Below are 113,614 nucleotides of genomic sequence, written 5' to 3'. Positions count from 1 at the left end.
TCGAGCGCCAGCGTGCGACATCCCTCGGGCCCTGGTTCGATGTGTGCCGCCCCGGATGCTGCGAGAACGCCCGCCTGGGCTTCCGGCCCGCTCTCGCGGGGCTGGCACCGTGACGGGCGCACCGCTGCGGCTCGGAACCCGCGGCAGCGCGCTCGCAATGACCCAGTCGGGGACGGTTGCCGAGCTGCTGAGGTCAGCCTCGGGTCGTCCCGTCGAGCTCGTTTCCGTGACGACGCACGGCGACACCGCGACAGGGCCCCTGGCTTCCCTCGGCGGGACCGGGGTGTTTGCGACGGCCCTGCGCGAGTCGCTGCTGGCGGGGGAGTGCGACTTCATCGTCCACTCCCTGAAGGACCTCCCGAATGCGGCGTATCCCGGGATCACGTTGATCGCGGTGCCCGAGCGCGAGAGTGCCCGTGATGCCCTGTGCACGCAGGATGCTGCGGGCCTCGCGGCGCTTCCCGCCGGCGCGCGCGTCGGCACCGGCTCTCCGCGCCGGGCAGCTCAGGTTCTCAGCCGCCGCCCCGACCTCGTCGTCACCGACATCCGCGGCAACGTCGACACGCGACTGCGGAAGGTCGCGGACGGCGACTACGACGCCATCGTGCTTGCGGAGGCGGGGCTGCGACGCATCGGTCGCGACGGCGAGATCCGCGAGACCTTCGATCTGGGCCAGTGGCCGAGCTCTGCCGGTCAGGGAGCCCTGGCGATCGAGATGCGCACCGACCAGCTCGCCGCCGAGCTCGGCACGCTCCTGCGGGCACTCAACGACCCTCACGCGGAGCTGACCGCTCTCGTGGAACGCGCCGTGCTCGCCGAGCTGGAGGCCGGCTGCGCGGCCCCTGTCGGGATATCCGCCCGAGAGGGCGGCGACGCCGTCGCGCTCCTCGCGCAGGTGTATCGCCACGACGGTGGGCACAGCATCCGTGTCGAGGATGTTGTTCCCGCATCCCTCGTCGCCGAGCCGGCGGGACGAGCCGCGTTCGCCGCCCGCATCGTGGCGGAACTGCGCGCCCGCGGCGTCGACGAGCTGGCGGAGGGCGGGACATTCTCGTGACCACCCCAATGCCGGCGGACGATGGCGCCGCGGCGCTGGCGGGACGGTGTGTCCTCGTGCCTCGGGGTGGCGCGTGGGGGGAGCGCGTGGCGCGCCTCCTCGCAGGCCGCGGCGCGACGCCCGTCATCGCCCCGCTCATCCGCACGACCGACCCGCGCGACCTCGCTGCTCGGGACCGCGCCTTCGCGGGGGTCGCTGAGGGGGCGTACGAGTGGGTGTTTCTCACGAGTGCCGCCAGCGTCGAGCAGTTGCACGCGGCGGGCGTGGACATCTCGGCGGGGACGCACATCGCCGCGGTGGGGCGTGCGACCGCGCGGGCGGTGATCGATGCCGGATACGACGTCGATTTCGTCCCTGCCGGCCGTTCGTCGGCGGCCACCATGATCGATCAGTGGTGCGCGCTCCACGATCCGACGCGCACGGGCCGGTGCCTCGTGCTGCGGTCGGACCTGGCGATGGCCGTCGTCAGCGACGAGCTTGAGGTGCGCGGCTACGATCTCGAGGTGTGCATCGCCTACCGCACGGTGGGTGTGGACCTCGACCCCGCGGTGCGGGACCGCGTGCGATCGGGGGAGATCGACACGGTGCTGATCACCTCGACGAGCGTGGCGCGGGAACTGGCTCACCAGATCGGCACGTTCCCCCCGCACGCGGTGCTGGCGTCTCTCGGCCCCGGCACAACGAAGGATGCCGAACGCCGAGGCTTCCCCGTCACCCTGACATCCCCCGACCAGTCAATAGAGTCCCTCATCCTGGCTCTCCCCCCAACCTGACCCCTCCCGCCGCCGACCTGTCCCTCCCGCCGCCGACCTGTCCCTCTGGAGTTCCGCCCATGAGCACGTTCCCCACGCACCGCCCGCGCCGGTTGCGGCAGAGCCCGGCGATGCGCCGCCTTGTCGCCGAGCACACGCTGTCGGCATCCGCACTCATCCTCCCCGTGTTCGTCACCGAGCGCGCCGAACCGCAGCCGATCGCGACGATGCCCGGGGTACGGCAAGAGACCCTCGACACGCTGCCGGCGGTCGTGGATGCGGCAGCGGATGCCGGCATCGGCGGCATCATGCTCTTCGGCGTGCCGCTGACTCGGGATGCCACGGGGTCGGGGGCCACGGAACCTGACGGCATCCTCAACCGCGCCATCCGGGTCGCCGCGCGCGCATCGGCCGGGCGCCTCACGGTCCAGGCGGATCTGTGCCTCGACGAATTCACCGACCACGGCCACTGTGGCGTCCTCGACGCGCACGGTGGCGTCGACAACGACGCGACCCTCGCACGCTACGCCGATATGGCGCTCGCGCAGGCAGAGGCCGGCGCGGAGATCCTCGGACTGTCGGGAATGATGGACGGTCAGGTCGCGGCGGTGCGGGCGGCGCTGGATGCCGCAGGCCGCGACGACGTCGTGCTCTTGGCATACTCCGCCAAGTACGCCTCGGCGTTTTACGGTCCGTTCCGCGACGCCGTCGAGTCCACGCTCGTCGGTGACCGCAAGACCTACCAGCTCGACCCGGCCAACGCCCGCGAAGGCGTGCTTGAGGCGACCATCGACATCCAGGAGGGCGCCGACATCGTCATGGTCAAGCCCGCCGGCCCCTACCTCGACGTGCTCTCGGAGGTTGCGGCGCGCTCGTCCGTGCCGGTCTGGGCGTACCAGGTGTCGGGGGAGTACGCGATGATCGAGCTGGCCGCTGCGGCCGGGGCGATCGACCGCGACCGCGCCATCATGGAGTCCGTCCTCGGCATCCGTCGCGCGGGCGCCGACGCGATCCTCACCTACTGGGCCCTCGAGATCGCCGCCCGCCTGCGAAGCGCCCACCCCACCGCACCGGAGGCCCACGCATGACCGACGCATCCACCCTCACCGGCAACGACGCTCTCTTCGACCGCGCCCGCGCCGCGATGCCGGGCGGCGTCAACTCGCCCGTGCGCGCGTTCGGCTCGGTCGGCGGCACGCCCCGGTTCTTCGTGTCGGCCCGCGGGCCGTACGTGACGGATGCCGATGGCCGCGAGTACGTGGACCTCGTCGCCAGCTGGGGCCCGGCGATCCTCGGCCACGCCCATCCGGCCGTGATCGAGGCCGTCACCGCTGCCGCCGCCCGAGGGCTCTCGTTCGGAGCGAGCACACCGGCTGAGACGGAGCTGGCCGAGCACATCGCGGGCCGTGTCTCCGCCGTCGAGCGCGTGCGTCTGGTATCCACCGGCACCGAGGCGACCATGACCGCCGTGCGCCTTGCCCGCGGATACACCCGCCGCGACCTCGTCGTGAAGTTCTCGGGCCACTATCACGGCCACTCCGACGGCCTCCTCGCGCAGGCCGGTTCGGGCCTGGCCACGCTCGCCCTTCCGGGCTCCGCGGGCGTTCCCGAGGCGATTGCCGCGCAGACCGTCGTCATCCCCTACAACGACCCGGAGGCGCTCGCCGCAGTGTTCGCGCAGCATCCGGATCGCATCGCCGCCGTCATCACCGAGGCGGCGGCCGCCAACATGGGCGTCGTGCCGCCGCAGCCAGGCTTCAACGCGCTCCTGGCGCGCACCTGCCACGAGCACGGCGCCCTGCTCATCCTCGACGAGGTGCTCACGGGCTTCCGGGTGGGCCCCGCCGGATTCTGGGGCCTCCAGGACGCCGTGGGCGAGCAGTACACCCCCGACCTGTTCACGTTCGGAAAGGTCGTCGGCGGGGGACTGCCCGTCGCCGCCGTGTCCGGTCGCGCCGAGGTCATGGACATGCTTGCACCGCTCGGACCCGTCTATCAGGCCGGGACGCTCTCGGGAAACCCCGTCGCGGTCGCGGCCGGCCTTGAGACGATGCGCCACGCGGATGCCGACGTCTACGCCCGGCTCGACGCCGCCTCCGCGCAGTTGTCGACCGCGGTCGCCGACGCGCTGACCCGGGAAAGCGTGCCGCACGCCATCCAGCACGCGGGGAACCTGTTCAGTGTGTTCTGGGGCGAGCCGGTGGCCGATGGCGTCGAGAACTATGAGACCGCCGTGCGACAGGAATCCTTCCGCTACCGGGCCTTCTTCCACGCCATGCTCGACGCGGGAGTCTCTCTCCCGCCGTCCGCGTTCGAGGCCTGGTTCCTCACTGCAGCTCACGATGACGCGGCACTGAACCGCATCCTCGATGCCCTACCCGCCGCAGCGCGGGCCGCCGCAGCAGCCCGCGCCTGACGGTACCTAGGCCTTGGCCTTTGCCTTGGGCCGCGTGAAGAGGGTCTCGGTCTGCTCGAGCTCCATCCCCTTGGTCTCGGGGATGCGCAGCCACACAAAGAAGAACGAGAGGGCGGCGAAGGTCGCGTACATGCCGTAGGTGAGCGGCAGCGACCAGCTCGACATCACGGGGAAGCTCATCGTGATGAGGAAGTTCGCGATCCACTGCGCACCGGCTGCGACACCGAGCGCCTTGCCGCGGATGCGGCTCGGGAAGATCTCGCCCAGCAGCACCCACACGAGCGGCCCCCACGAGGCGCCGAAGCCGACCACGAACAGGTTTGCGGCCACGAGCGCGAGCGGACCCCACGCACCGGGGAGCGTGACCTCGCCGTTGACCGTCTCGGAGAACGTGAACGCGAGTGCCATCGTGCCGAGCGACACGGTCATGAGCACGGACCCCGTCAACAGGATCGGCTTTCGGCCGACCCGGTCGACGAGGAAGATCGCGATCAGGGTGACCAGCACGTTCGTGACGCTCGTGAAGACGCTGATGAGGGGCGCGTTGGTCATGCCGACCGAGTTCCACAGGCTCGTCGAGTAGTAGAAGATCACGTTGATGCCGACGAACTGTTGGAACACCGACAGGATGATGCCGATCCAGACGATCGGCTGCAGCCCCAGGGCCTTTCCGCGGATGGAGACTCCCGCGTTCTTCTTGTCGGTCTCGATCGCCGTGATGAGATCGTTCATCGTCTTGTCAAGGTCGACGGCCGGGACGAGTCTCGCGAAGATCGCCCGAGCCTCGTCGTTGCGGCCCTTGCTGATCAGGTAGCGGGGTGACTCGGGCACCGTGAACGAGAGGATGCCGTACACGGCGGCGGGGATCACAGCGACCAGGAACATCCAGCGCCAGGCCTCGAGACCGAGCCAGAGGACGTTGTCGGCGCCTCCCGCGATGCCCTCGAGCATGGCGTCGGAGAGCAGCGCCGCGAAGATACCGATCGTGATCGCCAGCTGCTGCAGCGACGCGAGGCCACCGCGGATCTGTCGAGGGGCGACCTCGGCGATGTAGGCGGGCGCGACGACGGACGCGATGCCGATGCCGATACCGCCGACGACGCGCCACAGACCCAGATCCCACACCGAGAAGGCGAGGCCGGTACCGATCGCGCTGATGAAGAACATCACGGCGCCGAGGAACATCACCCGCAGGCGCCCCCACCTGTCGGCGAGGTTGCCGGCGGTCAGGGCGCCGACCGCGCAGCCCAACAGGGCGACGGCGACGATGAACCCGGTCACGAAATCGTTGAGAGCGAAGTCGGACTGGATGGACTCGACCGCGCCATTGACGACCGAGGAATCGAAGCCGAACAGGAATCCACCGACAGCAGCGGCGATGGACAGGCCGATAGCCCGGCGACCATAGGGACTGTTGAGAGAGAACGTCCCCGTGGGGAGCGCGTCAGATGAGGATGTCACGCGACTCACCGTACTCCCGGGAGAGCCTTGGGCGGGAGAACCTGTCGCCTCGCGTCGTCGCCGGCGAACTACAGTGAACGCATGCCCGTCTCCCTCCTGGGCGCCGCGGAAGTGCGGGCGCTTGCCGCAGACCTCGACATGACCCCGACGAAGAAACTCGGACAGAACTTCGTCGTCGACGCCAACACGGTCCGCAAGATCGTCCACCTCGCCCGGGTACGGGAGGGCGAGCACGTCGTCGAGGTCGGTCCCGGTCTCGGCTCTCTGACGCTCGCGATTCTCGAGACCGGCGCCGAGGTCACCGCCGTCGAGATCGACCATCGCCTCGCCGAGCGTCTGCCCGCAACGGCGGCCGCGCACGGCGTGCCGGACGGCGCGCTGCGGGTCCTCGATCAGGATGCCCTGCGGGTCACCGAACTGCCCGGAGACCCCGCCGTGCTCGTGGCAAACCTGCCGTACAACGTGTCGGTGCCGGTGCTGCTGCACTTCCTCGAGACCTTCCGCTCCATCGCACGCGGCGTTGTGATGGTTCAGGCCGAAGTAGGGGAGAGGCTTGCCGCCGCGCCGGGGTCGAAGGTGTACGGGGCGCCGAGTGCCAAAGCGGCGTGGTGGGGGACGTGGCGGCTTGCCGGGACGGTCTCACGGCAGGTCTTCTGGCCCGTGCCCAACGTCGACAGCGTGCTCGTCGGCTTCGAACGCGCCGAGCCGCTGGGCTCAGAAGACGAACGGATGCTGACCTTCCGCATCATCGACGCCGCGTTCCAGCAGCGCCGCAAGATGCTGCGTCAGGCGCTTGCCGGCGTTCTCGGCGGCACGGCGGCTGAGGCATCCGCCGTGCTCGAACGTGCCGGAATCGCGCCGACCGCTCGCGGCGAGGAGCTGACGGCTACGCAGTTCCTGGGCATCGCGAGAGCAACCTCCCCGGCGCCGCGCTAGCCTCGAAGCATGACCGAAGAGCAGCGATTCTCGCGCAGCCGAAACGACCTTCACCGCCCCTACTCGGCATCCGAGGACCGCTACTCAACCACCGGCTATCGGCAGGTGGGTACCTCGGGTCTCTACCTCCCGCCGATCTCGCTCGGGCTGTGGTGGAACTTCGGTGACAACATCCCATTCGACAATCAGCGGGCGCTGCTGCGGCACGCGTTCGATTCGGGAATCACCCACTTCGACCTGGCGAACAACTACGGCCCGCCGTACGGGTCTGCTGAGACGAACTTCGGCCGCATGATGCGCGAGGACTTCGCGCGCTACCGCGATGAGCTGATCATCTCGTCGAAGGCCGGATACGACATGTGGCCGGGGCCCTACGGTGACTATGGATCCCGCAAATACATCCTCGCGAGCGCCGAACAGTCGCTGCAGCGCATGGGACTCGACTACGTCGACATCTTCTACTCGCACCGCATGGATCCGGTGACCCCCGTCGAGGAAACGATCGCAGCGCTCGACACGCTCGTCCGTCAAGGAAAGGCCCTCTACGTCGGAATCTCGTCGTACTCGGCCGAGCAGACCGCCATCGCCGTCGCGGTAGCTCGCAGCCTCGGGACGCCACTGGTCATCCACCAGCCGTCGTACTCGATGCTCAACCGCTGGGTCGAGGACGGCTTGACCGGCGTCCTGCGTCAAGAAGGATTGGGCGCGATCGCCTTCACGCCTCTCGCGCAGGGCCTCCTCACCGACAAGTACCTCGGCGGCGCGGCCGCCGACCGCGCGCAGAACCGCAACTCCGTCCCCGCGGATCGTGTGTCAGAGCGCGGCAGCTCGCTCTTGGGAAGCCTCAATGAGATCGCGCGGCAGCGGGGCCAGAGTCTTGCGCAGATGGCGATCCAGTGGGTGCTGCGTGACTCGGTCGTCACCTCGGCGCTCATCGGTGCGTCGCGTCCGTCTCAGCTCGACGAGAACCTCGCCGCGGTCGCGGGCCCGGCCTTCGACACCGAGGAGCTGGAGCAGATCGACGCTCTCACCGACGGCGTGGATCTCTCACCGTCTGGCCCGATCTGGGCGGATTCCGCGGCATCGTGACGGCACCGCTTCGCTCCGACGCGGTCCGGGTGCGGGCACCGGGTAAACTCAACGTCTACTTCGAAGTCGGCCCGCTGCTCGATGACGGCTACCACGCTGTCGCGTCGGCCTACCAGGCGGTGTCGCTGTTCGAAGACGTCTGGGCTGTGCCGGCGAATGACTTCCGACTCGAGGTCATCGGATCGGTGGATGTCTCCGCCGTCCCCCTTGATGATCGCAACCTCGCGCTGCGGGCCGCCCGTATTCTCGCTCAACACACCGGGTACGAGGGTGGGGTGCACCTCACCATCGACAAGCACGTTCCGGTCGCGGGCGGAATGGGCGGCGGCTCGGCGGATGCTGCTGCCGTCCTCGTCGCGTGCGATGCGCTCTGGGGTACCGAGGTGGGATCCGCGGAGTTGCAGCGCCTCGCTGCGCGGCTCGGCGCAGACGTCCCGTTCGCCCTGATGGGCGGAACCGCTGTCGGCCTCGGGCGAGGAGATCGGCTGAGCCCCGCGCTTGCCACCGGCCGCTTCGAGTGGGTCATCGTGCTCGCCGAGGGCGGGCTGTCGACCCCGGCCGTGTACCGCGAACTCGACCGACTGCGCACCCGGTCGGCGGCGATCGGGCATCCGTCGACCGGCGCCATCCGGCTCGCCCCGACCGCTGGACCCCACGACGACGATGCCGACCCGGTTGTCGCGACCGGTGTCCTGCATGCTCTCCGAGCCGGTGACGCCGAGGATCTGGCCGGTCACCTGCACAACGACCTGCAGGAGGCTGCACTGTCACTGCGACCCGAGCTCAGCGACGTTCTCGACCTCGGCGACCGGGCAGGCGCGCTCGCCGGGATCGTGTCGGGGTCGGGTCCAACGGTTGCCTTCCTGGCCGCGGATCTCGAGTCGGCCCTCGAACTGCAGGTGACGCTGTCAGCGGCGGGATACTCGGCGCTGCACGTGCACGGACCCGTGCCGGGTGCGCGTCTGATCTGAATCGGCAGCGGTCGCGGATATTACCGCGCGCATTCCGCTTCGGCTACAACCGCCCGCAGTGTCCCTGGCCTCCGGTAGCGTAATTCGAAGCCGAATCGGCCGTCCCGACGAACGGAGAACCATGAAGGCTGTTATTGACAACGTCGTCATCGCGGAAGCGCCTCGCGATGAACTCCTCTCGATCGAGGGCAACTGGTACTTTCCTCCGAGCAGCATCGCCGAGGGAGCGCTGGTCGAGAGTCCGACTCCCTACACCTGCCCGTGGAAGGGCGTCTGCCAGTACTACCATGTCGTCGCCGACGGGGTGACGCACTCCGACGGGGCCTGGGCGTACCCGACGCCGTACCCGAGCGCGTTCGACCGCGTCGGGGCGGACTTCTCGGGCTATGTCGCCTTCGGAAGGGACGTGTCGGTCATCGACTGACCCGGTGCCGCCGTGATCATCTTCGACGACGTCACGAAGCAGTTTCCCGACGGAACCCGCGCTGTCGACGGGTTCAGTCTGACCTTGCCCGCGCACAAGACCACGGTCTTCGTCGGGTCATCCGGATGCGGCAAGACGACCCTGCTGCGCATGATCAACCGCATGGTCGAGCCGTCGGCGGGTGTTGTGTCGATCGATGGCGAAGACATCGCAGGCAAGGACCCCGTCAAGCTGCGCCGCGGCATCGGCTACGTCATGCAGAACTCCGGCCTGCTGCCGCATTACACCGTCATCGACAACATCGCGACGGTCCCCGTGCTGCAGGGGGTCTCTCGAGCGCAGGCCCGCGAGCGCGGCCTCGAGCTCATGGACACGGTGGGCCTGGACCGTTCGTTCGCCAAGCGCTACCCGAGTCAGCTCTCCGGTGGCCAGCAGCAGCGGGTCGGTGTGGCCCGCGGCCTTGCGGCAGACCCGAACATCCTGCTCATGGACGAGCCCTTCGGAGCCGTCGATCCCATCGTGCGCGCGGAGCTGCAGCAGGAGCTGCTGCGCCTGCAAGATGAGGTCGACAAGACGATCGTCTTCGTCACGCACGACATCGACGAGGCGTTCCTCCTCGGAGATCAGGTCGTCATCCTCGAGAAGGGTGCCCACATCGCCCAGGTCGGGACGCCCAGTGAGATCCTTGAGAATCCGGCGTCCGAGTTCGTCGCATCCTTCATCGGGTCCGACCACGGGAAACGTGCGCTGCACCTGAAGAAGACAGCGACGGGCACCGCGGTCGTCGACGGCACCGGAAGAACGCAGGGCATGCTGGATGACGCGGGCAGCGACACGCGGGGCGATTCTCCATGACGTGGATTCTCGACAACCTCGACCTGATCCTGCAGCTGACGCTGGAACACCTCCGTCAGTGCATCATCGCGATCGTGTTGGGCTTCGTCCTGTCGATTCCGCTCGGCTACATCGCGTGGCGCTTCGGACTGCTGCGCGGCTGGGTCATCACGATCACGGGGATGCTGTACACGATCCCCTCGCTTGCCCTGCTCATCCTGCTGCCGACAGTGTTCGGCTACAGCGCGCTGAGCGATGCCAACCTGATCATCGCGTTGACCCTCTATGCGATCGCGATCATGGTTCGATCGGTGGTGGACGGTCTCGACTCCGTCGACACGGGCGTCCGGGGGGCTGCGACGGCTATGGGGTTTTCGGGTACGCGGCGTTTCTTCGGCGTTGAGTTCCCGCTCGCGGGACCTGTCATCCTGGCGGGGCTTCGCGTGGCATCGGTGAGCACGATTTCGCTGGCCACGGTCGGAATCCTCGTCGGAGTAACAAACCTCGGCTATCTGTTCACGAACGGTCTGCAGCGGCGGATCATCCCCGAGGTGCTTTCGGGTGTGGTCGCCGTCGTCATCCTCGCTCTCGTTATTGACGTCATCCTCGTGCTCGCCGGAAGACTGCTCATGCCGTGGAACCGCCGGAGTCGAATCGGGTCGCGCACGGCGGCTCCCGCAACGTCGGTGGGAGCAAGCGCATGAATCTCATCATCGATGCGTGGCTCTGGATCATCGCGCCCGAGCAATGGACGGGCAACTACGCCCTCCCGATCCTCTTCCTCCAGCAGATCGGCTTCACGTTTGCGGCGGTGGGCATCGCGACACTCGTCGCCGTCCCGGTCGGATGGGCGATCGGCCACACCGGAAAAGGCCGGGAGATCGCGGTAGCGATCTCGGGCGCGGCGCGCGCTATTCCGTCTTTCGGGCTTCTCATCCTGCTCCTGCTCGTGCTCGGCGTGACACGTCGACCCGAGGCGGCGCTCATCACCTTCGTGCTCCTGGCGATTCCATCGCTGCTCGCCGGCGCCTACACCGGTATCCAGGCCATTGATCGGGCGACGATCGACGCAGCTCGCGCTGTCGGTATGACGCGCTGGCAGGTCCTGTGGCGCGTGGAGATTCCGCTCGGCCTTCCTCTCCTCATGGGAGGTCTCCGGACTGCCACGCTGCAGGTGGTCGCTACCGTGACGATCGCCGCCTACGTCAATCTCGGTGGTCTCGGATGGCCGATCATCCAGGGCATCCCTCTCGGCCGTTTCGATCAGGTCCTCGCGGGCGCCGTGCTCGTCGCAGCTCTCGCCCTGGTGCTCGACGGCCTGCTCGCGCTCGCGCAGCGTGCTGCTGTGCCTCGTGGCCTGCGGGGTGCGCCTCGCAGCGCCCCGCCGGCAGACGCCGAACCGCGGTTCGACAAGATTCCGCCGCGAATTCCAGACACTTTCGCGTCCAGTTCGTCCAGCTGAGAGCACCACCCCACAACCACAGACCCCGCACCACCAGAAAGAGAAAGAGGCACCATGACCATCACACGCACCCTCCGCGCCGCCGCGCTCACCGGCGCCGCAGCGCTGCTGTTGGCCGGCTGCGCGTCGAGCAACCCGCTCGACGAACCAACCGACGGTAGTGGCAGCGGCGAGATGACGTCCGACACGATTGTCGTCGGCTCGCAGGCGTACTACTCCAACGAGATCATCGCCGAGATCTACGCCCAGGCGCTCGAGAACGCCGGTTTCGATGTCGAGCGTCAGTTCAACATCGGCCAGCGGGATGCCTACATCCCGGCGCTCGAGAGCGGCGAGGTGACGCTGTTCCCGGAGTACACCGGAAACCTCCTGCAGTACTTCGACCCCGAAACGACGGCGCGCACCTCCGATGAGGTCTACGCGGCGCTCCCGGATGCACTTCCGGAGGGCCTCGTCGTGCTCGATCAGTCCAGTGCGACCGATCAGGACTCCTACACCGTGACCTCGGCATTCGCCGACCAGTTCGGTCTTGTTTCCATCGCAGACCTGGCCGGTGTCACCGAGCCCCTCACGCTGGGTGGCCCGCCGGAGCTGGCCGAACGTCCCTACGGGCCGATGGGCCTCGCCGATGTGTACGGCATCGACGTCGGGTTCTCCGCAACGGGTGACACGACGTTCGAGGACCTGGAGGCAGGCACGATCAACCTCGCCAATATCTACACGGCCGACCCGCGGATCCAGACATCCGATCTCGTCGTCCTGGAAGACCCCGAGGGGCTCTTCCTCGCATCGAACGTTGTTCCGGTTGTGAACGCGGATGTCGCCGACGAGATCGCCGACGTCATCAACGCCGTGAGCGCTGCCCTCACCCCCCAGGGTCTGGTCGCCCTCAACGTTCAGAGCTTCGTCGACGAGATGTCTCCCGAAGACATCGCGTCGCAGTGGCTCCAGGAAAATGGCCTGAGCTAACGACCCCAGCGACAGTGAAGCGGCTGCTACCCGAGAGGGTGGCAGCCGCTTCAGCGTTCGGTGGGTTGGCGTGACTTAGCGACCGAACAGGCTCGCGAAGAACCCCTTCGACGGCTCGTTCTCGTGCCCCGCGCAACGCTGGGCTTTGGGGACTCCGGCGAGGGCCTGCTGCACGTGCTGGCCGCATCCGCCCCACGTGACCTTGCCGCACTTCCGGCACGTCGTCTGATAGCACATGATGTCTCCTTCGGTGGCTGCCCGGGCAGCACGAATAGCGGTCCGTCACGGCGACGGTCCGGGTGATGAATGTCAGCGGATGCGGCTCAGGCGAGCGAGAGGAAGAGCTTTTCCAGCTCCTCCTGCGTCAAGCCCTCGGCTTCGGCGGTGCCGTCCGGGTCGGCGACGCAGTCACGCATCGCTGCCGAGATGATGGCGAACCCGGCACGGTCCAGCGCGCTGGTGACGGCGGAAAGCTGCGTCACGATGTCGCGGCAGGTGTCGCCGGCCTCGACTGACGCGATGACGGCGTTGAGCTGACCCTGCGCGCGCTTGAGCCGGTTCGTGATGCGCTTGCGGGTTGCCGCCTGCTCCTCGGGGGTGCCGGTGATCATCATGCGTGGACCTCTTCTCTGACAAGGATGCTGGCGGCCTGATCGCCCCACCACTGGCGGAGGGTCTGCGTGCCCCCGGAGAGGGATGCTGCGTCGAAACCGTTGCCTACCAGGATGCGGTACGCGATGTTCGATCGGACGCCCGCCGCGCACAGAGCCGCGATCGGGCGACCCTGCGCTGCCTCGCGCACCTCGTCGAGGCGATCGCGAAGTTCCGTGTGGGGGATGTTCAGCGAACCTTCGATATGGCCGCTGTTGTACTCGCGGGGCGTGCGGACGTCGAGGATCAGCGCGGATTCGCGCATCCGATCGAGCTCGTCGGCGTACCAGAGCTTGAGTCGACCGTTCTCGACGTTCTCGGCGATCATGCCGACGAGGTTCACGGCATCCTTGGCCTGGCCGTAGGGCGGGGAGTAGGCCAGGTCGAGGTCCATGAGGTCTGCCGCGGGCAGGCCGGCGCGGATCGCGGTAGCGAGCACGTCGATACGCTTGTCTACTCCTTCGTAGCCGACTGCTTGGGCTCCGAGGATCCGACCGTCGCGCTGGGAGACGTGCACGATCATGTGGACCGTCGATGCGCCGGGGAAGTAGCCCGCATGCTGCATCGGGTGCAGGTGGATCGTTGTGTAGTCCATCCCGGCGGCATCCAGGCTCGCTCGGTTGGCACCGGTCATCGCCGCCGTGATCTCGCCCACCCGCACGATCGCGGTTCCGATCGGATGCGGGATCGGCCGCGCCTGCGCCATCCCGAAGATGTCGTCGGCGATGAGCCTGCCGGCACGGTTCGCGGGGCCTGCCAGGGGAACCGGGCGCTGGACGCCGGTGACGGCATCCGTGCTGGTAACGGCATCACCGGCGGCCCAGACCCCCTCGGCGGACGTGCGTCCGCGATCGTCGACGACGATCGCGCCGCGAGCAGTCTCAATGCCGGCCGCTTCCACAAAGGCGGTGTCGGGGCGGACGCCGACCGAGAGGACCACGAGATCGGTCGGGATGCGCGTGCCGTCCGAGAGCACCACCACATCGGACTCGTCGCCGACGTCGACGCTCTCGGCGGCGACGCCGTCGTGAACGCGGATGCCGAGGTTTCGCAGCTGCGTGGTGACGACGGAGGCCAGTTCGCGCTCGAGCGGCGGAAGAACGTGCGGGGCCAGCTCGACGACATCGACCTCCAGCCCGCGGTGGCGCAGCGCCTCCGCGGCCTCGAGTCCGATGAAGCCGGCGCCGAGCACGACGCCGCGCGTGGCGCCGTCATCCACCCACTTCTTGAGGGTCACGGCGTCGGAGACCGTGCGAAGGGTTCGAACCCGGGGGAGTCGAGGCCGGGCAGCGGTGGCCTGATCGCGACGGCGCCGGGAGCGAGCACGAGCGCGTCGTAGCTCATCTCTTCGACCCCGGATGCTGAGGCGACAGTGACGGTCTTGGCTGCGGTGTCGATGGCTGTGACGTCGTGGCCCGTGCGGACGTCGAGGTTGAGGCTCGCGCGCAGCGTTTCGGGAGTGTGGAGCAGCAGTGATCCTTCGTGGGGATCTCACCGCCGACGTGGTACGGGAGACCGCAGTTCGCGAACGATACCTCGGGACCGCGCTCAAGCACGATGATCTCGGCTGACTCGTCGTGACGGCGTGCGCGGGCTGCGGCGCTCATGCCGGCGGCGACGCCGCCTACGATGACGATGCGCATGAAACTCCTCTTGTCGGGTCTGCTATTCGAAGACGACTCTACTATACCCCTGGGGGTATAAGCGTCGCAATCGTGAGGTGCGCGCAACGCGGTTGACCGGCTGACGAAGGGGCTTGCTAAGCACCCCTGACCCGGTCGCTAGGACTCTAGGAGCTCGCCGAACGCGTACCAGCGGTGCTCGAGTTCGTCGCGCTCTGCCTCGAGGCCGCCGATCCGCGTCATCTCGGCAGTGAGTCCCGAGTAGTCGGACTGGTCGTGTTCGGCCAGCGCTGTGCGTGCCGCGTCGATCTGCTCGGTCAGGCGCGCGATGCGCCGCTCCAGCGCCGCCATCTCCTTCTGCGCTGCTCGAGCTTCGGCGCCCGTCGGGGGAGCTGCCGAGGACGGTGCCGCGGACGATGACCCGCCAGACCGAGCGGATGCCCCGCGTTCGGCATCCGCGATCTGCCCGTGACGCAGGCGTAGATACTCATCCACCCCACCCGGAAGGTGCCGCAGCAGTCCCGCGCCGCCGGGTCCCGGCAGAATCGCGTACTGCTGGTCGGTGACGCGCTCCAGGAAGTACCGGTCGTGCGAGACGACAAGGAGGGTGCCGGGCCACGAGTCCAGGAGGTCCTCCATCGCCGCGAGCATGTCGGTGTCGAGGTCGTTGGTCGGCTCATCCAGAATGAGGACGTTCGGCTGGTCCAGCAGGATCAACAGCAGTTGCAGCCGGCGCTTCTGGCCTCCCGAGAGGTCGCGCACCGGGGTAGACAGCTGCGCGGACGAGAAGCCGAGGCGCTCGAGCAGCTGGCCGGGGGTGAGCTCTTGGGCTTTCGAGCCGGAACCGATCGTGTAGCTCGTGCGGAGCCCACCTATCACGACCCGTACGGGATCGTTCAGGTGTTCCTCGAGCTCGTCGAGGCGCTGGGTGAGGGTCGCCACCCGAACCGTCTTGCCCCGCTTGACCCGTCCGCCCGTGGGAGAAACGCTGCCATCCACGAGCCCGAGCAGCGTGGACTTTCCGGCACCGTTGACGCCGAGGATTCCCGTGCGCTCGCCCGGAGCGATGCGCCACTCGATGTCGTGGAGGATCTCGCGGCCATCGAAGGCGACCGAGGCATCCAGCAGGTCGACCACATCCTTACCCAAGCGGGTGACGGCCAGTGACTGCAGTTCCGTTCTGTTGCGGATCTCGGGGACATCTTCGATGAGTGCGTTCGCGGCATCGATGCGGAACTTCGGCTTCGAGGTTCGCGCCGGAGCACCGCGGCGCAGCCAGGCGAGTTCTTTGCGTGCGAGGTTCTGCCGCCGCGCCTCGGTTGCGGCTGCCTGGCGGTCGCGTTCGACCCGCTGCAGGATGTAGGCGGCGTAGCCGCCCTCGAACGGCTCGACGATCCGGTCGTGCACCTCCCAGGTCAGCGTGCACACCTCGTCGAGGAACCACCGGTCGTGGGTGACGACCAGCAGTGCTCCCGCGTTCGCTGCCCACCGCTTCTTCAGGTGGGCGGCGAGCCAGGCGATCCCCTCGACATCCAGGTGGTTGGTGGGCTCGTCGAGGATCAGGATGTCCCAGTCGCCGATGAGCACTGCGGCGAGGGACACACGGCGCCGTTGACCGCCCGAGAGGGTGGAGAGGGGAGCATCCCAGTCGAGATCAGCGACCAGGCCCGCGAGCACGTCTCGGATGCGGGCATCACCTGCCCATTCGTGTTCGTCGAGGTCTCCGACGATCGCCCGTCCCACCGTTTGGTCATCGTCGAGCGTGTCCTGCTGGTCGACGACGCCGATGTGAGTGCCGCCGCGCACCGTGACCTTGCCGGCATCCGGCTCGAGACGACCAGCGATCATCGCGAGCAGGCTGGACTTGCCGTCACCGTTGCGACCGACGATCCCGATCCGGTCGCCTTCGGCGATGCCGAGCGTGACGGAATCGAAGACCACTTTCGTGGGGAACTCGAGATGCAGCGCTTCGGCGCCGAGAAGATGTGCCATCCCCTCCAGGCTAGGCGCCGCGGGAGGGTCGGCTGCGCGTCAGTACCAGAAGCTCAATCGCGGGGCCTCGGTCGTCTGGAACACGCGCGCGATCCGCGTCGGATCATCCGCCTCGATGCGACCGGCCCGAGCAAGGGTCACCGCCGATACTGTACCCAGCAGCAGTGACGACAGCTCCCGGATACCGAGACGCACCACGGGTGCGTTCGCGGGGGGAGCCTCGACCGCGTCGACGACCGCGCCACCGTCGGCATCCGTCGTCAGCACGAACGTGCCACCGGCGATCCCGAGCGGGTCGTCCACCTCGAGCGCGATCGTGTCAGCGGCCCCGAAGCGACGGCTGGCGAGCGCGCCGGGCACGTCGAGGATGCGGACGTACTCGTGGTCGGTGATGGTGATCGTGGCGGCTCGCTGGTCGGCGATCATCCACCACAGGGGCTCGTCGACGGCGAGCTCGGAGGCGCGGAGGCGCCCGATGAGATCCATCTCGAGAAGGAAGCGCCACAGGCCGGCATAGGCGTCGTCGGTGGCGGCCAGTAGCCACGAGAGCTCGAGCGTGGATTCGCTGAAGTCGTCGGGGTTCTCCACGACGCGATAGACGGCGATGCCATCGACCTCTCCTGCGGGCGAGCGGTACTGGATGGTGCGCAGTCGCTCGGCCTTCTCGGCATCCGGGCTCGTGCCGAAGAAGCGATTGAGGTGCCCTTCCGGAAGGGCGATCTCTCCCGCGGACGAGGCGCGCACGCGCTCGTGGAGGGCTTCGGCGAGCTCCCGCGCCTGTTCGCGCGAGATGAAGTCCACGCGGCCGGGCGCCTCGGGCCCGATCCAGCCGGCGCGGCGAACCCGGATGTCCCAGTTCGCCACCGTGGCCGCCGAACCGAACCCGAACCGGCCGTAGATCGTCGATTCGCTGACGGTGAGCACTGCGACCGGAAGCCCGAGCGCGGCGGCGGTGCGCAACTCTCCAGCCATCAGGGCGCGAAGGATGCCGCGTCGCCGATGCGTCGGCGCGACAGTGACCGCGCTGATAGCGCTGGCTGCCACGCTGCCGCCCGGCACGGTGAGTTCGCTCGGCCAGGACGCGAACGTCGCGACGGGAATCTCGGGCTGCGGGGAGGTGGCGTCGTAGACGCCGAGCTTGCGGCGGTGCGCGGTGTGCCCGACGAATGCCTCGCGGCGAACTTCTCCCGGCTCCTCTTCGAGAAATCCGCGCGCGACGGCAGACAACCACGGATCGTTTTCCGCCCTCGCGGCATTGTCGACCCGCTCGACGGCAAGTCCCTGCTGCACGAGAGCATCCGACATTGCGGCGTCGAGGGGAGCGTCATGGAAAGGCTGCGGACGGTCACTCATCATCCCTCCACGCTACGCGTACCCCTCGACATCGCCCGTCGGACGACAGGAGCTTGGCGGGCGGAGCTCAGTGGAACGCGTACTCGAGGATCGCGACGAATGCCCCCAGCAGGGCTGTGCCCGTGGCGCCGAGGATGCGCCGGGCGATGCCGGCTCCCGTCCGCGAGTACGCGACGTATCCGAGGAAAGCGAGGACCGCCATGGTTGCCCACAACGCATAGCCCGACGCCTCCTCAGCCTGCAGCCCCGAGGCGCCGGCGATGATCATCGCGAGTGTCGGAGGCAGGGCAGCCCACAGCATCCCTGACGAGTGAGTCAGCGCGTAGCGCGTGGCGCGGCCCAGCGGGTGCTTGCCATGATCGGCGAGGGTGTAGGCGAACACATGCGCGATGAAGAACACGATGAGTGTGGCCACCGACGAAACGACCACGTCGGTCACGTCGGTGTAGTGGTCGGCGGTGATCATCAGCAGCGCCGAGTACACGATGAGCCCGTACACGGCGGCGGGAGTGCGAAAGCGCACGTCGAACCAGTCGTGCCACCGGCGCGATCCGGCGCTTTCGGCAACCGAATCCTCCCGTGGATCCGGGGATCCGGCGTCCATGAATCCATCGTCGGTGTCGGTCATGCGTCGAATCCCAGGGAGAGCTTTCGCAGGAGGGCTGCGAGACGGTCGCGGTCAGGGCGGGACAGGCTGTCCAGGAGCACCGCTTCGGCATCCACGAGTCGAGTGATGGCGGCATCCACGCGGGTCTTTCCCTCGTCGGTGAGGGTCACCAGGATGCCGCGTCCGTCGCCGGGGTCGGACTCGCGACGCACCAGTCGGCGGCCCACGAGCCTGTCGATGCGGTTGGTCATCGTGCCCGAGGAGACCAGCGTCTGCTGCAGCAGTTGCTTCGGGCTGAGCTGAAACGGCTCGCCCGCCCGCCGCAGGGCAGACAGCACGTCCCACTCCCAGGGCTCGAGCTCCGAGCGGCGGAAGGCTTCGCGGCGTGCCCGGTCGAGGTGGCGCGAGAGGCGGTCGACGCGCGAGAGTACCTCGAGCGGTGAGAAATCCAGGTCCGGCCGCTGGGCGCTCCACGCGCCGACGATGCGGTCGACTTCGTCGGATTCAGCGGGCACTGACCCATTATCCCGGGGACTGCGCCATTATCCGGGCTGCGACGTCCTCTGGCAGACTGGAGCGCGGCCGCGTACGCGCCGGTCCGCCGTGGTGTAATGGCAGCACGACAGCCTTTGGAGCTGTGAAGTCTAGGTTCGAGTCCTGGCGGCGGAGCATGGCTGAGATCACCACACCCGTCGCCGTCGTGATTCTGGCGGCGGGTCAGGGAACGCGGATGAAGTCCGCGACACCCAAAGTCCTTCACCAGATCGGCGGTCTTCCGCTGATCGGACACGTGCTGCGTACCGCGTCGGCGCTGGCCCCGGAGCGTACTGTCGTCGTGGTCCGTCACGAGCGGGACCTCGTGGCGGATGCTGTGAGCGGCCTGCTCCCCGGAGTCGACATCGTCGACCAGGACGAGATTCCCGGCACCGGTCGCGCTGTCGAACTGGCTCTCGGAGCTCTGCACGGTTTCGATGGCGATGTGCTCGTCCTCAGCGGCGATGTCCCCCTCGTCGAGGTCGGCGTTGTCGAGGCACTGCTCTCGCGCCACCGCGCCGCCGCCGCACGCGCGACGCTGTTGTGCGCAACGCTGGACGACGCCACGGGGTACGGTCGCGTCATTCGAGGCGCTGATGGGGCCGTCGAGCGCATCGTCGAGCAGAAGGATGCCACGGCCCACGAGCTGTCGGTGCGTGAGATCAATACGGGCATCTACGTGTTCCGCGCCGCCGAGTTGCGCACGAGTCTCGCCGCCGTCGGCACGGCCAACGCCCAGGGCGAGAAGTACCTCACTGATGTCATCGGCATCCTGCGCAGCGCCGGCGAGGTGGTCGCGGCAGCGGAGGCGCCTGCCGCGCAGGACGCGCTCGGCGTGAACGACCGGGTCCAGCTGTCCGAGGCCGCGCGCACGCTCAACGCGCGAACCGTGCGTCGGTGGCAGCTCGAGGGCGCGACGATCCTCGACCCCGCCACGACCTGGATCGACGTGACGGCAACCCTCGCCCCCGACGTAACGGTGCTGCCGAACACGCACATCCTGCGGGCGACGACGATCGAACAGGGTGCGACAGTCGGCCCCGACACGTCGCTGGTCGACTGCGAGGTGGGGGAGAACGCCACGGTCACACGCACGGATGCCACGCTCGCCGTCATCGGTCGCGGCGCGACGGTCGGCCCCTTCGCCTATCTGCGGCCGGGCGCGACGCTGGAGGCGCAGAGCAAGGTCGGCACGTTCGTCGAAGTGAAGAACTCGACGATCGGCGAGCGCAGCAAGGTGCCGCACCTGTCCTACATCGGTGACACCACGATCGGTCGCGGCGTCAACCTCGGCGCCGGAGCGATCACGGCCAATTACGACGATCTCGCCAAGCACCGCACCGAGATCGGCGATGAGGTCCACTCCGGGTCGCACAACGTCTTCGTCGCGCCCGTTAGGATCGGAGACGGTGCGAAGACCGGCGCCGGTGCCGTCATCCGCAAGGATGTCCCCCCGGTGCGCTGGCTCTGAGCGTGGCCCCTCAGCGAAACATCGAGGGGTGGGTCGAGAACAACAGACCGGGAACAGCCGCCGCCGACGTCGCTGCGCGGGCCCGGTCCGCACAGGAAGCGGACAATGGCGCGCAAGAACAAGACGGTTGATCTCGACAAAGAGAGCGGGATCGCTCCGGGCCTGGTCGCCAAGACCAAGAAGCGCCTGGTGGTCGCATCCGGCCGCTCTCACCCGAGCCTTGCCGACGACGTCGCGACAGCGCTCGGCACGAACCTCGTTCCGACCGAGTACCGGACCTTCGCGTCCGGCGAGATCCTGACCCGGTTCGAGGTTTCGATCCGCGGCTGCGACCTCTTCCTCATCCAGTCGTTCGGCCCTCCGGTCAACGAGTGGATGATGGAGCTTCTCATCATGTTGGATGCCGCCAAGCGCGCATCCGCGAAGCGCATCACCGTCGTCGCCCCGTACTTCCCGTATTCGCGCCAGGACAAGAAGGGCCGTGGGCGTGAGCCCATCAGTGCTCGCCTCGTCGCCGACCTTCTCAAGACGGCAGGAGCAGACCGCGTCATGAGCGTGGACCTGCACGCCGCGCAGATTCAGGGCTTCTTCGACGGACCGGTCGATCACCTCTTCGCCAAGCCGGTCCTGCTGGACTACTTCGAGAAGAATCTCTCGCCCGAGGATCGCGACAAGCTGACCGTCGTTTCGCCCGACACCGGACGCGTCCGGGTTGCCGACACGTGGTCCGACAGCCTCGGCGCGCCGCTGGCGATCATCCACAAGCGCCGCGATCCGAACGTTGCCAACCAGGTCACCGTGAGCGAGATCGTCGGTCAGGTCGACGGGCGGGTGTGCCTCCTCGTCGACGACATGATCGACACGGGTGGCACGATCGTCAAGGCAGCCCAGGCGCTCAAGAAGAGCGGGGCGGAGCGCGTCATCGTCGCGGCCACGCATGCGGTCTTCAGCGATCCGGCCAGCGAACGGCTGCAGGATGCCGCGATCGACGAGGTCGTGGTGACCGACACCATTCCGATTCCCGATCGCAAGCGGTGGGAGTCGCTCACCGTGCTCCCCATCGCGCCGCTGCTGGCCCGCGCGATCCGCGAGGTCTTCGAAGACGGTTCGGTCACGAGCATGTTCGACGGCGCGGCCTGACCTCGACATCCTCCCCGCTCGCTGCCGCCTCAAAGCCTATGCATAGGCATGGAAGCGAGGATGGTGGAGACGATCCCTAGGAAGGACTGCTCATGACTCGCACCCCTCCCGCCCCGTACGTGTCGGTGTCGCCCTCGTCGGTGTCGCCGGTGCTCTCAGCCTCGCCGGATGCGGCGCCACAGCCGACACGGGCGCCGGGCAGACGGATGCCGGCGCAGGCTCCGGATCGACCTCTGCCGACGGCTACGCCGATGGCACCTACACGGCGGAAGGCTCCTACGCGACGCCCGAATCGGTCGAGACGGTCACGGTGACCCTGACGCTTGCCGATGATGTCGTCACGGAGGTCGAGGTCACGGGGAACCCCCAGGCGCGCGAGTCCGAGCAGTACCAGTCCCAGTTCATCGGTGGCATCAAGAACGAGGTGGTCGGCAAGCGCCTCGACGAGGTCTCGGTCAGCCGCGTCTCGGGATCGTCGCTGACCAGCGGCGGCTTCATGCAGGCCGTCGAGCTCATCAAGGCCGAGGCTGCAGCCTGATCTCGTTGGCGTAATGAGCGGCGAACCACGCGTCGATCGGGGCCGATCGCCGAGCTGGCGCTTCGAGGCGATCGGCACGCACTGGTCCGTTGACACTGACGTACCGCTGAGCGAGCCAGAGCGCGCCGCAGTGCTCGCTCTGATTGACGGCTTCGACCGGGAATGGTCGCGGTTCCGCGAGGACTCCACGGTCAGCGCCCTCGCCTCGGGCGGTTCCCGAGCCCTCCCCGCGGATGCTGAGGCGATGTTCGCTGTCTACGCGGACCTCGACGCGGCGACGGACGGAGCTGTGAGCCCGCTCATCGGTGCCTCGCTGGAAGCGCTGGGCTACGACCGGTCCTACTCGCTGCGCACGAGCGGTCCCGTCGGGGCCCCGCGAGACTGGCGAGGGGTTATCTCCACCGACAGGGGCACGCTCTCGGTGTCGCGGCCGGCTGTCATCGATGTCGGCGCGATCGGGAAGGGGCGTCTGGTCGATCTCGTGTCCGAGCACCTCGAACCGCGCACCCGCGGCACCCTCGTCGTAGACGCCGGCGGCGACCTGCGGTGCTCGCATGCTCCCGAGAGGGTCGGGCTCGAGCATCCCTACGACGCGACCCGGATCCTCGGCGTCGTCGAGCTCGCGGATGCGGCGCTGTGCGCCTCGGCGACGAATCGGCGAGCCTGGGGCGACGGGCTTCACCACGTTTTGGACGCGAGGACGGGCGTGCCGGTGCGGACGGTTGCGGCGACCTGGGCAGTTGCCCCCACCGCGATGATCGCTGATGCCGCCGCAACCGCGCTGTTCTTCGAGGGAGGCCCGGAGCTCGCACACCGCTGGGGCGTCGAGTGGGTGCGGATGATGACGACGGGACAGGTCGACTGGTCTCCCGGATTCGGGACCGAGCGGTGTAAGGCAGAGTTGTTCACATGATCGGATTTTTGACCGCCGGCTGGAATCGCGTGTTCGCGGTGCTCGGCAAAGTCTCGATGTACCGGATGGTGTTTCTGGCGCTGCTGACGCTCACGGTCATCGCGTTCGGCGTGTCATTTTTTGGACTGGTCGCGCCGACACCGCTGGAGATGCTCGCTACCCTCGTGGTGCTGACGCTTGCCTCGGGGCTGGTCGACGTCATCGCGCACCGGATCATCGCGCAGTCACTGCGCCTGGAATCGTCGGTGATCACGGCGTTCATCCTGCTGTTCGTGCTGCGGCCGACCCTGGACCCGCTCGCGCTGGTGGGTGTCGCCCTGGCGGGTGCCGTGGCCGCGGCATCCAAGTACGTGCTGGCCTGGCGCGGTCGCCACATCTTCAACCCCGCTGCTGTGGGCGCTGCCGTCCTCACGATCGTCAGCATCTGGATTCCGGCGCTCGGCGCGTCGGCGTGGTGGGTGGGCACGCCGGTGCTCGCGGCTCCCGTCGTCGTTCTCGGACTCGGGGTGCTGTGGCGCACCGAGAAGATCCGCATGGTGCTGGTGTTCCTGCTGGTCGCCGTGGCTGTCGGCTTCGTGCGGACGACGATGCAGTACCAGTCGGCGGGCCTCGTCGTCGAGCCGGCAACGATCTTCTGGTCGCTGCTGTGGTCCTCGCCGTTCCTCTTCCTGGGCGTCTTCATGCTCTCGGAACCGTTGACGCTCCCGCCGCGGCGCTGGCAGCAGTTCCTCGTCGCGGGCGTGGTCGGGGTCCTCGCCGGCTGGCCGATCTCGCTCGGTGAGATCACGCTCGGTCAGGAACGCGCGCTCCTGGTGGGAAACCTCGTCGCCTTTGCGTTCTCGGTGCGCGCCGCTGTGCGGTTGACGCTGGAGTCCCGCGAGATGATCACGCCCACGGTGCGGATGCTGACTTTCAGCGCCAAGCGCCGCATCCACTTCCTTCCCGGCCAGTACCTCGAGCTGGACGTTCCCCACCACCGGCCGGACGCCCGCGGCACCCGTCGCGAGTTCAGCATCGCCTCGGCTCCCGAGGATCTCCCCACGATCCGCATTGCGTTTCGCGAGTACCCGGCGGGTGCGGGCGGTCCGGCTCCGAGCTCCTACAAGCGGGCCCTCGCGGAGGTCGATGCCGGAGCCTCGCTGGCAGTCACGGGAATCTGGGGTGATTTCGTCCTGCCGAGTCGAGCAGAGACCCCGCTCCTGATGGTGGCCGCCGGAATCGGCATCACCCCGTTCGTGTCGCAACTGCGGCACCTCCATGCCAGCGGACAGCACCGCGACATCGTTCTGGTGTACGTCGCCTCCGAAGCTGCCGAACTCGCCTTCCGCGATGACATCGCGGCATCGGGCGTACCGGTTGTGTTGTTCACCCGTGACGATCCGGGTCAGCTGCCCGAGAGCTGGCAGTGGGCGCGCGGCGTGCGTCTGGATGCCGCGGGTCTGCTGCAGGTCGTGCCCGATCTGCACACCCGCCATGCCGCCATCTCGGGGCCGCCGCGACTGATCGCCGACCTCGCACCGGCGCTCGAGCGGGCGAAGTCGGTGACCACCGACGCGTTCAGCGGCTACTGAGCCGACCCCACAGCTGCCGGTTCGGCGCGACCCTGCTCTGCGGGAAGCGGCAGGCGAACCGTGAAGGTGGTGTCGCCGGGAGCGCTCTGAACCGAGATCTCACCGTGATGCGCGCGGACGATCGCGCGCGCGATTGACAGTCCGAGCCCGGTGCCGCCGGTCTGGCGAGCGCGTGACCTGTCGGCCCGCGAAAACCTCTCGAACAGTTCGTCGGCGATAGCCGGCTCGATCCCCGGGCCGTTGTCGTGCACGCTGATGACCGCGGCATCCGCGCCCTGCGCGCCGTCGACGGAGTGCTCGCGGCTGACCGTGAGCGTGACCTCGGTTCCCGCGGGAGTGTGCGTGCGTGCGTTCGCGAGCATGTTGACGAGCACTTGCTGCAGACGGGCCGCGTCACCGGGAACCGTCACCGGCTCCTCGTCGACCTCGAGCAGCCAGACGTGCTCGGGACCGGCGACCTGCGCATCGCCGAGAGCTTCCACGCCGAGCTGCGTGAGGTCCACGACGCCGTAGACGAGCTCCTGTCCCTCGTCGAGCCGCGCCAGCAGCAGGAGGTCCTCCACGAGTCGGGTCATCCGCAGCGATTGCGCCTGGATTCTGGAGAGTGCCGATTCGGTTGTCTCGCTGAGCAGCGGGTCGCGCAGCGAGAGCTCCGAGTAGCCCCGGATCGAGGCGAGCGGGGTGCGCAGTTCGTGGCTCGCATCGGCGACGAAGCGCCGCATCCGGTCTTCGTTGAGCTGGCGGGCCTCCAGGGACGCGTCGACGTGGTCCAGCAGCGTATTGAGGGCGTGGCCGACGCGGCCGATCTCGGTGTGCTCGTCGATCTCCGAGTCCGGGACGCGGTCGGCAATCGATACGGCGCCTTCGGCCATCGGGACGCTCGCAACGCGCTCAGCCGTGTCGGCGACCACGCGAAGGGGGCGCAGGCTCCGGCGCACGATCACCGTCACGGCGAGCCCCAGGAGGACGAGTCCGCCGGCGGTGAGGAGGGCGACGGTCGTCGCGATCTGCGTGAGCGTCGCGGTCACCTGACTCGCGGGAAGGCCCGAGGCGATAGCGAAGCTGCCGCCGCCGAGCGCGAGCATCCGGTAGGTCCCGACCCCGTCGATCGTGATCTCGCGGACGGGGCCGCCCTCTCCCGGCTGGATCAGCTGTTGAACGATCTGCGCCATCTGCGAGTCATCGAGCGACGATACGGTCCCGTCGGCGTCGATGTACCCGCCCGTGACCGATCCGAAGGCCGATTCGACCACGAGGAGGAAGCCCGGCTCGAACGGCATCGATGCCAGCAACGCTGCGGCATCCTCGGTTCCGGCGGCAACCTGGGGCGCATCATGGACGGTGCGCAGTGCCTTCGCCGTGGCTTCCGTGACCTCGTTGTCGAGATTGGATTGCAGGATCGATCCGAGGATCGCACCGGTTGCGATGCTCACGCTCGCGAAGATCAGCGCCACGACCGCGACGATCGTCACGACCAGGCGCCCCTCGAGTCCCCATGGTCGCCATCCGACGCGGGCGCCATCACTCACTGTGCTGGCGCCTTGATCATGTATCCGACGCCGCGCACAGTGTGGATGAGCGGTTCCTTGCCCTGGTCGATCTTCTTGCGCAGGTAGGAGATGTAGAGCTCGACGACGCTCGACCGGCCACCGAAGTCGTAGTTCCAGACCCGATCGAGGATCTGCGCCTTGGAGACGACGCGACGTTGGTTGCGCATCAGATAGCGCAGGAGCTCGAACTCGGTTGCCGTGAGCTCGATCTCGTCGCCGCCTCGCTGAACCTCGTGGCTGTCCTCGTTCAGCGAGAGGTCACCCACACGCAGGATGGGTTCTTCCTCGCTCTGCGTGGCGGTTCCCGCGCGTCGCATCAGACCGCGAAGTCGCGCCACGACCTCCTCAAGGCTGAACGGCTTCGTGACGTAGTCGTCGCCGCCCGCGGTCAGCCCCGCGACACGGTCGGAGACGGCATCCTTCGCGGTCAGGAACAGTACTGGAACGTCGTTTCCCGACTGCCGCAGTCGGTGGAGGACTGCCATGCCATCGAGGTCGGGCATCATGATGTCGAGCACCATCGCATCGGGCTCGACGTCTCGGACCGCCTGCAGCGCCTCGAATCCGGATGCCGCTGTGCGGACATCCCAGCCCTCCATGCGCAGGGCCATCGAGAGAAGGTCGGTGAGCATCTGTTCGTCATCGACGACGAGGATGCGCACAGCCGAGCCGTCGGGTCGGCGCAGGGCGGGTGCCGGAGATGTCATGCACCCATTGTGAGGTGCACGCTATGCGTTTCCTATGGAGGCAGCTATGTGCCGTCTGTGAATGCGATGACCCTGCGCGCCCGTCGTCGGGGCTGCTCAGCGGGCGTCAGTGGGTATCGACGGCCTCAACCTCGCTCCGGTCACCGGACCACAGCGTGTGGAACGTGCCGTCGCGGTCGACGCGCTTGTAGGTGTGCGCGCCGAAGAAGTCGCGCTGCCCCTGAATGAGCGCGGCCGGGAGGCGCCGTGCGCGCAGCCCGTCGTAGTACGCCAGAGATGACGAGAACACGGGTGCCGGAAGCCCGGTGGCCGCCGCGTGGGCGACGACGTCACGCCAGGCATCCTGAGCGGTGGCGAGCGCGTCGACGAAGAACGGCGCGGTCATCAGGACCGGAAGGTCGGCAGTGTCGGCGTATGCCTCGGTGATGCGATTGAGGAAGCGTGCCCGGATGATGCAGCCGCCGCGCCAGATCGCCGCGACGTTGCCGAGGTCGATGTTCCAGCCGTAGTGCGCGGCGCCCGCACGAATGATGTCGAACCCCTGGGAGTACGCCACGATCTTCGACGCGTACAGGGCGCGGCGCACCTTCTCGATAAACGCAGCCGGGTCGTCGGCGAACGAGCTTTCGGCATCGGCGTCGGGGCCGGGCAGGATGCCGGCCGTCGCGCGCTGTTCGGGGTGGGAGGACAGCGAGCGGGCGAACACGGCCTCCGCGATGCCGGATGCCGGAACGCCGAGATCGATCGCGGTCTGGGCGGTCCAGCCGCCGGTGCCCTTCGCGCCGGCCTGGTCCAGCACGACATCCACGAGCGGCAGCCCCGTGTCGCTGTCGACCTGGCGCAGCACCTCCGCGGTGATCTCGATGAGGTAGGACTCGAGCTCGCCACGGTTCCACTCGGCGAACACGTCGGCGATCTGCGCGGGGGAGTATCCGGTCGCGTGACGGATGAGGTCGTAGGCCTCAGCGATGACCTGCATGTCGGCGTACTCGATGCCGTTGTGGACCATCTTCACGAAGTGGCCTGCGCCGTCGTGGCCGATGTGGGTCACGCACGGCTCGCCCTCGGCGACAGCGGCGATGGTCTTCAGGATGGGGCCGAGCGTGATCCAGGACTCGTCAGATCCACCGGGCATGAGCGACGGGCCGAGGAGGGCACCCTCCTCACCGCCGGAGACGCCCATCCCGACAAAGTTGATCCCCGTCTCGCGGACGGCCTTCTCGCGGCGGATGGTGTCGGTGAACAGGGCGTTGCCGCCGTCGACGATGATGTCACCGGGCTCGAAGACACGCAGGAGCTCGTCGATGACGGCATCTGTCCCGGCGCCAGCCTTGACCATGATGATCGCGGTGCGGGGAGCCGTGAGAGAAGCGGCGAACTCTTCGTACGAGAAGGTGGCGACGAAGCCGGCTTCGGGATGCTCCGCGACGAGGTGCTCGGTCTTCTCGGCACTGCGGTTGAAGATTGCAACGGTGTTTCCCTCGCGGCTGGCGAGGTTGCGGGCGAGATTGGAGCCCATGACCGCGAGCCCCACGACTCCGATGTTCGCTGTCGCGCTGCTCGTCGCTGCCTGATCCGTCACGTTCACTCCCTGGGCGTCGCTCTGCGGGTGGTTGCCGCAGTCAGCCTAGGGGAACGTCGCGGGTCACTCCTTGCGGTAGGCCGAACGCCCCATCGACCAGAACGCAGCAACGACACCCACGAGGGTGCCCAGCGTCAGGATGCCGATCACGGCGACGAGAATGTTCGAGGTGACCTGGGCGTCCATGAACCGTCCTTGCTCTCGGGAAGCGGGCCCGTCACGGCCCGTCACCATCGTACCGGGGCCGCTGGTAGACTTGCGGACTGTACTTCGGCGAGGGATGCTCGTCGGCGCGCTGAGCGCCGCGGCAAGCATCCGTTATCGACGAGGGTGTGCGGCCTCAGGGTTCCTCACGCGCTCGCGGTTGAGTCGAATCCCCCGACGTCCGGGCTGAGATCAGCACCCGGTCTCTGCCCAAGGAGAATGCACATGTCTGAAGACACCACCGTCCACGCCGAACTCCGCGAGAACTTCGGCAAGGGCTTCGCCCGCCGTCTGCGCGCCGCCGGCAAGATCCCCGCCGTGCTGTACGGCCACGGCACCGACCCGGTGCACGTCGCGCTGCCCGGCCACCAGATGCTGCTGCTCGTGCGCCACGCGAACGCACTGATCGAGCTCGACATCGCCGGCAAGTCCCAGCTGGCCCTCGTCAAGGACGTCCAGAAGGACCCGGTGAACCAGATCATCGAGCACATCGACCTGGTCGTCATCAACAAGGGCGAGAAGGTCCAGGTCGACGTTCCCGTCATCGTCGTCGGCGAGTCCTTCTCCGGCACCATCGTGAACCAGGACGCCCAGAGCGTTTCGCTCGACGTTGAAGCCATTAGCATCCCTCAGCACGTCGAGGTCGACGTCGAGGGCCTGGAAGAGGGCGCCCGCATCACGGCCGGTGAACTGACCCTTCCCCAGGGCGCAGTGCTGCTCACCGACCCCGAGGTTCTCGTCATTGCGATCTCGGTTCCCGCCGCCGCATCCGCTGATGAGACCGGCGCCGAGGACGAGGCAGCCGCTGACGCGAGCGGCGCTGCCGACGACGCTGCGACCGAGTCGGAGTAATTCCGCGGGACTGATCGGGCCGGGAGGGCGCTGTCGTGAGCGACGCATGGCTCATCGTGGGCCTGGGCAATCCCGGCCCACAGTACGAGCGAACCCGTCACAACATCGGGCAGCTCGTCGTCGATGAGCTGGCGTCCCGGCGCGGTGAGAACTTCCGTGCCCACAAGGCGAACGCTCGTGTCGCCGAGGCGTGGCTGCGCCCGGGCGGACCCAAGGTCGTGCTCGCCAAGCCGAACTCGTTCATGAACGTGTCGGGGGGCCTGTCGCTGGGCTCGCCCAGTTCTACGGGATTCCCCCCGAACGTGTCGTCGTCGTGCACGACGAGCTCGACATCCCGTTCGATGCCGTCAGGCTCAAAGTCGGCGGCGGGCACGGGGGCCACAACGGCGTACGCGACGTGGCAAAGGCCCTGGGCACCCCAGAGTTCCCGCGTGTGCGCGTGGGGATCGGTCGTCCGCCGGGCCGTCAGGACCCCGCAGATTGGGTCCTCCAGCCCTTCCCCGCCTCCGCCCGCGAAGACCTCGCCCTGGCTGTCTCGGATGCAGCGGATGCCGTCGAACGACTCGTCGATGAGGGCCTGCTCGCGGCCCAACAGGTGCATCACGCCCCTCGTCCGTGAACCCGGCCCCGCACGGGGCGCCTAGAATCGTCCGGTGGCTTTTCCCGGGATCTCGCGCGCCCTCGACCGCTCCGAGCATTTCCGGGACGCGGTCGCGGCCGCGCCGGTGGATGCCGATATCTCGGTGGTCGACGGGCTTGATGCGCCGCTGCTGAGCGCGCTCGTTCGTCGACGTCGCGACTCCGGCAAGCCGCCGGTGCTGCTGGTGATCGCCCCGACCGGTCGTCGCGTCGAGTCCCTCATGCCAGCCCTGAGTGCGCTGCTTCCCGAGGCCGCGGTGCTGCCCTTCCCGGCCTGGGAGACTCTGCCTCACGAACGTCTCAGCCCGAGTCCCGAGACCGTGGGGCGACGGCTGGAGACGCTCGCGCGCATCGCGTCCTCGTCCGGACCCGCGCCGGTGATCGTCGTCGCCTCTGTACGCGCCGCGCTGCAGCCGCTGGCCGCGGGGCTCGCGGACGTCGAACCGGTGCGGCTGCGCGCGGGCGAGCGCGGCCACGATCTCGGAGTGATCGTCGAGCGGCTCGTCGAGCTCGCTTACCACCGGGTTGACATGGTCTCGCGGCGCGGGGAGTTCGCGGTGCGCGGCGGCATCCTGGACGTGTTTCCGACCGTTGCCGACCACCCGTATCGCATCGAGTTCTTCGGCGATGAGGTCGACCAGATCCGCACCTTCTCGGTCGCCGATCAGCGCTCCCTGCCCGGTGCCGTCGATCACGTGGAGCTCCTTCCCGGCCGTGAGCTGCTGCTGACCGCCGACGTCCGCAGTCGTGCTCGGCAGTTGGCTGGCGAGTTCGCGGGCTTGCAGGGGATGCTCGAGAAGATGGCCGAGGGTATCCCGGCCGAGGGCATGGAGTCCCTGACCCCGGCACTCGTGCCGCACATGGCTTCCCTCATCGACTACTTGCCCGAGCAGTCAGCGGTGGCTCTCGTCGATCCCGAGCGCTGCCGGACGCGCGCGCGCACCCTCGCCGAGACCAATCATGAGTTCCTGGAAGCCGCGTGGAGTGCGGCGACGGCTGGGGCGAGCACACCGGTCGATTTGGCTGGCGGCGACTTCTTGACGATCGCCCAGCTGCGTGATGCTGTGCACGACCGCGCCGGCATCTGGTGGACGCTCAGTCCTTTTGACTCGGGAGCCTCGGATGCGGCAGCCGAGGGGCTGCTCGCCGACGACCTCGATGACGTGCTGGGCGAGGCCCCCGTGCGTATTCCTGCGCGATCGGTGCCGTCGTTTCACGGCAACGTCGACGGGGCGACAGCCTATGTCGGCGACCTCGTCGCCGCCGGCTGGAGCGTCGTGGTCACCGCATCCGGGACGGGCCTGGTCGAACGTGCCAGCGATGTGCTCGCCGAACGCGAGATCGCGGCGGCGCTGGTCGACGACGCGGATGCTGCACCCGAGCCGGGACGCGTCTGGCTCGCGGTCGCGCAGCTCGAGCGCGGATTCGAACTCGAAGACGCGCGCCTGGCGGTGCTCACGGAGTCAGAGTTCTATGGCCGCACCATCGGCGGCGACAGCCGTGTCGTCAAGAAGCTCGCGTCGCGGCGCCGCAACGTCGTCGACCCGCTGCAATTGACGCCCGGCGACCACGTCGTGCATGCCACCCACGGGATCGGGCGATTTGTCGAGCTCGCGAAGCGCGAGGTGTCGTCGGGTGGCCGCAACCCCGTCAAGAGCGTGCGGGAATACGTCGTGCTCGAGTACGCGCCAGCCAAGCGGGGATACCCCGGCGACAAGCTCATGGTGCCCACCGATCAGCTCGACCTCCTGTCGCGTTACGTCGGCGGTGAGGCTCCCACCCTCTCGAAGATGGGCGGCAGTGACTGGGCGCAGGCGAAGGGTCGCGCCCGCAAGGCGGTGCGCGATATCGCCGTCGAGCTCGTGAAGCTCTACTCGGCGCGGATGGCGGCGAAGGGGTACGCGTTCGGGCCGGACACGCCGTGGCAGCGCGAGCTCGAAGAGGCGTTCCCGTTTGCCGAGACGATGGACCAGCTGCAGACGATCGACGAGATCAAGGCCGATATGGAGCGGCCAATCCCGATGGACCGTCTGCTGTCGGGGGATGTCGGGTTCGGCAAGACCGAGGTCGCCGTGCGGGCCGCGTTCAAGGCGATCCAAGACGGCAAGCAGGTTGCGATGCTCGTGCCGACGACGCTGCTGGTCAAGCAGCACCTCGAGACGTTCACGGAGCGCTTTGCCGGGTTCCCGGTCAAGGTCAAGGCGCTCTCGCGCTTCCAGACCGACAAGGAGGCGCGGGAGACTCTTGCCGGTCTCACCGACGGCACCGTCGACATGGTGATCGGCACCCACCGGATCCTCACCGAGAAGGTCATCTTCAAGGACCTCGGCCTCATGATCATCGATGAGGAGCAGCGCTTCGGGGTTGAGCACAAGGATGCCCTGAAGAAGCTCAAGACCAATGTCGACATCCTGGCGATGAGCGCGACCCCGATTCCTCGGACGCTCGAGATGGCTGTGACCGGCATCCGGGAGATGTCGACTCTGCAGACACCGCCCGAAGACCGGCACCCGATCCTCACGTACGTCGGCGCTCGCAACGACAAGCAGATCGCTGCGGCGATCCGCCGGGAGTTGCTGCGGGAAGGTCAGGTCTTCTACGTCCACAATCGGGTCAGTTCGATCCAGCGGATCGCGAGCGAGCTCGCCGAACTTGTGCCGGAAGCGCGGGTCGTGGTTGCTCACGGTCAGATGGGCGAACACCAGCTCGAGCAGGTCGTCGACGACTTCTGGGAGCGCAAGGCCGATGTGCTCGTCTCGACGACGATCATCGAGACGGGCCTGGACATCGCCAACGCGAACACCATCATCATCGACCGTGCCGACAAGTACGGTCTGTCGCAGCTGCACCAGCTTCGCGGCCGTGTGGGGCGTGGTCGTGAGCGCGCGTATGCCTATTTCCTCTACGACGATGCGAAGCCGCTCTCGGAGACGGCAGCCGACCGGCTCGAGACGATCGCCGTCAACAACGATCTCGGCAGCGGGATGCAGGTGGCCCTGAAGGACCTCGAGCTCCGCGGTGCCGGAAACCTGCTGGGCGCCGAGCAAGCTGGCCACATCGCCGGGGTGGGGTTCGACCTCTACCTGCGGATGATCGGCGAGGCCGTCGCGACGTTCCGCGGCGAGGATGTCGAGGGGCCAGCCGAGTTGCGGCTCGAGCTCCCGGTCCAGGCCCGGATCCCCGAGGACTACATCGACAGCGAGCGGCTCCGGCTCGAGGCCTACCAGAAGCTTTCTGCCGCGGCATCCGCGACGGCGGGGGATGACGCGATCGACGCGGTCATCGAGGAACTCACCGACCGGTACGGCGAGCCGCCCACGGACGTTGCGGGGCTCCTGTCGATGGCTCGGCTGCGGCGGCGTGCCGCGCGCGCCGGCCTCACGGATGTCGTCGCGATGGGTCCGAACCTGCGGATCGCGCCGGCCCGACTCGAGGATTCGATGCGCGTCCGTCTGCAGCGGCTGTATCCCGCAGCGAAACTTCTCGCCGGCGGCGAGGCGGTCGTCGTGCCGTTGCCGCGGGCGGGCGGTGAGCAGCTAGCCGATGCCGACCTCATCGCCTGGGTCGACACGCTCCTCGGGCAGCTGTGGCCGGAGCCGGCACCCGTCGCCCCTGACTCGGCAGTCCCGGCAGCCCAGGACTAGCGCGGCAGGTCTCGTGCGGCCCAGGTCTAGGCGGGCGGGAGGATCTGGCCGATCGGCTCGCGCTTTTCTGCCTGGAACCGGTCTTCTGTGCGACCGCGCGCCCAGTATCCCGAGAGCGAGACTTGCCCGCGCTCGAGAGAGCGCTCGTCGAAGAACACGCGCCGCAGCTCTTTCATGGCTTCGCGCTCGCCGTGGGCAAAGACCTGGACGCGGCCGTCGCGCCAGTCGAGTGCTCGGACGGCGTCGGCGAGGGCGCCCACCTGGTGGTCCGGGTTGCGGACCCAGACGAGATCGACGCCGGCAGGGTGCTCGAGGTCGAGGATGTCGCTCTCGGTGTCGACTTCGATGACCGCCGTGCCCTGGGCGTGCGCGGGGAGCGCGTCGAGCGTCGCGGCAATGGCTGGGACGGCCGAAAGATCGCCGGCGAACAGGTGCCAGTCGGCCTCCGGGTCGGGAGAGTAACCGCCGCCGGGACCCATGAGGCTGATCGTCGCGCCGGGCTTCACCGTTGCGGCCCAGGGGCCGGCGAGACCCTCGTCGCCATGGATGACGAAGTCGACGTCGATCGCTTGCGCTGCCTGGTCGACGCGGCGCACCGTGTACGTGCGTGTCACCGGGTGCGACTCGGGTTTGGGAGTCGTGAACTTCAGCTTCACGTACTTATCGGTCTCGGGCCGGTTCTGGAACTGCGCGAAGCCGGGCCCGCCGAGGCGCACGCGCACCAGGTGCGGGTTCAGCCACGTCGTTTCGAGCACGGTGAACTCGATCGTCGGTCGGGGTGCGCGGGTCGTGGTTCGGGAGGAGAGTGCCATCTCCTCCACGGTAGCCGCGCTCGCGACGTTCGAGAACCGGGCGGTCGCCGGTACGCTGACACCGATCGAGGAGGAACGATGCGGTTCGAGCACCTCGGGCAGAGCCCCGCATCCATCCCGCGGCCGTCATTGCGCCAAGCGCCGTGATTTCAGGGGATGTCACCATCGGCGCGAACTCGCAGGTGTTGCACGGCGCGGTCATTACCGCGGAGGGCGGGCCTATCACGATCGGCGAGAGCGTCATCGTGATGGAGAACGCTCTGATCCGCGCGAGCGCGACAGACGCCGTCCATGTCGGCGACCACGTGCTGGTCGGGCCGATGGCCAGCATCTCGGGTGCGTCGGTGGCCGACGAGGTGTTTCTGGCGACCGGGACGCGCGTGTTCAATGGCGCGCGCATCGGCGAGCGCAGTGAGGTCCGCATCAACGCCGTCGTTCACCTGAGTACCGTTCTTCCCGCCGAAACCGTGGTACCGATCGGATGGGTCGCCGTCGGGAACCCGCCGCAGCTGTACTCGCCCGATCGGCACGACGAGATCTGGGAAGCGCAGAAAGACCTCGATTTTCCGGGCTACGTCTTCGGACTCGACCGGGAGACGCCCGACCTGATGGTTCAGCTCACCGAGCGCTACGGTCGCAGCCTCGCACGCCACGCCGACGACATTCGCCTCGACTGAGCGGTCAGTCCCAGTTCACGCCGCACTCGCGGCACAAGAACACGACGGCATCGGGCACGTCGAGCTCATCCTGCACGTCGGACCGGCGCTCGAACTCGATGGCAAACCACGCCACGTCCTCGACGCGGACATCGTCGGTGCCGCACAGCGGACAGGTTTCGGCGGCCACGTCCGGCATCACCGACGCGACCCGCACAGATGTCGTCTTCGTCGTGATCGCCATGCCGAGACGTTAACTCGCTCCACCGACACCTCCGGCAGCGACGCGCGGTCCGTGCCCGATCAGCCGGTGTTCTGCAGACCCGCCGCGACCCCGCTCACCGAGAGCAGCAAGAGTCGCTGCTGATCCGGATCGGCGGGGGAGTCGGATGCCGCGGCATCCCGGAGCGCACGCAACGCCCGCAACTGAAGCAGCGACAGGGCATCCACGTACGGGCTGCGCAGCTTCACGGCCCGCTGCAACACGGGCTTGTTGGCCAGCACCTCGTCGCCGCCGGTGAGTCGGATGACCCACGAGCGCGTCAGCGTCATCTCGTCGAGCACGAGACCAGCGAGATCGTCACGGTCGCCGAGCTCGAGGTAGCGCCGTGCGATGCGCGGGTCGGTCTTGGCAAGGCTCATCCCGACGTTGTCGATCATGGTCCTAAACAGCGGCCACTGCTCATACGCCTCTCGCAGCAGTTCCTCGTCGGCGACGGCATCCAGTGCGGTGCCCAGGCCGAACCAGCCGGCGAGGTTGATGCGGGCTTGCGCCCAGGCGAAGACCCACGGGATCGCTCGGAGATCAGCGAGGGACTCGACCGACAGGCCGCGCCGCGCGGGTCGGGAGCCCAGTGCGAGCAGCCCGATCTCTTCCATCGGTGTGACCTGGGCGAACCACGGCGCAAAGCCCGGCGCCTTCACGAGGTCGAAGAAGCGCTGGCGGGATGCGGCATCCATGGTCGCTGCCACGTCGGCGAACTTCCGGGCCGCGCCGCTGTTGCGTCGCTCGATTGAGGGAGCGGATGCCAGTAGGACCGCGGCTGCCACCTGATCGATGTGGCGCATCGCGATCTCGGGATCGCCGTAGCGCGCGAAGATCACCTCACCCTGCTCGGTGAGCTTGAATCGGCCATCGACGGAGTGTGGCGGCTGGGCCAGGATGGCGGAGTTCGCGGGTCCGCCGCCGCGTCCGAGCGCGCCGCCGCGTCCGTGGAAGAGCGTGAGCTCGATGCCCTCGGCCTTCGCCCACGCGGCGATGTCGGCCTGCGCCTCGTAGAGCGCGAGCGTCGCGGCGACCGGTCCGACATCCTTCGACGAGTCGGAGTAGCCGAGCATGACCTCCAGCCGGCGGCCCGTGCGGGTCAGGCGATCCGAGAACTCGGGGTGCTGCACGATCTCGGCGAGGATCCCGGGTGCCGCCTGCAGGTCGGCGAACGTCTCGAACAGCGGCACGACATCGAGCACCGGCATCCGTCCGCCGTCGCCGACGGCGTAGCGGGCAAGCCGATGCACGTTCGCAAGATCCTCGGCGGACTGCGTGAACGACACGATGTAGCGGCCGGCGGCATTCGGGCCGTACCGCTCCTGCAGGAAGGCGATCGTGCGGAAGACGTCGAGCACCTCGTCGGCCTGCTCCGACAGTTCGCCCGAGGAACCGGCTCCCGCATCGAGCTCAGCGAGGACTTTCGCGTGCACTGCCGAGTGCTGGCGCACCTCGAGCTCGGCGAGGTGGAAACCGTAGGTCTCGACCTGCCAGATCAGCTGCTGCAGGTGGCCGTATGCCTGGCGGGGAGCCCCGGCAGCCACGAGCGACTCCTGAACCGTGCGCAGGTCGGCGAGGAACTCGCTCGGCTCCCGGTAGGCAAGGTCGGCGTCACGGAGCCGCGTCGCATCGATCTTGCGGGCCAGCATCAGCAGGATGCGGCGGTGCGGCTCGTTGGGGGAGCGCTTGGCGATCTCGGTTGCCGCTTCTTCGTCCGCGGCCTTCAGACGCTTCCACAGCGCCAGCAGCGCGTCGGACGGAGGCGTGGTCTCGGCATCCAGAGTGAGAGTGCGTCCGATCCGCTGGGTCGTGCGCTCCAGCCCCAGCAGGATGTGCTCCGCCGCGATCCCCGCAGCCTTGCGGGTCACGGATGCCGTCACGAAGGGGTTGCCGTCGCGGTCGCCGCCGACCCACGATCCGACGCGCACGAACGGCTTCACCAGCGGTGCGCGGCCGCCGGCGTGCTCGCCCTGGAGCACGTGATCCAGCCGGCGGTACACGGCGGGAACGACCGTGTAGAGCGTTTCGTCGAAGATCGCCATCACCGAGCGCACCTCATCGACCGGAGAGGGCTTCTCGGGGCGCAGCGGCGCTGTGCGCCAGAGGGTGTCGATCTCTTCGACCATGCGCCGCTCCAGCCGCGCCGGATCGTTGCCGTCGCGCAGGTGGTCATCGTGCTCCTGCAACAGCCCGGCAAGGCGACGGATGCTGGAGGAGATCGCCCGGCGCCGCGCCTCGGTCGGATGCGCCGTGAAGACCGGGTGGAAACGCAGCGCCTGCAGGCGGGCGAGCGCGGCATCCTCACCGACCTCGTCAGCGAGCCGGGCGTACGCGGCTTCCATCGAGTCGGCTGCGCCCTCGCTGTCCGGGCGACCGTCGCGTTCGCGCACGATCCGCACGCGCTGGTGCTCTTCCACCAGATTCACGAGGTGGAAGTAGGCGGTGAACGCGCGCGCCACCTCATGGGCCCGATCGATCGAGAATGACTCCGCCACGGCGGTGGCGTGGGCGAAGGCCTCTGCCGTCTCGTCGGTGTAGGCCTGGATCGTTGCCAGGCGCAGCCGTTCGACATCCTCGAACAGGCCCGCGGATCCGCTTTCGCGCAGCACTTCGCCCAAGAGCGAGCCGAGCAGGCGCACGTCGGCGCGCATCTGCTCGGGGATCTCCTGACCCGCTTCGTATCGGCCCACGAGGTCGATGGCTTCAGTCCGGGTCAGTTCGTGCATGGATTCCACCGTATCGGCCAGGTGTTTCATCGAGGTGACGTATGACGGCGCGAGACGACACTCGAATCGCACCGCCGCTGAAGCGCACCGCGCCTCGCCGGTAGGATAGGCGGTGGAGAGCCGGGAAGTCTGGTCGGCGTCGGCTGCCGCATCCCCGAAAGGACTCCATGTCGTTGCTTCGTTCTGCGCGCTTTCCCGCCATCATGCTGCTGGTTGCAGCCGCCGCGGGGCTCATCATCGCGAACTCCCCGATCGGCCACAGTGTGCAGGAGATTCAGCACACCTACGTCGGCATCCCCGGCGTCTTCGAGCTCTCGGTGGGGCACTGGATCGCCGATGGGCTTCTCGCACTGTTCTTCTTCGTCGTCGCTGTCGAACTGCAGTTCGAGCTGACCAACGGACAGCTCAACTCCGCTCGGAAGGCTCTGCAGCCGGCGATCGCTGCGGCCGGCGGTGTGATCGTCCCGATCGCGGTATACCTCGCGTTCGCATGGGGGACCTCTTCCGCTGACGGATGGCCGATTCCCACCGCAACAGACATCGCCTTCGCCCTCGGCGTCCTCGCGGTGTTCGGCCGAGGACTGCCCTCGGGCGTGCGGATCTTCCTTCTCGCGCTGGCGATCCTCGACGACATCGTCGGCATCATCTTCATCGCCGTGCTCTTCACCGACGGGGTCAACATCGCCCTGCTCGCCGCCGCAGCCGTCATCGTCGTGGTGTTCGGCTACCTGAGTCGAAAGCTCGACACTCGGGCACGTGCCGTGGTGATCCCGATCCTTCTCGTGCTCGCGATCGCGACGTGGGTGCTGGTCTACCTCTCTGGTGTCCACGCGACGATCGCCGGCGTGGCACTGGGGCTCGCGATGGCCCAGCAGCCAGCGCTTCACACCCGGCACGCGATGGAGCCGTGGGTCAACGTCATCGTGCTGCCGCTGTTCGCGTTCTCGTCGGCGCTCGTCGTGATCCCGGCGGTGTCCATCGAAGAGCTCACCCCCGCCTTCTACGGTATCCTCATCGCGCTGCCAGTCGGAAAGATCCTCGGAATCTCGCTGTTCGGGTGGATCTCCCAGCGGGTCGCGCACGATCCGGCGATGCCCCGGCTCCCGCTTGCCGACCTCCTCGCCGCCGGTGCACTCGGCGGCATCGGATTCACGGTGTCGCTGCTGCTGTCGGAGCTCGCCTTTAAGGGCAATGACCTCCTCACCGACGAAGCAGTCCTCGGTGTGCTGTCGGGCTCGCTCATCTCGGTCGTCATCGCCGGCATCCTGGTGTCGATGCGTGCGCGTCACTACCGGCGGCGGGCGAGCGCGCTCACCCAGCCCGGGGAGGCGGAAGCGTCGTGAGTGACCGCGACGCATCGGAGGCCGCCGACCCGTTGCGTCGTGCCGCCGACACGATGCGAGCCGTGCGCGACACGTGCGTGTGGACTCAGCAGATCGACCACCGCGACCTCGTCCCGTACCTGGTCGAAGAGAGCGCCGAGCTGATCGACGCCGTCGAGTCGGGCACGCGAGCAGACCTGCGGGAAGAACTCGGTGATGTGCTCTGGCAGGTGCTGTTCCACGCCGAGATCGCCTCTCGCGACACCGACGATCCCTTCGACATCGACGACGTCGCCCGCACTCTCACCGACAAGATGGTGCGGCGGCATCCGCACGTCTTCGCCGGTGAGACGGCCGAGACGCCCGAACAGGTGCTCGTGCTGTGGAATGCCGCGAAAGCGACGGAGAAGCAGGCGCGCACCAGCGTCTTGGACGGCGTGAGCGAGCGGATGCCGAGCCTCGCGCTCGCCCAGAAACTGGTGGGGAAGGCAGCCTCCCTGCGCTCGCCCGTGCTTCCGGCTCGCGGCGGCGCGGACTCGGCGTCTGCCCCTACCTCTGAGGCCGAGCTCGGTGACGCACTCCTAGCCCTCGTCGCGATCGCCCGCGAGCGGGGGTGGGATGCCGAGCGCGCGCTGCGCGAGCGGCTGCGCGTCCTGTCAGCAGACATCCGGACTGCCGAAGCTGCACCTGCCGACCTGGAAGAATAGCCCGGTGCCACCCGTCACCCCGCCGCGCGGCATGCGCGATTTCCTCCCCGCCGACAAGGCCCGTCGCGAGCGTGTGCTCGCTGTCATCCGCGAGCGTTACCGCGCGCACGGGTTCGACGAGATCGAGACGCCGGTCGTCGAGGACTACGAGCGGCTCCACGCCGGAATCGGCGGTGACAACGAGAAGCTCGCCTACAACGTGCTGCGCCGAGGGCTCGATGCCGACGGCATCCGCGCTGCAGCCGACGATCCGGCGGCGCTGTCAGACCTCGGCTTGCGCTACGACCTGACGGTTCCGCTCGCGCGCTTCTACGCGAGCCACCGTGCTGAGCTCCCGGGCGTCTTCCGTGCCGTGCAGATCGCACCCGTCTGGCGGGCGGAGCGTCCGCAGAAGGGGCGATACCGGCAGTTCGTCCAGTGCGACATCGACATCATCGGCGACGCCTCGGGGCGGGCCGAGGCCGAGCTCATCACCGCAACCCTCGACGCCCTCGACGCGCTCGGGTTGGAGGGCGGAATCGTGCGTGTGAACGATCGTCGCCTGTTGGACGCGATGCTCGAGCACTTCGGATTCCCCGAGAATGAACGCCCCGGCGTGCTGATCACGATCGACAAACTCGACAAGATCGGGGCCGAGGGCGTGGCTGCGGAGTTGCGGGAACGCTCGTCGACGCCGGTCGCGGTTGACGCGTTCGCCGCGTTTCTCGCGCGGGAGAAGGGAACCGTCAGCGGATTCGGTGAGGGGCAGATCCGGGCGGCGCTGCCCGATGGGCTGGCGGGGGAGGCGATCACATCGCTGGCTGCGATCGGCGCGGCCGTGGAGGCGGCCCGCGGCGGCGAAGCGCCGCTCGTCTTCGACCCGTTCCTCGTGCGCGGCATGGGCTACTACACCGGAACGATCTTCGAGATCGCGCATCCGCTCGTCTCGTACTCGCTGGGCGGTGGCGGACGCTACGACGGCATGATCGGCCGGTTCCTCGGCCAGGACGTCCCCGCCGTCGGGTTCTCGCTCGGCTTCGAGCGACTCGTCGACCTCGTCCCCGACGCGGCGGATGAGGACAGTTCCGCGGTCGTCCTCGTGCACGACCGTGACATGCCGGTGGCGGAGCTGGTCGGGCTCAAGGTGGCGTTGGTCGCGCGCGGTGACCGGGTACGGCTCGAACAGCGTCCGAAGAATCTCAAGACCCTCTTGGACCGGGCGAGCACCGACGGGTACACGCACTTCGCTGTGGTGCGCCCGGGCGCCTCGCTCGATGAGCTGGAGTTCAAGCCGCTGGGCTAGTTCACGACGCGGGCTCGTTCGTTCACCGGCGGTTCAATTCGGGCCAGTCAAATGGCGACATGAGCCGGATCTCGACCGGAGCCCTCGTGGTCGCCACGATGCTCGGCGCCATCGCCACGGCCTCCCTCGCTGCGCGTCTCGTGCTCGATCGCCAGGCGGCGCAGGCGCGGCGTGTGATCGGCAAACCGCTCGGCGAGGATGCGCTCGAGGCCGATCGGATCTGGCGCCGGAAGTTCGAGGGCGACCCGATCGACCTTCTCGTGCTGGGCGATTCGATCGCCGCCGGGTTGGGAGCCCAGCGGCGCAAAGAAACGCTGGGTGCGCGCCTCGCGATCGGGCTCGCCAAGAAGGCCAAGCGTCCCGTGCGGCTGCGCACCGCTGCCGTCGTCGGGTCAGAGTCTGCGGCGCTGCACGCTCAGGTGGCCGAATTGGCGGGCGACTATCGACCGGATGTCGCGGTGATCGTGGTGGGTGGAAACGACATCACTCATCGGGTGCCGGTCTCCACCTCCGTTCGACACCTCGTCGAGGCGGTTCACCAGTTGCGGGCGCGCGGTGCGCAGGTCGTGGTCGGCAGCTGTCCCGACCTCGGCGCGCTGCGCCCCGTTCCGCAGCCGCTGCGGACGCTCGGGTCACGGATGTCGCGACAACTCGCGGATGCCCAGGAGCAGGCAGCGGTCGACGCTGGCGCGTACGCGGTGTCGCTGCGCCACGCCGTGGGCCCGTTCTTCATCTCACAACCCGACGAGATGTTCAGTCTCGACCGGTTCCATCCCAGTCCGCTCGGCTACCGACGCACGGCCGAGGCGCTCCTTCCCGCCGTTGCAGGAGCGCTCGGGTACGGCCGCATGAGCGCGGCAACACGCCAGCCGCGGGTCGAGGTGCCGGTGTGAACGGAGAAGACACGCGCGAGAAACGACACCCGTCTTTCATAGTTGTTCTATGTGAACTAGAATAATGGGGTGCTGATTCGCATCGATCCGTCCCGCGAGACTCCCCTGTGGGAGCAGATCGCTGCATCGATGCGCTCCTCGATCGCGGCAGGGCGGCTCGGCGCCGGTGACCGCCTGCCCTCCGCTCGAGAGGTGGCGGCATCGCTCGACCTCAATCTGCACACCGTCCTTCGCGCCTACCAGCAGCTCCGCGACGAAGGCCTGGTGGATCTGCGCCGAGGGAGGGGAGCGGTGGTGACGGATGCCGCGAGCGCGCTGCGCGAACTCCACGACGATGTGCGTGCGCTGGCCGCTCGTGCGCGGCGTCGGGGGATCACCCCGGGAGCGCTGGCCTCTCTGCTTGCTGACGCCGAGACGCACGGCGGCGCCGACGACCTGTCCGACTCATCCGAGGAGACCTCATGACCGATTCATCGTCCGAACTCCGGCGCGCTCGCCGCGCTTTCGTGGTGTGGGGGATCGTTGCGCCCCTGGTCATGACGGCGGTTGCCGTCGGCATCCAGCTCATCGCGCTGCCGTCGCTGCCCGACCCCGTCGCGATGCACTGGGACGGCGCGGGAACGCCCGACGGGTTCGCCCCGGCCCGGGTTGTCCCGGTTCTCACGGCAACGCTCGGTGCAGTTCTCACCGTGTTGCTGGGGGTGTTCGCGTTCCTCGGGTCGCGACACGGGGAATGGGGGCCCACGCTCCGATTCCTCGGCGCCATGACACCCGCGACGGTCGGCGGCATCGGGACGCTGGTGACCTGGTCGCTTCTGATGCAACGCGGGCTGGAATCGGGTACCGATGCGCCGAATATCCTGCCCGCTGTGCTGGGTGCCGCGGGAGCGGGGCTGGTGATCGGCCTCATCGCCTGGTTCTCCCAGCCCGCTCTGACCGTCAGTGGCGGAACCCCTCCGCGCGGTACGGCGACGACGCTCGCACCCCTCGGCCCGAACGAGCGCATCATGTGGGTTCGGAGCGTCACCATGTCGGCGCCGGGGATGATCGTGCTGGTAGCACTCGTGCTCGTGTTGTTCGTCGCAGCCGCGGTCGGCTTCGTCGGCTCGGGGCAGGTATCCATCATCCTGCTGGTCGTGGGGGTGATTCTCGGCGGCCTGATCGCCGCGACCACGATGTTTCGGGTGCGAATCGATGACGAGGGCCTTCGCGTTACCAGCTACCTGGGCATCCCACGGTTCCGGATACCCCTGGCTGCGGTCAGTGAGGCGCGCGCCGTCTTCGTGAGTCCGATGGCCGACTTCGGCGGCTGGGGGGTTCGCATCGCGATCGATGGGCGCCGGGGAGTCGTGCTGCGGCGGGGCGAAGCGCTGGAAGTGACGCAGCACGGCGGACGCGTGTTCGTCGTCATGGTCGACGATGCCCAAACGGCATCAGACGTCCTGAACGGTCTGCGCGTGCGCGCGGGGGAGGTTGCACAGTGAACATCATCCGGGAAGACGGACACCCGTCGGCAGGCCCTACGGAACGCGTCAGATGGGCTCCCGTCGTCACCTTCGTTTTGCTTGCCTGTGGCTTGGCGTGGCTTACTGTGCTTCCGGCGTGGATCTCGGGGGAGGGACTGCGTCATCCGCTCATCGGTGTGATGTTGATCGGCATGATGTTCACGCCGACGTTGTCGATGGTGGTGACGATGCTGGTGTGGCGCGCGCCGGCGACAGAGCGGCTGCGCTTCCTGGGCATGTGGCCGCTGCGGCCCGCCCGCCGCGTCATCCTGATGCTGCTGATCGGGCTCGTCGCACCGATCATCGTGGTGACCGTGACCGTCGCCATCTCCGGCGCACTCGGCCTCGTGCAGCTCGACGTCGTCGGGCTCTCGGGATATCAGGCAGCGCTGGCCGCATCCGTGCCTGCGGGGACGGCGCTGCCGCCCGTCGGCATCCTGCTCGCCGCGCAACTGGTGTCGATCCCGATCGGGGCAATCGCCAACAGCGTGTCAGCGGCGGGGGAGGAACTCGGCTGGCGCGGCTGGCTGCTGCCCTCACTGCGGCCTCTCGGAACCTGGCCGGCGCTCCTGATCACGGGGGCCGTCTGGGGACTGTGGCACAGCCCGGTCATCTTGCTGGGCTACAACTTCAACCGGCCCGACCTCGTCGGGGTCGCGCTCATGGTCGGCGGATGCGTCGCCTGGGGCATCCTGTTCGGGTGGCTGCGGCTGCGCAGCGGATCGGTCTGGCCGGCGGTCTTGGCTCACGGCTCGCTGAACGCCGTCGGCGGGTTGGTCTTCCTGCTGATCGCCGCCGGCGCTGTTCCCGACATGGGCATCGTCGGGCCCCTCGGTATCGTCTCGTGGGTGGTGTTGGCCGTGGTCGCCGTCATCCTCGCCGTCACGGGGCAGTTCCGGCGTCAGCCTCCCCTGGCGCCCGCGAGACCCACGGTCCCCGCCCCGACGCCCTGATCGGGGCAGGGCGCACGAACGACTGCCATTGACCGGCTGGCGCGGGCACGATTTGCTGGAGGAATGGCGGACCCCACCCCCGAGGTATGGACGCGTGTCGACCACTACCTCACCGACACGCTGGTCGGCCACGACGCTGCGCTGGAGGCGGCGCTGACCGACCAGAGCGCGGCGGCTCTCCCCGCGATCGAGGTCGCACCCGTCAATGGCAAGTTCCTCCACCTGCTGGCGCGTATCGCCGGTGCGCGCCGGGTCCTTGAGATCGGCACGCTCGGCGGGTACTCGACGATCTGGCTCGCGCGGGCGCTGCCCGAGGACGGTGTCGTGGTCACGATCGAAGCCGAGCCCGCGCACGCCGAGCTCTCCCGCGCGAACCTCGCCCGGGCCGGAGTGGCCGGGCGCGTCGAGGTCCGTGTGGGCCGAGCGGCGGAGGTGCTCCCGACCCTTGCCGGTCAGGATCCTTTCGACCTCGTCTTCATCGACGCCGATAAAGAGTCGAACACCCTCTATCTCGATTGGGCGGCGCGGCTCGGCCGGCCCGGGACCGTTGTCGTGGTCGACAACGTCGGCAGATCGGGCCAGGTTGCAGACCTCGACGACAGCAGTAGCCAGGTCGTCGGAGTCCGCGCGGGGCTCGAGATGCTCCGCGATGATCCGCGATTCGACGCGACAGCTCTGCAGACGCTTGACCGCAAGGGATGGGATGGGATCGCGCTCGCCGTGGTGCGCTGAGTTTTTCTCCGCCGCCGGGGGCCTGTGGCGCAGCATCCGTCGTCACTAGACTCGATGTCGGACCGACGACGCTCCGACACACACCCTCCCAAACAAGGAGTCCTTTCGTGGCATTGATTGAGGCTGTAGGCGCGCGCGAGATTCTCGATTCGCGCGGCAACCCGACCGTCGAGGTGGAAGTCCTCCTCGACGACGGCACCGTTCAGCGGGCGGCCGTCCCGTCCGGTGCATCCACCGGCGCGTTCGAGGCGTATGAACTGCGCGATGGCGACAAGAGCCGCTACAGCGGCAAGGGCGTGCTCAAGGCCGTCGCTGCCGTCATCGACGAACTCGGTCCCGCCCTGGAGGGCGTGGATGCGAGCGAGCAGCGCATCGTCGACGAGATTCTCATCGAGACCGACGGCACCGACAACAAGTCGCGCTGCGGTGCGAACGCGATCCTCGGCGTGAGCCTCGCCGTCGCCAAGGCCGCGGCCGACAGTGCCGACCTGCCGCTGTTCCGCTACCTCGGCGGACCCAACGCGCACGTCCTGCCTGTGCCGCTGTTCAACGTCATCAACGGCGGCGAGCACGCCGATAACGGCATCGACTTCCAGGAGTTCTTCCTGGCCCCCATCGGTGCCGAAACCTACGCGGAGTCGCTGCGCTGGGGCACCGAGACCTACCACGTCCTCAAGGGCGAGCTGAAGGCTGCGGGCTTCGCGACCGGCCTCGGCGACGAGGGTGGCTTCGCCCCCGACCTGCCGAGCAACCGCGAGGGCCTGGACTTCCTCATGAAGGCGATCGAGAAGGCCGGCTTCACGCCGGGCACCGACATCGCCGTGGGTCTGGATGTCGCGGCCACCGAGTTCTTCTCGGACGGCGTGTACACGGTCGAGGGCAAGCCGTGGACCGCCGCGGAGCTCACCGACTACTTCGCCGACCTCGTCGCGAACTACCCGATCGTCACGATCGAGGACGCCCTGGCAGAAGACGACTGGGACGCCTGGAAGGCGCTCACCGACGCGATCGGCACGAAGGTGCAGCTGGTCGGTGACGACCTGTTCGTGACCAACCCGAGCCGTCTGCAGCGCGGCATCGACCTCGGCGTCGCCAATGCGCTGCTGGTGAAGGTCAACCAGATCGGCACGCTCTCCGAAACGCTGGATGCCGTTTCGCTGGCGACCTCCAACGGCTACCGGTCGATGCTCTCGCACCGCTCGGGCGAGACCGAGGACACCACGATCGCGGACCTCGCAGTCGCCGTGAACTGCGGTCAGATCAAGACCGGTGCGCCTGCTCGCAGCGAGCGCGTCGCAAAATACAATCAGCTTCTGCGCATCGAAGAAGAGCTCGGCGACGCGGCGGTCTTCGCCGGTCGCGGTGCCTTCCCGCGATTCAAAGGCTGATGCGCCCGAACTGACCTGACGAGAGGGGAGCCGCGATGACGAATCCGGCTCCCCGTTCTCGTTCCCCGCGGTCTCGGTCAGCGCGCCGCGTCGACGTACGCGGGTGGCTCGGTGGCATCCGGCTGTCGGGCTTCATGGTGATCATGCTGGGGCTCGTGGTTCTTGCCGCCTTCGTGCTGGTTCCCACCGTGGGCACGTACCTCGAACAGCGGCAGCGGATCGCCGCGCTCGAACAGGCAGTCCAGGTCACAGAAGACGAGATCGCGGCGCTCGAGACCGAGAAAGACCGCTGGCAGGATCCGGCCTACATCACGACGCAGGCTCGTGAACGGCTCTACTACGTGCGCCCCGGCGAGGTGGTCTACCTGGTCGACGACGACCTGCCCGAGTCGGCGATACCCGCCGAGCAGGCGCCGGTGAGCGACGAGGTCGTGCAAACCACGACCGACTGGATGTCGCAGCTGGTCCGGTCGATTACGGCAGCGGGTCTGGCGAAGACCGCTGCCCTCCCGGTCATCGGCGTTCCCGACCCCACGCCCGAGCCGACGGAGCCGCCGGCGACGCCGTGATCACCGTTGGGTGGAAACAACCCGCGGATCCGCCTCGCTGACAGACACGCAGCCGGACTTCAGCACCGGGTCGGTAGCCTGGAGGTGTGTCCAGGCCTCCGTACGCTCCCGTCACCGAGGCCGAACTCGCCGTTCTGCGCACGCAGCTGGGTCGTCCGGCCCGCGGTGTGCTCGGGATCGCCGCGCGGTGCACGTGCGGAAATCCGACCGTCGTCGCCACAGCCCCGCGACTTCCCGACGGCACGCCGTTCCCGACCTTTTACTACCTGACTCACCCGGGCGCCACGGCGGCGATGTCGGCGCTCGAGGCTGACCACACCATGCACGAGCTTGCCGATCAGCTCGAGGCTGACGAGGACCTCGCAGCCGCCTACCGTCACGCCCACGAGAGCTACCTCGCTGATCGCGGACAGTATGGAGATCCCGAGGAGATCGCGGGAATCTCGGCGGGAGGGATGCCGACACGGGTGAAGTGCTTGCACGCGGTGCTGGCGCATTCCCTGGCGGCAGGACCGGGGATGAACCCCATCGGCGACCGAGCGCTCGCGCTCTCGGAATGGTCGCCGGATCGATGCGTATGCGCGGACCCCGGCGCCGCGTCTCGTCCCGTCGACGCGGTCTCCGAGGAGCTCGCGTGAGCGCCGCGGTGGCAACGCATCGCCGCCGCCCCCTCGTTCGTATGGCGGCGATCGCGGTCGCGGTCACCGGGATGCTCGCCCTCCCGGGGTTCACCGTCCCGCCTTCGCCGTCGCCTTCGGTCTCCGATCCGCTGCGCGCGATGGAGTACTGGCTCGACGATTACGGCATCCGGGACGCGTGGCAAACCTCCACGGGTGCCGGCGTAAAGATCGCCATCATCGACACCGGGATCGGCAAAGGACCCGCCGAGTTCTCGGGAGTCGTCGGCGGCACGGATGTCTCCGGTCTCGGCTCGCCGGACGGGCGTACGCCCGTCGGTGCGCGCGACCCCGATCACGGGAGCTGGGTGGCATCCCTTGCCGCCTCGCGGGGGACGAGTCCCGATACCGGCATGCTCGGTGTGGCGCCGGATGCCGAGCTCCTGTCGATCTCCGTGGGGTTCGGGGTATCGGCATCCGTGCCTTTCACCGAGCAGATCGCTCAGGCGATCTATTGGGCAGTCGACAACGGTGCCGACATCATCAACCTCTCGTTCACGACGAACACCCCGGACTGGGATCGCAGCTGGGACGACGCATTCATGTACGCCTTCGACCACGATGTGGTTGTGGTCGCGGCCGCGGGAAACCGGGCGAGCGGCACGGGTGTTGTCGGCGCACCGGCGACGATTCCCGGCGTGCTCGTGGTCGGCGGAGTGGATCCGCGAGGGCGCGCAAGCCTGGATGCCTCGACCCAGGGCATCACGATCGCTGTCGCCGCGCCCAGCGAGAACCTCCTGGGGGTTTCCGCCGACGGCACCGTCGTCCAGTGGGACGGCACCAGTGGCGCGGCGCCTATCGTTGCGGGCGTTGCCGCGCTCGTGCGGTCCGCCTATCCCGACATGGATGCCGACGATGTCATCAACCACATCATCCGCACCGCGACACCTCCGGCCGGGGTTACTGACCTTCCCGACCCGCTCTATGGGTACGGCCTGGTGGATGCCGAGGCCGCGGTGACGGCATCCGTGCCCGCCGTCAACGAAAACCCCCTCGGCAATCTGGCGGAATGGATCACCATCTACCGTCGAGCCAATCTCATCCCCGATCCGCAGCCGACCGTCCCGCCGGCCGCGGTGGAACCGCTGCCGCCGGTTGAGCAGCAGGCTGCGGGTTCGCCGCTCTTGCCGAGCACGGACTCCCTGCTTTACGGGACGGTCCCGCTGACGGCGGCGACGGTCGCGGCTATACTGGTGGCGCTCGGCGTCACCGCTGCTGTCCGACGCATCCGATTGGCGTCCCGCGCGCCCCGCCGCTGACCATCTCAGGAGTTCTCCCCATCGTGAGCAACACCACGCCCAGGATCCTTATTGTCGGCGGAGGGTATGCCGGCTTCTACACGGCCTGGAAGCTCGAGAAGCATCTTCGCCGCGGCGAAGCAGAGGTGACGATCGTCGACCCGCTTCCGTACATGACCTACCAGCCGTTCCTTCCCGAGGTGGCTGCCGGTTCCATCGAAGCGCGCCATTCGGTGGTGTCGCTGCGTCGCCACCTCAAGCGCACGCGTGTGGTCACCGCGAAGATCACCGGCATCGACCACGCCAACAAGGTCGCGACGATCACGCCGTCGATCGGCGAGCCGTGGCAGGAGGAGTACGACCAGATCGTCGTCACCGCCGGCGCCGTCTCCCGGACCTTCCCGATCCCCGGGATCGCGGACAACGCGATCGGCCTGAAGACGATCGAGGAAGCCGTCGCGATCCGCGACAAGCTCTTCTCGAACTTCGACAAGGCTGCGACCCTTCCCCCCGGACCGGAGCGGGAGCGCCTGCTCACCGTCGTCGTCGTGGGCGGCGGGTTCGCAGGCATCGAAGTTTTCGCGGAGCTGCGCTCCATCGCATCCGCCCTGCTGAAGAAGTACCCCGAGCTGAGCTTCGAGGAGACCCACTTCCACCTCGTTGAGGCGATGGGCCGAATCATGCCCGAGGTGTCGCTGGAGACCAGCAAGTGGGTGATGAAGTCGCTCGGTGAGCGCGGCGCAGCCGTCCACCTCGACACCCAGGTCACGGGAGCGGTCGGCGGCAACGTCGAGATCTCCACGGGTGAGGTCATCCCGAGCGATCTCATCGTCTGGACCGCCGGCGTCATGGCCAACCCCACTGTCGTGCGCGGCAGCGACCTGCCGGTCGAGGAGCGGGGCCGCATCCGTACGCGTGCCGATCTGCGCGTGGGCACGGATGAGGAGATCGTTGAGGGCGCGTGGGCGGCGGGTGACGTCGCGGCTGTACCTGACCTCACCGGCGCCGGCGTCGGCGGATACTGCGTTCCCAACGCGCAGCACGCCGTCCGTCAGGCCAAGCTCATGGCCAAGAACATCACCGCTGTCCTGCGCGGCGAGCTTCCGGTCGAGTACGTGCACAAGAACCTTGGTGCCGTCGCGGGTCTCGGTCTCTACAACGGTGTCTTCCAGTCGGGCAAGCTCGCGCTCAAGGGCTTCATCGCCTGGCTCGCGCACCGCGGCTACCACGGCCTGGCGATGCCGTCGTGGGAGCGCAAGTGGCGCGTCATCTGGGGTTGGTGGAACAACCTGTGGCTCGGTCGCGACATCGTGAACCTCTCGACTGTGCAGCATCCGCGCTACGTGTTCGAGGAGTTTGCGGCGCGCCCCAAGCCCCCGGCAGCATCGGCGGAACCGGTCAAGACGCCCGCGGGCACCAAGTCCTGACGCAGCCCATCGCCGGCGCCCTTGCGGGGTAGCGTGGGATCGCCGATATCGGCGCCCCCGTAGCCCAATGGCAGAGGCAGGCGACTTAAAATCGCTCAAGTGTGGGTTCGAGTCCCACCGGGGGTACACGGCACCGTGCCGCGCGCAGCGCGGCGGGGTGCCGTGTTGCTTTGGTGGGCGAGAGTCACACTCGGGCCCACGCCGCCGGAGGCTCCGCGCGGTGCGGAGCGGCGCGTGGAGTGGCGGTGGGGCGGGGTTCGAGTCCCACCGGGGGTACTGCTATTCCCCGTAATTTCAAGGGCTATCGGCCCCTCTGGCTTCTGCTGGCGGGGGCCACTCGCTATTTACTCGCTGTTTATCCGGAGATTCGGGGCATCCGGAACCACTCGCCATCGTGTGCAATACTGTGCCCATGGAGCGGGCGACCTGGCGCGAGGTGCTTCGAGAAACCGAGCCTGCAGCCGGCCTTCCGGAATTGTTCGACGAACTCGAACGTTCTGGATGGACTGGGTTCAATCGGTCGTTGCAACACCGGGTTGTTGAAGCGAGCGTAGCTGCTCCTCGAACACCTCGGCCGGGGTCTTCCAGTCGAGGCTCTTGCGGGGACGGTTGTTCAACGCGAGAGCGACTGCTTCGAGGTCTTCCGCTGACCATCGTGAGAGGTCCGTGCCCTTCGGGAAGTACTGACGCAGCAACCCGTTCGTGTTCTCGTTCGTTGGCCGCTGCCAGGGCGAGTGGGGGTCGGCGAAGAACACCTTCGTGCCCGTCTCAAGCGCGAACTGGGCGTGCGCGGAGAGTTCCTTGCCACGGTCCCAGGTGAGTGTCTTGCGGAGCTGTTCGGGAAGCTTCGTCATCGACGCGATGAGCGCGGCGTTCATCGCGACAGCGCCGTAGCCGCCCAGCGCGGGACCGTTCTTGACCGGCGGTGTCTCGCCGTAGCCTTCCAGCCGCGGCAGATGCACCAGCAGGGTCGAGCGGCTCTTGCGCTCAACGAGTGTGCCGATCGCGGACCGGCCCGTGCCGATGATCAAGTCGCCCTCCCAGTGCCCAGGAACCGCGCGGTCCGCGGCCTCCGCGGGCCGTTCGGAGAACACGACATCCGCGGTGACATGCCCTTGCGGTCGGTTCTGTGCTCGAGCCCGTGGCCGCCGGAGTGCGCGGCCGGTTCGCAGGCAGGTGACGAGCTCGCGCCCCAGCGCGCCACGACCCTGGACGAACAGCGACTGGTAGATCGCTTCGTGACTGATGCGCATGGACTCATCATCCGGGAAGTCGACCTTCAGCCGGTGCGAGATCTGCTCCGGGCTCCACGCGGTCGCCCACCGTCGGTCCTGCCGGTGCGGTTTGTTCAGCCCCTTCCATACCGGCGGTTCCGGCCCAACGACGATGCTGCCGTCCGGCCTGCGGACCTTGCCGGCGAGCCGCTCCTGGACATACTCGCGCAACCTATCGTTCGTCGCGAGCCTCGCCGTCTTCGGGCGCTTCGCCGCTTGCTGCGCCTTCCATTGCGCCACCAAGGCCCGGTACTCCGGCTTCCCGCCACGGGTGGCCGCGTTCCGGCGCAGCTCGCGGGAGATGGTCCCCGGGTCACGGCCGATCCTGCGTGCGATCTCACGCACCCCGATCTGCTTGGCGCGCAGCAGCGCGATCTCCTCGCGCTCCTCGAAGGACAGGTAACGACCGGTGGGCTCGGCCAGTGAGATCGGTGGCATGCCGCCAGCGTGGCGAAACCAGCGGCTCCCCACCGGCACAGACACGCCCACTTTCAGTGCCGCCTCGGCCGTGTTGATGCCCGTCGCGATCAGACGCCAGAACTGCCGTTGCACCGCCCGAGACGGCTCAGGCCGCCCAGGCGAGCGCATCGGCGGCCGTAACGCGCGATCCGCGCGCCACTGGCGTCGAGCCCCTTCAGGAACCTCGCTCGTCTTCGCAGACCAGTACTTCGTCGCCATCGCGCAACACCTCCATGATCAAGGTGTTGCGACGACCAGTTGAATCCGCGTGGTATGCGCGCACGCGTGTCGGCTCCCACGGCATCCGATTCTGGCCAGACGAGGGCCGCGCACGCCAGTTCATTGTGGACACCCGATACCCGCTAAATGCGCATAAGCTTGATAGTTACCGTGAGCACACGGGACTTCCGTTGAAGATAGAGATCGAAGGAGGGAAACGATGATCCAGGGCATCGGTATCGAAGTCACGTTCGAGCCGCCAGTACCGTTCACCGACGAGTGGTTGGATGCCGTCTACATCTCCCTCGAGAAGAACATGGCGATCGTTAGCATCGACATGTTCGTCGACGAGGCGACCGGGAAGATTCGGTTCACGCTAGGCATCGACAACGCATTCGAGTCCGAGGAATTCTCCGAGGATGTTGCGAGGGACGCGATGGAAAAGGCTTTTGCCGACGCGGCGGGGCCGAACGTCGTCAACGAGAAGAACGAGCTGACTGCGAGCAAGGTCGCCGTCTTCGCCTGAGCAACCACGCGAAAGCCCCCTCCGCCCAGACCCCACGATTCGTGGTCGCCGGGAGGAGGGGGCTTTCGTGTGTCGCCTAACCGCTGCGCTCACCGAAGGCTTCGAGCGCCCCGGTCGCGTCGGGCCCGATCGCGAGGGGCCGCACGTAGTGCTTCCGGGTGACAGTGCTTCCCGACGTGCGGCGAGCTGTTCGCCGGCTACCTCGATCCCGTACTCGTCGCGAGGGCGTGTGGCAACAGCCTTTCGCAGCAACCTCGGCGTGATCGCGGCGTAAGCGGTGCAGGCCAGCGCTTCGCGCCAATTGCGGCGCAGGTTGTGTGGCCACCGCAGCGTTCCCACCGATGAGGGGAACACGAGCTCGCCGTACGAGTCGACTCGTCGCCGGGTGAGGATGTCGGCGGCGTACTCCGGAAGCTTCAGGGTGCGCGTCCAAGGGTCGGTTTTGGGGTGCTCCTGGATGAAGACCTTGCCGTAGGCGTCGAGCGCGACGGTACCGACAATGCTGACGGTGCCATGAGGCGGGCAGCGCATCGAGGTCGACGAGCTGCCACCGGAGCGCGAGGATCTCCGACGTCCGGGCGCCAGTGCCCGTGTAGAGGTTGCCTACGCGGTCAAGATCGTCTATCGCCCAACGGGTGTGGTCGACGTGGCAGCGGAAGCGACGCTCTGGATAACGTGGGGGCTGTTCGCCATCGATTACGTGGTGCGTCTGGTGATCGCCGAGAACCGGTGGAAATGGTTCTATCGGCATCTGATCGACCTTGCGATAGTGGTGCTTCCGATGCTCCGCCCGCTGCGACTGATGAGGTTCCTCACGATCCTTGCCCTGTTGAATCGGGGCGCCGGTACTCGGCTTCGCGGAAAGGTGGTCGTGTACACCGTCGGCGGAACAGTGCTGCTGGTCCTTCTCGCAGGACTCGTGGTGCTCGATGCCGAGCGGGGGAGTGGCGGAGATATCCAGAACGTCGGAGACGCAGTGTGGTGGGCGTTCGTCACGATCACGACCGTTGGGTATGGCGACTACTTCCCGGTGACGCTCACGGGTCGGGTCGTCGCTGTCGGGCTCATGATCGGTGGCATCGCCCTGATCGGTGTCGTCACAGCGACGCTGGCTTCGTGGATTGTTGAGCGGGTGTCCGACGACACTCAGCGAAAGACCCACGCGACGGAGGCCCAGGTCGAAGAGCTTCGCGACGAGATCCGCGAGCTGAAGGCGATGATCCAGGAGCTGCGGCCCGCGCTGTAGGCCTTGTGATGTCGTCCACACGGCATGGCTTGAAACTCACGTTCCACGCCAATCACCGACGAGGTGCAGGGGCGGTCTCAATGTCGTACCCCCTCGTAGTGTCGGGGTATGGAAGCAGTCGGCATGGGTGGGTCGGGCGGGTGGCCTGAGGCTCTGGATGCTGGCGAGTTTGTCTATGAGCATGACGTGGTCGATGCCGATGGTGAGGCCGGGTGGGTTCCGCCCCAGCCGGATGCTGTTGCCCTTGTTGTTGAGGTTGCTGATCTGGAGGCGGTGTTCGCCGCGCAACGGTTCGCCCGGGTGGATGCTTTGCGGCTTGAGGCTTTGGATGATGTCACCCGGTACGGGGGTGGGTCCCGGGAGTTGGTAATGCGCTCCCTGCGCCTGGAGCTCGCCTCTGCTCTGCGGATCACGGAGAACGCCGCGGGGATGATGCTCTCCCGAGCCGAATCACTCGTTCACCAGTACCCGACCGTGTTGGAGTCGCTGTCTCATGCGGGGGTGACGGTGCGGCATGCGGAGATCCTGGTCGATGACCTGGATGTTCTGGACCCGGTGGTTGCGCAGGGTCTGGTGGGGCGGGCTTTGGGGTTGGCGGAGTCTTTGCCGGTGGGGTCGTTTCGGCGGGCGCTACGGCGGTTGATTGACCGGGAAACCGCCCCGACGTTGACCGAACGTCACCAGGTGGCGGTGCGGGCCCGGCGGATCCTGGTGGAACCTGCCGGGGATTCCATGTCGTGGGTGCACGCGTTGGTTCCGTCGGTAGAGGCGCACGCGATCTATACCCGGGTGACACAGCAGGCTGTTGTGATCCGTGACCACGACCGCGGCACCACCCGCGGCGGAGAACCTGGTGGCGGGTCGGCACGGACTCTGGATGAGATTCGTGGGGCTTGTCAAGTCTTCTGTGTAAGCGGGTTGGTGTTGGTGGTTAGAGGTAGGGGGTGATGCGGTCGGGGTAGGCGAGTGCGAGTTGTTCGAGGGCTTGTTTCCAGTTCGTGGTCACGTTGCCCTCGATGAGTCGGCCGGAAGCTTTTCGCTGGCTGGAGGGGCGCCCGCGTTCCTTCTCGCGTTCTCGGGCGCGCTTGTCTTCGATGTCGCAGATCGCCAGCCAGAGCAGCTTGACCGCGGCGGCGTCGTTGGGAAAGTGACCCCGCGATTTCGTCACTTTCCGCAGCTGGTAGTTCAGCGACTCGATCGCGTTGGTGGTGTAGATCACGCGGCGCAGCTCGGGCGGGAACGCCAGGAACGGGGTGAACCGGTCCCAGGCGTCCTGGAACGTCTTCACCGCCGAGGGGTAGCGGCGGCCGAGCTCGGAGTCGCTGAACGCCTCGAGCGCTTCGAGCGCGGCGTCCTCGTTCACCGCGGTGTAAATCGGTTTCAGCGCGGCGGCGACGGCTTTGCGGTCTTTGTAGTTCACGAACCGCATCGCCGCGCGGATCAGGTGGACCACGCAGGTCTGCACGGTCGCTTGCGGCCACGTCGCCGCGACCGCCTCGGGAAATCCGGTGAGCCCGTCGGTGCAGACGATCAGCACGTCGCGGATGCCACGGTTGGCAAGCTCGGCGCAGACCGATGCCCAGAACTTCGCGCCTTCGGTGGCCTGCACCCAGATACCCAGGACGTGCTTGATCCCGTCCATGTCGACCCCGACGGCGATATGCGCGGCCTTGTTGCGCACGTGACCGCCGTCACGGATCTTCACGATGATCGCGTCGAGATAGATCACCGGATACAACGCTTCCAATGGGCGGGTCTGCCACGCGAGGACCTCGTCGGCGACCTGGTCGGTGATCTTCGAGATCGTCTCATGGCTGAGCTCGGTGCCGATCGTGTTCGCGAGATGATGCTGGATATCGCGGATGGTCATCCCGCCGGCATAGAGCGAGATGATCATCCCGTCCAGCCCATCCAGCCGGCGCTGCCCCTTCGGGACGAGCATCGGGGTGAACGACCCGTTCCGATCCCGCGGGACCGATAGGTCGATCTCACCGATCTCGGTCGACACCGTCTTCGGCGTCGTGCCGTTGCGGGAGTTCGGATACAGCGACGCTTCCGCATCACCACGCTCGTACCCGACGTGCTCGGTCAGCTCCGCGTCCAGGCCCCGCTCCAGCGCGGCCTTCAGCATGCCACCGAGCAGCCCCTGATCGCCCGTCAGCGGGGTGCCGGCATCGATCTTCGCGAAGATCTCATCCATCGCACCCGACGACTTCAACTGATCAGCGAGCTCCTTCTGCCGACGCCTGCGCTCCTCGCGCTCCGGACTGATAGCCATGGTCTCCATGATGTTCTCCTTCGAGGTGAACCCCACTCACACAGACCATCTGACACCCCCGATTCGTGCTGACGTGTTCTGCGACCTCCTGATTGACGGGACGGTGGCCCAGCACCCGAAAGCTGCGCGGGGGATCCGCGCAACCGTGGTTGTCACCGTCCCCGCCCTCGCGCTCCTCGGCGTCGAGGGGGTGACCGATCCGGCGGAGGTGGAAGGGGTTGGTCCGATCCCCATCGAGACCGCCCGGGAACTAGCCGGTAACGCGTCGGGGTGGATGCGGGTACTGACCCACCCCGAAACCGGTGCCGTGGTCAGCGTCGGGCGCACCCGGTACCGACCACCACCGGAACTGACCAAGCTCGTGACGTGGCGGGCTGACCGGTGTATGGGTCCGGGGTGCGGGAAACCCGCCTCCCAGTGCCAGATCGACCATACGGTCGCGTGGAGTGACGGTGGTGAAACATCCGTGACGAACACGGCACCGCTGTGCCAAGGGCACCACACGGTGAAACATCACGGCGGGTGGGTGATCACCCACCTCGGCGACGGGTCTCTGGAATGGGTGTCCCCGCACGGGCGCCGCTACATCGTCCACCCAGAGCGACGGATGCCCACCTTCTACCCCAACGCCGCCTGAACGCGGGATGCCGCCTCACCTCCGTCACCACCGTCACGACCGCCACCACCGTCGCCACCGCAACGGCTGTGAAAGAGTCGATGGCATGTTGGCTGACGATGACCGCGAACTGATGCGAGCTGTATCTGAGTACCTCCGACACGTGAACGAGGTGAGTAGTCGTGAGGCGCTCTCGGTGCGAACACCGCTCGGTGACGTGGTCAGCGAGCACCTGGGCGTTGATGCATCTCAGGTCTCGGTGCTGGTCGAACGGATCGCAGATCACCGCATGGTCGATGCGGATCTCGCATTGAACGCGATGGGCGCGGCCGGTGGGCGCCTGATCGGCGTCACCGGCGCCGATCAACGACACCACCAGGGGCTCGCTGAGTGGGTGACGAACCCGCACGCACGCTACGCGCCCGGTCCCGTGGACTACATCGAACGGGCAACCGGTCCGGACACGAGTACCCGGGTGGTGTCGCTCGGCGTACGGCTGTTGACCTTCGAGGGCACACCGATCGTCGTCGCGCAACGAGCAGCCGCACCCGAGTTCGGGCGGCAGACCGGGCAGCTGGAGGTGCTGTGCGCGGACGAGAGCGTTGTTCCCTCGTTCTTCGACGCACTGCGTCGTCTGATGGTTGAACACAGCGTGCTCCGCGGACAGGTCTTGTCGTTCCAGCCGACCGAGTTCGGCCGCGATGCCGGTGCCACGTTCGTCGCCCGCCCCACTGTCGCGGCCGACGAGGTCGTGCTCGCCGAGGGTGTCCTTGACGAGATCGCGCAGCACGTCATCGGTATCGGCCGCAGCAGCACGGCACTTCGTGACGCGGGGCAGCACCTGAAGCGCGGCGTGTTGTTGTACGGTCCGCCCGGAACGGGCAAGACGCTGACCGTCCGCCACCTGCTCACCGCAACGCCGGATGTCACAGCTGTCGTGCTCACAGGATCAAGCATCCAGTTCGTGACCGCGGCTGCCGAGATCGCGCGGACCTTCCAGCCCGCGATCGTCGTTCTCGAAGATATCGACCTCGTCGCGATGCAGCGGCATGGCTCCCCACAACCGTTGCTCTTTGAGGTGCTCGATGCCCTCGATGGGCTCGGTGGGGACGCCGACGTCGCCTTCGTCATGACGACAAACCGTGTCGACGTGCTCGAACGTGCCCTCGCCGAACGCCCGGGGCGTGTGGATCTTGCGGTCGAGATTCCCCTCCCTGCCGCGCAGGAGCGTGGCAGCCTCTTCCGACGGTATGCCCGAGACCTGTCGTTCAGCGACGAGACGCTGACGGCGGCAGCTGACCGAGCCGAGGGAACCACCGGCTCCTTCGCGAAGGAACTGATGAGGCGCACGGTGCTCCGCGCGATCGGCGAGGGGCGCGAGCCGGGCGACGCCGACCTCGTCGCCGAACTCGAGCGTCTATTGGGCTCACGCCAGAAACTCACCCGTGCAATGCTCGGCTCCGGTGACGGCGACCTCGCCGACCAGCCGCCGCACGAGGATCAGTCAGCGAGCTTCGGCTGGTTCAGTTCCTGACGCCCAGCGTCGCGCTGAGGGATGATGCTCAGAACAACAGCGACCGCGAGCGCGAGGGCGCTGACGCCATACAGCACGGAGCTCCAGCCCGAATGGTCGGCGCCAGAGGTGAGGTAGGTGTCGGCCAACGCCATCCCGGGGCCGAATGACGCGATGAAGGAGGCAGGAGCCCCGAACGCGAGCAGCACGGCGTACCCGATCCCGGTCGCGCGAGCACCGACCCGTGGCTGACGGGCCAGCAGAAACATGAGGAGGACGGCCAGCGCCGGCCCGAGACTCAGAAAGGCCAGCACGAAGGGAGTGCCGAGCGACTCGCCGGCCTGAGCGAGATCGGCGTGGATCTGCTCGAGGGACGTGCCGGGCGCTACCGCAAGCGGATTCAGCACCAGGATCTGAACGGCAGCCAGCGTCGCGTACAGAAACACGAGGACCGTTCCGAGCACGGCGACGAGGCTGACGCGAACCGATGAGCTGCGGGATGCCGTCATGGGAGCACCCTAACTCGCCGACCCGACGTGCGCCTTCGCACGAGCACACGCACGTCAGCCCCGAAGGTGCACCACCGGCCCGAGTAGAGTGCCGTCATGGTGTCGTTTGGGCAGGCTCTGACGGATGCGAAACAGCCGGCTCACGACGCCGCCACCTACTGGCAACGGGAGACGGATGCCGTGGCATCCGTCTCCGGCCCCGTCGCGACGCTCCATCTCGGGGCCCTTCGGCACAACGCTCTGGACATGGCGGTGCGCGCCGCAGGCGTCCCCATCCGTGTCGCGAGCAAGTCGGTTCGCGTGCGCGAGGCGATCGACGCGACCCTCGCCCTGCCGGGCTACGCCGGGATCCTCGCCTTCACGCTGCCTGAGGCGCTCTGGCTCGCCCAGACGCGTGATGACGTTGTTCTCGGATATCCGACCGTTGACCGGGGAGCGATCGCGACGCTGGCCGAGAGCGACGAGGCCTGCGCGCGGGTCACGCTCATGGTCGACGATCTCGCCCAACTCGACATCGTCGATGCGGTCGTGCCGCCGCGATCGCGACCCACCATCCGTGTCGCGATCGACGCTGACGCGTCGTGGCGAGCCCCCGCGCTCGGCCACATCGGTGTGCGTCGCTCGCCGGTGCACGAACCGGGCGAGGTGGCAAGCCTCGCGCGCGCGATCACCCGTCGCGAGGGCTTCCAGCTCGTCGGACTCATGATGTACGAGGCGCAGATCGCGGGCCAGGGGGATGCCACGGGTTCCGGCGACGGGCTCATCCGATGGATGCAGCACCGGTCTTCCGCGGAGCTTCTGGAGCGGCGCCAGGCGATCGTCGCAGCCCTGCGTCCGATCGCCCCGCTGGAGTTCGTCAATGGCGGCGGCACCGGATCACTGGAGTTCACGGCATCCGATCAAGCTGTCACCGAGGTGACCGCGGGAAGCGGCCTGTTTGCCGGCCACCTGTTCGACGGATACCGCGTCTTCGCACCCCAACCGGCCGCTGCCTTCTCGCTCGAGGTGGTGCGCAAGCCCACGCCCGACATTGCGACAGTGCTCGGCGGCGGATGGATCGCGTCGGGCCCGCCCGTCGCTTCCCGCCAACCGCGACCGGTCTGGCCGACGGGTCTGCGCACGCTGCCCCGCGAGGGAGCGGGAGAGGTGCAGACCCCCCTGCAGGGCGAGGCGGCGCGACACCTGCGTGTCGGGGACCGGGTCTGGTTCCGGCACGCCAAGAGCGGCGAACTTGCCGAGCGGGTCGACCACTACCTGCTCGTGGACGATGACACCGTCGTCGGTGAGGCGCCGACGTATCGCGGCGAAGGGAAGGCGTTCCTGTGACACGACCCGGCGGCACATGGCAGAACTGGGGACGCTCGGCGCGCGTACGACCGCAGAGCGTCGAGTTCCCGGCATCCGCGGACGCCGTGCAGCGCTCGGTGCAGGCCGCGCTCTCCCGTGGTCGTCGCATCAAGGCGGTGGGTGCCGGGCACAGCTTCACGGGGATCGCCGTCGCCTCCGACGTCCTGCTCGATCTCACCGACCTCTCAGGTCTGGTCTCCGTCGATCACGAACGCCGCCGGGTCACGCTCCGCGCCGGCACCCGACTGCATCAGATCCCGGGGCTCCTTGCCCCCTACGGGCTGGCGATGCAGAACCTCGGCGATATTGACCGGCAGACGATCGCCGGGGCGATCTCGACCGGAACCCACGGCACGGGCGCCGCCTTCGGCGGGATCTCCACCCAGATCGTCGGCGCCACCCTGGTTACCGGAACCGGCGACATCCTGAGGGTGAGTGACACCGAGAACGCGGATCTTCTGCCCGCTGTCGCGCTCGGACTGGGTGCTCTGGGCATCCTGGTCGATGTCACCGTGCAGTGCGTCCCGGCGTTCGTGCTCGAGGCGACAGAGCGGCCAGAGCCGCTCCTTGATGTCCTCGACAGCCTCGATGAGCGCGTCTCGAGTGTCGATCACTTCGAGTACTACTGGTTTCCCCACACAGATGTCGCACTGACGAAGTCCAACACGCGCCTGCCCGAATCCGCGGTGCGCAAACCCCTCCCGGCAGTGGGGAAGTGGGTCGACGAATCCCTCCTCGCCAACGGGGTCTACCGCGCGGTGTGCGGCGTCGGTGCCCGCGTTCCTGCCGTCGTGCCCCCGTTCTCCCGGCTCGCGGTGAAGCTCACCGGCAACCGTGACTACACCGACCGGTCCACTCGTGTGTTCACGCAGAGCCGCACCGTGCGGTTTCGTGAAATGGAGTACGCCCTGCCGGCCGCCGCGGTGCGCTCGGCGTTCGACGAACTGCGTGCCCTCATCCGTGCTCGCGGATGGCGGATCTCATTTCCGGTGGAGGTGCGCTTCGCTGCCGGCGACGACCGCTGGCTGTCGACCGCGCATGACCGAGACTCGGGCTACATCGCCGTGCACCGGTACTGGCGTGAGGACCCCACCGAGTACTTCACCGCCGTCGAGCAGATCATGCTCGCGCACGACGGTCGGCCGCACTGGGGCAAGATGCACACCCTGGATGCCGACGGTTTGCGCGAGCGGTACCCCCGGTTCGACGATTTCGTGTCGTTGCGCGACCGCCTCGACCCGCGTCGCGCGTTCCAGAACACGTATCTGGAGCGGGTACTCGGCAGCTGATCCGGTCGGCTGCGGATCCACCGCACTCACAGTCAGTCGGCAGGCGCGTCCCCTAGGATGGCAGCCATGTGGGAGTGGCTGATCCCGGTTCTGATCATCGTGGCGCTGGTCGTCATCGTTGGCATCTACCTGTGGGCGACATACAACTCGCTCGTGCAGTTGAATGTGCGCGTCGACGAGGCCTGGAGCGACATCACCGTCCAGCTCAAGCGCCGCGCCGACCTGATCCCGGGCCTGATCGAAACGGTGAAGGGTTACGCGGCTCACGAACGGGCGGTGTTCGAAAACGTCACGCAAGCGCGCGCCGAGACGCTCTCCGCGTCCGGGCCCGCGGAGGCGGGTGTTGCCGAAGGGCACGTGCAGCAGGCTCTGAAGTCCCTGTTCGCCGTCGCCGAGGCCTATCCCCAGCTGCAGGCCAGTACGAACTTCCTGCAACTGCAGCAGGCACTGGTTGACACCGAAGACAAGATTCAGGCATCCCGCCGGTTCTACAACGGCGGCGTTCGCGAGCTGAACACCAAGATCAAGGTCTTCCCGAACAACCTGTTCGCCAAGAACCTCGGTTTCAGCGAGCGCGAGTTCTTCGAGGTCGTTGACGGGGCAGCGATCTCCGAGCCGCCGCGCATCCAGTTCTAACCGGTTCCGGCGAGAGGCCGCATGTACAGCGCCATCGCGCGGAACAAGCGCAACACCTGGTTCATCCTGATCCTGTTCGTCCTCGGGCTGGGGGCCATTGGTCTGCTCGCCGGTTGGCTCATGGGCAACAACTGGTGGGTGACGGCCTTCATCCTGATCTTTGCCGTCGGCTACGCCGTGGTGCAGTACTTCGCCGCCGACCGTGAAGCCCTCGCCCTCGCGGGAGCCATCGAGGTCTCCCGCGAAGACGCGCCGCGCTACTATCGGCTGGTCGAAAACCTGTGCATCACGACCGGCACCCCGATGCCGCGCTTGTATGTCGTCGAGGATGCCGCGCCCAACGCTTTCGCCACGGGCCGCAAGCCCGAAGAGGCCGCCATCACGGTGACGACAGGGCTGTTCGAGATCATGACCGACCGCGAACTCGAGGGGGTGCTGGCGCACGAACTCGGTCACATCCGCAACTACGACATCCGGGTCTCCCTCATCGTGTTCGGCCTCGTCGTGGCGGTGGGGCTGCTCGCCGACATCCTGATGCGTATGGCGTTCTTCGGTGGTCTGCGCCGGTCGGGCAACAACAGCCAAGCGCAGCTGTTCTTCCTCATCTTCGGCATCGTCGCCGCCATCGTGGCGCCGCTGCTGGCCGGTGCCGTGCAGGCAGCCATCTCGCGTCAGCGCGAGTACCTCGCCGACGCGACCGGCGCGCTGACCACCCGTGACCCCGATGGCTTGGCGTCGGCGCTCGCGAAGCTCGAGTCCCACGCGCAACCGCTCACCCGGGCGAACACCTCGATGGCGCACCTGTGGTTTGCCAACCCGCTCAGCGCCAAGGGCGTGTCGCGCCTGTTCGCGACCCATCCGCCCATTCCCGCCCGCATCGAACGCCTGCACACGATCGGCGGCCAGTTCTGAGGCTCAGATCGGCAGACGGTCCGATTCAGTCAACCGACAGAACGAGCTGGTTTCCGGTGAAGCTCATCCCCCCGCGCAGCGACCAGTCGTCCGTGCGATAGGTGAACGTCCCCGCCGAGCCGTCCCGTGTCGTTCCGGAGGCCGTCGCAACGAGCACACCGCCCGTCGCGGCAAAGCTCGACAGGTTCACGGCGAAAGCGAGCGTCGGCGCCGTCTCGACGCGGAAGCTGAGCGTTGTCAGGAGGGCGAGATCGGCAGCCCAGGGGACGCGGATGCCGCAGTTCTCGGGGATCGCGTCGGTCGGCGCCGTGCACGCATCGAGGTGGGCCTGCACCTGTGCTGCCGCGGTCTCGAGCGCGGCATCCGACAGCTGCGGCTCCAGCGCCGCGGTCGTCGCGGCACCGGGACTGACCGCGGCGGTGGTCGCTCCCGTCAGGATGCCGACGGGAGCGGGGAGAACGTCGTAGAGCGCCGGGAGCAGCAGTACCGGCTCGTCCACCCCGATGAGCGCGGTGCCGATGACGGCGGCATCGCCCACCGTCGAAGAGATCGTGAGAGACCCCAGTCCGCTGGCGGTCACCTTCCACCCGGCATCCGTGCGAACGAGGGCGATCTCGCCGGACCCGGATGACGCGTCGAGCGTGAACGTGACAGACGCCGTGGCCGTGTCACCATCCTCACTGATGGCGGTGACGACGGCGTCGGAGATGGTGGCGGAGGCGCCGGCGAATGCGGCTTCGGTGGACGCCGCATCGACTCCGTCAGCAGTGACGAGGCTCAGGGCGGCAGCCGCATCGCCGCGGCTCACGTCATCGAGGTACTCTTCGACGACGGCTTGCGGTCCGGAGGGGCGTAGCACCAGCCAGAGCACGACGCCGGCGACCACGAGAAGCACCGCGCCGGCCGCAATGACGGCGATGAGCGGGCCACGTTTCACACCTCCACGCTAGTGCCCGCGCTCCCGGCCTGTGCCATGCCCCGGTTCTAGACTGAACGGATGAGTACTCCCGACGACAAGCCCACGGGGTCGTTCTTCGACGCGATTCGGGACAGACGTCGGATCGTGTCCGTGCAGGCGACGCGCGGCATCCCTCCGGGGTTCCACCTGGCAGCCGCCTACGCCTGGCGGTTCCTGGTGATCGCGGCGGCGATCGGCGTCGGGATTTGGCTTGTCATCCAGCTCAAACTGCTGGTCATCCCGCTTCTGATCTCGATCCTGATCACCGCGCTGGTGTGGCCGGCCTTCACCGGAATGCTGCGCCTGCGGTTCCCGCGATGGCTCGCGATCGCCATCACCGTGCTCGGTACGGCGGCGATCGTCACCGGGTTGCTGTGGCTTGCCATCTGGCAGATCACGCGCGAGTGGCCATCGGTGCAGTCGCGCACGATTGAGGCAGTGCAGCAGTTCCGCCAGTACCTGATCGACGGGCCGCTTCACCTCACCGCCGGCCAGATCGACGACCTGCTCGCGCAGGCCTGGACCTTCATCCAGCAGCAGGCTGAACTGCTGTGGACGGGTGCCCTGGCGATCGGCACCACGGTCGGACATGTGGCAACGGGAGCGCTGCTCACGATCTTCATCCTGCTCACCCTCCTCGCCGACGGCGCGGGGATCTGGCGCTGGACGACCCGGCTGTTCCCGCGCGCTGCGCGTCCCGCGGTCGACGGCGCCGGACGTGCCGGCTGGGTCACGGTGGCCAACTATGCGCGCACGCAGTTGCTCGTCGCGACGATCGACGCGGTCGGTATCGGCCTCGGGGCGTTCCTGCTCGGCGTGCCGCTTGCCATCCCCATTGCTGTGCTGGTCTTCCTCGGTTCCTTCATCCCGATCGTCGGTGCCGTCGTCACCGGAGCGCTCGCTGTCTTCCTCGCTCTCGTCTACAACGGTCCGTGGATCGCACTCTGGATGCTGGTGGTCGTGCTCGGTGTCCAGCAGCTGGAAGGCCACGTCCTGCAGCCGCTTCTCATGGGATCTGCCGTCAAGGTGCATCCCCTCGCGGTGGTGCTCGTCGTCGCGGGTGGTGCGCTCATCGCCGGCATCCCCGGGGCGCTGTTCGCCGTGCCTCTGGCCGCGTTCGTCAACGTCGTGGCGGTCTACCTGGGTGATCGGGCGTGGGAGCCCGGCGCGAAACCTGACGCGCCCGACCTGATTTGGTCGACCGTTCCCCGCCCGAGGAGAATCGGCAAGTGAGTATCCCCACCCTCGCCGACATCGAGGATGCGGCAGCAACTCTTTCGGGTGTCATCCGACACACCCCGATGGACGAGTCCCTGCATCTGACAGACCTGCTCGGCGTACCCGTCGCCCTCAAACTCGAGAACCTCCAGCGCACTGGTTCGTTCAAGATCCGGGGCGCCGTGAACCGGCTTTCTCGCCTCACGGAGGCCGAACGGGCACGCGGTGTGGTCGCGGCATCCGCCGGTAACCACGCGCAGGGGGTCGCCCTGGCCGCTCATCAGCTCGGGATTCCCGCGACGATCTTCATGCCGCTGGGCGTACCGGTTCCGAAGCTGCTGGCCACCCGCGGCTATGGAGCCGATGTCATCCTCGAAGGTGCCACGGTCGAAACGCCGCTTCGCCTGGCCGCCGAATTCGCCGAGCGCACCGGCGCCGTGCTGATCCACCCCTTCGACCACCCGGACATCATCGCGGGGCAAGGCACCCTCGGCCTCGAGCTGATGGACGACATGCCCGACCTCGACACAGTCATCATCGGGATCGGCGGCGGGGGACTGATGTCGGGTGTTGCCGCCGCGGTAAAGGCCCGCGCGGCTGCCGTGGGGCGTTCGGTGCGCATCATCGGCGTTCAGGCCGAGAACTCTGCTGCCTACCCGGCCTCACTCGCGGCAGGTCGCCCCCTGGAGGTCGCCACCCGAGCCACGATCGCCGACGGCATCGCCGTCGCACGACCGGGAGACCTGCCCTTCGAGATCATCAGCCAGCTGGTGGACGAGGTCGTCACCGTCTCTGAGGACGACATCGCGCGGGCCCTTCTCGTGCTGCTGGAGCGCGCGAAGCAGGTTGTGGAGCCGGCGGGCGCCGTCGGGGTCGCGGCCATTCTGGCCGGCAAGATCACCGCGCAGGGCCCGACGGCGTGCGTGCTGTCCGGCGGCAACATCGATCCGCTGCTGCTGCAGCGCGTCGTCGCGCACGGACTGTCGGCATCCGGTCGCTACATGACGATGCGTGTCCCGCTGCCAGATCGCCCCGGGCAGCTGGCGCGGGTCTCAGAGCTGCTGGCTCTCGCGGGTGCCAACGTCATCGAGGTCCTGCACACCCGTCACGGGCAGGGGCTTCAGATCAGCGAGGTGATCCTGCAGCTGAGCGTCGAAACACGCGGCGAAGAGCACAAGGCTCACGTCATCGCGACGCTGGAAAACGCCGGGTTCGTCGTCCACGTCGCCGCGGACTGACGTCGAGCCTTACTGCCCGTCGTAGGTCTCGACCTTGACGATCTCCACCGCGATCTCCCGGCCGTTGGGCGCGGTGTAGGACGTCGTGTCGCCCTCCTTCAGGCCCAGAATCGCGGCACCGAGCGGCGAGGCTTCGCTGTACACGTCGAGCTCTGACCCGGCACCGATCTCGCGGTTTCCGAGGAGGAAGACCTCTTCGCCGCCGGCGACCACCGCTGTGACGACAGTTCCCGGCTCTACGACTCCCGTGCTCTCGGGCGCGACACCCACCGTGGCGTTCTTCAGCAGGGCCTGGAGAGTGCGGATGCGAGCTTCCTGCTTGCCCTGCTCGTCCTTGGCTGCGTGGTAGCCGCCGTTCTCCTTGAGGTCTCCCTCTTCGCGCGCTGCCTCGATGCGCTTGGCGATCTCTTCGCGGCCGACGGTGGACAGGTGCTCGAGCTCGGCGTGGAGGCGGTCGAAGGCCTCCTGGGTGAGGAAGGTCACCGGGGCATCGCTGGACACGAGCGTCTCCTTTCGTCGGCGCCGATATGGCAAGACGCCCCGGCAGCGCCAGGGCGTCGTTGAATCAGTCTCGCTAGATTACGTCACCCAGCAGGCGTTGATCAAACCCGTCGTCGCGCCCGCGGTCGTCGGGATCGTCTCGACGAACGCACGCGTGTGCTCGCTCGAGGGAGGGATGACCAGCACCCGCCAACCGACGATGCCGTGCTGTTCGTCCTGCGCCTCGAGAATGCACGCGACCTCCCGATTGGTCGGTGCCGTCACCTGGAAGCTGAGGCTCACCGTACGGTCGTCGACCACGGTGAAGCCGGTGGTGTCGGCATCCACACTCTCGAGTGAGTTCGCGACGGTCATCCAGCCGAACCACCCGATGATCGCCACGACCACCACGAGCCCGAGGATGATGACCCAGCGAGGCGCGCGCCCACCTCGTCGCCCGTAGCGATCGTCGAGCTTCGCGCGGATCGCGGCGTCGGATGCGGGGGGTGCGGTCGTCATCGGGGGTGTCTCGTGAGTCGTTAGGCTGGAACTCCAGGCTAGACGCTGGCCAGTCGAAACGAGACATGATGCGCATTCTGTTGGGGACCGCGACCCCGGTTCCGAGCCCCTCGACGGTGGACCCCGACCTCGTCACCCCGGGCCCGTGGGGCTTTCTGATCATTGCGCTGCTGGCTGTCGTGGTCATTCTGCTCATCTCCGACATGATGCGCCGCATCCGCCGCGGTCGCGTGCGCGCGGACATCCGCGAGGAACTGGATGCCGAGGCGCGGGCAGAGTCTGAGGAGGAGTCAGGAGCTGACTCGGAGAGTGCCGACGGCGATGCGGCGCCGGATGCCGAGGAGCCCGGACGGTCCTAACCTCGGCTCTCGCTAGCCGTGATAGGCGGGGCTCAGACCGATGAGCAGGCACGCCGTCCAGTGGCACAGGAACGCGAGCACCGTGCACACGTGGAAGATCTCGTGGAACCCGAAGTGGCCCGGCCAGGGGTTGGGACGTTTGAGCGCGTAGACCACGGCGCCGAGCGTGTAGAGGATGCCGCCGACAGCGACGAGCACCATCATCGCGGCGTTCGCCTCGAACAGCGGCACGATGTACATGACCGCTGCCCATCCGAGCACAAGATAGAGGGCCACGTAGAGCCAGCGCGGAGCGTCGATCCAGAACACCCGGAACAGGATGCCCAGGATCGCGCCACCCCACACGAGGGAGAGCAGGATCGTTGCTTGGGATGTCGGTAGCGCCAGCACCGCGATCGGGGTGTACGTACCGGCGATCAGCAGCAGGATGTTCGCGTGGTCGATGCGCTTGAGGATCGCGCGCGTCTTCGGCTTCCACCGGAAGCGGTGGTACAAGGCTGAGTTGCCGAACAGGAGAAGAGACGTCGCCATGAACACGGCAGCCGACCACTTGGCCGCCGTTCCCTGCGAGAGGGCGATCAGAACGATGCCAGCGGCGATCGCGATGGGGAACGTCGCCGCGTGAATCCAGCCGCGCCAGGTCGGCTTGAGCTCGTCGGCAGCGACGGACTCGGCTTCTTCGATCAGCGGCAGCCGGGGCATCTCGGCTCCGTCGACCGCCTCGTCCCACTCGGGAGTCGGGCGATCGGTCGGAGGGTTCACGCCAGACGGGGTCACCCTCTGAGCCTACGAGTCCGAGTATTCCCGCGGGGGTACGCGTCGGCGCCTCGTCCGCGTCCTCGCTGGGGTCGGGCGCAGGAGTAACGTGGCCGTGTGGCATCGGGAGTCGGAGCAGCAGCGCGCGGCAAAGGCCCGCTGTATCGGCTCTACACCGCCAGGCTCCGCCGCGAGCTGACGCCCGAGAACATGCCGCACCACATCGCGATGATGATCGACGGCAATCGTCGGTGGGCGCGTCAACTCGGCTACGAGACGGCGGCGCACGGTCATCGTGCGGGCGCAGCCAAGATGCGCGAATTCCTGGAATGGTGCGACGACCTCGGTGTCACGGTGGTCTCCCTCTACCTGCTCTCGACCGACAACGTCCGTAAGCGCGACGCGGCAGAGCTCAACGACCTGCTGCAGATCATCGCCGAACTCGCCGAAGAGGTCTCGCGCGTTCGGAACTGGCGGGTCAAGCACGTGGGCCGGGCCGATCTGCTTCCGCCCGAACTGACCAGGGTGCTGCGTGCAGCAGAGGAGCGCACGGCAGGGAACGAGGGGCTTCACGTGAACCTCGCGGTCGGATACGGCGGGCGCTCGGAGATCGTCGACGCTGTCCGCAGCATCATCGCCGCCCACGACCGAGACGGTGGATCGCTCGAAGAGCTCGCGGCAAGTCTCACGCCCGAACAGATCGGTGAACACCTCTACACCGGGGGACAGGCCGACCCTGACCTGGTCATCCGGACCTCCGGTGAGCAGCGGCTGAGCGACTTTCTGCTTTGGCAGAGCGCGCACAGCGAGTTCTACTTCATGGAGGCACTGGGCCCGGACCTTCGCGAGGTGGACTTCCTTCGGGCGCTGCGCAACTACGCGAGTCGTGAGCGTCGCTTCGGGGGCTGAGCGCTGCCGCGACCGCCCGCGGTGATGCCCTGGCGTGCCACAATGTGACCGTGACGGGTGACATCACGGCCTACATCGAGTCCTTCGACTCCGAGCCCGGCTATCTGGACTGGGCGGCGTTCGGTCCGCTCTCGCCCGTCGTCCGCAGCGAGGTCCACGCCGATGCCGAGCTTCTCGGGACGGGGCGCCGTTCGAGCGTCGACCTGGTCAACGAACACGTCGACCAGTCTCGCACTCACGCAGCATCCGTGCTCGGTGTCCCTGCCGAGCAGATCGTGATCCAGCCCTCGACGAGCCACGGTCTGCAGCAGGCGATCTATGGACTCAGCGGCACCCTCCTGCTCTCCCGCGCCGAGTATCCCGCTCTGACGATCGCCGCCGCGCGTGCCGAGGCTGCGCTGGGCACTCTCCGTGCGGCATGGCTCGAACCCGAGCACGGCTTCATGACGCCGGATGCCGTGCGCGACGCCCTCACCGATGAGGTCACCGCCGTCGCGGTGAGCCTCGTGGACTTCCGCACCGGATACCGCGCCGACCTGGGAGCCCTCCGCGACGTGATCGGGGATCGCCTGCTCATCGTCGACGCGATCCAAGGCCTCGGTGTCGTGGATGCCGACTACGGCGTCGCTGACGTCGTCTGCGCGAACGGATACAAGTGGCTTCGTGCTGGACGTGGCACCGGGGTCGCAAGCTACAGTCAGCGCGCCGTCGATCGGCTGGCCCCGTGCTCTCCGGCTACGCCGGAGTTGCCGACGGGCTGCCCGTGGATGCGGTGCCCGAGCCATCGCCGGATGCTCGGGCGTTCATCGTCTCGAAGGCCGATTCGCTCGCTGCGGCGCGCCTGGGAAGTGCCCTCCACGAGATCCACGATGTCGGTGTGGCCACGATCGCCGCGGCCGTCGAGGCGCGGGCGACCCGCGTGATCGAGATCGCCGACGAGAACGCCATCCCCGTGATCACGCCGCGAGAGCCCGAGCGTCGTGCGGGGATCGTGACCCTGGCTCCCCAGCCGCAGGATGCCGGTCCCCTCGCGGCGGCGCTGGCCAACGCGGGAGTGACCATCACCCCTCGGGGCGGCACGATCCGTGTCTCGGCCCACGCAGGTACCGGCGACGAATCGCTGTCGCTGTTCGCCTCCGCACTCTCGGCCTACGCGGCATCCCGCACCTGGTAGGGCCCGAGAAATTTACCTCGATGTAACGGTGTCGACAGCGTGTCGCCGCCCGCGGCATCGGCTCGCCGTCGTACGTTCAACTCGTCGGGCAAGGCGCCCGACCGGGTCGGCCGTCAGGATCGCGACTCGTGACCCCTGGTCGACTCGCTGGGTACCGGGAATTACCACCCGGGGCGGGAGTGGGTTGTGACCACACGGGCAGCACAGGCACAGGACCGGGTTCACCAGGACAACCGGATCGAGGATGCCGAGCAGGATCAGACGCTTCGCACCTACGTGCTCGACACATCGGTGCTGCTGAGCGATCCGCGCGCGTTCTTCCGATTCGCCGAGCACAACGTCGTGGTGCCGGTCGTGGTGATCACCGAACTCGAGGGCAAGCGTCACGACCCCGAGATCGGGTACTTCGCCCGGCAGGCGCTGCGTCACCTCGACGAGCTGCGAGTCGAGCACGGTCGCCTCGACTTCCCGGTGCCCGTCGGTGCCGGAGGGACGCTCCGCGTCGAACTGAACAACACCAACCCGGATGCGCTGCCCTCGGGGATGCGTCTGGGCGACAACGACAGCCGCATCCTGGCGGTGGCCATGAACCTCGCTTCCGACGGCCAGGAGGTCACGGTCGTCTCCAAGGACCTGCCGATGCGGGTCAAAGCGGCGTCGCTCGGGATCTCCGCCGAGGAGTACCTGGCCGAACAGGCAATCGACTCCGGGTGGACGGGCATCGCCACGATCGACATCTCCGGTGACGAGCTCAGCGATCTCTACGAGAGCGAGGTCGCTACCAGCGACCAGGTGACCGGTCTGCCCGTGAACACCGGTCTCATCATCCACTCCGAGCGCGGTTCGGGACTCGGGCGTGTCACCGGCGACGGGAGCTTCCGGCTTGTTCGCGGCGACCGTGAAGTTTTCGGTCTGCACGGGCGCTCAGCCGAGCAGCGCGTCGCGATCGACCTTCTTCTCGACCCAGAGGTCGGCATCGTGTCGCTCGGCGGACGGGCCGGCACCGGAAAGTCGGCTCTTGCTCTGTGCGCGGCGCTGGAGGCGGTGCTCGAGCGGCAGCAGCAGCGCAAGATCATCGTGTTCCGTCCGCTGTTCGCAGTCGGCGGTCAAGAGCTCGGCTACCTGCCGGGTGACCAGGCCGAGAAGATGAACCCCTGGGGTCAGGCAGTTTTCGACACGCTCGGGTCGGTCGTGTCCGGGAACGTGCTGGAAGAAGTCGTCGAACGAGGCCTGCTGGAGGTGCTTCCGCTGACGCACATTCGGGGGCGCTCACTGCACGACGCGTTCGTGATCGTCGACGAAGCCCAGTCTCTGGAGCGCAATGTCCTGCTCACGGTGCTCAGCCGGATCGGACAGAACTCGCGCGTTGTCCTCACCCACGATGTCGGCCAGCGGGACAACCTTCGGGTGGGACGTCACGACGGTGTCGCCTCGGTCATCGAGACCCTCAAGGGCCAGGACCTCTTCGGGCATGTCACGCTCGTGCGGTCCGAGCGCTCGGCGATCGCTGCGCTTGTCACCGACCTCCTGGAGTCGGGCGAGCTGTCCTGATCGGGCCGAGGCGGCCTCTCTCCGAGCTGATCCTCACGGAACCATGAGAAGAGTCTCATCGAGCGGGGGGTCTGCGGTGACCCGGTGTCTGCGACCATGGGTGCACCGGGTTCCGCGAGCCCCCCAGATCGCGAGACCCCCTGGTCGGTGAAACCCCCAATAACCGGCCCATGCCCCCGGCGACACCCCAGACGCCGGGGGCATTCTCTTGCCCGCCCACCGAGCGTCAGCCGCGTCACTCCCAGCGATAGCCGGCGCCCCGCACGGTGGCGATGTGGTGCGCTCCGAGCTTTCCCCGCAGGTAGCGCACGTACACGTCGACGACGTTGGATCCGGGATCGAAGTCCATCTCCCAGACGCGGCTGAGCAGCTGCTCGCGAGAAAGGACCGTTCCCGGGCTTCGCAGGAACTGCTCGGCGAGCGCAAACTCCCGAGCTGACAGTTCGACTTCGCGCCCCGCGACGAGGGCCCGCCGCGACAACAGGTCCAGGGAGACCTCCCCGTGGACGATCGTCGTTCCCGCGTCCGCGGGGACCTCGCGCAGTCGCGAGCGAACACGTGCGAGGAGTTCCTCGAACGTGAACGGCTTGCGGATGTAGTCGCTGGCGCCCGACTCCAGACCCTCGACGGTATCCCGTGTGCTGGTGCGGGCGGTGAGCATGATGATCGGCACGTTGCGGCCCTCGCGGCGGATCTGGCGCAGCACCTCGAGCCCGTCGAGAGTCGGCAGACCGATGTCGAGCAGGGCGAGGTCGATCGCCCCGCCTCGGAGGAGCTCGAGAGCCGGCGGACCGTCGTCGACGACCACGGTCTCGTAGCCCGCCACGCGCAGCCCCCGCTCCACGAACGCCGATATCTGCGGCTCGTCTTCTGCGATGAGGATCCTCGTCACCGCTTTCCCCCTGATGGATCACGTCATCGGCGCGCACCGGCGCCGGGTAGGACGCACCGCTGGTGTGCGGTACGTGGATGGTGAAAGTCGCCCCGCCCCCGGGGGTATCGGTCACCTCGCATCGGCCACCGTGGCCTTTCGCGATGGCATCAACAATCGCCAGTCCCAACCCTGAGCCTCCCACACTACGGCGCCGTCCCGCGCGGTCGAAGCGGCGGAAGATGCGATGGCGCATCGCGGGCGGAACACCGGGTCCGTGATCGCGTACCCAGAGGCGAACTTCGACCGCATCTGACGCGCTGCCGACCTCGATCGGACTCGCATCGGGGGAGTACTTCGACGCGTTGTCGGCCAGTTGCAGCCACGCCTGCAGGAGACGGTCGCCGTCGCCCATCATCCGTCCCGTCGCCCGCTCGGTGACGCGCCAGCTGTGTCCCGGGATGACGGCCACCATGTCTGCCATCCGCGCCGTGAGCGCAGCGAGCTCGATCTCATCGCGCTCGTAGGTGTCGGTTTCCGCCGCGGCCAGCAGATCGATGTCTTCGACCAGCCGAGAGAGCCGGTCGAGTTCCGCGATGCCGATCGCGCGGGTGGCATCGACCTCGGCCCGATCCGAGGCGTCCATGATCTCGAGATGCCCGCGCACGATGGTGATCGGCGTCTTGAGTTCGTGGCGCACGTCATCCAGCAGCTGCCGCTGCGAGTCGACCGATCCCTCGAGACGATCGAGCATCGAGTTCACGCTCTGCGACAGGTCGGCGATGCCCTCGCCCCCGTCCCCCGGAAGGCGACGGCTGAGATCGGCGAGGGTCATGCTGTCGGCGGCTGCCCGCACCTGCGCGATCGAGCGAAGCGCCGCACCGGTGACGAACCATCCGACGAGCACCACGAGGGCGACGGCGACGAGCGATGCCACGCCGAAGACGATCATCGGAAGCACCAGGCCATCCAGCGGCGCACCGTCGCGCCACAGCGCGACAGCCTGCGTCGTGAACGTCACGCCTCCGACGAGCGCGAGCGCGAACGCACACGCCAGCGCCGCCCCCGTGACGATGCGACGCCGAGCGGAATGCGGCCGCTGGGACCGTGTCATGGGGTGATTATCGCCCGCAGCGCGAACCCGGCGCATCCATGGCGGACTACCCCGGGTGGGTCATCGACAGCAGATCGAGCTTCTCGTCGAGCTGCTCGAGGGTCAGCTCGCCGCGGTCGACATAGCCGAGTGAGATGACGGCTTCACGAATCGTGACTCCCTCGGCCACCGCGTGCTTGGCGATCTTAGCTGCCGCTTCGTAGCCGATGAGCTTGTTCAAGGGGGTCACGATCGACGGCGACATTCCCGCGAAGGCCGTGGCCCGCTCGACGTTGGCTTCCAGGCCGACGATCGTCTTGTCGGCCAGGACACGCATGGTGTTGGCCAGGAGCCGGATCGACTCCAAGAGCGCTGTACCCATGACGGGGATCGCGACGTTCAGCTCGAACGCGCCCGAGGCTCCGGCCCAGGCGATCGTCGCGTCGTTGCCGATGATGCGCGCGCACACCATGAGGGTTGCTTCGGGCACGACCGGGTTCACCTTGCCGGGCATGATCGACGAGCCGGGCTGAAGGTCGGGGATGCGCAGCTCGGCAAGGCCCGTGTTCGGTCCCGATCCCATCCAGCGCAGGTCGTTGTTGATCTTCGTGAGCGAGACCGCGATCGTGCGCAGTGCACCGGATGCCTCGACGAGAGCGTCGCGGTTTGCCTGCGCCTCGAAGTGGTCCTTGGCCTCGGTGATCGGCAGCTCCGTCTCCGAGACCAGGATCTCCAGGACCTTCTGCGGGAAGCCGAGGGGGGTATTGATGCCCGTGCCGACGGCCGTTCCGCCCAGGGGCACCTCGGAGACATGGGGGATGACGGCCTGGACGCGTTCGATGCCGAGTCGGATCTGGCGAGCGTAGCCGCCGAACTCCTGGCCGAGGGTGACAGGGGTGGCATCCATGAGGTGCGTCCTGCCCGACTTCACAACGCTCTGCCAGAGCTCGGCCTTCTCTTCCAGGGCGACCGCGAGGTGGTCGAGCGCCGGGATGAGGTCATCGATCAGTTCCTGCGTCACGGCGACGTGCACCGAGGTCGGGAACACGTCGTTGGAGGACTGGGACGCGTTGACGTGATCGTTCGGATGCACGGTCTGACCGAGGCTGCGCGTCGCGAGGGTTGCCAGCACCTCGTTCATGTTCATGTTCGACGAGGTCCCGCTGCCGGTCTGGTACACGTCGATCGGGAACTGGTCGGCGTGAGCGCCGTCGATGATCTCGTCGGCGGCAGCGGCGATGGCTCCAGCGATCTGCGGGTCGAGGGTGCCCAGGTCCCGGTTGGCCAGTGCGGCGGCCTTCTTGATACGCGCCAGCGCCACGATCTGGGCGGGGTCGAGCGCATCACCCGAGATGGGGAAGTTCTCGACGGCCCGCTGGGTTTGTGCGGCATACAGCGCGTTCTTGGGAACCCGCACCTCGCCCATCGTGTCGTGTTCGATGCGGTACTCGATGTCAGTCACGTCCTCGTTCCTTCGCTTCGGTTGGGCTCGGGCAGCTGCCCGTCGTCATCAGGAGTCCTCGGCGGTGCCCACGATGACATCGGGGATGGCCGTGCCCTCGGACAGGCGGTAGTTCGCTCCGACGATCGCGAGCGTTCCGGCGGCGACGGCGTCGCTGATCAGTTCGGAAGAGTGGAGGAGCTCGGCGACGGTGTCGCGCAAGTGCTCGCGGCCGACTTCCTCAGCGTCGACGGGGCCGCCGTCGGAGGCTCGGATGACGCGCCTGACCGCCGGGACGATGGGGGCGATCTGGCGCCAAATGTGTGGGGGGAGTGCGGGAGCATCCAGGGTCGTCGATTCGATCGCGGCGGCGACGGCACCGCATTCGTCGTGCCCGAGGATGACGATCAGGGGGACCTCGAGCACCGCGACGGCGTACTCGAGGCTGCCGACGACGGAGTCGGAGATGACCTGACCGGCGTTTCGGACGACGAACAGATCACCGAGCCCCTGGTCGAAGATGATCTCGGCGGCAAGTCGGGAGTCCGCGCAGCCGAAGAGCGCGGCGCGCGGGCGCTGGCCCCCCGCCAGTTCGTGGCGACGCTCCACGTCCTGTCGCGGATGCGAGGGGTCGCCGGAGACGAACCGGGCGTTTCCCTCGCGCATGTCGCCCCACACCTCGGCGGGCGTCGTGGTCGGCATCATGAACTCTCCTCGTCGGCAGCGATGATCTGATCGGCCAGGCTCGCCGCGATCACGCGCAGGGCGTCCGGTGTCGTCGCACCGTAGACGAGAATCGTGTCCGGGCCGGCGGTCGTGCTGAGAGCCGCCGAGATGTTGCCGGCACGAGCAGGGTCGGGGATGTCGTATTCGGTCCATTCGACACCGTCGATGACGGTGGTTCCTGCGGTATCCGCCCCCGAGAGCTCGCGCGTGGGCCATGTTGGGTCGGCACCGAAGCCCTGGGCAACGCGAACGAATCCGGCATCACCCTCGGGGACGTACAGGACCGTCCAGGTGCGCGGGTCGTCGCCGGCGACGGTGGCCGCGTTGACCAGCCACGTATCGGGGACGACGGGGACGATCGCGGTTGATCCGTCGAGGGTGAGCGAGACCTCCTCGGCAACGGCGGCGACGTCGATCGGCTCCCTCTCCGCTGGTTCGCCGCGGGGGACGGCGAAGATGACAATCGCGACGATGCCGAGAGTGATCACCAGGGCAGCGATCAGATTGCGGAAGGTCTGACTCGAGCGATAGATCCGGGACGACTCAGCCTTGCGCGCCGCCGTTTCCTCAGGAGTTTCTGGTCGACCAAGCTCGGCGACGATCCGTTCCCGCTGCGCCATTACGATCCATCCCCGCCCGTGGCGGGCGTCGATGAAGCGCGTGCCGCATCCAGCCGCTCTTTCGCGCCGACGAGCCACTGCTCGCATCGCGCCGCGAGCGCCTCGCCGCGCTCCCACAGCCGCAGCGACTCCTCGAGGGTCGGTGCTCCCTGTTCCAGCTCCGCGACGACGCGAACGAGCTCGTCGCGAGCCTGCTCGAACGACAGGCCGTCGACGTCACCCGGGGCAGGCGGGTTCGCGGCGGTCATGTTTCCATCCTAGAGCGGCCGATCGGGGGTGCTGGTCTCGTCAACCTCGCCTGCGGAACGGGCCCCGAAGGAGCCTCGCCCCACGGTGACGGTGACCTCTGTGCCGGCGGGCGCCTGCTCGGCATCCCGGACGATCACACCGCCGCCGACATGCGCGATCGCATACCCCCGGGCCAGTGTCGAGGCCGGGGACAGCGCGCGAACCGCAGCCCGCAACTCGGCGGTGCGTCGGGTCTGCGCCGCCACGGCGCGTTCCGCGTGATCCCGTCCTCGCGCGACCAGCAGCTCGATGTGCTGCGCGCGCTGAGCCACGGCGTGCTCGGGATTGCGCAAGACCGGCCGGGAGCGCAGCTGCTCGACCTGGGAGATGTCGTGCGCGAGCCGTTGTGTCACGCGCGTGCGGGCACGGCTGAGCAACTGGGACACGAGCGCCCGCTGCTCGGCGACGTCGGGAACGACGCGCTTGGCAGCATCCGTGGGTGTGGATGCGCGCAGATCAGCCACGTCATCGAGGATCGGGTGATCGTTCTCGTGCCCGATCGCGCTGACGACAGGTGTGGATGCCGCGGCGACAGCGCGGACGAGCCGCTCGTCGCTGAACCCCAGCAGTGTCTGCGGGTCGCCGCCACCGCGAGCGATGATGATGACGTCCACCTCGGGGTCGGCATCCAGGGCTGTAAGAGCGGCGATCGTCTCGGGAACGCAGCGATCGCCCTGCACCGCCGCGTACTGCGTGCGGAATCGCACGCGCGGCCAACGGAGCTCGGCGTTGCGGTGCACGTCCTTCTCGGCATCCGACTTCTCACCCGTGATCAGGCCGATGAGGTGGGGGAGGAAGGGGAGCGGTTTCTTACGCGCGGAATCGAACAGCCCTTCCCCGCGCAGTTGTGTCCGGAGGCGTTCGAGGCGTTCGAGCTGGTCGCCCAGCCCCACGTGCCGCATCGCCGAGACCGCGAAACTGAAATCCCCCGTGCGCGTGAAGTAGTCGGCTTTGACGCACGCGACGACCCGATCGCCGACGGCCAGGTCAGCGGGGAGGCGTTGCCGCGTGCTCGACCAGATCCGGATCGAGATCGTCGCGTCCGTCGCGAGGTCCTTGATCCGCCCGAAGACATTGCCGCCGCGAAGGTTCCACGACGTGATCTCTCCCTCGACCCACACCGACCCCCACGTCTCGACGAAGCCGCGGATCGTGTCGCCGAGGCGAGCGACCGAGGTCGGGGACTGGGCGCTGGAGTCCCGAGGATGCACGGAATCCGGGGGCGGTGCCTGTCCGGGAACGCGCTCGGGCTGGAATGTCGTCATGATCCCTTTCGGCTTGCCCGGCCCGCGCTCAGGCCGCGCCCGTAGAATCGGACCGATGAGCACTCCCGCGGTACACATGCCCATGCCCCGCGTTCCGCGGCGCCGTGAGCGTCTCCAGGATATCCCGGTCGACCGACCCAAGCGGGTGCTGCTTGCCGCGCCCCGGGGATACTGCGCCGGCGTCGATCGTGCCGTGATCGCGGTCGAGAAGGCGCTGGAGCGATTCGGTGCGCCCGTCTACGTGCGTAAGCAGATCGTTCACAACATCCATGTCGTCACCGAGCTCGAGCAGAAGGGCGCGATTTTCGTCGATGAGGTCGACGAAGTGCCCGAGGGCGCGCACGTCGTCTTCAGCGCGCACGGCGTCTCGCCGGCTGTCGTGCAGTCCGCTGCCGACCGTCAGCTGCAGGCGATCGATGCGACCTGCCCTCTGGTCACGAAGGTGCACCGCGAGGCCGTGCGCTTCGCGCGCGACGAGTTCGAGATCCTCCTGATCGGTCACCTCGGCCACGAAGAGGTCGAGGGCACAGCGGGAGAAGCGCCCGAGCACATCACGATCGTGAACTCACCCGAGGAGGCCGACACCGTCGAGGTGCGGGACCCGTCCCGCGTGGTGTGGCTCTCGCAGACGACGCTCTCGGTCGACGAGACGATGGACACGGTCAGGCGGCTGCGTGAGCGGTTCCCGGAGCTGCAGGATCCGCCCTCGGATGACATTTGCTACGCGACCCAGAACCGTCAGGTAGCGATCAAGAAGGTCGCCCAGGGCACGGACCTGGTCATCGTGGTCGGGTCGGCCAATTCGTCCAACAGTGTGCGCCTCGTTGAGGTGGCGCTCGAATACGGCGCCAAGGCCGCGTACCGGGTCGATTACGCGGACGAAATCCGACAGGAGTGGCTCGAAGGCGTCGCCAGCGTCGGCGTGACAAGCGGCGCGTCAGTTCCCGAGGTGCTCGTTCAGCAGGTGCTCGAAGACCTTGCGGCAGCGGGCTACCGCGACGTCGAAGAAGTGCGCACCGCCGAAGAGGATCTGATGTTCTCGCTCCCCAAGGAGTTGCGACAGGGTGCCAGTGAGCACCGGGGCGGGCGCGTGCGCGCATGAGCGACGACGAGCGACCGGAGCCGAAGTACGGCGTCTACGCGACGCCGGAAGAGCAGCGCGCGCGTATTCAGAAGCCTGACGCGACGTGGTCGCTCGAGACCGGTGAGTCGGTGACGGATGACGCGGAGAAGACATCCGCGAACAACACCGCCCGCGCAGCCGGAGCGCCGGCCGATCCTGCACGGTCGCGGGCCGTTGATCGCATCGTCACCTTCGCGCTGCTCGCCTACGCCCTGGTCAACGTCGCGGTCGCGGCGATCGCGCTGCTCGATTTCCCCCAGTACGCCGCCACGGTGTTCGAAGTGATGGGGATCCCCGGCGAATTCACCAACCTCGAGGGCGGGCAGGCCTGGGGAGCCGCCGCGGCCGTTGCGCTCGTCATCGGCTACCTCATCGCCGCCTGGTTCTCGGTGCGCAGAACGATGGCGGGGAAGCTCGCGTGGTGGGTGCCGCTGGTCGGCGCGGTCGTGACCCATCTGGTCGTCGGCGCGCTCGCCATCGTGCCGCTGATGTCAGATCCCGCCTTCACCGCGTATCTGACCTCGATCTCCTGAGGCCAGACACGCGGTTCGTGGCGGGTGAGTGCGCCCGTACCGCGGGGGCTCAGGCGCCGAGCGACTTCCCGGCAGAACCGAGCTGCTGCGTGGCCTCGACCACGCGTGCGGCCATCGCGGACTCCGCGACCTTGCCCCACGCGCGCGGGTCGTACGCCTTCTTGTTGCCGACCTCGCCGTCCACCTTCAGCACGCCGTCGTAGTTGCTGAACATGAAGCCGGCGACCGAGCGCGTGAACGCGTACTGGGTGTCGGTGTCGATGTTCATCTTGATGACGCCGTTCGCGACCGCGAGGGCGATCTCCTCTTCGGTCGAGCCGCTGCCGCCGTGGAAGACGAGATCGAGGGGCTTGGCCGACGTGCCGAACTTTGCAGCGATCCCCTCCTGGATCTCGCCGAGCAGCTCGGGCTTGAGCTTGACGTTGCCGGGCTTGTACACGCCGTGCACGTTTCCGAACGTGAGCGCAGCGATCCAGCGACCCTGGTCACCGAGGCCCAGAGCCTCGACCACCTGCGTGACATCGCCGGTCGTCGTGTAGAGGGCATCGTTGGTGCCTTCGTGCTTGACGCCGTCCTCTTCGCCGCCGACGACGCCGATCTCGACCTCGAGGATCGCGTTGATGTTCTTCAGCCGGGGCAGCAGCTCCTTGGCGATCTCGATGTTCTCACCGAGCGGAACAGCCGATCCGTCCCACATGTGGGACTGGAAGATCGGCTCGCCGCCGGCCTTCACCTGCTCTTCCGAGGCAGCCAGAAGCGGGAGGACGAAGTCCTCGAGGGCCGGCTTGGGGCAGTGGTCGGTGTGGAGGGCAACCGTGATGGGGTAGTTCTTGGCGACTTCGGTGGCGAACTTCGCCATGGCCAGCGCTCCGGTCGCACGCGCCTTGACCGTGTGTCCGGCGAAATAGTCGGCACCTCCCGTGGTCACCTGCAGGATGCCGTCGGAACCGGCCTCTGCCAAGCCCTGGAGCACCGCGTTGATCGACTGCGAGCTGGACACGTTGATGGCCGGGTACGCGAACCCGCCCGCCTTGGCGCGGTCGAGCATCTCGGCGTACTGGTCGGGGGTTGCGACGGGCATGAGTGCGCTCCTTGTCGGGGGATTCACCTCGGTGGGGGTTCACGGTCACTCTAGCGAAGCGTCCGATTGCACAGCGAAAGAGCCGGCCGTGAGATTGTTCGAGAACGCCGGGAGATGCAACGCGAACATGAGGGTTCTGCCATGACGGCCCGTACTCACGGCGCGGCGCATAAGGTGGCGCACATGGGAACTGTCTACTACGGCGGATCGGCAACCCCGATCTACATCGATGATCTCGCGCTTGCGCACCTCAAAGTGGTGATCGCCACGAAGCTGCGTCGCGGCGAGAGCTTCACGGTGTCGTGGCAGCATCCAGACGACCAGGAACCCGGTCGCACCACGCTGTGGCTGCATCCGTCGATTCCGCTCCGGTTCGTCTTCGACGAGCCCGAGTCGCCCCAGCTGAGCCGTGAATGGATTGAGGACCTCGCCAACTCGGCGAACTCCTCCGGAGGGATACTGCTGGTCGCGCAGCACTTCGACGCGACGACGGCGCCGGTGACCCGGCCCTGACCGTCGCGGGCAGGTGAGGCGCTGCCGATATTCGTGGCTCGATACTCGTGGCTCGATAGAAGGGGCGCGCGATTGCAGCTCTGGCAAGAACGTCGATTCTTGTCGGAACCCGAGCGCGAAAGTCTGCAGTGGCCCGTCGCGCCGTCGCTAGGGTGAGAGCATGGTGAGCCTGACCGCAGATATGAGCCCGTTGCATCCCGATCGGAACCTCGCTCTCGAGCTGGTGCGGGCGACAGAAGCCGCCGCAATCCGCTCGGTGCCCTTCATTGGCCGCGGTGCCAAGGAGGCTGCCGATGGGGCAGCCGTGGATGCGATGCGTGCGTTCCTGACCACCGTGAGCTTCGATGGCACCATCGTCATCGGCGAGGGCGAGAAGGATGACGCGCCCATGCTCTTCAACGGAGAGAGCGTCGGCAACGGGCGGGGCCCGAAATGCGATGTCGCGGTCGACCCGATCGATGGAACCTCGTTGACAGCAGCGGGACGCAACAACGCGCTTTCCGTCCTTGCGGTCTCGGATCACGGCACGATGCTCGACGCGTCCTCGGTGTTCTACATGGACAAGCTCGTGACAGGACCCGCTGGGGTCGGCGTCGTGGACATTCGCCTTCCGATCGGTGAGAACATCCGCCTCCTGGCCAAGGCGCTGGGAAAGCCCGTCGACGAGATTGTGGTCTCGGTCCTCAACCGCCCCCGACACGACCAACTCATCGAGGACATTCGTGAGGCTGGCGCGGGAACGCGTCTTATGAGCGACGGTGACGTCGCGGGCGGGATCAACGCAGCCCGTCACAATGCGCGCACCGACATGTGCGTGGGCATCGGCGGTAGCCCCGAGGGGATCGTGACAGCGTGCGCGATCAAGGCTCTCGGCGGCCACATTCAGGGCCGGCTCTGGCCGCGTGATGACGACGAGACGCAGCGCGCCACAGATGCGGGGCTGAAGGTCGACGGACACATCTATGAGGCCGACGAGATGGTGCGGGGAAGCAACACGATCTTCGTCGCGACGGGCGTGACCAACGGTGAGCTCGTCGCGGGAGTGCGCCGTGAGGGCGGCTACGTGTACACGGAGAGTGTCGTGTTGCGCGGTGCATCGGGCACGCTCCGGCGGATCACGTCCGAGCACCTCGTCTCGAAGTGGCTCTGACGGGCTGACCGGTTCACGCGCCGAGCGGGCGCAGTGCGGCCGCGTCGCGGTGGGGCTCTGGCAGAATCGACAGAGACCGTACCGGAAGCGAGGAGTGACGCAATGTCGACACCGCCGAGCGAAGAGCGAAACCCGCGAACGGGCCCGCACACCGGGGCGCAAGCCGTGATCGCCGACGCCAGTGATCCCGCGCGGCGACCGGATGTGTTCTTCCGGGTCCGCCGCCCCGAGGGTCATCAGCCGTCGGTGTGGTGGTCGATCGGGGCGTTCGTCCTCGTGTCGGGGACCGTCATCGCGCTGCTGAGCCTCATTCCCGGCGGCGCGTAGGCGACTGTATCCGCTCGCGGACGGCGCCGAGATCGGCGGCGAGAGCGGGGGAGGACTCGGTGCCTCCGTTCGATGTCGGGTCGTCATCCTGGAGGAATTCGATCGCGGTCAGATGGCGCGGTGCTGACTCGATCGGGGCAGGGCCAGTTGCGGCATCCAGCTTCGTTTCATCGATTCCCGGGAACTTCCGCGCTGTGACGAGCACCCGAGACTCGAGTGTTCCGGCGAAGCGGTTGAAGGACTCCACCGTCCTCTCGATCGAGCGGCGGAGATCGTTCGCGTGCGTCGCGAGACCACCCAGCCGTGAGAACAGCTCATTGCCGAGGTCGAACAGGCGCCGCGCATCGGCGGTCACGTCTTGCTGCGTCCAGGTGTAGGCGACGGTCTTGAGAACTGCCCACAGGTTCACCGGCGACGCCAGCGCAACGCGGCGCCCGAAGGCGTAGTCCAGCAGCGTTGGATCGGTATCCAGAGCAGCCGAGAGAAGCGACTCGCTGGGAACGAAGCAGATGACGAACTCGGGACTGGATGTGAGTCCCGCCCAGTAGGTCTTCTTCGCCAACGCGTCAACATGCGCGCGCATCGCCTTCACATGTTTGTCCAGCAGGGTGCGACGGTTCGCCGCGTCCGCGCCGGTCGCGGTGTCGGGGACCGCCGCGGCTTCCAGGTAGGCATCAAGCGGCACCTTCGCGTCAACGGCGATGGCCTTGTCTCCGGGGAGCCGGATGATCATGTCGGGGCGCGCGGTTCCGGCATCCGTTTCGATCGTCGACTGGATGTCGAAATCGACGTGGCGGGTCAACCCGGCAGCTTCGACGACACGGCGCAGCTGTGTTTCGCCCCACACGCCTCGTGTGCTTCCCGAGCGCAGGGCACTCGCGAGGCTCTCGGTCGTCGCCCGCAGTGCCTCATCGGACTGTTGCGCTCGCCGGAGCTGCTCGGCGATCGTGCCGTATTGGTTGTGCCGTTCGCGTTCGAGTTCGGCGACCGTCAGCTGCATCGACTGCAGCGTCTCACGCACCGGCTCGAGGGCGCGGAGCACCGACTGCTCGCGTCGCTCTCGTTCCTCGCGAACTGCCTGATCGGAGCGGGTCTGCGCGACGAGGTCGCGGTACCACTCTTTCTGCTGCGCCAGTTGTGCGAGCGCCGCGTCGTGAGCGGCGCTCGTCGCGGCGAGCTGCTCCCGCGCCGTGGCAAGCTGAGCCGCCGATCGGGCCCGTGCCCCCGCCGCGCCGAACGCCCACCCCGCGATCAGGCCCGCCAGCAGGCTTCCGAGGATGATTCCCGACACCAGTAATGCGTCCATGTCGTCAGGATGCCGCGGACCACCGACATCGCCGATTCCCCGCGCCGCAGCACCCGCAGCAGGTGTGGTCCCTAGACGAAGATCGTCTCGGCGGCAGCGGCGAATCCCTCGAGGCGCCCGAGTCGTACCCCGAGTGTCTCGGTGAGCGACGTGATGTCGGAGGCGCTTGCGCGCCGGGCTGCGTCGATCGCGATGTGAGCGCAAGCCACGGCATCCGCGACCGCCTCGTGGTGCACGAAGCCCGCATACCCCGCTGCCGCAGCTGCCGCGGGAAGCCGGTGGGACGGGATGTCGTAGGTGCGCCGCGACATCTGCACCGTGCACGCGTAGCTGAGGTCGGGGCATGCCGTTCCGGTTGCCTCACAGGCGCGGCGGATGACGCTCATGTCGAAGCCCGCATTGTGAGCAATCGCGACGTCGTTGCCGAGGAATCCGAGCAGATCGGGCAGCTGCTGCGACCACGTCGGTGCGTCCACGACGTCCTGTTCGCGGATGCCGTGGATGCGGGTGTTGATCTCGAAGAACCGGTCATGGGGGAACGGGGGCTGAATCAGCCACCCCGCCGTCTCGACGATGATCCCGTCGCGAACGCGGGCAAGTCCCACGGCGCACGCTGACGCATTGCTGGAGTTCGCCGTTTCGAAGTCGATTGCGGTGAAATCCAGTGGCACGGCTTCAGCATTGCTTGCGGGTACGACATCGCTCACGAGGCGCGCCGGGGCGCGGCCGCGCCGCCCCCGTAGACTGGACCCCCGTGGCTCTTACCATCGGTATCGTCGGACTCCCGAACGTCGGCAAGTCGACTCTTTTCAACGCTCTCACGAAGAATCAGGTGCTCGCGGCGAACTACCCGTTCGCGACGATCGAGCCCAATGTGGGCGTGGTCAACCTGCCCGACCCGCGGTTGAACGCCCTCGCGGGGATCTTCGGATCCGAGCGGATTCTCCCGGCCAGCGTCTCGTTCGTCGATATTGCCGGCATCGTCCGGGGTGCCTCCGAGGGGGAGGGGCTGGGCAACCAGTTCCTCGCCAATATCCGCGAGGCCGACGCGATCGCCCAGGTCGTGCGTGGCTTTGCCGACGCGGATGTCGTGCACGTCGATGGCGCCGTCGATCCGAAGAACGACATGGAGACCATCAACGCCGAACTCCAGCTCGCCGACCTGCAGACGCTCGAGAAGGCGATCACGCGGTACGAGAAAGAGGTCAAGGGCAAGAAGATCGACCCTGTCGTGCTCGAGGCGGCGCTCGCTGCGAAGGACGCGCTCGAGCGCGGGACGCTGCTGTCGGCATCCGGCATCGACCTCACCCCTATTCGCGAACTCGGGCTGCTGACGGCCAAGCCCTTCATCTTCGTGTTCAACGTCGATGAGTCGGTGTTGACGGATGCCGAGGCCACGGCGAAGCTCGCGGCCCTCGTCGCTCCCGCGCAGGCTGTCTTCCTCGACGCCAAGATCGAGTCCGAGCTCATCGACCTCGACCCCGAGGATGCCGCGGAGCTGCTCGCCTCGACGGGGCAGGAGGAGTCAGGCCTCGACCAGCTTGCCCGCATCGGCTTCGACACGCTGGGCCTCCAGACCTACCTGACCGCCGGTCCGAAAGAGGCTCGTGCGTGGACGATCGGGAAGGGATGGAAGGCGCCGCAGGCCGCCGGGGTCATCCATACCGACTTCGAGAAGGGCTTCATCAAGGCGGAGGTCATCTCGTTTGATGACCTCGTCGCCGCGGGTTCGGTGCTCGAGGCTCGCTCGCGAGGCAAGGCCCGGCTCGAAGGCAAGGACTACGTCATGCAGGACGGCGACGTCGTGGAGTTCCGCTTCAACAACTGACCCACGAGAGGACTGAGGCTGATGGCTGAACTCGAGACGTTCGAACCCGACGGTCGGGCGATCCCGTACGCCGACGACCGCCGCAACGGGCCATCCCTCATGCTGCTTCCCGGGCAGGGGTTGAACATCGGCTACCTGGGACCCCTTGCCGAAGCTCTCGCCGAGGAGGATTTCCACGTCGTGCGCATGGGCAGTCGTCGTCCGCAGGCCGGAGTCGAGCCGACGATGCATCATCTGGCTCAAGACATCGTCGACCTGATGGATCACCTCGGTCTGACCTCTCCCTGGGTCGGCGGACACGGCTTCGGCGGCACGGTGGCACGGATCGCGGCGCTCGATCACCCCGGGCGGTTCGGCGGACTCCTGCTTCTCAGTGTGGAGGGGCCCGAGGATGTCGCGGCATTCGCTGCCTCCGAGGTGCCGGAGACCGCCCGCAAGGTCGACCTTGTCGCGATGCAGAGCGCCGCCCGCTCCGCCACACCAGAGGGAGGTGCGCTCGAGATCCCCTCAGGTCTTCCCATCCTGATCATCCAGGGCGCCGATGACGAGGTGTCGCCACCGGCTAACGGGCAGGCGCTCGCGGCGACTGCTCCCGAGCGAATCAGCGTCGTCACGATCGAGGGTGCGCGGGACCTGTTTCCCCTCACACACGTCGGGGAGACCGCGTGGCCCATCGAGGACTACCTCGACTGGGACTGACATCTGGAGCTGAGCGCCACCGGGCGTGGTGAACTAGGGGAATGAGCCCGAAGCCACGCCCCGTTGCCCTCATCACCGGCGCCTCATCCGGAATCGGACACGCCACAGCACTCGCCCTCGCCGCCCGCGGCTGGATCGTCTACGGAGCCGCACGTCGGGTCGACCGGATGCAGGAGCTCGAGGCATCCGGATGTCACGTGCTCGAGATGGATGTCACCGACGACGCGTCTCTACGTGCCGGCGTGGATCGCATCCTCGCGGAGCAGCACCGGCTGGACGTGCTCGTCAACAATGCCGGCTACGGGTCGTACGGAGCGCTCGAAGACGTGCCCATCGACGAAGCCCGTCGCCAGTTCGAGGTCAACGTCTTCGGCCTGGCGCGGCTGACGCAACTCGTGCTTCCGACGATGCGCGCGCTCGGACGTGGACGCATCATCAACGTGTCCTCGATCGGCGGTCGGATCTACGAGCCGATCGGCAGCTGGTATCACGCGACGAAGTTCGCCGTCGAAGGGCTCTCGGACTCGTTGCGCATTGAGCTTGCCCCGCACGGGATCGACGTGGTCATCATCCAGCCCGGGCCGATCCGCACCGAATGGAACACGATCTCGCGGCGCAGCGCCGAGGAATACTCGGGCGACGGCGCCTACGGGCGGCAGGCGCGAGCCCTTGTGCGCAACTACGAGCGGGTCGACGCATCGGCAGCGTCGGGCACACCCGAGGATGTCGCCGCGACGATCGTGCGCGCAGCCACGACGAGGCGCCCGCGGACGCGCTACGCGACGCCGGGGTCGGCCAAGGTCGTCGTCGCGGCCCGACGCCTACTTCCAGACCGCGTCATGGACACGATCCTGCGTCGGCTCGCCGAGTAGGGCTCCGGGCTCATGATCCAGGACACCCCGACCATCGGAACCGGGATGTCAAGAGGGTCGTGGACCGTGATGATGAGGCTTAGGTTCACGACATGAAGTACGTGCACTATGCCGGTAGGTCGCTCTTCATGCATGACGACACGGCCGATGCCTTGATCGACTACGCCCGGATTCTCAGCGAGCATCGGACGGCGGATGCCGTCACTGTTCCCGCCATGAGCGCCGATGGGCACTCTGTCACCGCGACGTTGCTCCTGAACGAGGCCACCGCGCTCGTTGTCGAGTCGGTCCCCGGAGAGGTCACCATGGAGCCCGACCGCGCCTCGATCGAAGAGATTCAGCGCCGCAGGCTGCGCGTCGAGGGTGTGCGGGGCGGGGCGCCGGACGACCCGTGGCCGCTGGAGCTCTGACAATGCACTTGGCCGTGCCTCCTCAGCGACGACCCATTAGCCTGAGTACATGAAGGCTCTGCGAACTGCTGGGATGTGGGTGGGATCCATTGCCGCGCTCGTCGCAATCCTGGGAATCCTCCTCACCGAACTTGTGTCGCTGCTCGCCGCGGCGTTGGGTGCGATTGTGAAGGTCGTGCCCAACCTCAGTGGTTCCGCAGCGCGTCGATGAGTTCGTTCTTGCGCATCGACGAGTAACCGGACAATCCCACGTCCTTCGCGCGCTTCTTCAGCTCGGCGACGGTCCAATCCTCGTAGCTGCCCGACTCGCCCCCCTTGCGTCCGACGTTGTCCCTACCGCGCTTTGCTGCAGCGTTCGAGATGCGAGCCGCCTTCTCCTTTGATGCCCCGTCGTCGCGCAGCTCCTCGTACAGCTCCGGGTCTTTCAGGCTCGAATTCCGGCGTCCAGGCATCGGATGTCTCCTCTCTGGGCGGTCGTGATGACCTCACGGGATCAACGCTAGAAGCGGCAAAGCATGCACGGGAGGGACTTGACCGTCACGCCCACTGGGACTAGCAGAGTGAGATACGCAGGCGGGCGCCGTGGGTTGATTGTGATCGGCGTAGGTGGCGTCGGCGCGAACGGGGGCGATGTGGTCGCATACTGATCGTTGGGTCTGCAATCATTACGGAGATCCGCACCACGGCGCTTCGCAATGGTCCGGGGCGCGCCCATACAGGGGAGAAAGAGTGGAATGGGAAAGTTCATCTACGACGGCACGGTAAAGGTCGACTTCGATGATCGGACGTTGGTGCATCTGCAGGTTGTCATCGGGACGAAGCTGAGGCGGAACGAGGCGTTTCACTTCACGTGGAAGGACGACGCGAGCATCGGAGACGGTCGAACCACCGTGTGGGTTCACCCGCGTTGCTCACTCGTCTACAAGTTCTACGGTGGGCGCCGTCCGCAGCTGAACATGGCGTGGGTGGAAGCACTCGCGTTCACAGCGAACTCTCCATCGGGCTTGTACGTGGTGCCTGAACCGAAGGAAGGCGACCCTGTGCCCGGAGGTAATCATGAAGCGCATTGACATCGTCTACGGCGGCGAGCTCTACAGCGTCGGCGGCCGAGAGTTCGAGGATGTGCGTCAGGAGGTCCTCGATGGCATGCTGAGTGCTCCCCAGTGGCTTCGGGTCAACGACGGCGAGGGGATGCGTCGCGAAGCCTTCTTGCTCCTGAGCCCGGGCGTCCCGATCGCGCTTGTGCCTGTGCCCGAAGATGAGCACGAGCTCCCCGGAGCAGATGAGCTGGGCACGCTCGACGATCGCTGATCGCAGCGGAGCACCGTCTCACGATTGCTCTCAGGCTGTCTGGCCCTCGTGCCGGCCCTCGCCGATCTCCTCCACGAGCTTGTCGTTGAAGGCGGGGAGATCATCGGGAGTGCGGCTCGAGACAAGCCCCTGGTCGACGACGACCTCCTCGTCAACCCAGTTCGCTCCCGCGTTTCGCAGGTCGGTTTGAAGACTCGGGTAGCTGGTCAGCGTGCGACCGTCGACGACGTTCGCCTCGATGAGCGTCCACGCGCCGTGGCAGATCACGCCGACGGGCTTGTGCTGCTCGAAGAAGTCCCGCGCGAACCCGCAGGATGCGGCATCCATCCGCAGGTGGTCGGCGTTGACGACGCCGCCCGGCAGGACGAGAGCATCGAACTCGGCGGCGTTGGCGACGGAGCTATCGACATCCACGCTCTGGTGGTGGCCGTTCTTGCCTGTGACGCTGTCTCCGGCGGGCGAGACGAGGCGCGCCTGCGCCCCGTGCGAGGTCACTGCTTCCCAGGGTGAGGTCAGTTCGCTGTCTTCGAAGCCGTCAGTAACGAGAAACGCGACAGTCTTTCCGGTCAGGTGCGACATGAAGATCCTCCCTGGTGCGTGAAGTTCGTACGCCACACGGTAGGCAACCCCGGCCGGTATCGACAGGGGGTTGCACGGGACCGATCCGCTCGCTACCGATCAGTGCGCCGGAACGACACCCTCGGGCTGGTCGGCGGGCTTCCGAATGATGAACGCACCGACGAGGATCGGGAGCGCCACGATCGCCGAGACCATGAATGCCCCGCGCGCGCCGGCTGCGGCAGCCTCGTTGGCCGGCAGCCCCGCTTCGACGGCGGAGGCGGCGATCGCCGACATCGTCGTGACCATGACGGCCACGCCCGCCGCTCCGGCAACCTGCTGTACCGTACCGAGGACCGCGGAACCGTAGGAGTAGAAACGCGGTTGGAGCGACGCGAGCGACGCCGTGAACAGCGGGGTGAACGAGAGCGCGAGTCCGAGCGACAGCACGATCTGCGTCACGAGGATCACCCAGATCGAGGTGTCGGCGCCGTAGCTGGCGTACGCCCACAGCGCCGTAACGGCCAGGATCGCGCCAGGAACCAGAAGCACCCGTGTGCCGGATGCATCGTAGATGCGGCCCACGATCGGGCCGGCGAAGCCCATCGCGAGTGACCCCGGCAGCAGCAGGAGCCCGCTCTCGAGCGCTGTGGCCCCGACAGCCTGGCTGAGGTACAGGGGGAGCACGGTGATCGCGCCGAAGAACGCCATCGACAGAATCCCCATCTGGGCGATCGACAGGGAGAAGTTGGCCGAACGGAACACGCGAAGGTCCATCAGGGCGTCGTCCTTGCGTTGCAGCACCAGCTGGCGCCAGACGAACAGCGCGAGCGCGACGATCCCGATCGCAATGGCAGTCACGAGGGTCATCGTGGAGCCGGCGCCGGCGGCGGCATCCGCCTCGCCGCCGCCGTGACTTGCCGCGCCGCCGATCTGGCTGAGCCCGTACACGAGGCCACCGAACCCGAACGCCGAGAGGATGACCGAGAGCACGTCGATCGGTGCGCGGGTGGGTTCACCAAGGTTGCGGATCCAGATCGCCCCGGCCACGAGCGCCGCGATCGCGATCGGGAGCACGATTCCGAAGATCCAGTGCCAGCCGAGGGAGTCGAGGATGAGTCCCGACAGCGAGGGGCCGATCGCCGGAGCGAGCGCGATGACGATGCTGACCCGGCCCATCATCCGACCGCGCGCGTGCGGCGGAACGATGGTCATGAGGGTTGTCATCAGCAGAGGCATCATGATCGCGGTGCCCGATGCCTGGATGACGCGCGCGACGAGAAGGATCTCGAAGCCGGGTGCGATGAACGCCACGGCGGTACCCGTCGAGAAGAGCGTCATCGCCGCCAGGAAGACCTGGCGGGTCGTGAAGCGCTGCAACAGGAACCCGCTGATCGGGATGACGACGGCCATCGTCAACATGAACGCGGTCGTCAACCACTGTGCAGCGACCGCGGTGATGCCGAGATCGACGATGAGACGCGGGATCGCCACACCCATGGTCGTCTCGTTCAGGATCGCGACGAACGCTGCCGAGAGCAGGAGCCAGATGATCCGGTTCTCTGCGGGGCTCAGCTGCATTCCTCGACTCGCAGCGGGCCTCGCATCCGAAACGACCGTCGGGATCGAGCCTGTCTGCGGGTTCGCGTTGATCGCTGCCACGGGCGGTTCCTCACTATCGGGGCGCGAGCCACCACCGGCGAAATCCATGGGGATGTGCTGGGAGGCCAGGCGCAATCGAGCCACGCGGGGTGGCGACCATTACGATAACCGCGGCAGCCGACGTTCGATTCCCGACCGACGTCGGGATTTTGTCGGGCCGGGTCGCTCGGGGGATGCGATCAGTCGTCGAGGGTCTCTTCGTCCACCGACTTGTCCCACTGCTCGGACCCGATCGCGTTGGTCGGATGCGGCGTGGGCTCTTCTTCGAGAAGATCGGCCGGTGTCGGGGAGATGAGCTGCTCCTCGGGGATCGACTTCAGGTCGTCGATCTCCTTGCGAAGGGCGTCGAGATTCTCGCGTTCCGTGCCAGCGCCATCGTTCGCAGTCATGCTCACACCTTACCGGTGTCACCGGCCGGCGTTATGCTCCAGGCGTGAGCTTCGACGGCCTGAATCCCGACGCCCTGGCCTTCTTCGACGAGCTGGCGGTCCACAACACCAAGGACTGGTGGCAGACCAACAAGGCCCGGTACGACACCAACGTCGCGGGCCCGTTCGAAGCGCTCGCCGAGCAGCTCGAGCCCGAGTTCGGACCCGTCAAGATCTTCCGTCCGTATCGCGACGTCCGCTTCAGCGCCGACAAGTCGCCCTACAAGCTCCAGATCGGTCTCGTGACCCGCGCATCCGCTGCTCACTACCTGCAGCTGTCGGCATCCGGCCTGCTGATCGGGGGCGGGATGTATCAACCTTCGCCGGCGCGGCTGGCGGCGTTTCGGTCCCTCGTCGATGATCCGCGCACGGCCCCCGACCTGGAGGCCACGCTCGCCGAGGTCCGCGCCGCGGGTTTCGAACCGATGCGCGAGAACGCGTTGCGCACCGCGCCGCGGGGATTTGCGACAGACCACCCCCGCATCGAGCTCTTGCGGCTTCGTCATCTCGCGGTCGGGCGGGAGGAGCAGCCGGATGAGTGGATGTGGACACCGGTCGCTCTCGATGAGATCCGCGCCGCGTGGCACGTCGTATCGGTGTGGTGCGATTGGTTGCACACCACCATCGCCACCGACCCTGACGCCCGGTAGCGCGCGTCAGGCGTCAGAGCGCTCGAGCGCCAGCGCGTCCACGCGTGCCTCGAAGGCTGCCAGCAGCGCCCCGTACTCCGGATCGGGATTGCCCGTGGCGAGTGCGTGAAGCCGCGGCAGATCCATCGCCCGGATGAGCTCGACGCGGGCACGACGTGCATCGGCATGCCCCGTGAGCACCTCGAGGCCCGCGGCCATCGCGTCCAGGCAGTCCCGGAGCACCGCGACCTCGGACTCGCGCTGCGTGATCGAGGTCCCGTCGGGGCGCATCCGCCAGCGCACGACGACATCGGGGATCGTGTCGAAGGCCGATGCCGCAACCAGCATCTGCTGCGCGACGACCTGGTCCTCGTAGAGATGCCCTTCGGGGAAGCGGAGCTCATCCCACAACCGTGCCCGGCTCACCTTTGCCCACGCGACGATGCTTCCCGTCGCCGCCGGATGCTCGTCTAGCCGGACCCTGTGGCGCTCGGGTGCGGTCGCCGCGGCAACCCAGGGCTGCACAACGCCTTCCTGGTACGTGCCATCGGGTTGCGGACGCAGCCGTGTGTACGCGCCGATCACGACATCGCTCCCGGTGCGCTCGAGAGTGCCGACCAGACGCTCCAGTGCCCACGGGGTGAACTCGTCGTCGGCGTCGAGGAATCCGACGAAGGGTGTCGTCACCAGATCGAGTCCGGCGTTGCGGGCAGCGCCCAGGCCCCGCGTGCGCGGCTGACGCAGCACACGGAATCGCTCATCACGTGCCGCAGCCTCTTCGAACAGATCCCCGGTGCTGTCGGTGGAACCGTCGTCGACGAGAAGGGCCACCCAGTCCTCACGCGTCTGGTTCCGCAGCGAGGCCAGCGCGTCGGGGACGTACGGGGCGACATCCAAGCCCGGCACGATGACGGTGATCGCCGGCTGGGTCATACCCCGGATACTACGGCGGTGACCGCAGCCTCGACCGCCTCGACGATCGGCTCCACCGATCCCTCGGCGCTGTGACCGAGGGTGATCCGCACCGCCGTCCGAGCCTCGTCGGCGTCCACGCCGAGAGCGAGGAGAACGTGCGAGGCTTCGTCGCTCCCGGCCGCGCACGCTGAGCCACTCGAGGTGATGATCCCGCGCCGCTCGAGCTCGAGAAGCACGGTCTCGCCCCCCACACCCGCGAAGGTGAAGCTCGCCGTCCCGGGCAGGCGATGAGTCGGATCTCCCGTGAGGCGCGCCGTCGGGACGCGATCGAGGACACCCGCGATGAGCTCGTCACGCATCGCAGACACGCGCGCCGCGGCATCCACGCGGTCGGCCTCGGCGAGTTCGACGGCGCGCGCGAGCCCGACGGCGCCGGCGACGTTCTCGGTGCCGCTGCGTCGCTCCCGCTCCTGACCGCCGCCGTGGATGACGGGTTCGAGGGGGATCCGAGACCGGATGCCGAGGGCACCGATGCCCTTGGGCGCGCCGATCTTGTGACCGGCAATCGACAGCGCGTCGGCGCCGGTGTCGCTCAGGGGAAGCCATCCGGCAGCCTGCACGGCATCCAGATGCAGCGGGACTCGGCCGGCGAGTGCCGCGGCGATGCCCGCGACATCCTGAATCGTGCCGATCTCGTTGTTGGCATAGCCGATGCTGGCGCTCGCGGTGTCGGCGCGGACAGCGGCGGCCACGGCATCCGGATCGACCCGTCCGACACGGTCGACGGGGAGGATGCTCGCCTCGAATCCGTGGATCCGGACGAGGTAGTCAACCGATGCCAACACCGATTCGTGCTCGATAGCGGTTGTCACGATGTGGCGTGCGCCGCGCCGCTGCTGGGCGGCGATCGAGACGCCCTTGATCGCGAGATTGTTGGCTTCGGTAGCCCCCGAGGTGAAGATCACATCGGAGGGGCGCATGCCGAGCACCGCCGCGACGCGTGCTCGTGCGTCAGCGAGAGCCCGCGCCGCGTGCTCGCCGACGGAGTGATGACTGGACGGATTGCCGAAGTGGGACGTGAGGTAGGGCGTCATGGCCTCGAGCACCTCCCGGCGCACCGGCGTTGTCGCCGCATTGTCGAGGTACCGAAAGCTCACGTCCGTGGCGCCTCGAGATCGATTCGGATGTCGAGGCCCAGGTCGATCGCGCGGGCGGAATGGGTCAACGCGCCGACCGAGACAACGTCGACGCCGGTTGCGGCGATCGCGCCGACAGTCTCCAGGGACACGCCCCCGGATGCCTCGACGACCGCCTTGCCCGCGATGAGGTCGACCCCCGCCCGCAGCTCGTCGAGCGAGAAGTTGTCGAGCATGATGATGTCGACGCCAGCGGCGAGCACCGCGGGGATCTGATCGACCCTGTCGACTTCCACCTCGACGCGCATCGTGTGGGGGAGGCTCGCGACACCGGTGCGCAGTGCGTCGGTGATGGAGGCGCCGGATGCGGTCAGCACGGCGAGATGGTTGTCCTTGACCATGACGGCATCCGAGAGGGAATGCCGGTGGTTGTGGCCGCCGCCGCTTCTCACCGCGTGGCGCTCGAGCGCCCGCAGACCGGGGGTGGTCTTGCGGGTGTCGGCGATGCGCGCGCCAGTGTCGGCAACAGCGGCGACGTAGCGAGAGGTCAGGGTGGCGATGCCCGACATTCGCTGGGCGAAGTTGAGTCCGACCCGCTCGGCGGTGAGCACGCCGCGGGCGGGTCCGTCGACGCTCGCGATGACATCGCCCGCCGCGAAGGTGTCGCCGTCGGCGAGGTGAACCGTCACGGCAATCGCGGGGTCGGTCAGCCAGAACGCGGTGGCGAATACGTCGCCGCCGCTGAAGACGCCGGGCTCCCGGGCGACGAGGTCTGCCTGGGCCCGCGCGGATGCCGGCACGAACGCTTCCGCGGTCACGTCACCCCACGGCGCGTCCTCGGCCAGGGCCGCGGCGACGACACGGTCGATCTCGGTTCGGGTCAGCATCAGCGCACCGCCGCGAGCTCGGCGTCGCGCCGGAAGTGAGCGCCGGCCGAGATCGTTCGCGCCCGGGCAGCAGCGACGACGTGCTCTGCCACCAGCAGCAGATTCTCGTCCTCGTACGCACGTTCGCTGTGCGGTGTGCGCTCGTGCGCCCGCCAGGCGGCGATGACCCCCGCGGCACGGGCCAGGCCCGCCTCATCCCGCACCAGCGAGGCGTTCTCCCACATGAGGTTCTGCAGGGCGGCGCGCGTGAAGGCTGGGTGCGGCGCTCCTGCGTCTCCGGCGGTGTCGACGTCGCGATCGAACCCGCCGTCGTGGTGCGGGAGCACGGGCCACACGCCGGATGCGGAATCCATTGCCAGCGCGTCCCCGGCGCGCGCTCCGAACACGGCGCCCTCCAGAAGCGAGTTCGAGGCGAGCCGATTGGCCCCGTGCACCCCGGTGCGGGCCGTCTCACCCACGGCGTACAGACCGGCGAGCGAGGAGCGCCCATCGAGGTCGGTCACGATGCCGCCCATGAGGTAGTGGGCGGCCGGAGTGACCGGCACCGGAGTCCGAGCCCAGTCGAGGCCCCGGTCAGCCATTGCCGCGTCGATCGTCGGAAACCTTTCATGCAGCCACGCGGCGCGGGCATCGGCATCCGTCGCCGGGATGGCCGTGGCATCCAGCAGCACGGGACGGCCGTCCTGCTGCCGCATGACGCGCGCGATCGCGCGGGCGACAACATCCCGCGGCGCGAGTTCGCCGTCGGGGTGGTCATCGAACACGAACCGATGGCCCTCCTCGTCGATGAGGGTGGCGCCTTCGCCGCGCACCGCTTCGGAGACCAGGAACGCGTCGCCCGCGGCGAGCACGGTCGGGTGAAACTGCACGAACTCGAGGTCGGCGACGGCGGCTCCGGCCCGAATCGCCGCGGCGATGCCGTCGCCGGTGGCAACGGCGGGATTGGTCGAGTGCGCGAACAGCTCGCCGATTCCGCCGGTGGCCAGCACGACAGCATCCGCTTGCAGCGTCTCGAGCGTGCCGGCGTGACCGTCGCGCTCGTCCCGCAGGATGCGGATGCCGCTCACGCGCGCGTTCTCGACGAGCAGGTCGACAAGGAACGCGTGCTCGATGACCGTCGCCGCCGTCGCGCGCACGGCCGCGACGAGCGCGCGCTCGATCTCGGTTCCCGTGGCGTCGCCACCCGAGTGCAGGATGCGGGGATAGGAGTGCGCTGCCTCGAGCCCCTTTCGGAACTCCCCGTGTTCGTCCCGATCGAACGCGACCCCGAGCGCGACCAGTTCGCGGATCCGCGCTGGGCCTTCGGTGGCCAGGACACGCACGGCTGCCTCGTCGCTGAGCCCGGCTCCGGCGACGAGGGTGTCGCGGATGTGGTCTTCGACGCGGTCATCGGCGAACATGACTCCCGCGATCCCGCCCTGCGCGTAGCGGGTGTTGGCGTGCTCCAGCACATCTTTGGTCACGACAGTCACGCTGCAGCCGCGGTCGGCGGCGTGGAGGGCCACGGTCAGGCCCGCGATGCCGCTGCCGACGACGATCACCCGCGGCGCGGATGTCATGACGCCTGCTCCCAGGCGGCGGCGGGCGCTGCCGGCGGCTTGGCTGCCAGCATCCGTTCCAGGGCCACGCGGGCCGGGTCGGCGACATCGGCGGGCACCGTGATGCGGTTGACGACCTCGCCGGCCACGAGCGACTCGAGCACCCAGGCGAGGTACCCGGGGTGGATGCGGTACATCGTCGAGCAGGGGCACACGACCGGGTCGAGGCAGAAGATCTCGTGCTGCGGATGCTCCGCCGCGAGCCGCTGCACGAGGTTGACCTCGGTGCCGATCGCGAAGGTCGTGGGCTCGGTCGCCGCCTCGATGGCCTTGCGGATGTAGTCCGTCGAGCCCGCTTCGTCGGCCGCATCCACGACCTCCATGGGGCACTCGGGGTGCACGATGACGCGGACACCCGGGTGCTCGGCGCGGGCCTTGTCGATCTGACTCACCGAGAACCGGCGGTGGACCGAGCAGAAGCCGTGCCACAGGATGACCCGGGCATCCTCGAGGGTCGCGTCATCGTTGCCGCCCAGGGGCTTGCGCGGGTTCCACATCGGCATCTGCTCGAGCGGCACGCCCATCGCCTTTGCTGTGTTGCGGCCCAGGTGCTGATCGGGGAAGAACAGCACCCGCCGGCCGCGCTCGAAGGCCCACTCGAGCACCGTGCGGGCGTTCGAGGACGTGCACACGATCCCGTGGTGGCGCCCGACGAACCCCTTGATGGCGGCGGAGGAGTTCATATAGGTGACGGGGATGACCGGCAGCAGCCCCTCGGCGTCGGGGGTGTCGAGGTCGCCGTAGACGTCAGCGAGTTCTTCCCACGCCTGCTCGACCTCGTCGATCGAGGCCATGTCGGCCATCGAGCACCCCGCGGCAAGGTTCGGCAGGATCACCGCCTGATCGGGTCCCGAGAGCAGATCAGCGGTTTCGGCCATGAAGTGCACCCCGCAGAAGACGATGGCCTCGGCATCCGTGCGTGCCTTCGCGGCGTTCGCGAGCTGGAACGAGTCGCCCACGTAATCGGCGTGCCGGACGACCTCTTCGCGCTGATAGAAGTGCCCCAGCACCACGACGCGCTCACCCAGGGTCGCTTTGGCGGCGGTGATCCGCGCGTCGAGCTCGGCTTCGTCGGCCTCCCGGTACTCCCGCGGCAGCTCGCCTTGGCGGGGCGCCCCGGTCGGGATGACATCGCCCTCCGAGGCGCCCGGACCGTATCCGGGAACCGTGTCGAAGCTCCAGGGCGCGGCAGCGAGGTCGGTATTGCAGGTCTCGCCCTGACCGGAGCCCGTGACGATGGCGGCGATCTCGTGGTCGACCGAGGGATCGATACGGCGCGGCGTGAGGGCAATGTTGACAGCAGTCATGAGGTGCTCGATTCGAGGGCGGGCAACGTCGTGCCATCGCGTCGAGGGGCGTTTAGCGGACCTCTGTCGGCGAGTTCGACATCCTGGTTATAGCGGTACAGGCGGGCGGGACGATGGCTACCGGTGCGGAACCGGTCGGTAGGGATGAGGTTTCCGGAGTTCTCGACCTGACGCCGGAAGTTCGCGGGGTCGAGGCGCCGATCGAGGACCGCTTCGTACACCTCGCGAAGCTCGGCCAACGTGAACAGCTCGGAGAGCAGGCCGTGGGCGATACGGCTGTAGCCGACCTTGTTGCGCAGCCGCCACAGGGCGTACGACACGATCTCGTTGTGGTCGAAGGCCAGGGCTCCCGGAGAGTTCGCGTCGAACCAAGCGACGTTCTCGGGCGCATCGCCGGCCGCCTCGTGCGCCGCCCGCTGGGCATCCACGTCGTCAGCGCGAAGCAGCGCCCAGTACACGATCGACACGACCCGGGTGGGGAGCGGTCGACATCTCCGAACGCGTAGAGCTGCTCCAGGTAGCTCGGCGTGAGTCCGGTTGTTTCGGCCAGGGTGCGCGAGGCAGCGGCATCCAGGCCCTCACCGGCGTCGAGCCAGCCGCCGGGAAGCGCCCAGAGGCATTCGTAGGGTTCGCGAGTCCGGCGCACGAGCGGCATCATCAGTCGCGCGGAGGACTCTCCGGGGGCGCGGCGGACCGTGAAAATCACGGTCGACACAGCGACGCGGATGGCATCCGTGGATGCTGCGCGGTGAGGATCGAGAGCGATACTGGTTTGTGTCATAGTGACTCTAACTGCTAATCCGATCTTAGGGTCAGGATGACCAGAACCGCAACTCGGGCGAGCTGGAAGAAAACCCCCAGGTTGATCGACAGACTGGATGCGTGGTCCTCGGCATCCTCACCGACGTTCTCGTCGTGATCCTGCTGCTCGGTGCGCTTGCCTGGGGACTCGGCAGCGGAGTGCTCGCGATCCTCGGATCGGCCCTCGGCCTTGCCGTCGGTGGCATCGCGGTCTGGTGGCTCCTGCCGATCGTTGCGCCCCTGTTGCCCGAGTCCGACTGGCGCGGCCCGGTGCTCATTGCGGGAGTCGTTGCCGTGCTCCTGGGTGGCGCCGTCGCCGGGGGTGCGATCGGCAGCGCCCTGCGCCGCGGCGCCGAGAAACTGCGCCTGCACGTGATCGACCGTCTGCTCGGGGGCGTCGTCGCCGTCGTCGCCACGGCGCTGTCGCTCTCGCTGGTCGCCCAGAGCGCGGCGGTCTCGGGGGTGCCGGTCGTCACTGCCGCGACCTCCTCGTCCCGCGTCCTCGCGGCGATCGACGCCCTGACCCCCGCGCCCGTGAGCGCCGCTCTCGCGCAGCTGCGGCAGGCGGTCTTCGTCGACGCCCTGCCCCGGATGGGCACGCTGCTGGATCTTCCGGCCACGGCGCCCACCGCCCCCGCGGTGGCGCTGGATGACCCCGCCCTGAGCACTGCTGCGCAATCGGTAGCCCGTGTCTCCGGAACTGCGTTCGCGTGCTCCCGTGGCATGACCGGGTCGGGATTCGTCATCGCCGATGACCGCGTGGTGACGAACGCGCATGTCGTCGCCGGCATGGAGCAGATCGTGGTCGAGCTGCCGGGACGGATGGCGCAGGCAGGCCGCGTCGTCTGGTTCGACCCCGACCAGGATCTCGCCGTCGTCGCGGTCGAGACCGAGGACGCCGCGGCGCTGCCTATCGTGGCAACGCTCCGGGCCGGCGACACGGCGGCCGTCGCCGGCTACCCCTATGGGGGCCCGTTCACGCTGGGGCAGGCGTCAGTGCGCTCGGTCGGAACCGCGCAGGTGCCCGACATCTACGACAACGCGAGGGTGAGCCGCGAGATCTACGCGCTGGATGCCCGCGTCGCTCCCGGCAACTCCGGAGGGCCCGTGCTCACCGCGGGCGGCGCGGCGGCGGGCGTCGTGTTCGCCCGTGCCGATGACGGGTCGGATGTCGGCTACGCCGTCACCTCGGGGGTGCTCGCACCTCTCGCGCAGCAGGCGCCCGCGCTCGCCGAGCCGGTATCGACCGGTTCGTGCACCCCCTGACGCGCGTCGCCGTGCCGAAACCGCGTGCTGGGATATGCTGGCCGCGCAACTGAAGATCCGGCCACATGACGGGTGCGGGAGAGCCCCGGGTCACACCGGGCACCGAAGGAGCAAGCCTCCCCGCCAATCTCTCAGGTCCGCGTACCGCGCACGTCCGGCCACTCTGGAAAGCGTCATCACCCACGCATCGGGTGGCGTCCGCCGACGGTGAAAGCACAGCATCCGGTTCACCTGGATGCCGCGTGAAACTCTCAGGCCACAGACAGAGGGGGAGTTCACGGGCGTCGTACGGCGTCCCCCGTCCGACGACCGGGAGAACTCATGTCACACCCCGCTCCACCAGAATCGCAGCAGGCTCCACCCGAGCCGAAACGCTCGCCGCTCTACGATCGACATGTCGCCCTCGGTGCTGCGTTCACCGACTTCGGTGGCTGGCTGATGCCCGTGCGCTACGCATCCGACCTCGCCGAACACCACGCGGTGCGCGACGCCGCGGGCCTGTTCGACATCTCGCACATGGCCGAGTTCCTGGTGACGGGAGAGCCCAGCGGCGCGTTCTTGGACTACGCCCTCTCGGGCGATCACTCGGGTATGCGGGTCGGCAAGGCGAAGTACTCGCTCGTGTTGTCCGAGGACGGCGGCATCGTCGATGACGTCATCGTCTACCGCACCGCCGAGGATCGCTACCTCGTCATCGCCAACGCGGGAAACCGGGATGCCGTGGCCGAGGCCTTCCGCCTCCGTGCCGCACGCGCGCCGGTCGCGGCATCCTTCCTCGCGGCAGGCGAGCGCGGCCACGGGATCGCGTCCTTCCTGTTCGTCCCGGGCATCTCCGACACCGCACAGATCGAGGACGTGACCGATCAGTTGGCGCTGATCGCCGTCCAGGGGCCTGCCGCGCACGACATCGTGGCGGCGACATCCGATATCGACGACGTTTCCCCTGCGCTTGCCGACCTGGGTTACTACGCCTGGGCTGCCGGATCCTTCGCCGGCGAGCCGCTCTTCATCGCCCGCACGGGCTACACCGGGGAGGACGGCTTCGAACTGCTCGTCCCCCATCGTGCGGCCGGAGCCCTCTGGGATGCCCTGCTGGTGGCGGGAGAACCGTACGGACTCGTCCCGGCCGGTCTGGCAGCCCGCGACACCCTCCGGCTGGAAGCCGGGATGCCGCTGTACGGCCACGAGCTTTCGCTCGAGACGACGCCCGCCCAGGCGGGGCTCGCGCGCAGCGTTGCCGACGGCAAGCCCGACTTCGTCGGCAAGTCAGTGCCTCAGGCTGAGGATGCCGACCGCCGCGTGCTCGTCGGACTCGTCTCCGAAGGCCGTCGCGCCGGACGCGCCGGGTATCCCGTCGTCGATCAGGCAGCCGGCGGTGCGCCGGTCGTCGGGGAGGTGACCTCGGGTGCGCTCAGCCCGACTCTCGGCCATCCCATCGCCCTCGCCTACGTCGACCCCGCGCTCGCCGAGCCCGGCACCGCCCTGGCGATCGACGTTCGTGGCACCCTCATCCCCGCATCCGTGACGACCCTGCCCTTTTACCGGAGGACGAAATGACCGATCTGACGACCTTGAAGTACACCGCCGAGCACGAATGGCTGCGCCTGGAGGGCGATGAAGCCGTGATCGGGGTCACCGATTACGCCGCCGACAAGCTCGGCGATGTCGTCTTCCTCGAGCTTCCGGGCGTCGGAGACGGTGTCTCGGCCGGCCAGGTCTGCGGCGAGATCGAGTCGACGAAGTCCGTCGGTGAGCTGTTCGCACCCGTTGACGGCGAGGTGCTCGCCGTCAATCACGAGGCCGTCGACGATCCGTCCGTGGTCAATTCCGATCCGTTCGGTGCCGGCTGGCTCATGAAGCTCAAGGTCACGCCTGCCGACATCGACGCGCTCCTGGACCGTGACGCGTACGTCGCGCTCACCGGCGGCGCTGCATGATCGTCGGTTCCTTCGCCGAGCGCCACATCGGAACGGACGCCGCAGCCCAGCGGCAGATGCTCGACGCGCTCGGCTACGAGAGTGTCGATGGGCTCGTCGAGGCGGCGGTGCCGGCATCCATCCACGCCGCGCCGCGGGACGGGTCGCGGATTCCCCACGCCGCGACCGAGGCGGAGGCTCTCGCCGAGTTGCGCGCCCTGGCCTCGCGCAATCGGGTGACGCGGTCGATGATCGGCCTTGGCTACTACGACACCGTGACGCCCGCCGTCATCGCACGGAACGTCTTCGAGAATCCCGCCTGGTACACCGCGTACACACCCTACCAGCCCGAGATCTCGCAGGGCAGGCTCGAAGCGCTCATCACGTTCCAGACGATGGTGACCGACCTGACCGGGATGGCGACGGCCGGCGCCTCGATGCTGGATGAGTCCACCGCCGTGGTCGAGGGGATGCTGCTCGCTCGCCGGGCATCCCAGAGCTCATCGACCGTGTTCCTCGTCGATGCCGACGCTCTGCCGCAGACGATCGCGTTGCTGCGCCACCGCGCCGAGGCGCTCGGGATCGACATCCGTGTCGTGTCCTTCGTGGCGGATGCGGGGATCGAGCTGCCCGAGGCCTTCGGTGCCTTCCTCCAGTACCCCGGTGCGTCGGGGCGGGTGTGGGATCCGAGCGAGGCGATCGCCGCCGTCCACGAGCACGGGGGATTGGCGGTCGTTGCCGCCGACCTCCTCGCCCTGACGCTGCTGCGCTCGCCGGGCTCGCTCGGCGCCGATGTCGCGGTCGGCACGACGCAGCGTTTCGGCGTGCCGATGGGCTTCGGCGGCCCGCACGCCGGCTACCTCGCCGTGCGCGCAGGGCTCGAGCGGCAGCTTCCCGGACGTCTCGTGGGAGTCTCGGTGGATGCCGACGGCCGGCCCGCGTACCGGCTGTCGCTGCAGACGCGTGAGCAGCACATCCGACGCGAGAAGGCGACCTCGAACATCTGCACCGCGCAGGTCCTGCTGGCTGTCATGGCCGCGATGTACGCCGTCTATCACGGCCCCGAAGGGCTCAAGCGGATCGCGCAGGGCGTGCACGCGAAGACGGCGCTCGTTGCCGGTTCACTGCGGGCGCGCGGGGTCGAGGTGCTGACGGAGAGCTTCTTCGACACGATCCCGGTGCGGGTCGCGGATGCCGATGCCACGGTTGCGGCGGCGGCGGGCCTCGGCATCCTGCTGCGGCACGTGGATGAAACCACCGTCGGGATCTCGATCGACGAGGTCAGCGCTGCCGACCCGACGATCGAGGCCGACCTGCTCGCCGCGTTCGGCGCGACAGGAGAGGCGCCGACGGAGCTTCCGGAGGACTGGTCGTGGTCGTCGCTGGCCGATGTGCGCATGTACCCCGAGACGCTGCGACGCACGGATGCCTACCTCACCCACGAGGTCTTCCACGCGCACCGGTCCGAGACTGCCATGATGCGGTACCTGAAGACTCTCGCCGACCGTGACTACGCCCTCGACCGCGGCATGATCCCGCTGGGCTCGTGCACCATGAAGCTCAACGCCGCCACCGAGATGGCGGCAGTGTCATGGCCGGAGTTCGCGCGGGTGCATCCGTTCGCTCCGGCATCCGATGTCGGCGGGTATCTGTCACTCATCGACCAGCTCGAGACGTGGCTGGCTGAGGTCACCGGCTACGACACCGTCTCGGTCCAGCCCAACGCCGGGTCGCAGGGGGAGCTCGCGGGCCTGCTCGCTATCCGCGGATACCACCGCTCGCGCGGTGACGAGCAGCGGACGGTGTGCCTCATCCCGTCGTCGGCGCACGGGACGAACGCGGCATCCGCGGTGCTGGCTGGCATGCGGGTGGTCGTCGTCGCGTGCGACGAGGCCGGCAATGTCGACCTCGCGGACCTGCGGGCCAAGATCGCCGAACACGTTGACGCGCTCGCGGCGCTCATGATCACCTATCCCTCGACGCACGGCGTGTACGAGCACGATGTGCTGGCGATCACCGCCGCCGTACATGAGGCCGGGGGACAGGTGTACGTCGACGGCGCGAATCTCAACGCGCTCGTCGGCTACGCCCGGCTCGGAGATCTCGGCGGCGACGTCTCGCACCTGAACCTGCACAAGACCTTTGCGATTCCGCACGGGGGCGGCGGGCCGGGCGTCGGTCCGGTCGCGGCCAAGGCGCACCTCGCGCCGTTCCTGCCCTCGCATCCGATGGCGCAGCGGGATCGGCATCCGTCTCTCTCGGATGCCGAGGGCGCGGTGTTCGCCGGTGGTCCGATCTCGGCGGCGCCGTATGGGTCGGCATCCATCCTCCCGATCTCGTGGGCCTACGTGCGGATGATGGGGGCCGACGGCTTGCGCGAGGCGACAGGCTCCGCGGTCTTGGCCGCGAACTACATCGCCGCGCGGCTCCGCGAGCACTTCCCCGTGCTCTACGCGGGGAGAACGGTCTGGTGGCGCACGAGTGCATCCTCGACCTGCGGCCGCTGCGGGATGCGACCGGGATCACCGTCGACGATGTCGCCAAGCGCCTCATCGATTACGGCTTCCACGCCCCCACGATGTCGTTCCCGGTCGCGGGAACCCTCATGGTCGAGCCGACGGAGTCCGAGGACCTCGGAGAGATCGAGCGCTTCATCGAGGCCATGATCGCGATCAAGGCCGAGGCTAACGCCGTCGCCGCGGGGGAGTGGCCCGCGGGCGACAATCCGCTCGTGAACGCTCCGCACACGGCGGAGTCCATCGCGGTCGGCGAGTGGCAGCATCCGTACTCGCGCGAGCAGGCTGTGTATCCGGTTCGCTCGCTCATCCGGTCGAAGTACTGGCCCCCGGTCCGCCGGATCGACCAGGCCTACGGTGACCGCAACCTGGTCTGCGCCTGCCCCCCACCCGCCGCCTTCACCTAACCCCCCCGCCCCCGCCCACCCCCAAATCCGCGAGACGTAACCTGGCGCGCCATACGTCACCCCGTTTCACGCGCCAGGTTACGTCTCACGGGGTGGCCGGGACGGGCGGGGCCGGGGGAGAGGGTGGCGAGCATGGCGGGTTGGGGCGGGCGGATGCGGCGGACGCCGGCTGCCTCGAGCGCTCGGCGCAGGGGTCGGCCCGCATGGCGTCGTGCCAGTCCCAGCGCGCAAAGCCTCGAAGGTGTCGGCGCAGGCGGTCTTCGCGGCGTTTCTCGGCGATGAGGTCGGCGGGTGCGGCGTACTTGCCATACCCGTCGGACTCTCCGGCGACCCCGGAGCGCGGCCAGAAGAAGTCGCAGCGGTCGTCGTGACCCTCGAGGTGGAACGGATGCTGCAACTCGGGTTCCTCGAATCCCAGCCAGCTGATCACCGCGCGGCTCACTGACTCGCCCACGCTCTCCGAACGGGGGTCTGCGTGATCGAGCGCCCACACGCAGCGGCGCCGATGGCGGCGATCCACCTGGAGCGAAAGGGCATCCCGAACCTCGGCGATCGTGCAGAGACCGAGTTGGCGCTCACTGATCGTGGCGTCTACCGCCGCGAGACCCCACGCGGGGCGAAGAGCGCGCATCAGCGCGACCGCGGTATCAGCGGGAGCAGTCAACAGAAGCCCACCAGCCTCGACGACGCGGGGCGGCGCGATGCTCGCGTGCCTCACGACGTCCCCCACGCGGTGGGAGCGCGCCGCCCCGCCATCGAAGAGATGGATGTCGCGCGGCTCGCCGAAGATGGGCTGACCCCATAGGGCAGCGGCGGACTCGCGGCAGAACACGGCATCCGGTCGCAGCAGCGCGACGGCGTGAACACGCGCCAGGTAGCGATCCCACGGGGGCAGAGCGCGCCAGGCCGCCGCATCCGCCCATACGCCGTGCCGAACGCGTACGAGAGTGCGGTTATCACGCGGTCGAGTCGTCGGCGCGGCATCCGACGCGACGTGAAGGCGAACGGGACTCGGAGAGATCGCGATCCTCGGTTGCATCCTTCATGGTGAGCAGCTCTCCACCCACCCATACCCCGTCGCGGTCCCTGTCGGTGCACAACCCTCCCGCCCCTCCGCCCGTGGAGGACCCCCGCTCCCGGCCCACCTGATCCCCGTGAGACGTGCACTCGCGCGACGGACGTACCCCGTGCGTCGCGCGAGGTTGTGTCTCGCGGGGATCAGGGCGGGGCAGGGGGGCTAGAAGACCGTGGGGAAGAGGGATACCGCGAGGGGATAGCCGATGAACGCGACGATGTCGATGAGGGTGTGGGCGATCACGAGGGGCATCACGCGACCCCATCGGCGGTAGCACCAGCCGAAGACGACGCCCATCGCGAAGTTGCCGACGATCGCTCCGAAGCCCTGGTAGGCGTGGTACGCCGCGCGCAGGCCTGCCGTGGTGAGGATGATCGCCCACCAGTTCCAGCCGAACCGGCGGAGGCGGTCGAAGAGGTATCCGAGGAAGATGACCTCCTCGGTGAGCCCAGCCCGCAGCGCCGCAAGGATCAGCAGCGGGACCGTCCACCACGCGGCATCCAGCGGTGAGGCGCTCACCTGAAGGGTGATCCCGAGCGCGCGGCCGATGACGTACAGAGCAAGACCGGGGATGCCGATCACGGCGCCGAGCAGCAGTGCACGGCCGACATCGCCGCCGAAGCGGGAAAAGTCGAGGCCGATCCGCCGCAGGGCATTGGACCCCGGCTCCCACAGCAGATAGATCACGAGTGCGACCAGCGCCAAACCGAAGAAGATGCTGAGGAACTGGTAGAGCGCGTTCCACAGCGCCTCGGCGTCCCGGTTCGGGTTCAGCTGGGTCTGTTGCTGTGCGAGGGTCTGATTCTGCTCGGCGGCGCGAATGAGCGATCGAACGAACGACAGGAGGCTGTACAGCGCCGACTGGCCAACGGTGATGGCCAGGACGATCCACAGCTCCCACGTCAGCCGCGTACGTGTTTGCCCCTCAACGCGCGAAACGTTCAGCACTTCGCTCACAACAGGAGGCCGCTTCCGGGGGTGCACCTTGTCAGATTGCCACATGCAACTCCCGCCGAGTTAAGGGTATGTAACTTTTCGGCCTCAGGTTTTGAACAACTCACAGCCCGCGCTTAGGGTTTTTCCATCCGTGCCGGGGTCAATCATGCCCCCGGCACATAACCCCTTGCACAGGAGGAAATGTGAAGATCGCACGTCTTGCGGCGGGCGTAGGCGTCGTTGCAGTGGGAGCACTCGTGCTCGCCGGCTGCAGCAACCCCTACCAGTCGGATGTCGTGGAGAACTCCGAAGTCACCGTTGCGTACAACGAAGGCTTCTTCCACTTCAACGACGACAGCTCCGCTGGCAACAACACCGCCAACGGCAACATCAAGTACATGACCGACACCACGTTCGGTTACTACAACAACACCCCTGAGTGGGTGCGCAACACCGACTTCGGTTCCTACGAAGTCGTGAGCGAAGACCCGCTGACGGTCGAGTACACGATCACCGCAGACGCCGTATGGTCCGACGGTGTTCCGATCGACGAGGCCGACATGCTCCTGGAGTGGGCCGCCCTCTCCGGCAACGTCAGCGACGCGTTCTCGCCCGCTGCCACGACCGGCTACAACCTCGTCACCCAGACCCCCGAGACCGGCGACAAGACGATCACCCTCGTCTACGACGAGCCGTACGTGGACTGGGAGCTCGTCAACCCGCTCGGTGTGTCGGCACACGGCACCTACGCACTCGCCTTCCCCGACGAGTACGCCGACGTCCAGGCTGCCTGGGACACCTACTCGGCTTCGGGCGAGCAGGGCGACTGGGACAAGTACAGCGAGGCCGCCAAGAGCTTCGCCGAGACCGCCAAGCAGAAGGTCGTGGATGCCATCACCAACGGTGACGACGCAGTCCTCGACGCGCTCGGCACCGCATGGGGCGACGCCTACGCCTACACCTCGCTGCCGGACAGCCCCGCTGCTGCCCTGACCAGCGGCGCGTACACGATCGAGGAGACGGCTGAGGACCAGTACACGACTCTCGTCGCCAACCCCTCTACACGTGGGGTCCCTCGCCGAAGTTCGAGCGCATCACGGTGCGCGCGATCGGCGACGCCACCACGGCGCTGCAGGCCCTCGAGGCCGGCGAGCTCGACATCTGGACGGGTCAGCCCACCGCTGACATCCTCCAGGTTGCCGAGGGCATCGCAACCGCTGAGGTCCAGACCGGTGTCCAGGCCTCGCACGAGCACGTCGACCTGACCGTCAACAACGGCGGTCCGTTCGACCCGGCTACCTACGGTGGCGACGAGGCGACGGCACTTGCCGTCCGCCAGGCGTTCTTGAAGACGATCCCGCGCCAGGAGATCGTCGACAAGATCATCGTGCCGCTCAACCCCGATGCTGATGTTCGCAACGCGAACCTCGTGAGCGAGGCTGACACGGTCCGTTACCCGATCCTCACCGCCGACAACGGTTCGGCCGACTACGCCGACGTCGACATCGAGGGCGCCAAGCAGCTCCTCGCCGACGCCGGTGTGACCACGCCGGTCGAGGTCGGCTTCTGGTACCCCGAGGGCAACGTCCGTCGTGGCCAGGAGTTCGAGCTCATCGCAGCTTCGGCCGCGCAGGCTGGCTTCCAGCTCGTCGACCAGAGCGAGCCGAACTGGGAGTTCACCGACCCGTCGGTCAACCCGATCAACCCGCACGACGCCGTGATCTTCGCCTGGTCGCAGACCAGCCTCGCCGTCGGTGGATCGGACCAGATCTACGCGTGCTACGACTTCGCAGCACCGGACACCAAGGGTGGAAACTACAACGGCTACTGCAACGAGGACGTCACGGCTGCACTGCAGACGCTCAACGTCACCTCGGACTACGACACGCAGACCGACCTCCTCAACGAGGCCGAGATGGGTATCTGGTCGGATGCCGTCACGATCCCGATCTTCCAGTTCCCCGGTCTGCTCGTCTCGAGCGACCGCGTGACCGGAGTGAAGGCCATGCCGCTGAGCCCGGACTACTTCTGGAACTTCTGGGAGTGGGCACCGGTCGACGCTGAGGGTTGATCCCTCCTTCGGGGAGCGGCTGAGCCGCTTCCCCGAAGTCGACACCAATAGCGTGGGCGCCGAGGTGACCCCTCGGCGCCCACAGCTGTGTCGCGGCGACCGGCCGCGACATCGCATGCCGTAGTACCTTTGGGCAAAGCTCTGCCCCGAATGGAACACCCATGACACTTGAGTCCGCGAACCCGCGAGGCCGAACGTGCTGACGTTTCTCCTGAGGCGACTGGGCGCGATCCTGCTCGTGCTCCTTGTCGCATCGTTCATCGTTTACACCCTCACCGCGATCGGAAGCGACCCGCTAAAGGACCTGCGCGGCAGCAGCGCACCCAACCGCGAAGAGCAAATCGCCTACCGCATCGAGATTCTGAATCTCGATCTGCCTCCGGTCGTCCGCTACTTCACGTGGCTGGGCGGCGCCGCGCAGTGCCTCATCCTGCGATGCGATCTCGGGCTCGCCTACACCCGCGGCAATCAGCCCGTCACCGAGGCGTTGGCCTCCGCGGCTGGTTCGACGATCCAGCTGGTCACGGCAGCCACGATCATCGCGATCCTCGTCGGTGTCACGATCGGTATCATCACGGCGCTTCGCCAGTACAGCGGATTCGACTACAGCGTCACCTTCCTGACCTTCATCGTCTACTCGCTCCCGATCTTCTGGGTCGCGGTGCTCCTCAAGGAGTTCGGCGCGATCCGCTTCAACGAGTTTTTGGCCGATCCAAATGTGACCTGGCTCGCGGTGCTCATCACCGGGTTGATATCCGGTGTCGTGTTCATGAGCCTTCTCGGAGGTTCGTGGAAGACCCGGCTGATCACCTTCGGCTCGGCCTTCGTTGCCGGCGCGGGCATGCTGGGGCTTCTCGGCGTCACGAATTGGTTCGCCCAGCCGACCATCGGCCTCATCGGGGTCATCGTCACCGGAGTGGGCGCTGCCGTCGGCGTCACCGCGATCTCGACGGGCCTGGCCAACCGGCGCGCGCTCCTGGCCTCCCTCATCACGGTGGCAATCTGGATCGCCCTCTACTTCCCGCTGCAGTACCTGTTCTTCTATGTCCCCGAGGGCTGGATGCTGATTCTGCTCGGCATCGCGGCGATCGGCATCGGCATCGTCGTCGGCCTCATCGTCGGGGGCGACGGAAAGCGGGAAGCCGCGCGTACCGCGGCGATCGTCAGCTTCATCACCTTCTTCGTCATCGTCATCGACCGCGTTCTGCTGGTCTATCCCGACTACGTGCAGCGGATCCCGCAGAGCGGCGTCATCGCGACGATCGGCTCACGGACCCCCGGTTTGCAGGGTGACATGTGGTTCCAGATCCTCGACGGGTTCTCGCACCTCATCCTCCCGACAATCGCCCTGGCTGTCGTCTCGATCGCGGCTTATACGCGGTACACGCGCTCGAGCCTGCTCGAGGTCATGAACCAGGACTATGTGCGTACGGCGCGGGCCAAGGGCCTCACGGAGCGCACCGTTGTGGTCCGCCACGCGATGCGCAACGCGCTGATTCCGATCGCAACGATCATCGCCTTCGACATCGGCGCGCTCATCGGCGGCGCGGTCATCACCGAGACGATCTTCGCCTGGAAGGGAATGGGTTCTCTGTTCGTCGATGGCCTCGAGAAGGGTGACGTCAACCTCGTGATGGGCTTCTTCGTCGTCACCGGCGTCCTGGCAGTGATCTTCAACCTGATCGCTGACCTCCTCTACTCCGCTCTCGACCCACGGATCCGGGTGAACTGACATGGCGACTTCGCTTCCCACAGATGCGCCCCAGGACCGGGGCTCCGAGCAGACGATCGAACAGAAGGCCGTCGCGGGCATGAGCCAGGGCGCCCTCGTGCGCCGTCGCTTCTTCCGCCACAAGCTGGCGATGACCGCGCTGGTCATCCTCGTCCTCGTCATCCTGCTGGCATTCACCTCCGTCGGGACCGTCATCGGAGGCACCGGGGCCCTCGAGGCCAATGCCGCCGGGGTCCTCTCGATCAACGGGTGGCGTATCCCCGGCTGGTGGCCGTTGAACTGGTGGACCGCCTACCCCGTTGTCAACGGCGGGCAGCCGACGCTATCCCTGTGGCCCCTGAGCTTCGGTGAGCACCCGTTCGGTCAAGACACACTGGGTAAGGACGTTTTCGCGCAGGTCATGCGCGGTACGCAGCAGTCGATCACCGTCATGTTCCTCGTCGGCCTGGTTTCGCTGGTCGTCGGTGTGAGCCTCGGCGCGGTGTCGGGCTACTTCCGCGGCTGGTCGGACTCGCTGATCATGCGGTTTACCGACGTCATCATCATCATCCCGATCATCGTCCTCGGTTCGATCATGGGGAAGCTGTTCGGCGGCAACGCGTTCGTCTTCGGACTGTTCCTCGGCATCCTGAGCTGGACCGGTCTTGCCCGCCTCGTTCGCGGTGATTTCTTGTCGCTGCGAGAACGCGAGTTCGTGGATGCAGCCCGGGTCGCCGGTGCGAGCAACGCGCGGATCATCTTCCGGCACATCCTCCCGAACGCCGTCGGCGTGATCATCGTCAACACGACGCTCCTGATGAGCGCCGCTGTGCTGACGGAGGCGGCCCTGAGCTTCCTGGGCTTCGGCATCCAGTACCCGGATGTTTCCCTCGGCCAGATCATCAGCACGTACCGTGAGGCGTTCCGGACGCGTCCGTGGCTGTTCTGGTGGCCGGGTCTGTTCATCATCCTGCTCGCCCTGTGCATCAACTTCATCGGTGACGGTCTGCGAGACGCCTTCGACCCGCGTCAGCAGGCGAAGGTGAGTCGCCGCAAGGCATCCCGTGCCGTCGCGGCTATTCCGTCGGTGCAGGCGGTCACGATGGTCGAGGCTCCGACGTCGGATTCCGATGTCCCGTACATGGATGAATTCACCGACCTCGGCGAGGGGTCTGGGCCTCCCGGTCGCCGACGAGATCGCGGCGACAGATCGGATGATCAGCCGTGAGGCAGCACGAGGCTCGCAACCGCGGCGGCCG

The 113,614-nt window shown here is 67.7% G+C and carries 112 protein-coding genes, 2 tRNA genes, 5 pseudogenes and 1 riboswitch (2 of these 120 running past the window's edge); of the genes and pseudogenes, 73 read left to right on the top strand and 46 right to left on the bottom strand.

The features are described from left to right. The 5 genes in view from IT882_RS11100 to hemL are tightly spaced (at most 59 nt apart) and all read left to right on the top strand, a layout consistent with a single transcriptional unit that may run on beyond the window. Window positions 1–113, top strand: partial view of a ferrochelatase gene (locus IT882_RS11100; RefSeq protein ID WP_195691907.1) — the 3' end only. It extends 1,102 nt beyond the left edge of the window; only the last 113 of its 1,215 coding nucleotides appear in the window; its start codon lies beyond the left edge, outside the window; it ends in the stop codon at window positions 111–113. After that, window positions 110–1,057 carry a hydroxymethylbilane synthase gene (gene hemC / locus IT882_RS11095; RefSeq protein ID WP_267490522.1) on the top strand — a complete coding sequence of 316 codons (948 nt, stop codon included), beginning with the start codon at window positions 110–112 and terminating at the stop codon, window positions 1,055–1,057. Before IT882_RS11100 ends, hemC begins: the two co-directional genes overlap by 4 nt. Further along, window positions 1,054–1,830: a uroporphyrinogen-III synthase gene (locus IT882_RS11090; RefSeq protein ID WP_229382075.1), complete on the top strand. Its 777-nt coding sequence runs from the start codon at window positions 1,054–1,056 to the stop codon at window positions 1,828–1,830. The genes hemC and IT882_RS11090 overlap by 4 nt, the downstream gene beginning before the upstream one ends. A 59-nt stretch (window positions 1,831–1,889) precedes the next feature. After that, window positions 1,890–2,897 (top strand): porphobilinogen synthase, encoded by a 1,008-nt coding sequence (gene hemB / locus IT882_RS11085; RefSeq protein WP_195691905.1) that lies wholly within the window; start codon window positions 1,890–1,892, stop codon window positions 2,895–2,897. After that, a complete protein-coding gene (gene hemL, locus IT882_RS11080; protein ID WP_195691904.1) occupies window positions 2,894–4,225 on the top strand; it encodes a glutamate-1-semialdehyde 2,1-aminomutase in 1,332 nt (443 codons plus the stop codon). The genes hemB and hemL overlap by 4 nt, the downstream gene beginning before the upstream one ends. A 6-nt stretch (window positions 4,226–4,231) precedes the next feature. Here the strand turns inward: hemL and IT882_RS11075 are convergent, their stop codons facing one another. Further along, window positions 4,232–5,686, bottom strand: coding sequence for a sugar porter family MFS transporter (locus IT882_RS11075; protein ID WP_195691903.1), 1,455 nt, complete (start codon window positions 5,684–5,686; stop codon window positions 4,232–4,234). An 81-nt stretch (window positions 5,687–5,767) separates the two neighbouring features. On the opposite strand from IT882_RS11075, the gene rsmA reads away from it, so the two are divergent. The 8 genes from rsmA to IT882_RS11035 all read left to right on the top strand — a co-directional run bounded on the left by rsmA (window position 5,768) and on the right by IT882_RS11035 (window position 12,371). Continuing rightward, a complete protein-coding gene (gene rsmA, locus IT882_RS11070) occupies window positions 5,768–6,622 on the top strand; it encodes a 16S rRNA (adenine(1518)-N(6)/adenine(1519)-N(6))-dimethyltransferase RsmA (RefSeq protein WP_195691902.1) in 855 nt (284 codons plus the stop codon). Between the two features lie 9 nt (window positions 6,623–6,631). Then, window positions 6,632–7,711 carry an aldo/keto reductase gene (locus IT882_RS11065; RefSeq protein WP_195691901.1) on the top strand — a complete coding sequence of 360 codons (1,080 nt, stop codon included), beginning with the start codon at window positions 6,632–6,634 and terminating at the stop codon, window positions 7,709–7,711. Then, entirely contained in the window at window positions 7,705–8,682 is a 978-nt protein-coding gene (locus IT882_RS11060; RefSeq protein ID WP_418887794.1) for a 4-(cytidine 5'-diphospho)-2-C-methyl-D-erythritol kinase, read from the top strand. Before IT882_RS11065 ends, IT882_RS11060 begins: the two co-directional genes overlap by 7 nt. Window positions 8,683–8,803: 121 nt before the next feature. Beyond that, window positions 8,804–9,106, top strand: a complete 303-nt coding sequence (locus IT882_RS11055) for a DUF427 domain-containing protein (protein ID WP_195691899.1) — start codon at window positions 8,804–8,806, stop codon at window positions 9,104–9,106. Between the two features lie 12 nt (window positions 9,107–9,118). Then, window positions 9,119–9,961, top strand: a complete 843-nt coding sequence (locus tag IT882_RS11050; protein ID WP_195691898.1) for an ABC transporter ATP-binding protein — start codon at window positions 9,119–9,121, stop codon at window positions 9,959–9,961. Continuing rightward, window positions 9,958–10,644: an ABC transporter permease gene (locus tag IT882_RS11045; RefSeq protein WP_195691897.1), complete on the top strand. Its 687-nt coding sequence runs from the start codon at window positions 9,958–9,960 to the stop codon at window positions 10,642–10,644. Before IT882_RS11050 ends, IT882_RS11045 begins: the two co-directional genes overlap by 4 nt. Then, window positions 10,641–11,402, top strand: a complete 762-nt coding sequence (locus IT882_RS11040) for an ABC transporter permease (RefSeq protein WP_195691896.1) — start codon at window positions 10,641–10,643, stop codon at window positions 11,400–11,402. Before IT882_RS11045 ends, IT882_RS11040 begins: the two co-directional genes overlap by 4 nt. A 54-nt stretch (window positions 11,403–11,456) precedes the next feature. Beyond that, entirely contained in the window at window positions 11,457–12,371 is a 915-nt protein-coding gene (locus IT882_RS11035; protein ID WP_195691895.1) for an ABC transporter substrate-binding protein, read from the top strand. Between the two features lie 75 nt (window positions 12,372–12,446). On the opposite strand, the gene IT882_RS11030 is transcribed toward IT882_RS11035, so the two are convergent. From IT882_RS11030 to IT882_RS11000, 8 genes are all read right to left on the bottom strand, one after another. Next, the gene (locus tag IT882_RS11030; RefSeq protein WP_195691894.1) at window positions 12,447–12,608 is read right to left on the bottom strand and encodes a hypothetical protein; all 162 of its coding nucleotides are present in this window, start codon (window positions 12,606–12,608) and stop codon (window positions 12,447–12,449) included. Window positions 12,609–12,694: 86 nt separating this feature from the next. Continuing rightward, on the bottom strand, window positions 12,695–12,982 hold the full coding sequence (locus tag IT882_RS11025) for a metal-sensitive transcriptional regulator (protein WP_374197992.1): 288 nt from the start codon (window positions 12,980–12,982) through the stop codon (window positions 12,695–12,697). Next, on the bottom strand, window positions 12,982–14,259 hold the full coding sequence (locus IT882_RS11020) for an FAD-dependent oxidoreductase (protein ID WP_324253872.1): 1,278 nt from the start codon (window positions 14,257–14,259) through the stop codon (window positions 12,982–12,984). Before IT882_RS11020 ends, IT882_RS11025 begins: the two co-directional genes overlap by 1 nt. Then, window positions 14,256–14,420, bottom strand: coding sequence for a hypothetical protein (locus tag IT882_RS17110; protein WP_324253943.1), 165 nt, complete (start codon window positions 14,418–14,420; stop codon window positions 14,256–14,258). The genes IT882_RS11020 and IT882_RS17110 overlap by 4 nt, the downstream gene beginning before the upstream one ends. 383 nt (window positions 14,421–14,803) lie before the next feature. Further along, window positions 14,804–16,636 (bottom strand): ABC-F family ATP-binding cassette domain-containing protein, encoded by a 1,833-nt coding sequence (locus IT882_RS11015; protein WP_195691892.1) that lies wholly within the window; start codon window positions 16,634–16,636, stop codon window positions 14,804–14,806. Between the two features lie 39 nt (window positions 16,637–16,675). Next, entirely contained in the window at window positions 16,676–17,992 is a 1,317-nt protein-coding gene (locus tag IT882_RS11010) for a GNAT family N-acetyltransferase (RefSeq protein ID WP_229382074.1), read from the bottom strand. A gap of 64 nt (window positions 17,993–18,056) precedes the next feature. After that, window positions 18,057–18,617 (bottom strand): hypothetical protein, encoded by a 561-nt coding sequence (locus tag IT882_RS11005; protein WP_195691891.1) that lies wholly within the window; start codon window positions 18,615–18,617, stop codon window positions 18,057–18,059. After that, window positions 18,614–19,111 carry a MarR family winged helix-turn-helix transcriptional regulator gene (locus IT882_RS11000; protein ID WP_195691890.1) on the bottom strand — a complete coding sequence of 166 codons (498 nt, stop codon included), beginning with the start codon at window positions 19,109–19,111 and terminating at the stop codon, window positions 18,614–18,616. Before IT882_RS11000 ends, IT882_RS11005 begins: the two co-directional genes overlap by 4 nt. Window positions 19,112–19,193: 82 nt before the next feature. On the opposite strand from IT882_RS11000, the gene IT882_RS10995 reads away from it, so the two are divergent. From IT882_RS10995 to IT882_RS10970, 6 genes and pseudogenes are all read left to right on the top strand, one after another. Continuing rightward, a tRNA-Gln gene (locus IT882_RS10995) sits at window positions 19,194–19,265 on the top strand. Between the two features lies 1 nt (window position 19,266). After that, a pseudogene (glmU, locus tag IT882_RS10990) lies at window positions 19,267–20,732 on the top strand (bifunctional UDP-N-acetylglucosamine diphosphorylase/glucosamine-1-phosphate N-acetyltransferase GlmU). Continuing rightward, window positions 20,707–21,741 carry a ribose-phosphate diphosphokinase gene (locus tag IT882_RS10985; RefSeq protein WP_195691889.1) on the top strand — a complete coding sequence of 345 codons (1,035 nt, stop codon included), beginning with the start codon at window positions 20,707–20,709 and terminating at the stop codon, window positions 21,739–21,741. Before glmU ends, IT882_RS10985 begins: the two are co-directional and overlap by 26 nt. Before the next feature lie 310 nt (window positions 21,742–22,051). Continuing rightward, window positions 22,052–22,279, top strand: coding sequence for an FMN-binding protein (locus IT882_RS17385; RefSeq protein ID WP_195691888.1), 228 nt, complete (start codon window positions 22,052–22,054; stop codon window positions 22,277–22,279). A gap of 13 nt (window positions 22,280–22,292) precedes the next feature. Beyond that, entirely contained in the window at window positions 22,293–23,192 is a 900-nt protein-coding gene (locus tag IT882_RS10975; protein WP_195691887.1) for an FAD:protein FMN transferase, read from the top strand. Next, a complete protein-coding gene (locus IT882_RS10970) occupies window positions 23,189–24,763 on the top strand; it encodes an FAD-dependent oxidoreductase (protein ID WP_195691886.1) in 1,575 nt (524 codons plus the stop codon). The genes IT882_RS10975 and IT882_RS10970 overlap by 4 nt, the downstream gene beginning before the upstream one ends. Here the strand turns inward: IT882_RS10970 and IT882_RS10965 are convergent. From IT882_RS10965 to IT882_RS16940, 4 genes are all read right to left on the bottom strand, one after another. Next, window positions 24,757–26,292: a sensor histidine kinase gene (locus IT882_RS10965; protein ID WP_195691885.1), complete on the bottom strand. Its 1,536-nt coding sequence runs from the start codon at window positions 26,290–26,292 to the stop codon at window positions 24,757–24,759. The genes IT882_RS10970 and IT882_RS10965 overlap by 7 nt on opposite strands. Further along, window positions 26,289–27,020, bottom strand: a complete 732-nt coding sequence (locus IT882_RS10960) for a response regulator transcription factor (RefSeq protein WP_324253871.1) — start codon at window positions 27,018–27,020, stop codon at window positions 26,289–26,291. The genes IT882_RS10965 and IT882_RS10960 overlap by 4 nt, the downstream gene beginning before the upstream one ends. Window positions 27,021–27,126: 106 nt before the next feature. Beyond that, window positions 27,127–28,602: an NADP-dependent phosphogluconate dehydrogenase gene (gndA, locus tag IT882_RS10955; RefSeq protein ID WP_195691884.1), complete on the bottom strand. Its 1,476-nt coding sequence runs from the start codon at window positions 28,600–28,602 to the stop codon at window positions 27,127–27,129. A 63-nt stretch (window positions 28,603–28,665) separates the two neighbouring features. Further along, window positions 28,666–28,788, bottom strand: coding sequence for a hypothetical protein (locus IT882_RS16940; RefSeq protein WP_267490521.1), 123 nt, complete (start codon window positions 28,786–28,788; stop codon window positions 28,666–28,668). A gap of 237 nt (window positions 28,789–29,025) precedes the next feature. On the opposite strand from IT882_RS16940, the gene IT882_RS10950 reads away from it, so the two are divergent. The 3 genes and pseudogenes from IT882_RS10950 to mfd all read left to right on the top strand — a co-directional run bounded on the left by IT882_RS10950 (window position 29,026) and on the right by mfd (window position 33,941). Then, window positions 29,026–29,658 carry a 50S ribosomal protein L25/general stress protein Ctc gene (locus tag IT882_RS10950; RefSeq protein WP_418887748.1) on the top strand — a complete coding sequence of 211 codons (633 nt, stop codon included), beginning with the start codon at window positions 29,026–29,028 and terminating at the stop codon, window positions 29,656–29,658. 35 nt (window positions 29,659–29,693) lie between these two features. Then, window positions 29,694–30,277 (top strand): annotated as a pseudogene (gene pth, locus IT882_RS10945) (aminoacyl-tRNA hydrolase). 34 nt (window positions 30,278–30,311) lie between these two features. After that, window positions 30,312–33,941, top strand: a complete 3,630-nt coding sequence (gene mfd / locus IT882_RS10940) for a transcription-repair coupling factor (RefSeq protein WP_195691882.1) — start codon at window positions 30,312–30,314, stop codon at window positions 33,939–33,941. 26 nt (window positions 33,942–33,967) lie between these two features. On the opposite strand, the gene IT882_RS10935 is transcribed toward mfd, so the two are convergent. After that, entirely contained in the window at window positions 33,968–34,753 is a 786-nt protein-coding gene (locus IT882_RS10935) for a siderophore-interacting protein (RefSeq protein WP_195691881.1), read from the bottom strand. 143 nt (window positions 34,754–34,896) lie between these two features. On the opposite strand from IT882_RS10935, the gene IT882_RS10930 reads away from it, so the two are divergent. After that, a complete protein-coding gene (locus tag IT882_RS10930) occupies window positions 34,897–35,430 on the top strand; it encodes a gamma carbonic anhydrase family protein (RefSeq protein ID WP_229382073.1) in 534 nt (177 codons plus the stop codon). A 4-nt stretch (window positions 35,431–35,434) separates the two neighbouring features. On the opposite strand, the gene IT882_RS10925 is transcribed toward IT882_RS10930, so the two are convergent. After that, complete coding sequence (locus IT882_RS10925) at window positions 35,435–35,653, bottom strand: hypothetical protein (protein WP_195691880.1); 219 nt, start codon at window positions 35,651–35,653, stop codon at window positions 35,435–35,437. A 59-nt stretch (window positions 35,654–35,712) separates the two neighbouring features. Next, window positions 35,713–38,400 carry a phosphoenolpyruvate carboxylase gene (locus IT882_RS10920; RefSeq protein ID WP_195691879.1) on the bottom strand — a complete coding sequence of 896 codons (2,688 nt, stop codon included), beginning with the start codon at window positions 38,398–38,400 and terminating at the stop codon, window positions 35,713–35,715. Between the two features lie 167 nt (window positions 38,401–38,567). Between IT882_RS10920 and nhaA the strand changes: the two genes are divergently transcribed. The 14 genes from nhaA to IT882_RS10850 all read left to right on the top strand — a co-directional run bounded on the left by nhaA (window position 38,568) and on the right by IT882_RS10850 (window position 51,219). Beyond that, window positions 38,568–39,743, top strand: coding sequence for a Na+/H+ antiporter NhaA (nhaA, locus tag IT882_RS10915; protein WP_195691878.1), 1,176 nt, complete (start codon window positions 38,568–38,570; stop codon window positions 39,741–39,743). Window positions 39,744–39,796: 53 nt separating this feature from the next. Continuing rightward, a complete protein-coding gene (locus tag IT882_RS10910) occupies window positions 39,797–40,429 on the top strand; it encodes a MazG nucleotide pyrophosphohydrolase domain-containing protein (protein ID WP_195694316.1) in 633 nt (210 codons plus the stop codon). Between the two features lie 31 nt (window positions 40,430–40,460). Then, window positions 40,461–41,711: a histidine--tRNA ligase gene (hisS, locus tag IT882_RS10905; RefSeq protein WP_229382394.1), complete on the top strand. Its 1,251-nt coding sequence runs from the start codon at window positions 40,461–40,463 to the stop codon at window positions 41,709–41,711. 59 nt (window positions 41,712–41,770) lie between these two features. Beyond that, window positions 41,771–42,604: an SGNH/GDSL hydrolase family protein gene (locus tag IT882_RS10900; RefSeq protein WP_195691876.1), complete on the top strand. Its 834-nt coding sequence runs from the start codon at window positions 41,771–41,773 to the stop codon at window positions 42,602–42,604. A 69-nt stretch (window positions 42,605–42,673) separates the two neighbouring features. After that, complete coding sequence (locus tag IT882_RS10895) at window positions 42,674–43,069, top strand: GntR family transcriptional regulator (RefSeq protein WP_195691875.1); 396 nt, start codon at window positions 42,674–42,676, stop codon at window positions 43,067–43,069. Beyond that, complete coding sequence (locus tag IT882_RS10890) at window positions 43,066–44,088, top strand: DUF1648 domain-containing protein (protein WP_195691874.1); 1,023 nt, start codon at window positions 43,066–43,068, stop codon at window positions 44,086–44,088. The genes IT882_RS10895 and IT882_RS10890 overlap by 4 nt, the downstream gene beginning before the upstream one ends. Then, window positions 44,085–45,062, top strand: coding sequence for a CPBP family intramembrane glutamic endopeptidase (locus tag IT882_RS10885; RefSeq protein ID WP_229382072.1), 978 nt, complete (start codon window positions 44,085–44,087; stop codon window positions 45,060–45,062). Before IT882_RS10890 ends, IT882_RS10885 begins: the two co-directional genes overlap by 4 nt. A 63-nt stretch (window positions 45,063–45,125) precedes the next feature. Further along, window positions 45,126–45,794, top strand: a complete 669-nt coding sequence (locus IT882_RS10880; protein ID WP_195691873.1) for an O-methyltransferase — start codon at window positions 45,126–45,128, stop codon at window positions 45,792–45,794. A gap of 107 nt (window positions 45,795–45,901) precedes the next feature. Continuing rightward, the gene (gene eno / locus IT882_RS10875) at window positions 45,902–47,182 is read left to right on the top strand and encodes a phosphopyruvate hydratase (protein WP_195691872.1); all 1,281 of its coding nucleotides are present in this window, start codon (window positions 45,902–45,904) and stop codon (window positions 47,180–47,182) included. Window positions 47,183–47,217: 35 nt separating this feature from the next. Further along, on the top strand, window positions 47,218–47,751 hold the full coding sequence (locus IT882_RS10870; protein WP_195691871.1) for an FtsB family cell division protein: 534 nt from the start codon (window positions 47,218–47,220) through the stop codon (window positions 47,749–47,751). An 86-nt stretch (window positions 47,752–47,837) separates the two neighbouring features. Continuing rightward, window positions 47,838–48,389 carry a DUF501 domain-containing protein gene (locus tag IT882_RS10865; protein ID WP_195691870.1) on the top strand — a complete coding sequence of 184 codons (552 nt, stop codon included), beginning with the start codon at window positions 47,838–47,840 and terminating at the stop codon, window positions 48,387–48,389. A 41-nt stretch (window positions 48,390–48,430) separates the two neighbouring features. Beyond that, window positions 48,431–49,687, top strand: coding sequence for a S8 family serine peptidase (locus tag IT882_RS10860; protein ID WP_418887793.1), 1,257 nt, complete (start codon window positions 48,431–48,433; stop codon window positions 49,685–49,687). 23 nt (window positions 49,688–49,710) lie between these two features. Then, entirely contained in the window at window positions 49,711–51,093 is a 1,383-nt protein-coding gene (locus IT882_RS10855) for an NAD(P)/FAD-dependent oxidoreductase (RefSeq protein ID WP_195691868.1), read from the top strand. 53 nt (window positions 51,094–51,146) lie between these two features. Beyond that, a tRNA-Leu gene (locus IT882_RS10850) sits at window positions 51,147–51,219 on the top strand. A 386-nt stretch (window positions 51,220–51,605) separates the two neighbouring features. Here IT882_RS10850 and IT882_RS10845 read toward each other — a convergent pair. After that, complete coding sequence (locus IT882_RS10845) at window positions 51,606–52,955, bottom strand: IS30 family transposase (RefSeq protein ID WP_418887792.1); 1,350 nt, start codon at window positions 52,953–52,955, stop codon at window positions 51,606–51,608. A gap of 310 nt (window positions 52,956–53,265) precedes the next feature. Between IT882_RS10845 and IT882_RS10840 the strand changes: the two genes are divergently transcribed. From IT882_RS10840 to IT882_RS10830, 3 genes are all read left to right on the top strand, one after another. Continuing rightward, a complete protein-coding gene (locus IT882_RS10840) occupies window positions 53,266–53,571 on the top strand; it encodes a hypothetical protein (protein ID WP_195691866.1) in 306 nt (101 codons plus the stop codon). Window positions 53,572–54,217: 646 nt separating this feature from the next. Further along, window positions 54,218–54,817, top strand: coding sequence for a potassium channel family protein (locus IT882_RS17105; protein ID WP_324253870.1), 600 nt, complete (start codon window positions 54,218–54,220; stop codon window positions 54,815–54,817). Window positions 54,818–54,925: 108 nt separating this feature from the next. Next, window positions 54,926–55,765 carry a DUF222 domain-containing protein gene (locus IT882_RS10830; protein WP_195691865.1) on the top strand — a complete coding sequence of 280 codons (840 nt, stop codon included), beginning with the start codon at window positions 54,926–54,928 and terminating at the stop codon, window positions 55,763–55,765. On the opposite strand, the gene IT882_RS10825 is transcribed toward IT882_RS10830, so the two are convergent. Further along, window positions 55,749–57,095 (bottom strand): IS256 family transposase, encoded by a 1,347-nt coding sequence (locus tag IT882_RS10825; protein WP_228481089.1) that lies wholly within the window; start codon window positions 57,093–57,095, stop codon window positions 55,749–55,751. The genes IT882_RS10830 and IT882_RS10825 overlap by 17 nt on opposite strands. On the opposite strand from IT882_RS10825, the gene IT882_RS10820 reads away from it, so the two are divergent. Beyond that, window positions 57,094–57,732: an HNH endonuclease gene (locus IT882_RS10820; RefSeq protein ID WP_195691864.1), complete on the top strand. Its 639-nt coding sequence runs from the start codon at window positions 57,094–57,096 to the stop codon at window positions 57,730–57,732. The genes IT882_RS10825 and IT882_RS10820 overlap by 2 nt on opposite strands. A gap of 85 nt (window positions 57,733–57,817) precedes the next feature. After that, window positions 57,818–59,245 carry an AAA family ATPase gene (locus IT882_RS10815; protein WP_195691863.1) on the top strand — a complete coding sequence of 476 codons (1,428 nt, stop codon included), beginning with the start codon at window positions 57,818–57,820 and terminating at the stop codon, window positions 59,243–59,245. On the opposite strand, the gene IT882_RS10810 is transcribed toward IT882_RS10815, so the two are convergent. Then, the gene (locus IT882_RS10810; RefSeq protein WP_195691862.1) at window positions 59,212–59,733 is read right to left on the bottom strand and encodes a hypothetical protein; all 522 of its coding nucleotides are present in this window, start codon (window positions 59,731–59,733) and stop codon (window positions 59,212–59,214) included. The genes IT882_RS10815 and IT882_RS10810 overlap by 34 nt on opposite strands. Window positions 59,734–59,829: 96 nt before the next feature. Between IT882_RS10810 and IT882_RS10805 the strand changes: the two genes are divergently transcribed. From IT882_RS10805 to IT882_RS10790, 4 genes are all read left to right on the top strand, one after another. Next, a complete protein-coding gene (locus tag IT882_RS10805; protein WP_195691861.1) occupies window positions 59,830–61,059 on the top strand; it encodes an alanine racemase in 1,230 nt (409 codons plus the stop codon). Continuing rightward, on the top strand, window positions 61,056–62,369 hold the full coding sequence (locus IT882_RS10800; RefSeq protein ID WP_195691860.1) for a D-arabinono-1,4-lactone oxidase: 1,314 nt from the start codon (window positions 61,056–61,058) through the stop codon (window positions 62,367–62,369). Before IT882_RS10805 ends, IT882_RS10800 begins: the two co-directional genes overlap by 4 nt. 66 nt (window positions 62,370–62,435) lie before the next feature. Further along, a complete protein-coding gene (locus IT882_RS10795; RefSeq protein WP_195691859.1) occupies window positions 62,436–63,005 on the top strand; it encodes a LemA family protein in 570 nt (189 codons plus the stop codon). A gap of 21 nt (window positions 63,006–63,026) precedes the next feature. Continuing rightward, entirely contained in the window at window positions 63,027–63,917 is an 891-nt protein-coding gene (locus tag IT882_RS10790) for a M48 family metalloprotease (RefSeq protein ID WP_195691858.1), read from the top strand. Window positions 63,918–63,942: 25 nt separating this feature from the next. Here IT882_RS10790 and IT882_RS10785 read toward each other — a convergent pair whose 3' ends face one another. Beyond that, a complete protein-coding gene (locus IT882_RS10785; RefSeq protein ID WP_195691857.1) occupies window positions 63,943–64,854 on the bottom strand; it encodes a DUF4878 domain-containing protein in 912 nt (303 codons plus the stop codon). Between the two features lie 60 nt (window positions 64,855–64,914). Between IT882_RS10785 and IT882_RS10780 the strand changes: the two genes are divergently transcribed. Together IT882_RS10780 and ilvA are read left to right on the top strand one after the other, a co-directional pair. Continuing rightward, window positions 64,915–66,108 (top strand): AI-2E family transporter, encoded by a 1,194-nt coding sequence (locus IT882_RS10780; protein ID WP_195691856.1) that lies wholly within the window; start codon window positions 64,915–64,917, stop codon window positions 66,106–66,108. After that, window positions 66,105–67,331: a threonine ammonia-lyase gene (gene ilvA, locus IT882_RS10775; RefSeq protein WP_195691855.1), complete on the top strand. Its 1,227-nt coding sequence runs from the start codon at window positions 66,105–66,107 to the stop codon at window positions 67,329–67,331. Before IT882_RS10780 ends, ilvA begins: the two co-directional genes overlap by 4 nt. A gap of 9 nt (window positions 67,332–67,340) precedes the next feature. Here ilvA and greA read toward each other — a convergent pair whose 3' ends face one another. Next, window positions 67,341–67,832, bottom strand: a complete 492-nt coding sequence (gene greA, locus IT882_RS10770) for a transcription elongation factor GreA (RefSeq protein WP_195691854.1) — start codon at window positions 67,830–67,832, stop codon at window positions 67,341–67,343. A 78-nt stretch (window positions 67,833–67,910) separates the two neighbouring features. After that, window positions 67,911–68,330: a DUF4307 domain-containing protein gene (locus IT882_RS10765; RefSeq protein WP_195691853.1), complete on the bottom strand. Its 420-nt coding sequence runs from the start codon at window positions 68,328–68,330 to the stop codon at window positions 67,911–67,913. Window positions 68,331–68,398: 68 nt separating this feature from the next. Here IT882_RS10765 and IT882_RS10760 point away from each other — a divergent pair, with 68 nt between their 5' ends. Then, window positions 68,399–68,689: a hypothetical protein gene (locus IT882_RS10760; protein ID WP_229382071.1), complete on the top strand. Its 291-nt coding sequence runs from the start codon at window positions 68,399–68,401 to the stop codon at window positions 68,687–68,689. 12 nt (window positions 68,690–68,701) lie between these two features. On the opposite strand, the gene trhA is transcribed toward IT882_RS10760, so the two are convergent. Beyond that, entirely contained in the window at window positions 68,702–69,391 is a 690-nt protein-coding gene (gene trhA, locus IT882_RS10755) for a PAQR family membrane homeostasis protein TrhA (RefSeq protein ID WP_195694310.1), read from the bottom strand. Window positions 69,392–69,562: 171 nt separating this feature from the next. Between trhA and IT882_RS10750 the strand changes: the two genes are divergently transcribed. The 4 genes from IT882_RS10750 (at window position 69,563) to IT882_RS10740 (ending at window position 73,079) form a co-directional block, all read left to right on the top strand. Then, window positions 69,563–70,354 carry an isoprenyl transferase gene (locus IT882_RS10750; protein ID WP_195691851.1) on the top strand — a complete coding sequence of 264 codons (792 nt, stop codon included), beginning with the start codon at window positions 69,563–69,565 and terminating at the stop codon, window positions 70,352–70,354. Window positions 70,355–70,404: 50 nt separating this feature from the next. Further along, complete coding sequence (locus tag IT882_RS10745; protein WP_229382070.1) at window positions 70,405–71,277, top strand: aminotransferase class V-fold PLP-dependent enzyme; 873 nt, start codon at window positions 70,405–70,407, stop codon at window positions 71,275–71,277. Then, window positions 71,232–71,528 carry a hypothetical protein gene (locus tag IT882_RS16550; protein ID WP_229382069.1) on the top strand — a complete coding sequence of 99 codons (297 nt, stop codon included), beginning with the start codon at window positions 71,232–71,234 and terminating at the stop codon, window positions 71,526–71,528. Before IT882_RS10745 ends, IT882_RS16550 begins: the two co-directional genes overlap by 46 nt. A 186-nt stretch (window positions 71,529–71,714) precedes the next feature. Beyond that, the gene (locus tag IT882_RS10740) at window positions 71,715–73,079 is read left to right on the top strand and encodes a PhoH family protein (RefSeq protein WP_418887747.1); all 1,365 of its coding nucleotides are present in this window, start codon (window positions 71,715–71,717) and stop codon (window positions 73,077–73,079) included. A 235-nt stretch (window positions 73,080–73,314) separates the two neighbouring features. Here IT882_RS10740 and IT882_RS10735 read toward each other — a convergent pair whose 3' ends face one another. From IT882_RS10735 to xseA, 7 genes and pseudogenes are all read right to left on the bottom strand, one after another. Further along, entirely contained in the window at window positions 73,315–73,971 is a 657-nt protein-coding gene (locus tag IT882_RS10735; RefSeq protein ID WP_195691850.1) for a response regulator transcription factor, read from the bottom strand. Between the two features lie 73 nt (window positions 73,972–74,044). Further along, window positions 74,045–74,902, bottom strand: a pseudogene (locus tag IT882_RS16545) (ATP-binding protein); the annotation flags it as partial. A gap of 208 nt (window positions 74,903–75,110) precedes the next feature. Further along, window positions 75,111–76,505, bottom strand: a complete 1,395-nt coding sequence (locus tag IT882_RS10725; RefSeq protein WP_195691849.1) for a class II fumarate hydratase — start codon at window positions 76,503–76,505, stop codon at window positions 75,111–75,113. A 48-nt stretch (window positions 76,506–76,553) separates the two neighbouring features. After that, window positions 76,554–77,189 (bottom strand): carbonic anhydrase, encoded by a 636-nt coding sequence (locus IT882_RS10720; protein WP_418887746.1) that lies wholly within the window; start codon window positions 77,187–77,189, stop codon window positions 76,554–76,556. Continuing rightward, window positions 77,186–77,830 (bottom strand): DUF4245 family protein, encoded by a 645-nt coding sequence (locus tag IT882_RS10715; RefSeq protein WP_195691848.1) that lies wholly within the window; start codon window positions 77,828–77,830, stop codon window positions 77,186–77,188. The genes IT882_RS10720 and IT882_RS10715 overlap by 4 nt, the downstream gene beginning before the upstream one ends. Next, a complete protein-coding gene (locus IT882_RS10710) occupies window positions 77,830–78,078 on the bottom strand; it encodes an exodeoxyribonuclease VII small subunit (protein ID WP_195691847.1) in 249 nt (82 codons plus the stop codon). Before IT882_RS10710 ends, IT882_RS10715 begins: the two co-directional genes overlap by 1 nt. Window positions 78,079–78,087: 9 nt before the next feature. Further along, the gene (xseA, locus tag IT882_RS10705; RefSeq protein ID WP_195691846.1) at window positions 78,088–79,383 is read right to left on the bottom strand and encodes an exodeoxyribonuclease VII large subunit; all 1,296 of its coding nucleotides are present in this window, start codon (window positions 79,381–79,383) and stop codon (window positions 78,088–78,090) included. An 82-nt stretch (window positions 79,384–79,465) separates the two neighbouring features. Between xseA and IT882_RS10700 the strand changes: the two genes are divergently transcribed. Both IT882_RS10700 and IT882_RS10695 read left to right on the top strand, forming a co-directional pair. Next, on the top strand, window positions 79,466–80,485 hold the full coding sequence (locus IT882_RS10700) for a 4-hydroxy-3-methylbut-2-enyl diphosphate reductase (RefSeq protein ID WP_418887791.1): 1,020 nt from the start codon (window positions 79,466–79,468) through the stop codon (window positions 80,483–80,485). After that, entirely contained in the window at window positions 80,482–81,039 is a 558-nt protein-coding gene (locus tag IT882_RS10695) for a DUF6264 family protein (protein WP_195691844.1), read from the top strand. The genes IT882_RS10700 and IT882_RS10695 overlap by 4 nt, the downstream gene beginning before the upstream one ends. 49 nt (window positions 81,040–81,088) lie before the next feature. On the opposite strand, the gene fbaA is transcribed toward IT882_RS10695, so the two are convergent. Beyond that, the gene (gene fbaA, locus IT882_RS10690) at window positions 81,089–82,120 is read right to left on the bottom strand and encodes a class II fructose-bisphosphate aldolase (protein ID WP_195691843.1); all 1,032 of its coding nucleotides are present in this window, start codon (window positions 82,118–82,120) and stop codon (window positions 81,089–81,091) included. A gap of 183 nt (window positions 82,121–82,303) precedes the next feature. Between fbaA and IT882_RS10685 the strand changes: the two genes are divergently transcribed. The 3 genes from IT882_RS10685 to IT882_RS10675 all read left to right on the top strand — a co-directional run bounded on the left by IT882_RS10685 (window position 82,304) and on the right by IT882_RS10675 (window position 84,110). Then, window positions 82,304–82,633 (top strand): hypothetical protein, encoded by a 330-nt coding sequence (locus tag IT882_RS10685; protein ID WP_195691842.1) that lies wholly within the window; start codon window positions 82,304–82,306, stop codon window positions 82,631–82,633. A gap of 160 nt (window positions 82,634–82,793) precedes the next feature. Beyond that, window positions 82,794–83,783, top strand: coding sequence for a class II fructose-bisphosphatase (glpX, locus tag IT882_RS10680; protein ID WP_195691841.1), 990 nt, complete (start codon window positions 82,794–82,796; stop codon window positions 83,781–83,783). A gap of 102 nt (window positions 83,784–83,885) precedes the next feature. After that, on the top strand, window positions 83,886–84,110 hold the full coding sequence (locus IT882_RS10675; protein WP_195691840.1) for a UDP-N-acetylmuramyl pentapeptide phosphotransferase: 225 nt from the start codon (window positions 83,886–83,888) through the stop codon (window positions 84,108–84,110). On the opposite strand, the gene IT882_RS10670 is transcribed toward IT882_RS10675, so the two are convergent. Then, on the bottom strand, window positions 84,091–85,416 hold the full coding sequence (locus IT882_RS10670) for a DNA recombination protein RmuC (protein ID WP_195691839.1): 1,326 nt from the start codon (window positions 85,414–85,416) through the stop codon (window positions 84,091–84,093). The genes IT882_RS10675 and IT882_RS10670 overlap by 20 nt on opposite strands. A 71-nt stretch (window positions 85,417–85,487) precedes the next feature. Then, window positions 85,488–86,087, bottom strand: coding sequence for a 3'-5' exonuclease (locus IT882_RS10665; RefSeq protein WP_195691838.1), 600 nt, complete (start codon window positions 86,085–86,087; stop codon window positions 85,488–85,490). A gap of 83 nt (window positions 86,088–86,170) precedes the next feature. On the opposite strand from IT882_RS10665, the gene ychF reads away from it, so the two are divergent. From ychF to IT882_RS10640, 5 genes are all read left to right on the top strand, one after another. Next, window positions 86,171–87,244: a redox-regulated ATPase YchF gene (ychF, locus tag IT882_RS10660; RefSeq protein ID WP_195691837.1), complete on the top strand. Its 1,074-nt coding sequence runs from the start codon at window positions 86,171–86,173 to the stop codon at window positions 87,242–87,244. A 21-nt stretch (window positions 87,245–87,265) separates the two neighbouring features. Further along, window positions 87,266–87,943: an alpha/beta fold hydrolase gene (locus IT882_RS10655; protein ID WP_195691836.1), complete on the top strand. Its 678-nt coding sequence runs from the start codon at window positions 87,266–87,268 to the stop codon at window positions 87,941–87,943. Between the two features lie 41 nt (window positions 87,944–87,984). Beyond that, window positions 87,985–88,815 carry an oxidoreductase gene (locus tag IT882_RS10650; protein WP_195691835.1) on the top strand — a complete coding sequence of 277 codons (831 nt, stop codon included), beginning with the start codon at window positions 87,985–87,987 and terminating at the stop codon, window positions 88,813–88,815. 92 nt (window positions 88,816–88,907) lie between these two features. Next, entirely contained in the window at window positions 88,908–89,225 is a 318-nt protein-coding gene (locus IT882_RS10645; protein ID WP_195691834.1) for a hypothetical protein, read from the top strand. A 49-nt stretch (window positions 89,226–89,274) separates the two neighbouring features. Beyond that, window positions 89,275–89,436, top strand: a complete 162-nt coding sequence (locus IT882_RS10640; protein WP_195691833.1) for a hypothetical protein — start codon at window positions 89,275–89,277, stop codon at window positions 89,434–89,436. Here the strand turns inward: IT882_RS10640 and IT882_RS10635 are convergent. Then, complete coding sequence (locus tag IT882_RS10635; RefSeq protein ID WP_195691832.1) at window positions 89,411–89,677, bottom strand: DUF7218 family protein; 267 nt, start codon at window positions 89,675–89,677, stop codon at window positions 89,411–89,413. The genes IT882_RS10640 and IT882_RS10635 overlap by 26 nt on opposite strands. Before the next feature lie 282 nt (window positions 89,678–89,959). Between IT882_RS10635 and IT882_RS10630 the strand changes: the two genes are divergently transcribed. Both IT882_RS10630 and IT882_RS10625 read left to right on the top strand, forming a co-directional pair. Beyond that, complete coding sequence (locus IT882_RS10630) at window positions 89,960–90,295, top strand: ATP-dependent DNA ligase (protein ID WP_195691831.1); 336 nt, start codon at window positions 89,960–89,962, stop codon at window positions 90,293–90,295. Beyond that, entirely contained in the window at window positions 90,282–90,536 is a 255-nt protein-coding gene (locus IT882_RS10625; protein WP_195691830.1) for a hypothetical protein, read from the top strand. Before IT882_RS10630 ends, IT882_RS10625 begins: the two co-directional genes overlap by 14 nt. Window positions 90,537–90,566: 30 nt before the next feature. Here the strand turns inward: IT882_RS10625 and IT882_RS10620 are convergent, their stop codons facing one another. The 3 genes from IT882_RS10620 to IT882_RS10610 all read right to left on the bottom strand — a co-directional run bounded on the left by IT882_RS10620 (window position 90,567) and on the right by IT882_RS10610 (window position 93,145). Further along, window positions 90,567–91,115 (bottom strand): type 1 glutamine amidotransferase domain-containing protein, encoded by a 549-nt coding sequence (locus tag IT882_RS10620; protein WP_195691829.1) that lies wholly within the window; start codon window positions 91,113–91,115, stop codon window positions 90,567–90,569. A 99-nt stretch (window positions 91,116–91,214) separates the two neighbouring features. Continuing rightward, window positions 91,215–92,804 (bottom strand): DHA2 family efflux MFS transporter permease subunit, encoded by a 1,590-nt coding sequence (locus IT882_RS10615; RefSeq protein WP_195694304.1) that lies wholly within the window; start codon window positions 92,802–92,804, stop codon window positions 91,215–91,217. Window positions 92,805–92,935: 131 nt separating this feature from the next. Continuing rightward, window positions 92,936–93,145, bottom strand: coding sequence for a hypothetical protein (locus tag IT882_RS10610; protein ID WP_195691828.1), 210 nt, complete (start codon window positions 93,143–93,145; stop codon window positions 92,936–92,938). Between the two features lie 44 nt (window positions 93,146–93,189). On the opposite strand from IT882_RS10610, the gene IT882_RS10605 reads away from it, so the two are divergent. After that, window positions 93,190–93,834, top strand: a complete 645-nt coding sequence (locus tag IT882_RS10605) for a DUF2461 domain-containing protein (RefSeq protein ID WP_229382068.1) — start codon at window positions 93,190–93,192, stop codon at window positions 93,832–93,834. 6 nt (window positions 93,835–93,840) lie between these two features. On the opposite strand, the gene IT882_RS10600 is transcribed toward IT882_RS10605, so the two are convergent. The 6 genes and pseudogenes from IT882_RS10600 to IT882_RS10575 form a co-directional block, all read right to left on the bottom strand. Further along, the gene (locus IT882_RS10600) at window positions 93,841–94,746 is read right to left on the bottom strand and encodes a glycosyltransferase family 2 protein (RefSeq protein WP_195691827.1); all 906 of its coding nucleotides are present in this window, start codon (window positions 94,744–94,746) and stop codon (window positions 93,841–93,843) included. Next, window positions 94,743–95,885, bottom strand: coding sequence for a cysteine desulfurase family protein (locus IT882_RS10595; RefSeq protein ID WP_195691826.1), 1,143 nt, complete (start codon window positions 95,883–95,885; stop codon window positions 94,743–94,745). Before IT882_RS10595 ends, IT882_RS10600 begins: the two co-directional genes overlap by 4 nt. After that, a complete protein-coding gene (gene nadC / locus IT882_RS10590; RefSeq protein ID WP_195691825.1) occupies window positions 95,882–96,751 on the bottom strand; it encodes a carboxylating nicotinate-nucleotide diphosphorylase in 870 nt (289 codons plus the stop codon). The genes IT882_RS10595 and nadC overlap by 4 nt, the downstream gene beginning before the upstream one ends. Continuing rightward, window positions 96,751–98,310: an L-aspartate oxidase gene (nadB, locus tag IT882_RS10585; RefSeq protein ID WP_195691824.1), complete on the bottom strand. Its 1,560-nt coding sequence runs from the start codon at window positions 98,308–98,310 to the stop codon at window positions 96,751–96,753. Before nadB ends, nadC begins: the two co-directional genes overlap by 1 nt. Further along, window positions 98,307–99,656, bottom strand: coding sequence for a quinolinate synthase NadA (gene nadA, locus IT882_RS10580; protein ID WP_195691823.1), 1,350 nt, complete (start codon window positions 99,654–99,656; stop codon window positions 98,307–98,309). The genes nadB and nadA overlap by 4 nt, the downstream gene beginning before the upstream one ends. Beyond that, a pseudogene (locus IT882_RS10575) lies at window positions 99,653–100,437 on the bottom strand (NUDIX hydrolase). Before IT882_RS10575 ends, nadA begins: the two are co-directional and overlap by 4 nt. Window positions 100,438–100,538: 101 nt before the next feature. Here IT882_RS10575 and IT882_RS10570 point away from each other — a divergent pair. From IT882_RS10570 to gcvP, 4 genes and pseudogenes are all read left to right on the top strand, one after another. Continuing rightward, the gene (locus IT882_RS10570) at window positions 100,539–101,723 is read left to right on the top strand and encodes a MarP family serine protease (RefSeq protein WP_195691822.1); all 1,185 of its coding nucleotides are present in this window, start codon (window positions 100,539–100,541) and stop codon (window positions 101,721–101,723) included. Between the two features lie 65 nt (window positions 101,724–101,788). After that, window positions 101,789–101,880: riboswitch (glycine riboswitch) on the top strand. A gap of 164 nt (window positions 101,881–102,044) precedes the next feature. Next, complete coding sequence (locus IT882_RS10565) at window positions 102,045–103,280, top strand: glycine cleavage system aminomethyltransferase GcvT (RefSeq protein ID WP_195691821.1); 1,236 nt, start codon at window positions 102,045–102,047, stop codon at window positions 103,278–103,280. Further along, the gene (gene gcvH / locus IT882_RS10560) at window positions 103,277–103,660 is read left to right on the top strand and encodes a glycine cleavage system protein GcvH (RefSeq protein WP_195691820.1); all 384 of its coding nucleotides are present in this window, start codon (window positions 103,277–103,279) and stop codon (window positions 103,658–103,660) included. Before IT882_RS10565 ends, gcvH begins: the two co-directional genes overlap by 4 nt. Further along, window positions 103,657–106,562 (top strand): annotated as a pseudogene (gcvP, locus tag IT882_RS10555) (aminomethyl-transferring glycine dehydrogenase). The gene gcvH and the pseudogene gcvP overlap by 4 nt, the downstream one beginning before the upstream one ends. Before the next feature lie 85 nt (window positions 106,563–106,647). Here gcvP and IT882_RS10550 read toward each other — a convergent pair. Further along, a complete protein-coding gene (locus tag IT882_RS10550) occupies window positions 106,648–107,601 on the bottom strand; it encodes a hypothetical protein (protein WP_195691819.1) in 954 nt (317 codons plus the stop codon). A gap of 198 nt (window positions 107,602–107,799) precedes the next feature. Next, a complete protein-coding gene (locus IT882_RS10545) occupies window positions 107,800–108,594 on the bottom strand; it encodes a CPBP family intramembrane glutamic endopeptidase (protein WP_229382067.1) in 795 nt (264 codons plus the stop codon). Between the two features lie 1,078 nt (window positions 108,595–109,672). Between IT882_RS10545 and IT882_RS16535 the strand changes: the two genes are divergently transcribed. From IT882_RS16535 to IT882_RS10530, 3 genes are all read left to right on the top strand, one after another. Beyond that, on the top strand, window positions 109,673–110,644 hold the full coding sequence (locus IT882_RS16535) for an ABC transporter substrate-binding protein (protein ID WP_229382066.1): 972 nt from the start codon (window positions 109,673–109,675) through the stop codon (window positions 110,642–110,644). A gap of 196 nt (window positions 110,645–110,840) precedes the next feature. Next, window positions 110,841–112,376, top strand: coding sequence for an ABC transporter permease (locus IT882_RS10535; RefSeq protein WP_195691817.1), 1,536 nt, complete (start codon window positions 110,841–110,843; stop codon window positions 112,374–112,376). Window position 112,377: 1 nt separating this feature from the next. Further along, complete coding sequence (locus IT882_RS10530; RefSeq protein WP_195691816.1) at window positions 112,378–113,583, top strand: ABC transporter permease; 1,206 nt, start codon at window positions 112,378–112,380, stop codon at window positions 113,581–113,583. Here the strand turns inward: IT882_RS10530 and IT882_RS10525 are convergent. Further along, window positions 113,574–113,614 carry the 3' portion of a PH domain-containing protein gene (locus IT882_RS10525; protein WP_195691815.1) on the bottom strand. The gene runs 574 nt beyond the window's last position, so 41 of the gene's 615 nt are visible here — the last part of the coding sequence; its start codon lies beyond the right edge, outside the window — the gene reads right to left on this strand; the stop codon is at window positions 113,574–113,576. The genes IT882_RS10530 and IT882_RS10525 overlap by 10 nt on opposite strands.

The sequence above is a fragment of the Microbacterium schleiferi genome, from assembly GCF_015565955.1.
GTDB lineage: Bacteria > Actinomycetota > Actinomycetes > Actinomycetales > Microbacteriaceae > Microbacterium > Microbacterium schleiferi_A.
The sequence above is the reverse complement of the archived record's forward strand: the minus strand, read 5'-3'. Positions and strand labels throughout refer to the sequence as shown.

Bases quoted from the DNA above. Each gene is read 5' to 3' on its own strand.
- IT882_RS10760 (WP_229382071.1), top strand. From the start codon at position 68,399: ATGCGCATTCTGTTGGGGACCGCGACCCCGGTTCCGAGCCCCTCGACG.
- IT882_RS10795 (WP_195691859.1), top strand. From the start codon at position 62,436: ATGTGGGAGTGGCTGATCCCGGTTCTGATCATCGTGGCGCTGGTCGTC.
- IT882_RS10685 (WP_195691842.1), top strand. From the start codon at position 82,304: ATGGGAACTGTCTACTACGGCGGATCGGCAACCCCGATCTACATCGAT.
- trhA (WP_195694310.1), bottom strand. From the start codon at position 69,391: ATGCCCCGGCTGCCGCTGATCGAAGAAGCCGAGTCCGTCGCTGCCGAC.
- IT882_RS10610 (WP_195691828.1), bottom strand. From the start codon at position 93,145: ATGACTGCGAACGATGGCGCTGGCACGGAACGCGAGAATCTCGACGCC.
- IT882_RS10805 (WP_195691861.1), top strand. From the start codon at position 59,830: ATGGTGTCGTTTGGGCAGGCTCTGACGGATGCGAAACAGCCGGCTCAC.
- IT882_RS10780 (WP_195691856.1), top strand. From the start codon at position 64,915: ATGAGTACTCCCGACGACAAGCCCACGGGGTCGTTCTTCGACGCGATT.
- IT882_RS11005 (WP_195691891.1), bottom strand. From the start codon at position 18,617: ATGACCGACACCGACGATGGATTCATGGACGCCGGATCCCCGGATCCA.
- IT882_RS10530 (WP_195691816.1), top strand. From the start codon at position 112,378: ATGGCGACTTCGCTTCCCACAGATGCGCCCCAGGACCGGGGCTCCGAG.
- IT882_RS11055 (WP_195691899.1), top strand. From the start codon at position 8,804: ATGAAGGCTGTTATTGACAACGTCGTCATCGCGGAAGCGCCTCGCGAT.
- fbaA (WP_195691843.1), bottom strand. From the start codon at position 82,120: ATGCCCGTCGCAACCCCCGACCAGTACGCCGAGATGCTCGACCGCGCC.
- IT882_RS10925 (WP_195691880.1), bottom strand. From the start codon at position 35,653: ATGGCGATCACGACGAAGACGACATCTGTGCGGGTCGCGTCGGTGATG.
- IT882_RS10815 (WP_195691863.1), top strand. From the start codon at position 57,818: ATGTTGGCTGACGATGACCGCGAACTGATGCGAGCTGTATCTGAGTAC.
- IT882_RS10840 (WP_195691866.1), top strand. From the start codon at position 53,266: ATGATCCAGGGCATCGGTATCGAAGTCACGTTCGAGCCGCCAGTACCG.
- IT882_RS11040 (WP_195691896.1), top strand. From the start codon at position 10,641: ATGAATCTCATCATCGATGCGTGGCTCTGGATCATCGCGCCCGAGCAA.
- IT882_RS10880 (WP_195691873.1), top strand. From the start codon at position 45,126: ATGGCGGACCCCACCCCCGAGGTATGGACGCGTGTCGACCACTACCTC.
- IT882_RS10825 (WP_228481089.1), bottom strand. From the start codon at position 57,095: ATGGCTATCAGTCCGGAGCGCGAGGAGCGCAGGCGTCGGCAGAAGGAG.
- IT882_RS10635 (WP_195691832.1), bottom strand. From the start codon at position 89,677: ATGCCTGGACGCCGGAATTCGAGCCTGAAAGACCCGGAGCTGTACGAG.
- IT882_RS10975 (WP_195691887.1), top strand. From the start codon at position 22,293: ATGAGCGGCGAACCACGCGTCGATCGGGGCCGATCGCCGAGCTGGCGC.
- hemL (WP_195691904.1), top strand. From the start codon at position 2,894: ATGACCGACGCATCCACCCTCACCGGCAACGACGCTCTCTTCGACCGC.
- IT882_RS10870 (WP_195691871.1), top strand. From the start codon at position 47,218: ATGACGAATCCGGCTCCCCGTTCTCGTTCCCCGCGGTCTCGGTCAGCG.
- IT882_RS10935 (WP_195691881.1), bottom strand. From the start codon at position 34,753: ATGGCACTCTCCTCCCGAACCACGACCCGCGCACCCCGACCGACGATC.
- IT882_RS10810 (WP_195691862.1), bottom strand. From the start codon at position 59,733: ATGACGGCATCCCGCAGCTCATCGGTTCGCGTCAGCCTCGTCGCCGTG.
- IT882_RS10710 (WP_195691847.1), bottom strand. From the start codon at position 78,078: ATGACCGCCGCGAACCCGCCTGCCCCGGGTGACGTCGACGGCCTGTCG.
- IT882_RS10670 (WP_195691839.1), bottom strand. From the start codon at position 85,416: ATGGACGCATTACTGGTGTCGGGAATCATCCTCGGAAGCCTGCTGGCG.
- IT882_RS11010 (WP_229382074.1), bottom strand. From the start codon at position 17,992: ATGATGAGTGACCGTCCGCAGCCTTTCCATGACGCTCCCCTCGACGCC.
- IT882_RS10830 (WP_195691865.1), top strand. From the start codon at position 54,926: ATGGAAGCAGTCGGCATGGGTGGGTCGGGCGGGTGGCCTGAGGCTCTG.
- IT882_RS10860 (WP_418887793.1), top strand. From the start codon at position 48,431: ATGGCGGCGATCGCGGTCGCGGTCACCGGGATGCTCGCCCTCCCGGGG.
- IT882_RS11045 (WP_195691897.1), top strand. From the start codon at position 9,958: ATGACGTGGATTCTCGACAACCTCGACCTGATCCTGCAGCTGACGCTG.
- IT882_RS10790 (WP_195691858.1), top strand. From the start codon at position 63,027: ATGTACAGCGCCATCGCGCGGAACAAGCGCAACACCTGGTTCATCCTG.
- IT882_RS10920 (WP_195691879.1), bottom strand. From the start codon at position 38,400: ATGCACGAACTGACCCGGACTGAAGCCATCGACCTCGTGGGCCGATAC.
- IT882_RS10620 (WP_195691829.1), bottom strand. From the start codon at position 91,115: ATGTCGCACCTGACCGGAAAGACTGTCGCGTTTCTCGTTACTGACGGC.
- IT882_RS10820 (WP_195691864.1), top strand. From the start codon at position 57,094: ATGGTCTCCATGATGTTCTCCTTCGAGGTGAACCCCACTCACACAGAC.
- IT882_RS11035 (WP_195691895.1), top strand. From the start codon at position 11,457: ATGACCATCACACGCACCCTCCGCGCCGCCGCGCTCACCGGCGCCGCA.
- IT882_RS10985 (WP_195691889.1), top strand. From the start codon at position 20,707: ATGGCGCGCAAGAACAAGACGGTTGATCTCGACAAAGAGAGCGGGATC.
- IT882_RS10970 (WP_195691886.1), top strand. From the start codon at position 23,189: ATGATCGGATTTTTGACCGCCGGCTGGAATCGCGTGTTCGCGGTGCTC.
- IT882_RS10675 (WP_195691840.1), top strand. From the start codon at position 83,886: ATGTCGACACCGCCGAGCGAAGAGCGAAACCCGCGAACGGGCCCGCAC.
- nadB (WP_195691824.1), bottom strand. From the start codon at position 98,310: ATGACATCCGCGCCGCGGGTGATCGTCGTCGGCAGCGGCATCGCGGGC.
- IT882_RS10615 (WP_195694304.1), bottom strand. From the start codon at position 92,804: ATGGATTTCGCCGGTGGTGGCTCGCGCCCCGATAGTGAGGAACCGCCC.
- IT882_RS10640 (WP_195691833.1), top strand. From the start codon at position 89,275: ATGAAGGCTCTGCGAACTGCTGGGATGTGGGTGGGATCCATTGCCGCG.
- xseA (WP_195691846.1), bottom strand. From the start codon at position 79,383: ATGACGACATTCCAGCCCGAGCGCGTTCCCGGACAGGCACCGCCCCCG.
- hisS (WP_229382394.1), top strand. From the start codon at position 40,461: ATGCGCGATTTCCTCCCCGCCGACAAGGCCCGTCGCGAGCGTGTGCTC.
- IT882_RS10550 (WP_195691819.1), bottom strand. From the start codon at position 107,601: ATGCAACCGAGGATCGCGATCTCTCCGAGTCCCGTTCGCCTTCACGTC.
- IT882_RS10900 (WP_195691876.1), top strand. From the start codon at position 41,771: ATGAGCCGGATCTCGACCGGAGCCCTCGTGGTCGCCACGATGCTCGGC.
- IT882_RS10625 (WP_195691830.1), top strand. From the start codon at position 90,282: ATGAAGCGCATTGACATCGTCTACGGCGGCGAGCTCTACAGCGTCGGC.
- IT882_RS10650 (WP_195691835.1), top strand. From the start codon at position 87,985: ATGAGCCCGAAGCCACGCCCCGTTGCCCTCATCACCGGCGCCTCATCC.
- IT882_RS10565 (WP_195691821.1), top strand. From the start codon at position 102,045: ATGTCACACCCCGCTCCACCAGAATCGCAGCAGGCTCCACCCGAGCCG.
- rsmA (WP_195691902.1), top strand. From the start codon at position 5,768: ATGCCCGTCTCCCTCCTGGGCGCCGCGGAAGTGCGGGCGCTTGCCGCA.
- IT882_RS10845 (WP_418887792.1), bottom strand. From the start codon at position 52,955: ATGCGCTCGCCTGGGCGGCCTGAGCCGTCTCGGGCGGTGCAACGGCAG.
- hemB (WP_195691905.1), top strand. From the start codon at position 1,890: ATGAGCACGTTCCCCACGCACCGCCCGCGCCGGTTGCGGCAGAGCCCG.
- nadA (WP_195691823.1), bottom strand. From the start codon at position 99,656: ATGACTGCTGTCAACATTGCCCTCACGCCGCGCCGTATCGATCCCTCG.
- IT882_RS11065 (WP_195691901.1), top strand. From the start codon at position 6,632: ATGACCGAAGAGCAGCGATTCTCGCGCAGCCGAAACGACCTTCACCGC.
- IT882_RS10765 (WP_195691853.1), bottom strand. From the start codon at position 68,330: ATGACGACCGCACCCCCCGCATCCGACGCCGCGATCCGCGCGAAGCTC.
- IT882_RS10950 (WP_418887748.1), top strand. From the start codon at position 29,026: ATGCACATGTCTGAAGACACCACCGTCCACGCCGAACTCCGCGAGAAC.
- IT882_RS11025 (WP_374197992.1), bottom strand. From the start codon at position 12,982: ATGATCACCGGCACCCCCGAGGAGCAGGCGGCAACCCGCAAGCGCATC.
- gcvH (WP_195691820.1), top strand. From the start codon at position 103,277: ATGACCGATCTGACGACCTTGAAGTACACCGCCGAGCACGAATGGCTG.
- IT882_RS10910 (WP_195694316.1), top strand. From the start codon at position 39,797: ATGCGAGCCGTGCGCGACACGTGCGTGTGGACTCAGCAGATCGACCAC.
- nadC (WP_195691825.1), bottom strand. From the start codon at position 96,751: ATGCTGACCCGAACCGAGATCGACCGTGTCGTCGCCGCGGCCCTGGCC.
- nhaA (WP_195691878.1), top strand. From the start codon at position 38,568: ATGTCGTTGCTTCGTTCTGCGCGCTTTCCCGCCATCATGCTGCTGGTT.
- IT882_RS11030 (WP_195691894.1), bottom strand. From the start codon at position 12,608: ATGTGCTATCAGACGACGTGCCGGAAGTGCGGCAAGGTCACGTGGGGC.
- IT882_RS10720 (WP_418887746.1), bottom strand. From the start codon at position 77,189: ATGATGCCGACCACGACGCCCGCCGAGGTGTGGGGCGACATGCGCGAG.
- IT882_RS16940 (WP_267490521.1), bottom strand. From the start codon at position 28,788: ATGGACGCCCAGGTCACCTCGAACATTCTCGTCGCCGTGATCGGCATC.
- IT882_RS10630 (WP_195691831.1), top strand. From the start codon at position 89,960: ATGGGAAAGTTCATCTACGACGGCACGGTAAAGGTCGACTTCGATGAT.
- IT882_RS10715 (WP_195691848.1), bottom strand. From the start codon at position 77,830: ATGGCGCAGCGGGAACGGATCGTCGCCGAGCTTGGTCGACCAGAAACT.
- IT882_RS10890 (WP_195691874.1), top strand. From the start codon at position 43,066: ATGACCGATTCATCGTCCGAACTCCGGCGCGCTCGCCGCGCTTTCGTG.
- IT882_RS10695 (WP_195691844.1), top strand. From the start codon at position 80,482: ATGAGCGACGACGAGCGACCGGAGCCGAAGTACGGCGTCTACGCGACG.
- IT882_RS10645 (WP_195691834.1), top strand. From the start codon at position 88,908: ATGAAGTACGTGCACTATGCCGGTAGGTCGCTCTTCATGCATGACGAC.
- IT882_RS10600 (WP_195691827.1), bottom strand. From the start codon at position 94,746: ATGACCCAGCCGGCGATCACCGTCATCGTGCCGGGCTTGGATGTCGCC.
- IT882_RS10700 (WP_418887791.1), top strand. From the start codon at position 79,466: ATGCCCCGCGTTCCGCGGCGCCGTGAGCGTCTCCAGGATATCCCGGTC.
- IT882_RS11015 (WP_195691892.1), bottom strand. From the start codon at position 16,636: ATGGCACATCTTCTCGGCGCCGAAGCGCTGCATCTCGAGTTCCCCACG.
- glpX (WP_195691841.1), top strand. From the start codon at position 82,794: ATGGTGAGCCTGACCGCAGATATGAGCCCGTTGCATCCCGATCGGAAC.
- IT882_RS10960 (WP_324253871.1), bottom strand. From the start codon at position 27,020: ATGACATCTCCGGCACCCGCCCTGCGCCGACCCGACGGCTCGGCTGTG.
- IT882_RS10655 (WP_195691836.1), top strand. From the start codon at position 87,266: ATGGCTGAACTCGAGACGTTCGAACCCGACGGTCGGGCGATCCCGTAC.